The sequence below is a fragment of the Streptococcus sp. FSL W7-1342 genome, assembly GCF_037966635.1.
Classification (GTDB): domain Bacteria; phylum Bacillota; class Bacilli; order Lactobacillales; family Streptococcaceae; genus Streptococcus; species Streptococcus salivarius_D.
Window position 1 is genome coordinate 517,992 of sequence record NZ_CP150200.1, and the last position, 115,343, is coordinate 633,334.

Here is a 115,343-nt window from a genome sequence, read left to right on the forward strand (position 1 = left end):
CGAGATATGGAGTAACACATGGCAAAGAAAAAACAAAATACAGCATTTAACGTTCAAGTCGCTGATTTCATTCGTAACCACAAAAAAGCTGGTACAGCAATTGATGATGAAGTCACAGAAAAACTAGTTATCCCATTTGTTCTTGATGCTGATGGGATTGATGACCTTTTGGAACGTTTGACAGACGGTGGTATCTCTATCACTGATAAGGACGGAAATCCTTCATCTAAATATGTTGTTGAAGCCCCAAAACCAGAAGAATTGACAGACGAGGAGCTTCTTGGTTCAAACTCAGCTAAGGTCAATGACCCTGTTCGTATGTACCTCAAAGAGATTGGGGTAGTGCCTCTCTTGAGTAACGAAGAGGAAAAAGAATTGGCTATCGCTGTTGAAAATGGTGACTTGGAAGCTAAACAACGTTTGGCAGAAGCCAACCTTCGTTTGGTAGTCTCAATCGCTAAACGTTATGTGGGACGTGGTATGCAGTTCTTGGACTTGATTCAAGAAGGTAACATGGGGCTTATGAAAGCCGTTGATAAATTTGACTACTCTAAAGGTTTCAAATTCTCAACTTATGCGACATGGTGGATCCGTCAAGCAATCACTCGTGCTATCGCAGACCAAGCACGTACCATCCGTATCCCAGTTCACATGGTTGAAACTATTAATAAATTGGTACGTGAGCAACGTAACCTCTTGCAAGAGTTGGGACAAGATCCAACTCCTGAGCAAATCGCTGAACGTATGGATATGACTCCAGATAAGGTTCGTGAAATCCTTAAGATTGCTCAAGAGCCAGTTTCTCTTGAAACACCTATCGGTGAAGAAGATGATAGCCATTTGGGTGACTTTATCGAGGATGAAGTTATTGAAAATCCAGTAGATTACACAACTCGTGTGGTTCTTCGTGAACAATTGGATGAAGTGCTTGATACTCTTACAGACCGTGAAGAGAATGTTCTTCGTCTTCGTTTCGGTCTTGATGATGGGAAGATGCGTACTTTGGAAGATGTTGGTAAAGTCTTCAACGTTACTCGTGAACGTATTCGTCAGATTGAAGCTAAAGCCCTTCGTAAATTGCGCCACCCAAGCCGTAGTAAACAACTTAAAGACTTTATTGAAGACTAAGATAGTAAATGGAAGGGGCCTGATTATTAGGCCCTGATTTTGGAGGAAAAGCTATGTCTGAAGTAAAATACACTGAAGCAGAAATTGAAAAAATCAAAGACCGTATCTTGGAAGCCTTAGAAATGGTCATTGATCCAGAGTTGGGGATTGATATTGTCAACCTTGGCCTCATTTACGATATCCGTTTCCAGCAAGATGGTTATACTGAAATCGATATGACCTTGACGACTATGGGATGCCCCTTGGCAGACCTTTTGACAGACCAAATTTATGACGCTATGAAAGAAGTGCCAGAAGTCACTAAGACTGAGGTTAAGTTGGTCTGGACACCAGCTTGGACTGTTGAAAAGATGAGTCGTTATGCCCGTATCGCCCTAGGTATTCGTTAGGAGAAATCTTATGAAAACACTGGCTATCGTTGTTCCTTGTTATAACGAGGAAGAGACTATTCATCCTTTTTTAGAGGCTTGTCAGGCAGTTGAGCGACAAATGGCCAACCAGTTGGCTTTCAACTATTACTTTGTCAATGACGGTTCAAAAGATCGCACCTTAGAAGTTCTAAGACAGGTTTCAAAGCAATTTGAAAATGTTCACTATCTCTCTTTCTCTCGTAATTTTGGGAAGGAAGCAGGTTTACTGGCAGGACTTGAGGCAGCCCAAGGTGACTATGTGACAGTTATGGATGCTGATCTTCAGGATCCACCTGAACTTCTTATCGAAATGTATGCCAAAATCCAAGAAGGTTACGACGTTGTCGGGACAAGACGTGCAGACCGTAAGGGTGAGCCGCCTATTCGTTCACTCTTTGCGAAGGCCTTCTATTGGTTGATTAATAAAGTTTCTGATACTGAAATGGTGGATGGGGCACGTGATTTCCGCTTGATGACTCGTCAAGTCGTTGATGCCATTCTTGAGCTCAAGGAAGTCAATCGCTTTTCAAAAGGCCTCTTTTCTTGGGTCGGCTTTGACGTGGCCTACGTCTCTTATGAAAATCGTGAACGTGTGGCGGGAGAGACTTCATGGTCTTTCTGGAGCCTATTGAGTTACTCACTTGATGGCTTTATCAACTTCTCAGAAGTACCCTTGAAGCTTGCCACATGGGCAGGGACCTTCTCATTCTTGATTTCTTTGGTTGGAATTATTTTCGTCATCATCAGAAAGTTGACCATTGGTGGAAGCGTAGCTGGTTGGGCGAGCCTTGTCTCTATTATCCTCTTTATCGGAGGAATCCAACTCTTAGCCTTGGGTATCATCGGGAACTATATTTCAAAGATTTTCCTAGAAACTAAGAAACGACCAGTTTATATTGTTAAGGAGAAGGGCTAAAGAATGATTGAAGAGTTTTTAGGAGTATTTAATAATTTAAAAGGATATATTAAGAGGAATAAATTTGTTTTATCTCTTATCTTAGGTGTTTATCTTTTAGTTAATATTAACATCAGTTTAGCTGAGTACCCCTATATTGACGATATTGGTCGTCAAGTTCTGGGTTATACGGGCTTCTCTGAACATTACTCCAGATATTTGAGTGAATTTTCAGCACGTCTTATTCAAGGTGGTACTCATTTAACGGATCCTGGCCTGACAACAAATATTATCTCAGCCTTTATACTAACATTTGCAAGTACGATATTATTGTTTGTATTGTTTCCATCGAAAAAGGTTACTCCAGTTTTAGCCTTAGCCTCAACTGTAATTGGAATAAATCCTTGGTTTTTAGAGCCTTTGAGCTTTAGGTTTGACAACCCATTTATGTCACTAAGTATTTTAGTGTCAATTCTTCCTTTTATCTTTTGGGAGTCTAGAAAACTATTTAGTATATGTTCGGTTGTATGTATTTATCTTATGTGTAACTCATACCAAGCATCGTCAGGAATTTATATTCTCATGACGCTAACACTTCTCTTTTTAGAAGTAGTCTACAGTGGTAAATTGAATATAAAGAGTTTAGTATGTTCGATTTTATCCTATGTTGGTGGTATGGTTTTATATAAAATACAAATTACTATTAAGCCACCGATTTTTGCTGACCAAGGGAATATCCCAAGTTTATTACATCTTCCTAGTATTATGCTAGCAAATGCTAAAGGTTATCTGAAAAATATTTATCTTCAAAGCACAAAAGTCTGGATTCTTTTATTTCTAGTAATACTTATCTTGTTAGTATTTAATATAATTACTAGTAGCAAGCAAAAGAAAATTGTAGCTTTAGCTTTTACGTTTGCTTGGCTTGCTTTAGGAAGTATTTTGAGTTATGGAAGCTATTTAATACTTTCAGAACAATTTTATTTGTTGAGACCTAGATATGAGTACGGACTAGGAGTCTTTTCTTCGATTGTGTTAGTTGTTTCTTTGGGAATAACCAATCGAAATCAGATTATTAATGTTTTAAAATCAGTATTTTCAAGTTTACTCATCTTTTATTTCCTTGCTTTTTCATTTATTTATGTAAGCAATTTAAAGCAACAGAATAATACATTTGAAGTTCAGAGTGCTATGCTAGGAAATAGTTTGAATAAGTATTTGAATGATAAAAATAATGTGGTCAATATTAATCGTTTTGTTGCTAATTCGCCTATTTATGAAAATGCGACCTCGGTCTATCCAATGATTAGTAGTTTAATTATGCCTAATACTAATGTTTCTTGGGATATGACGATGAGATTTAATGCAATCACAAAATTTAACGTTGATTTTAAACCATTTGATGCAACAACAGTAAATTCAGAGTATAAACAATTAGAAACAACAAAAATGTATGATGTTTATACCAAAGATAATGAACTTTTTGTAGTGATGAAATGATAAATTATATTTTATGAAAGCAGATTTTTTCTGCTTTTTTTGTTAAAATGAAACTAACATTATTGGAACTACAAGGAGAAAAATATGATTCTAGTAACAGGTGCAAATGGCCAACTCGGAACTGAACTTCGTCACCTTCTTGACGAACGTAACGAAGAATATGTAGCAGTAGATGTGGCAGAAATGGACATCACAGATGCTGAAAAAGTAGACGAAGTTTTTGCGGAAGTAAAACCAACCTTGGTTTATCACTGTGCTGCTTACACAGCTGTTGATGCGGCTGAAGATGAAGGTAAAGAGCTTGACTATGCGATTAATGTGACAGGTACTGAAAATGTCGCTAAGGCTGCTGAAAAACATGGTGCAACGCTTGTTTATATTTCAACTGACTACGTTTTTGATGGTGAAAAACCAGTCGGTCAAGAGTGGGAAGTTGATGATAAACCAGATCCACAGACAGAGTATGGTCGTACAAAACGCATGGGTGAAGAGTTAGTCGAAAAATATGTGACTAACTACTACATTATCCGTACAGCTTGGGTGTTCGGTAACTACGGTAAGAACTTTGTCTTCACTATGCAAAACCTTGCTAAGACTCACAAGACACTTACAGTTGTTAATGACCAACACGGTCGTCCAACTTGGACACGTACTTTGGCAGAGTTTATGACTTATTTGGCTGAAAACCGTAAGGAATATGGTTATTATCACTTGTCAAATGATGCAGCAGAAGATACAACTTGGTATGACTTTGCGGTTGAAATCCTCAAAGATACTGATGTTGAAGTGAAACCTGTTGATTCAAGCCAATTCCCAGCTAAAGCTAAACGCCCACTTAACTCAACAATGAGTTTGGCTAAGGCTAAGGCTACAGGATTTGTCATTCCAACATGGCAAGATGCTTTGAAAGAGTTTTACAAACAAGAAGTGAAATAAGAATACTTAATGAGCTTTTAAAGTTCAAAGAGAGAACGTGTGTCATGCTGTTCTCTCTTTTTTCATTTAGAATATGATATAATTAATGGAATATAGTTATCGAAAGAGAGTGAAATATTTGAAAAAGGTAACTGCCCAAAAGGTTTTTTTCTGGAATATTTTAGGAAGTATGTCTTCAGCTGCTGTTTCAGTTATACTTCTTTTTATTGTTACACGGGCTTTAAATAGTGCTTCAGCGGATATCTATAGTTTTGCTTATGCAATTGCGAATCTCTTTGTTATTGTAGCAAGTTTTCAAGTCAGAGATTTTCAAGCGACGGATATAAGAGAAAAGTATTCTTTTGACACCTATTTCGTCACAAGAATCATTTCTAATGTTGCAATGGTTCTTCTTTTAGTGACGTATTTAATTTTTAATACTAATACTCACTCAAATATAGAGATAATTTTTTGGGTATCTTTTTTCCGAGTTAGTGAAGCCCTATCAGATGTTTTTCAAGGATTGTTTCAGCAGAAAGAACGTCTGGATATTGCAGGGAAGTCTCTTTTCCTGAGAAATACCATTTCAACAATTGTGTTTGCTTTAACTTTAGTTATCTCTAAAAATCTATTGTGGTCAGTGATCGCACAAACCATCAGTTCATTTGTTTTTATTGCTCTATTCGATTATCCTAATTCAAAAGTCTTCCATCGCTTAAATCTTAAGAGTGTTAGGTTGAGTAATATTATCAATGTATTGAAAGATTGTTTACCTTTATTTATTAATGCTTTTTTGTTGGTCTCAATTTATAATCAGCCTAAATATGCTTTGAATGATATTTTTAATCAAGGTTTGATTGGAAATGGTGTTCAGCGAGATTTTAGTATTTTGTTTACACCAATTTTTGCCATGAATCTTATGATTGTGTTTCTTAGACCAATGATTACACAACTTGCAGTCTTTTTAGAAGAAAAGAAGATTTCTCATTTTGTCACTTACAAGAATAATCTCTTCAAGATTTTATTTGGAACTTGCACATTAATATTTCTAATTGGTGCTTTTATAGCCATCCCAGCTTTGGATATTGTATACGGGACTAACCTTAAACAGTATCAGACGAGTTTTATCGTCTTGTTGCTTGGAGGAATTGCAAGTACTTTTTCAACTGTATGTGATAATATTTTGACAATATTTAGGAAGCAACATTTTTTGGTTATTTCCTTTATTGTGGGTTATATTGTGTCAATCTTAACTGCCAAGCCTCTAGTGTCAAAATTTGAAATTTTTGGAGCCTCACTATCATTTCTTTGTGCAATGATAGCATGGCTACTTGCTTCACTAGTAATTTATTTTGTAACAAACCCATATACAATCTTTAGAAGGAAAAAATAATTGACATGAAATTTTCTATCATTATTCCAGCCTATAATGTGGCAGATTATCTAGAAAACTGTGTAGAGAGTATTCTTAAACAAACATATGATAATTATGAAATTATAATTGTAGATGATGGTTCAACTGATGAGACAGGTAAAGTAGCAGATGAACTATTGAAACAATCTAAGCAAATTAATGTAGTTCACCAATCTAACGGTGGTGCTTCGAAGGCACGTAATACTGGAATGAAGAGAGCTACGGGTGATTATATTTTGTTTTTAGATGGCGATGATTTTTGGAGTGATAGTCATTTTTTAAAACAGATTGTTAGTGAGCTTACTATAAAACTTGTAGATGTTATTATTTTCGGTTATAGTTATTACTACGATAACGAAATTAAAGAGTCCCCGATATCTCGATTAAAAGACTTAGGTGAAGCTACTAATTATGGCTTATTTAATGGCCCTAATTGGAATAAATGTATTTCTAAGAAATTAATTAATAAGGGGTTGAGTTTTCCTGAGGATTTAGTCTCTGAAGATAGTTTGTATTGTTCATCAATAATGAAAATGATGGAAAGTTTTTCTGTAATTACTAGCACTCAGTATATGTATCGTCAGAACAGAGCTGGAAGTTTAACAAATGTAGTGAAAGAAAGAAATGTTTTAGATACTCTTGAGGGAATTAGTAGAGGTTTATCTGATGAAAAGTCATTATCTGAAGTTAAACGTAAAGCCTTAAATACCTATTTTACAATTTCTTATATTTCGATTCTACCTTATGCTAAGCCATACCTATTTAACCAAGAAATACGCAACTTATTAATTCAATATAAATATTTGTTGAAAAATTCCAGTCATATAAATAACATATCATTTAAAATGACAGGTATCTTTACTTCGATTTTTGGAATTAATATCTCAACAAGGTTATTTTCTTACCTTCTGAAATTTTATAAAAAATAATAGATAGAAAGTATAATATGTCTAATCCAACCGTTTCAGTCATAATTCCTGTATATAACGCGCAAGAGGGAATTAAACAATGTCTGGATTCTCTTCTAAATCAATCATTTACAGATTTTGAGATTATTCTTTTAAATGATGGCTCTACAGATAATAGTTTAGAAGTTATTAAAAAGTATGCGGCTGTTAATGATTTTATCCGAGTAATTGATAAAGAAAATGAGGGAGTTGCTAAAACCAGAAATAAAGGTATACAACTTGCTAATGGGAAGTACATTGTATTTATCGATAATGATGATTTTATTGATTCAGATTATTTAGAGCGTTTTTATAATGCAATAGATCAAGAACAACTAGATATTGTTCTTGGTGGTTATAAGCGTGTTAATCAGGAAATGAAGACACTTTTTAAGCAAGATTTAACACAATCTGAATGGTCTAAGTATATAGTCGTTGCACCTTGGGCACGTATTTATAGAACTTCATTTTTAATAGATAATAATATTCAGTTCTTTGATTATCCAATAGGTGAAGATGTTGTCTTTACATTGACTGCCTACAATTTAACAGAAAAAATTAAAATAATTGATTATAACGGCTATAATTGGTTTTTTAACGAGAAGAGTATCTCAAATACATCTCAAAGAGGTTTTAATCCGAATATAGATATTGTGTATTTCTTGAGTCACTTGCTTAAAGTTGCTGGCGATTCAAAATATATTCGCTATTTTATAAAACGATATTACATTTGGTACTTACTCTTTTCTGGAAGAGCCGCTTCAAGTTCGTCATTTATGGATCAATATAGAAGAATTAAAGAATGGGTTTCTAAAGAAAATATTGATTCAAATTTAACACCATTATCATCTGAGATAACTGGAGAACGAATTCAAACAGTTATTTCTGTAATGGTTTTTAGAACTTTAGAACATTTGAGATTAGTTTCACTGTTTTCGAGGTTTTACTGTAAAGGAAAGGAGAAGTAGTTGAGAGTTTTAATGATAATTCCTGCCTACAATGAGGAGGAAAGTATTTTCGACACGGTAACAAGTATCTTGAATTACCGTAAGAAAGTTGATTTTGATTTGGACTATGTTGTTATCAATGATGGATCAACAGATAAGACAAAACAAATTCTGGAAGAGAATCATTTTAATGCTGTTAATCTCGTAATGAATCTTGGGATTGGTGGTGCGGTTCAAACAGGCTACAAATATGCACTAGAGCATGACTATGATGTAGCAGTTCAATTTGATGGCGATGGCCAGCATGATATTGAATCCTTGTCAGATTTGCTAGAACCAATTCGAAAAAATGAAGCAGACCTAGTTATTGGTTCACGCTTTGTTGGTGATGTTAAGTCTGAATTTCAAACAACTTTTATGAGACGCTTCGGAATTAGTGTTATTTCCAATCTTATTAAATGGACAACTGGACAAAGAGTTTTAGATACAACTTCGGGTTACCGTTTGGCTGATAAAGCTGTTATTAAACAGTTCGCTAAGCGTTATCCAATCAAGTATCCAGAACCAGAAACTATTGTTCATATTTTGAAACGTAAATATCGAGTTGTTGAACGACCAGCAAATATGTTTGAACGTACTGGTGGTGTTTCTTCTATTACGCCAATTAAATCCATTCGATATATGCTTGAAGTGTGTTCGTCGATTGTTATCGCAGCCTTTATGAGGGAGAGTGAATAATGTCAGTTTTATCTATTGTGATGTTGGTAGCTTCAATCTTTTTCCTTTATTTAGTCATTAGAAATATCAATAAGAATAATATCTTATTTGAACAGGCCTTCATGTGGATTGTCATCAGTCTGGTAATGATTGTTATTTCGATTTTTGATGTTATTCCAGTTTATTTTGCAGGATTACTTGGATTTGAACTGACTTCGAATTTTTTGTTGTCGCTTGCTATCTTTTTCTTGTTGGTCATCGCTTTCCTACAAACCATGACTTTATCGAAACAAAAAGAGCAGATTAAACATTTAGTTCAAGAATTATCTATTCTAAAAAGTCATGTAGAAGAGAAAGAGGAAAAGAATGAAGGATAATCATACTTGGGTAATTTGTGCTTATGGAGAAAGTGATTATCTTGAAGCCTGTATTCAATCTTTGAAAAATCAAACTCTTCAATCTCAAATTATCTGCTATAGTTCAACGCCACTGGATTCGATTAAGGAACTTTGTCAGTGTTATGCTATCCCATTTTATACTAAACAAGGTGGGGGGATTGGCAAGGATTGGAATAATGCTATCTCTTTTGTAGAAACAAAATATGCTACTATCGCCCATCAGGATGACTATTATGAGCCAAGATATGTAGAAAAAGTATTGGCCAAGATGGAAAAAACTAGTGATGTTCTAATCGGATATTCTGATTATTTTGAAGAAAAAAATGGTCTAAAGATTCCTGCAAATACCAATCTAAAGATTAAAACTTTGATGCTAAAAACAATGAATCTTTTTCCTGGTAGTCATTTTTGGCGTAACCGCGTAATGGCTTTTGGAAATCCAATTTGTTGTCCAGCTGTCACCTATAACCTTGAAAAATTGAAGAATTTTTATTTTGATGAGGGAATGAAGGTTAGCCTTGATTGGTATGCTTGGTATAAGATTAGTGAATACAAGGGGCGTTTTGTCTATGTGTCAGATAAGCTAATGTGTCACCGAATTCATGAGGAATCTGAGACTTCTAAGACTATTGCTGATAATACTCGTAGTAAAGAAGATTTGTATATGTACCAACTCTTTTGGCCAAAATGGATAGCAAATATCCTTATGAAACAATATGTGAAGAGTCAGAAGACGAATGGGTAAGTATGAATGTTATTGTTTGAGAGAGAAAATGAAAAGTAAAAGTAGATTTTATTGTTACATCTTAATTATTTCTATACTGTATGGTTTTCAGTACTATATTAATAATAAAATTACACCTGTAGGGGATCAAACAGCATTTTTAAATTATGCAAAGGAATTTCACCATAATTACCTTGAATTTGGAATTAATCGTTATCTTACATGGAGTAGCCGGTTACTGATTGAATCCGCAACATTATTCTTTTCAGTACACGATAAGTTATTTATAATTGCTTCTATTATTGCAAGTTTCTTTTTGCTTTTACCTAGTAAGAAAATTTGCCCTAATTTACCTTGGATACCTGGACTTTTCATTTTTATTTTTCTTCCAGCAAGTGAATTTTTAAGTGCAGGTTCTATTCCTACATATATTAATTATGTATTTCCAGCATCATTTCTTTTGTTCTCTCTGTATTATCGTTATTCAGATAAGTGGTGGGTTCAATGTCTAGCGTTCCTATCTTTTGTTTTTGCTATTATGAATGAACAGTTAGCAGTCTATGCTTTTTTATGGATTGTTTTCGAATTAATAAGGGATTGGAAAGTCATTACATTTAGGTACAGAAATATATTGTATGGCTTGGTTTCGTTGACAGGAATTCTCTCTGCAAAATTTTCTCCTGGAAACACATTGAGGTTTGAAAAAAATGTGGAATCTTGGTTTCCCAATTTTGTCCACTTGAACCCATTCCAAAAAATAGGGTTAGGAATTTTAGAAACTGGAGATGGTATATTTTCAGTATCTTTCGGCTTTATTTTTGTGTTTTTGATAGTTTTAGTAGTTTTATCGTTTTATAAAAAGAATTTTATTTCACTGATTCTGTCATCTTTTACCCTATTTGCTATTTTAAGTCAGAAGTTTGAGTGGAGAAATATTTTATTTACACTTTCTAGTGTTAGTAAAGTTGCTAGAGAGAGTGGCACCTTTGATTACAATGTTGTCTATTTTGGAGCGGTGATTTATAATATCGTTTTATTTATGATACTGATGTATTCTCTATGGACTCTTTCTAAAGTTTCAGATAGGTTATGGATTATATACTTATTCGGGATAGGTTTAATTGGACGTTTGCTGATTTCATTTTCACCTACACTTTATGCTTCTAGTACCAGAACGTATTTACCTATAATGCTTAGTCTATTTATTATTACTTGTTATTTTTTGAATGACATTTATATTCATTTTAAACGGTCTAAAGCTATAAAGTAAAAGCAGAGTTATTCTGCTTTTTTCTTTGTCTGTAGTAAGGGGATTTTTTCTTCAAACTATAGTATAATTAAAGCGGTGTACACTTTCAAAATAAGATAGTTGTTCTTTCTTTGAAAGATTGGAATTAATAGTAATTATTATGTACTAATTAATATTTTCTTACATAAAATGGATGGAAAAATGACTAATTTAATATCAGTAGTTGTAACATGTTACAACCATGAAAATTATATTGAGCAATGTTTACGAAGTATTTTTAACCAAACTTATCGAAATATTGAGTTAATTGTTCTTGATGATGGTTCGACAGATTATTCCCCAGAGATTATTCAGGAAGTTCTGAAAGAGTCACCTTTCGTGACGACATTTGAGTCTCATGAAAATATTGGTGTCGTGAGAACAAGGAATAAGGGACTTAATCTTTTAAATGGGGACTATTTTTTATTTGTAGATAGTGATGATTTTTTGGATGAAACTTATGTACAAGAATTATATGAATGTGCGATTAATCATCAAGCAGATATAGTGTATTGTGATTTATTCAATTTTGAAAAAAATGAAGTCTATCTAAAAGCTCAGGAATTTGAATTACATAGCTTATTGGTATCGAACTATATTTCAAATTGTTCTTTAGTAAACAAAGCCATATTAAAGGGTACCTATTATGATGAAAAACTTTCAGGGAAGAAACTCGAGGACTATGATTTTTTCTTGAGCCTTATTATCAATAATGGGGCGAAGGCTGTTTACCAACCTAATACCAAATTGAATTATCGTGTTTTTGAAAAAGATTCGATTTCAAAAAGGGATTCAGTACGCTACCATTATGAAATCTATCTTGAAGTTCTCGAGAAGTATCTCGAAAAGTTACCACATGAAATCTATCAAGCTGTTTGCGAAAACTTATTGATTTTGGAGAGTCGTATAGATGATTTGATAAATCATCATGATGATGTGACAGACTATGTTAATCGCTTGAAAAAAGAACGTGATCAACTTGAACGAAGAAAGTATACACAATCTAAGAGATTGAAGGATGCCCATAAAGAGATGGAGCTTATCCGAGGTTCACTGTCATATCGTCTGGGGAACGCTCTTATCACACCTATAAAGACAGCAGGGGTAATTGCTAAGAATCCAAAAGCTATTAAAAATTATTTGAGAGCTTTAAAAGTCAAAGTGATACAGCTACGTCGTCGAATGACACCACTTAAAGTTCGTCAGTTACGACATCTTAGAAACCGTCAACGTTCTGCCTTGTCGTATAATGGTAAGAAAGCGTTGGTTTATGTTATTTTTGAGTCTGAAGCTCGTCTTCAAGAATACAAATTACGTTTCTTGCAAGCCTTGGCTCCATTGGTAGATGATGTTATTGTTGTTGTTAATGGACAGCTTCACGATGATGATATTAATACCCTTGAGACCTATGGTAGGGTTTTAACTCGTGATAACAAGGGATATGATACTGCGGCCTTTAGAGAAGGAATCTTTGCCTTTGGTAAAGATAAGCTTAAAGATTATGACCAGCTCCTCTTGGTGAATGATACTAATATTGGTCCGATGAGGGATTTGTCTCAAGTGTTCCAGGAAATGGCTGATAAGCAACTAGATTTCTGGGGAATTTCCTTTGGAGAAGAACAAGAGGATGTTACTAAAGAGAATCCTTACGGCTACATTCCTAAGCATCTTCAATCTTATTTCCTAGTTATTGAAAAACTCATGCTAAACGATGATGACTTTTATGAGTACTGGACACATTTGACGGATACAGATTCTCGTGATAAGGCTATTGGTCGACATGAGACACGTTTTACCAAGCATTTTGCTGATTTAGGTTATCGTTTCGATGCGGTTGTACAAGAATACGAAGATTCTGCCATGTATATCCATCCGCTTAAGATGCTCAAGGCAGGAAGTCCCTTGGTAAAATATACGGCTCTGAAAAATTATGATGAAGACCAGTTCTTGTGGCAAGGTCTGGATCGTGATTCAGAAGTCCCTGATTTGTTAGACTTTGTTGCAGAAGAAACGGATTACCCTGTGGCAATCTTGGAAGATATTGTGAATAAATTTAAGACTGTTCCACGTGACCAATACATTCTATTGATTGATGGGGTTGAAAATATCATTCCGCAATGTACCCGTTACCGTGTCTTGAACAAAGCAGAACAATTACGTAAGCATGGCTTTGCAGTCAAAGTTGTTAACCTATCTGATTTCCAATTATCGATGGCTCAAAATGCTAGTCACATCGTTATCTACCGTTCACCAATCTCACCTGAGCTTTTGCGTCTCTGTCATTTGGCTAAGGAATATGGAAAACCTGTTTTCTTTGATATTGATGATTTGGTTTTTGATACGGTTTATACAGACCAATTGAGTTATACGCAAGGGCTTAATTCGGTTGAAAAAGGAAACTATGATGCTGGTGTTCGAAATTATGGCTATATGCTAGAAAACTGTGATGGTGCCATTACTTCGACTAACCAGTTGCAGGAGGAGTTGTATAAGTACCAAAGTAAGGTTTTACTTAATCGCAACTTGGCTTCTGATGACTTAATCGCTATTAGTAGCCAATATATCAAAGATTACTCTCAAACATCTGATATTGTTAAGATTGGTTATTTCTCTGGTTCAATTAGTCATAATGAGAATTTTGAATTGATTAAACCAGCTATTAAGCAACTGCTTACAAAATATAGCAATGTCCAATTACATATTGTCGGGATTTTGGATATTCCGCAAGATATGAAGCCCTTTGAAAATCAAATTGTAACTCACGATTATGTGGACTGGGATAAATTGCCTGCCTTGATTAGTGAAGTTGATATTAACCTAGCACCGCTTGTGGATTCTATCTTTAACCGTGCGAAGTCAGAGATTAAGTGGATTGAAGCTGCCTTGGTGAAGGTACCAACAGTAGCAAGTAAGATAGGAGCTTTCTCAGATGCGGTTGTTGATGGTGAAACAGGATTGTTAGCTACTGATGAAGAGTGGTTCGACAAGCTCGAAGCCTTGGTTTTATCTCCAGAATTAAGACAGAAAATTGCAGATGCTGCTTATCGGGCTGTTCTTGAAAACTGTACGTTAAGCAAGAAAGATGATATGGTGACTTATTTTGAACAGAATTAAACAGATAAAAGTTGAAAATTTATTTTTCATCTTAGCGACGATTTTTATTTTCTCATTTATGTTTGTATTTCCAATTAATCGTGTGCCAGACGAAACAAACCACGCGCGAATGACTTGGGAAACTTTCCATAAACCAACCGAAACATCTTTTAAGTGGATGGATGAGATTCCAAGTAATGATAAGGTTAAGTTAGCAGAATATAAACAGATTTTTGCTCAAAAGATTGATATGAGTAAAGAACCTTTTCAATTCGGTGTGAGTTTAAAAACGATCTCCTTTATTCCACAGTTGATAGGGATGACGATTGGAAGTTGGATTAGTCCCACAGTTGGAATGATTATCTATATGGGGCGCATCTTTAATGCACTGGCCTATATACTAGGAATTTACTTTTTAATACGTTATTTCAAGTATGGGAAAACAGCCCTAATGTTTATTTCGCTGCTACCTATTATGGTTCAGCAAGCTTCGTCACTTTCTTATGATGTGATGAACTATTTAGAAGTGATGTTGGCTCTCGGTTTTATCACGAATCTTGCCTATTCTAAACGTTTTACCAATCGTAATATTATCCAGGTGATAGGTCTTGCGATCTTACTGTTAGCAACTAAGCCAAATAACGTTTTATTGTTGGGATTGATTCCGTTTGTACCACTTGAGTTTGAAGGTGTCCTTGCCTTTCTAAATCGTCCAGCACAAGCCATTAAGACCTTTATTTCAAAATATAAAGCAGTCTTCTACCTTCTTTTTGTAGTAGGTGTTGTAGTGGTTCTTCAATTCTTAATGAAGAATCAAGGTGGTCTTCGTCATTATGGAGAAGTTTTGCGTAATACACTCTTTAATCCTGAGTTGAATGACAATTTGAATGGTATCTTGTCACTTGGGATGTTCGGTTATCTTGGTAACCTTACATTACAAATGCCACTGTGGTTAATTTTTATTGATATCATCGTTCTTACCATTTTGTTCCTATCAAGTAAGAAGGATTTCTTTACAAAAGACTTTGCTAATGCATCCTGGATTCTCTTCCTTCTTGAGATTTTAGCTGCTGTTACTGTAATGTATATGCAGTGGACACCGATTGTTCTTGGTCAGGGAGCTAATATATCGGTTGGTGCTCAAGGACGTTATTTCACGCCATTTATCATTCTTTTGTTGCCGCTAGTCGCTAACACAGCTAAGATTGATTTATCTCGACAGAAAAGATTGAAGATAGCAACTCTGACTTTAATTGCTAATTTCTTAGTGGCTATGTATTTGATTCTTTTCCATTATTGGGGGGTATTTGCATAATTTATGACTAAAACAATTTTATTTATTTCTCCGACAGGAACTCTAGATAATGGTGCTGAAATCTCGATAGTCAATCTTATGAAATTTCTTGTAAAAAAAGGTTATCGTGTATTAAACGTTTTTCCTGATTATAAGGTTCCATCCCAAGAGGAGTATCAAGCAGAACTTCAGAAAGCAGGGATTGAAACCTATGGTCTTTCAGCTGTCAAATGGTGGTGGGAAGAAGCACCGGGTGGTTCACCAGGCAATCATTTTTTGCGAGTAAATTTTTATAATAAGAATGTCAAAGACATTCGAAATATTATTGTAGATAATAAGGTGGAGCTTGTTATCAGCAATACAGTAAATGTTTTTCAAGGTGCATTGGCTGCCGCTTATGAGAATATCAAACATTTTTGGTTGATTCATGAATTTCCTGAGGGAGAGTTCGGTTATTACAAAGAAAAACTAGACTTTATAGATAAGTTTTCTGATGAAATCTTTGCTGTAACAGGAGCTTTGGCCGAGGATTTAGAAAAGTATTTTACAAATAGGAAGATTTATTCCTTTGCACCTTATACTCAAATTGAACCTAAAGAAGGAGTAAAAACTGAATCTAACGACCAACATCGTATCGTTTCAGTTGGACGCTTGACTCAGAGAAAGAATCAGCTTGAGTTAATAAAAGCTTTTCAGATGCTTGATTTAGCAGGAACTGAACTTGTATTTTTAGGTGCATGGGATGAGGATTACAAACAACTTTGTGATGATTATATTGCAGAACACGATTTGAAGAATGTTTCATTTTTGGGGTATTTAGATGATCCTTGGTCAGAGATTACTGATAAGGATTTAGCTGTTTTCCCATCTAGTATGGAAACGTTTGGTCTCGTTTATGTTGAATCTGTTTTGAATGGTATTCCAACGATTTTATCAGATAATGCGGGACATAAATCTGCCTTTGAATATATGAACGAGCAAGGTTATATCTACCCTCTGGGTGATTTGGATGCCTTGACTAGAATGATTTCAGGGGTCCTTGATGGATTTGACCAAGAGAAACTTGAAGCAGTGCAAGCTGTTCCAAGTTTAAAAGAGAGATATTCTCTTGAGAGTGTTTATGCTAATATTACTGAAAAGATTGAGGGCGATGAATTGCGTCATAAAAAAGTAACTCAGAAAGATATCGATTTTTTAAACAGCCGAAAAGCTCTAACCAAGAGTATAAAATCTGCTGTGAAAAAATTGTTTCAGCTTAAAAAAATGAATTAGAGGTTCGCATGTTTCAATGATTGAATTTATGTCTAAGAAAAAATCTTTAGTCATTTATACTTTGTTTTTAATAGTATTGATCTATGGATTAAAAATTGTAAATACATCTTATGGAATGGATACCAATTGGTTTATTCAAAATCCATCAGGCTATATGAATTATTGGATAAGTATTGGACGTTTTGGCGAGGTGATTCTAAAAAAAATCTTTTTGAAAGAGTTCACCAATATATATATGATAAACACCTTAACTTGTATACTTTTAGGAATAACTTCATTATATATAACTTACCTTTTTAGTGATTATATAGAAATTAGAGAAAATAAGAAACTTTTTATAGTTCCTAGTCTATTTACTACAAGTCAGTTATTTGTTTTTCAATATTATTTTGTTCTTCAGAATTTTGAGTTTTCGCTGGCAATGTTACTGACTGTTATAGTGGCTAGTTATTGCTTAAAAGTGAGAACTTTTTCTGGATTAAAAAAAATAATCATTTATATTATCCTAATTAGCCTAATGACCTTAGTTATAGGTGTCTATCAAACATTTATTTTGCCCTATTGTAAAATGAAGTGCAACACAAAAGACATGTTCATCTGATATACTAGAGTTGCGAAAAACAGTATAAAGGAAGATGAACATGTCCACTAATTATTCTACCACAAATCAATCATACAAGCACTTATCTGAAGCTGAGCGAGGGGAAATTGAAGCTTATTTAAGCGTAGGACTCAAACCTGCTGAGATTGCTCGTAGACTAGGGAGAAATCGCTCTACTATTACTCGTGAAATTAATCGTGGTTCCATAACACAAGTGAAAAAAGTAAATGGGCAAAAGGTCTATTACCAACACTATTATGCAGATGCTGCTCATAACCGTTATCGTCATGCTAGAGAAGCCAGCTATTATTTGAAACTGGATTCCGTATCGGATGACTTTCTGAGAGCATTTACAGAAGCAATGAGAGAGAAACCAAGGGTGCATAGCGTGGATACCTTTGTTCATACCTATAGACTCCAACATGTAGATGCAGTTGTTCCTTCAACCAAGACGCTCTATAACTATATCCATCAAGGATTGTTAGAGATTAAGGTCATTGATTTGCCAAGAGCAGTGCGGATCCGTAAGAAATTTACCAAGCGCCCCTCTACCAAGAAACATCTAGGAAAGTCAATTGAAGAAAGGCCAGAAGAAATCAATAATCGTTCCCGTTTTGGAGATTGGGAAATCGATTCTGTTCTGGGTGGAAAGACAATAGGAGAACCTTCTATTCTAACCTTGGTAGAACGACAAACACGCTATGCTGTCACAAAGAAACTCGTGGAAAAGAAAGCAGAGTATGTCAATCAAGCAGTCTTAGAGTGTATGAAACTTTATCCCATTAAGTCCATAACTGCAGATAATGGAAACGAATTTTCATCATTGAGTAAGATAGAGGGATTAGATGTTTATTTTGCACATGCCTATTCATCTTATGAACGAGGTACAAATGAGAATTTCAATGGACTACTAAGAGAGTTCATTCCGAAGGGGTGTTCGTTAAAAGAACTAAATCAGAATCTTTTAGAGGACTATACAAAGGCTATCAATGAAAGACCTAGACGAATTCATGGCTATCAGTCCGCAAAAAAGCTGTTTGAGCTAACTCAAACAGCTTGAAAGATACTCACTTAATCAGAGGAACATCTTTGTTGCACTTGACTTGACAATTAGGGAAACATTTATTTTATTCTTCATACAGATAATTGTTGCGATGCTTTTGTTGGAATATAAGAAATCAAAATTCTCTTTTTCTGAATTAATAGTAAAAGCTTTTCCTAGTGTATTAGTTTTACTATTAGGCATAGCTTGTTATTGGTTACTAGATAAACTTATTGTCTTTGCTCTGAAAACAACACATGCTAATCACTCCTTAGGAATGATAACGTGGTTTGATAAGTCATTTGTAGATGGTTTATCAAGTTTGAGAGTGGCATTTACTTCTATGTTCCCCACTTTAGGTGAGACACCGAATATTTATGGTTTTAGTTTTATAGTAGCAATTTTATTTGCTTTTCTTATCCTAATAATTTATTTCTATAAAAGATATGATGTTAAGATTTGCTCTTTGTTACTCTTCTTATTATTCCTTGCTGGTCTAGGAATTGTTATAGCTTCAGGTACTCTACCTACTCCGAGAAGTATGGTGCCCCAATACCCTTTTTTAATCGCATTTATTGTATTTTATTTGAGTATACTTGTAGATAATGATAAATTGATAACTAATGTTATTCTTGGTATAGTGCTCTTATTAACGTTTACTCAGGTAAAAATGTCGAGTAATTTAGTGGTTGCTGAAGATGCAATTTTCAGAGAAGATCAACAAAAAATTTAACTAATTTATCAGGCAGTTGAAAATTTACAGCTTGAAAATAAAAGTGACTATAAGTTAATGATTATTGGTTCCTCACCAGCTAAGAATAAACAAAGATTTGGTAATTTTGGAGATTTGGTAGGAGTTTCTATGTTTGAGTTTGGAGGAACGTATGCAATTTCTACTAACGTTGTTTCAATAATGGAAAACATGGGGATGTCATACCAATCACCAACATATGAAGAGTATATGAATTATTGGAAAAATAGGACAACTTTGGAGCATAAAAATACTGATTTTGGTATAGAGGTTATAGATAATATGATAATTGTTAAAGTTACTCCTAACTTATAAGGACTTTTCCTGATTTTAAAACAAACTATTTTTATCAAAAATTGATTTTTGAAGATAGCCGTATAAAGACAGTTTTTTGGCTGTCTTTTTTGTTCTTCTCTTTCTGTCCAATCATGCAAAATACCTTCCAAAATGGTATAATAAAAGCTACTATGTATAATTCTGTGTATTTGAGAGATGTGACGAATGGAGGTAAACTTTGAAGGATGTTTTTATCATAGGTAGCAGAGGTTTGCCTGCTCAATACGGTGGTTTTGAGACATTTGTTGAGAAGTTGGTTTCTCATAAGGTATCGCCTACTATACGTTATCACGTGGCTTGCTTATCTGACGAAAGTACTGGCAAGCATTTTGACTATAAAGGTGCGGATTGTTTTACGGTCAATCCACCAAAGCTAGGTCCTGCGCGTGTCATAGCTTACGATATGATGGCTATTAATTATAGCTTGAAACTTATTAAAAAAGAGGGAATTCAAGCCCCAATTTTCTATATTTTAGGAAATACCATTGGTGCTTTCATTGTTCATTTTGCCAAGAAAATTCAGTCCATTGGTGGGATTTTGTTAGTCAATCCTGACGGTTTGGAATGGAAACGTGCTAAGTGGTCTAAGCCTGTTCAAAGCTATCTCAAATACTCTGAAAAAGAGATGACAAAGTATGCAAACTTGATTATTTCTGATAACCGAGGTATTGAGACCTATATTCAAAATACCTATCCGTGGTCTAGAACGACTTTTATCGCTTATGGAACTGACTTATCTAAGACGACTTTGACTGCTGAGGATACCCCTGTTCGAGATTGGTATCAGAAATGGCAAACTCAAGAAAAAGATTATTATTTGATACTGGGTCGATTTGTTCCTGAAAACAACTACGAAACTGCAATTCGTGAATTTATGAAGTCCTCTACAGAGCGTGATCTTGTTATCATCTGTAATCATGAAGGAAATGCTTACTTTGATGAACTACGACAGATAACAGGATTTGATAAAGATAAACGTGTGAAGTTTGTGGGGACTGTCTATGATCAGGACTTGCTTAAGTATATCCGTAACCAAGCCTTTGCTTATATTCATGGACATGAAGTAGGTGGAACGAATCCAGGCTTATTAGAGGCCTTGGCTCAAACAGACCTCAACCTTATCTATAATGTAGACTTTAATCATCAGGTTGCTCAAGACACCGCCTTGTATTGGACTAAAGAGGATGGGAATTTGTCTCAGCTTATCGATTCTGTAGATGGTAAAGTGTCATTCGAGGACTTGGGAAATGCTGCTAAAGCAAATATGAAAGAAAATTACACCTGGGAAAAAATCGTGGGTGAATACGAGGAGCTATTTTTATCATGAAAGTAACTATTCTCATGTCTACTTATAATGGCGAGAACTTTTTAGCAGAGCAAATAGAGAGTATTCAGCAACAGACTTATACTGATTGGACCTTGTTAATTCGTGATGATGGTTCTAAAGATAAAACGAGAGACCTTATCAAACGTTTCGCTTCAGAAGATGATCGCATTGTTTTCATCAATCCTGATCAAACTGAAAATTTAGGTGTTATAAAGAGTTTCTTTACGCTTTTGAAGTATCAAGAATCTGACTACTACCTTTTCTCAGATCAGGATGATACTTGGTTACCTGAGAAACTATCTCTTCAACTTGAGAAAGCAAGTCACTACCCATCTGATAAACCACTTTTGGTATATACGGATTTAAAGGTTGTGAATCAAGATTTAGAGGTACTTCATGAGAGTATGATTCGTACTCAGTCTGATCATGCCAATACGGAATTGGTTCAAGAAATGACAGAAAACACTGTTACAGGTGGTGTGTCTTTAATCAATCATGCTCTGGCTGGATTATGGACTGGTAAGGAAACGAACGAGCTTTTGATGCATGACTGGTATTTAGGTTTGCTTGCGTCAGCATTTGGCAATCTCGTTTATATTGATCAGCCAACAGAGCTTTACCGTCAGCATGCGGATAATGTCTTGGGAGCTAGAACGCTTCGGAAACGTATGCAGAATTGGATTCGCCCTCAGACCTTGTTCAACAAATATTGGAAGTTGATTAAGGCTAGTCAGAATCAGGCGGAAAATCTTCTTTCTTTGCCATTGAATGCTGAAAATAGAGAGTTGGTTGAAAACTTTGTGACCATTATGGACCAAGGATTCAGAGAGCGTTATCGTCGTTTGAAAACATATGGCTATCGTAAAAACAGGGCTTTTCATACCTTTGTATTTACGAGCTTGATTTTGACAAAATTCATGTATAAGGAGGACTAGATGAATTTCTTTAGTCAAAAAAATAGGATTTTACTTAAGGAACTGATTAAAACGGATTTTAAATTGCGTTATCAAGGTTCTTTCATTGGTTATCTTTGGTCTATTTTGAAACCTTTGATGATGTTTACAATTATGTACCTTGTCTTTGTTCGTTTCTTGAGATTTGATGATGGGACACCACACTATGCAGTAGGATTGCTTTTGGCCATGATTTTTTGGGGCTTCTTTACGGAGGCTACCAATATGGGGATGCTTTCCATTGTTTCACGTGGGGATCTCTTACGTAAACTAAACTTTCCGAAGCAAACAATCGTAATCTCATCTGTACTAGGAGCTGCGATTAATTTCTTGATTAACCTTGTGGTTGTTTTCGTATTTGCCTTAATTAACCATGTTCCAATTGGTTTCAATACTTTGGTTATCATTCCTCTCTTTATTGAGGTGTTATTGATGGCAATGGGAGTTGCTTTTATTCTATCAGCACTCTTTGTTAAATACCGTGATATTGGTCCTATCTGGGAAGTTGTGCTTCAAGCTGGTATGTATGCTAGCCCAATTATCTATTCCATCACTTACCTTCTTCAAAGAAACCAGACGTTTGTTGCAAAGGTTATGATGTTGAATCCAATCGCTCAGATTTTACAGGATATGCGTCATTTTATTATTGATCCAGTTAACCCAAGAGGCTGGGATATTATTAATAATAAACTGATTGCTTTTGTTCCTTATGCGATTCCTGTAGTGATTTTTATCATTGGTTTCCTTGTCTTTAATCGAAATGCTAAACGATTTGCGGAGATTCTATAATGTCAAATAATATTGCTGTAAAAGTAGATCATGTAAGTAAGTATTTTAAATTACCAACTGAGGCGAGTCAGAGTTTGAGAACAACTTTAGTCAATCGCTTTAAAGGGATTAAAGGGTATACTGAACAACATGTCTTGAAAGATATTTCTTTTGAAGTTGAAAAAGGTGATTTTTATGGAATTGTTGGGCGTAATGGTTCTGGGAAATCAACACTTCTAAAAATTATTTCTGAGATTTATGTTCCTGAAAAAGGTAAGGTCACCATTGATGGTAAGTTGGTATCTTTCATTGAGCTTGGGGTTGGGTTTAATCCAGAACTAACTGGTCGTGAGAATGTCTATATGAATGGTGCAATGCTTGGTTTTTCAACTGAAGAAGTAGATGCCATGTATGATGACATTGTAGACTTTGCTGAACTTCATGATTTCATGAATCAAAAGTTGAAGAACTACTCAAGTGGTATGCAGGTTCGTCTGGCTTTCTCAGTTGCTATCAAGGCTCAAGGAGATATCCTTATCCTGGATGAAGTCTTAGCTGTAGGTGACGAGGCCTTCCAACGTAAGTGTAATGATTATTTCATGGAACGTAAGCAATCTGGAAAAACAACCATCTTAGTTACCCATGACATGTCAGCGGTTAAAAAGTACTGTAATAAGGCAGTTCTGATTGAACATGGTTTGGTCAAAGTAGTTGGTGATCCAGATGAAGTTGCTAACCAATATAGTTTTGATAATGCTGCTGGTCAAAAGGTTTCAAATGACGACGTTGTTGTTGAAAATCCAAAAATCACTGATTTACAAGTGAAACTCTTGAATGACAATATTATCAGTCCTGACCAAGATATTTCATTTGAGATTTCATATGATGTCAATGAGGATATTGAGACCTATATCGCCTTTTCATTGACAGATATTGACCGTGGTATCTGGATTTATAATGACAATTCCATGGACAATAAAACGAGTGGTTCTGGAAGAAAAACACTCACATATAAATGTAGTCTTGCCCATCTTAATAACATTAAGCTTAAGCTTCAGGTTTCTGTCCGAGATAAGGAGGATCAGATGATTGCTTTTGCTGATTCAGATAACTCACCAGTTATTCTCTTGAATCGAAATGATATTGAAGATGATGATAAGTCTGCTAAAGATTCTGCAACTGGTATGGTTAAGAGAAATGGAAAATGGGAGATTCAAGAATAGATGAAACGTCTCTTATTGTATGTTCATTATAATAAGTACGACGAATTAAGTGGTCATGTGCTCTACCAATTGGAGCAACTTCGACCACTTTTTTCTAAACTTATTGTGATTTCAAATAGTCAACTAACGAAGTCTGCAACAGTAACTCTCGAAGAGCTTGGCATAGCTGAAGTTATTCAGAGAGAGAATCTAGGCTTTGATTTTGCAGCTTGGAGAGATGGTATGGCTCATGTTGGATTCGAACGGTTAGCAGATTTTGATTCGGTTACACTCATGAATGACACTTGCTTTGGTCCTCTTTGGGATATGTCTGACCTAGTTGAAGACTTTGAACAACGACAGAGTGTTGACTTTTGGGGGATGACGAACTTTAGAAAGACCAAATATTTCGAAGAGCATTTGCAAAGTTATTTTATATCTTTCAAAAATCATGTTGTCGCTTCAGAAGTCTTTCAGAAATTTTGGACTTCTATAAAGACTTTTACTGATGTTCAAGATGTTATTGACAATTACGAAACTAGAGTTACCAGTGTTCTTACTGAGGCAGGTTATCGTTATGATGCTGTCTTTAATACCATTGAAGCAGAGGCAGGAGATTTAATCCACCCTGACTTTTCTTACTATAGACCAATAAGTACCCTTGAGCATAAGGTACCGTTCATTAAACTAAAAGCTTTTACCGACAATGAAAAAAAGGGAAAATTACTTTTAGACTATCTTGCTAACCTATCAACATATCCAGTAGCACTAATTAAGTCACATCTAAATCGTTACCATTCCCCTGACAGTTTAGTCATTTTAGATGAGAAAATTATTGGCCCTTCTTTTAAAACCTTAAGCAAGCATAAGTATCGTATGGCTATCCATGTGCACATTAGCGACCTTGAGAGACTGAAAGTATTTTTGGATAGTAAGTTATCTGCTTTCTATTATTTCACTTTATCAAGTCGTTTAGATAAAACTGAAGTTGAGAATACCTTATTAAATAGTTTTGATAAAGATAGATTTCAGATAGTCTCACAACGGTTTGATAATCATTATCATGCCTTGGTTTCTCTGGCTTCAAAGCTTAGTGACTATGACTTTGTTGGGCATTTTCACACAGAAGCCTTTGGAAATGAAGGTAAACTTGTTGATGAAGCTACAAGACATGCTCTAGTGGATATGCTATCAGATGAAGAGAAGGTAGTATCAATCTTTGACCATTTTCCAGAGGTTGGCCTTGTTTTTGCTGATTTGTCAAAAGAACTTTATTGGACCGATGCAATTGGTGCCTTAAATCTAGAACAGACAGTTAAACTAACTAACGAATGTCAAAAAGTAATCAATCATTCGCTTCATGTTTTTCAAGGTTTTATGTGGTTGTCAAAAGATTTTCTGGAAAACATTATTCTAAAGGATGAGCATATTTTTTATGACTTTGACGAAAATACTCTCCCTTATCTTTTCTATCGAAAAGCCTGGGATGTAGGAATTGATTATCGTATTATTGCTTCAGAAAAAATATCTTTTGCAGAACGTTATAAGGTCCATTTTATTGAAAGGTCACAGGTGGCAGAACCACTGACCTTAAAGAGTAAATTTTCAGCATATCGAAAAGCCTTGTTAAAGAAACTAGGATTAAAAAAATCTTCAGCTGTTTAACTTCCCCCTCCCACTTACGAATAGGTAAGTAGGAGGTTTTTTCTTATGTATAGTATTGTATCTGAGGAGGCGGGGCTTTTGCCTCGTGAGCGACTCTTACAGAAGGGAGCAGAGGTTTTATCGGATCAGGAGTTGTTGGCGATAGTACTACGAACAGGGACCAAATCTGAGTCGGTCTTATCTATGGCTAATCGTATTTTGAAAGGGATGACGAGTTTGGCGGATTTGTCTCGTTTGTCTTTGAATGAGCTTCAGAAGATTCCTGGTATTGGGCGTGTGAAGTCTATTGAGCTGAAGGCTATGGTGGAGTTGGCTAAGCGGATTGAGAAGGCCGAGTTGGCTCGTTCCGAGCAGATTATGTCCAGTCAGCAAGTAGCCCGTCGTATGATGTTGGATATTGGGGACAAGCCTCAGGAGCATCTGGTGGCTATCTACTTGGATACGCAGAATCGTGTTATTCAGCAGAAGACGGTCTTTATTGGTGGTGTTCGTCGTTCGATTGCTGAGCCACGTGAGATTTTGCATTATGCTTGTCATCTGATGGCAACGTCCCTGATTGTGGTTCACAATCATCCATCGGGTGAGGCCTATCCGAGTCGAAATGATATTGATTTTACGCAAAAGATTAAGCGGTCTTGCGATGATTTGGGGATTTGTCTGCTTGATCATCTGATTGTTGGCAAATCGACCTATTATTCTTTTCGTGAGGAGAGGGAGGATTTTGAGCTTTAGATTGAGGCGATGTGATAAAGACAAGAGAAAAGCAACTGAGTGCAGTCTCAGTTGCTTTTAAAGTTCGTTAACAACGTATTGAAAGAGTTTGAGGTCTTCTTCACGTTTGTCTAGGAGAAGCTCTGGGTGCCACTGGACACCAAGGAAGCGAAGGTCTGGTGTATTTGACTCAACGGCTTCGACAGTGTTGTCCTCAGGATCACGCGCAATGACACGGAGGTCAGAGGCCAAGTGTTTAATACTTTGATGGTGGAAGGAGTTGATAGAGGTTTCACGTCCGTAAATTTCTGCCAACTTACTGTCCTCTTCAACAATCATCTCATGGTAGAGGTAATCAGAAGGCTTGTCCTGCCAGTGATTCTCGATGTCTTGGTGGAGACTACCACCTAGTGCGACGTTCATGAGTTGAGTTCCACGACAGATTGAAAAAATGGGTTTCTTTTGCTTAGTGGCTTCTTCGATAAGTGCCATTTCAAAGATATCACGTTCGAGGAAGAAGTCATCTGCACTGGCATGGTTCTTTTCGTTGTAGAATTTAGGGTCAACGTTTTGCCCACCGATAAGGATGAGCTTGTCAATCATGGAGATATAGGTCTTGGCTTCCGATGGATCGGATACGGGTAGTAGGATTGCTAGGCCACCGGCTCTTTGAACTCCTTCTACAAAGCCAGATGGGGCATAGGACCAGTTGATGTCTTCATGGGCTGGATTAGGCCTTACATTGGCTGTGATTCCGATAATTGGTTTAGTCATTGTTCCTCCTTGATTTTTCTTCTTCTTTCATGAAATAGAGTAGGGTTTGTAATTCGCTAGTCAGGTCTACGTATTGGACCACCACGTGGCGTGGAAGATTGAGGTTGACTGGAGAGAAGCAGAGGATGCCTTTAATTCCAGCATCAACCAAAAGATCAGCCACCTCCTGAGCCTTAACTGATGGCACTGTCAGGATGGCTGTTTTGATATCTTCTTGAGCAATCTTGTCCTTAATTTGGGAAATCCCATAGATAGGAATATTGTCCTCAGTTTGAGTTCCAACCAGTTCGTTATCGTCTGTATCAAAAGCCATGACCAGCTGCATGCGATTACGTTCTTGAAAACGGTAGTGGAGAAGGGCACGTCCGACATTCCCCACACCTACGAGAAGTACCTTGGTAGTCGCATTGTCATTAAGGAGTTCAGCGAAAAATGTCATTAGTTTGTTCACGTCATAACCAAAGCCACGACGACCTAGCTCACCAAAGTAGGAGAAGTCTCGACGAACAGTGGCAGGGTCAATCCCAATCGCTTCAGCAATTTGTTTAGAGCTTGCTTTCTCGATATTTTCACGATGGAATCGCTTGAAAATACGATAGTAGAGAGAGAGACGTTTGGCAGTGGCGTTTGGGATGTTTTTCTCAAATGTCATTGATCGCTTTCCTTTCTTCAATTAGTATGATTCTCTTATATTTTAAGAAAAGTTTGTGAAGATTGCAACAAAATAGTGTAGAAGAGGCGATATAAAAAACCTATCACAAGGATAGGCTATTTCTATGTAGTAAGAAAGAAGTTTAGACTTCTTCTTGTTCGAAAACGTTACGGTCAACCAAACTCTGCATCAAGAAATAGAATTTCTCTTGCAAGATGTGATGATTTTCATTTTTAAAGATATTAACGTTACGAAGGCCAGATTTGTCTGTAATTGACAATTTGAAACCAGTCAAGTCTTTGTTAATAGTGATTTTAAGTGGGAAACCTTCACCTGAGTTAGGCACTTTTTCGAGAAGGCGGTGCAACTCGTAGTTTCCGATTTTATTTTGCACAAAAGTCGTATCACGTAGGGTGAATTTTTTGACATTAGGACTGATGGTGTAACGGTATTTACAGTCAGTCAAATGAATGCTTTTTTCAAATGCCATGTTGGTCTCCTATGATTTGATTAAGTTTTTCTGCTAGGGCTTGGAGTTCTTCAGCAGTATTTTCCTCTGATAAACTAATGCGGATAGCTGTTTTTAGTTTGTCAGAATCCTTGCCATAGAGGGCCTGGATGACGTGGCTAGGGTCAACAGTTCCAGCAGTACAAGCAGAACCCGTTGAGACGGCAAAGCCAGCTAGGTCTAACAAGGTTAAGAGAGGGCCATTTTCCTTACCAGGAAAACTGATGTTGATGACGTGAGGTAGACTAGATCCTCCACCATTAATTTCATAAGGAACGGTAAGGGTATCTAGAAAGGCCTGACGAATCTTTTCAACATGCTGGTAATTGGCTTGGTAATTCTCGCTAGCATTCTTATAAGCAGCGGTCATACCTGCAATACCGACCAGATTTTCAGTACTGGCACGACGTTTTTCCTCTTGCTCTCCACCATGGAGTAGGTTGTCAAAATGCAAATCGTTATGATAGAGCAGGCCGACACCTTTAGGTCCGTGGAATTTATGGGCACTAATAGAGAGAAAATCAGCTCCAAGTTGCTCTGGGTGAATAGGAAGTTTTCCTGCTACCTGCACGGCATCAACGTGGAAGGCAGCTTGGTGATTGGCAAGCAAGTCACCAAGTTCCTTGATAGGAAGCAATTGGCCGGTCTCATTATTGGCATACATAACAGAAACTAGAATAGTATCGTCACGTAAGGCATCAGCGATTTGTTGGGCAGTAATGACTTGATTTTCTGGTTGAATATAGGTTACTTCAAAACCAAAACGCTCTTCCAAGTAGGCCATGGTGTGAAGGACAGAGTGGTGTTCAATAGCAGTTGTAATCAGGTGCTTACCTTTAGCTTGATTGGCTAGGGCGTAACCTTTGATAGCTGTATTGTTTCCTTCGGTCCCCCCAGAAGTGAAAATGAGCTTACGAGTAGGGACTTCAAATTGTTTGGCCATTTCTTCACGGGCTTCACGAAGTTCCTTGGAAGCTTGACGACCATAAGCATGGAGGCTGGATGGATTTCCAAAGGTTTCAGTCATGACATGTGTCATAGCTGAAATAGCAGCAGTATTTAAAGGAGTTGTTGCTGCATTGTCCAAATAAACCATAGCTTAGTCCTCGTGTGCTGTATATGCAAAGAGTGGACTAAGTGGTTGACGTTCGAAGATACGAGTAGTAGCGTTAGCGATTAGCTCACTTGCTGAAATGTATTTAACGTTTGTAGGCACTTTTTCTTTAGTCGCAACTGAATCTGTTACCAAGATTTCTTTGATTGGAGCAGCGTTGAGGACTTCGGCAGCACCTCCTGCAAAGAGACCGTGACTAGCAACTGCATAGATGTCTTTAACGCCACCACGTTCAAGGATTTTAGCTGCTTCAGCAAATGTTTTACCAGTATTAAGGATATCATCAACCAAAATTGCTGTTTTTCCTTCAACCTCACCGATGATGTAGCCTTCTTCGCGTTCTGAATCATCTTGAGCGTAGTCAATGATAGCGATTGGTGCATCAAGGTATTCCGCCAAGCTACGAGCACGTTTAACACCTGAGTTTTTAGGGCTAACAACGACAACATCATTTCCTGTGAATCCTTTTTCGTTGTAGTATTCAGCAAACAATGGCATTGTGAAGAGGTTATCTACTGGGATATCGAAGAAACCTTGAACTTGGACAGCGTGAAGGTCAAGTGTCAAGACACGATTGACACCAGCTTTAACCAGCATATTGGCAATCAATTTAGCAGTGATTGGTTCACGTGAAGCAGCGATACGGTCTTGACGTGCATAACCAAAGTAAGGCATAACCACGTTGACAGAGTTAGCACTGGCACGTTTGCAGGCATCAATCATGATGAGCAATTCCCAAAGGTGGTCGTTAACAGGGTTGCTAGTAGATTGGATGATATAAATATCGTCCCCACGAACAGACTCTTCGATGTTGATCATGATTTCACCGTCAGAAAATTGACGTGAAGATACTTTACCAAGTGGCAATCCAGTAGCCTCAGCAATTTTTTCAGCAATTTCTGGGTTTGAGCTGAGCGAGAACAATTTCAATTGTGGGTTTGCTTTTTGATGTACCATGACGATGGTGACTCCTTTAAAAAAATAAGATGCTAAGCCCAGTTAGGGCTATTGTAATAAAACTACAGACAGTTCTATTTTAGCAAAAAGAAGCAGAAATTTCAGCCATCAAAGTATGATATTAGTGAAAAATACCGAACCTTTGTTAGATAAAATTCCTTTGTATGCGTTTTTAGACCTCTGGAAGTCATTTATGAGATAAAATGCTTGTATTATTTAACGCTACATGTGTTTAAAATAAAAAAACAAGGAGCCAACTCCTTGTCTAAATTTTAGTCTTTGTCTCGTTTGAGGGTAGCTACAAAGCGTGCAACCTTACTCTTGGCATACTTAAAGTCAATGTTATTTTCTTTAAGAAAGGCATCAAAGTCGTCTTTACCTTTCTCAGCATCCGAAACTTCTAGTTCAAGCTCGTAGTCTTTCTTGTCAGCATATACATTGACATCAAGAGCCATGAGGCCGATGTTGGTCTGGTACTCGCGACGAGTTGTGGTCAAATGTCCGAGGATGGTTAGGTCCTCTAGTTTAACCCCACGTTCTAAAAGAATGGATTTGATTTGACAATCAGGAAAGTCCAGCGACTTAGTCAAAGCCTTAGCATCCGCACAATCCATGGTAACGTTGTACTCCATGTTCCCGACTTTTTCAGGGATTTTCAAGGTCAGCTCACCATGACTGGGAAGTGTCCTAATACGCAAAGACAACTTTTTATTTCTCATGTCACTCTGAGGAGTGTCGATGTAGTAGTTTGTTTGCGTAACAGGTGTCACATGGGAGAAAAGCATCGCTAAACGATTGTATTCGTCTTTGGTGAGTAGAGTCTTGTACTCTATCTCTAAATGGTTCATGTGTGTCCTCCCTTGTGCTTTCAAATGTGGTATAATATAACAGATTGTATTTATTTTATAAAAAACTAAAGCTTTTGACAAGGAGGAGTCCTATCTTGACCATGGATTGGGAACAATTTTTAGACCCCTATATTCAGGCCGTAGGTGAGCTCAAAATCAAGCTCCGAGGCATTCGTAAACAATTTCGTAAGCAAAATCGTCACTCGCCTATTGAATTTGTGACGGGACGTGTGAAGTCAGTGGCTTCCATTGAGGAGAAAATCGCCCTTCGTGGCCTTTCGGTTGAAAATTTGGCTCAAGATATGCAGGATATAGCTGGTCTCCGAGTCATGGTCCAATTTGTCGATGATGTGGATGAGGTTTTAGCTTTGCTTCGTCATCGTAGTGATATGACCATTGTTTCAGAGCGTGACTACATCAGAAACCGTAAACATTCGGGTTATCGCTCTTATCATGTTATCGTCTCTTATCCTGTTGATACCATTGATGGTCGTAAGGAGATTCTTGCGGAGATTCAGATTAGGACTTTGGCCATGAACTTTTGGGCCACCATCGAACATTCCCTAAATTACAAGTATCAAGGGAACTTTCCAGAGGAAATTAAGCTTCGCTTGGAAAATACGGCCCGCATGGCTTATGAACTTGATGAAGAAATGCGTAAGATACGTGATGATATTAGAGAAGCCCAGTTGCTCTTTGATCCAATTAACAGAACTTTGAAGGATAGTGTAGGAAATAGTGATGACACAGATGAAGACCTCTTCGGATGAGATGAAGGTAGCTATTATTGCCAATGGCAAACCCCAAAGTAGGCGTGTTGCCTCGAAACTTTTTAATGCCTTTCGAGATGATCCTGATTTTTATTTGACCAAGAAAAATCCAGATGTGGTCATCTCAATTGGTGGTGATGGCATGTTGCTATCAGCCTTTCATATGTATGAAAAAGAGCTTGCGCGTGTGCGTTTTGTAGGGATTCACACGGGTCACTTAGGCTTTTATACGGATTATTTGGACAGTGAAGTGGATCAATTAATCGAGACGCTTCGAAAAGATAGTGGTGCAAAGATTTCTTACCCTCTTTTGAATGTCAAATTGACCCTGGCTGATGGTCGTTCTTTTACGTCGATTGCCCTCAATGAAGCAGCCATCAAGCGTAATGAGAAAACCATGGCAGCAGATGTTTGCCTTAATGATGTCTTGTTTGAGAGCTTCCGTGGTGACGGGCTGTCGGTGTCAACGCCTACAGGATCAACGGCCTACAATAAATCTTTAGGTGGTGCGGTCCTTCATCCTACCATTGAAGCCTTGCAACTGACTGAGATTGCCAGTCTTAATAATCGTGTTTATCGTACCCTAGGAAGTCCCCTTATTGTACCTAAGCATGAGAAGATTACGGTTTATCCTACCCGTATGGGAAGCTATACTCTATCCGTTGATAATAAAACCTATACCAACCGTAATGTGAAAAAGGTAGAATTCTCAATTGACCAACGTAAGATTTCCTTTGTGGCTAGTGCCAGCCATACAAGTTTCTGGGAACGCGTACGTGATTCCTTTATCGGAGACATGGAAGAATGAGATATGAGTTTACAGTAGGGCGTTCTTGTCGGGTTAAGACCTTTTTGAAGGAGCACGATATTTCTAAAGGACTACTGGCCAAGATTAAGTTTGAGGGCGGTCATATTTGGGTCAATGGCGAGGAGCAGTTTGCGACTTATCCTGTCCATGAAGGAGATGTGGTTGCCATTGAAATCCCTGACGAGGCACCGCATGAAACCTTGAAGCCAATTCCTTTTGACTTGGATATCGTCTATGAGGATGATAACTTCTTGGTGATTAATAAACCCTATGGCTATGCTAGTATTCCAAGTGTTAACCACGATAATACCATGGCTAATTTTGTCAAACATCATTTTGTCAGCAATAATTATCCCAACCAGCGTGTGCATATTGTGACACGTTTGGATAAGGACACCTCTGGTCTCATGCTGTTTGCTAAACATGGTTACGCCCATGCTCGTATGGATAAACAGTTACAACAGAAGTCTATCAAGAAACATTACTATGCCTTGGTTGAAGGTGACACCAAACTTGAGAATCAGGGTGAAATCATTGCACCGATTGCGCGTGATGAGGATTCCATTATCACACGTCGAGTCCATAAGTCGGGGAAATATGCCCACACTAGTTATCGTTTGGTAGGTGATTATGGTAGGGTTAAACTGGTTGATATCAATTTGCATACTGGGCGTACTCACCAGATTCGCGTCCACTTTGCCCACTTAGGCCTTCCCCTTTTGGGAGATGATCTTTATGGTGGTTCTCTAGACTATGGTATTGAGCGCCAGGCCTTGCATTGTCACCGTCTTGCATTTGTTGATCCTTTTACCAAAAAAGAGATGGTCCATGCATCTTCCTTGACAGATGATTTTGAAACCGTTATCATGAACTTACAAACTAAAAAAGATTGATTGAGGAATTTTTTTATGCGTAGTCTATTTGGTGAACTTCGTGAACATATTTTAGGGAAAGGTGTTAAGATTGTTTTCCCTGAGGGTAACGACGACCGTGTGGTTCGTGCAGCAGCCCGTTTGAAATTTGAAGGATTGGTTGATCCTATTATTTTGGGAGACCCAGCAGAGGTTCACAAAATCTTGAACAATCTTGGTTTTGCAGACTTTAACTATACAATTATTAATCCTGAAACCTATGAAGATTTCAAGGAAATGAAGGAAAAATTTGTTGAAATCCGTAAAGGGAAAGCGACAATGGAAGATGCGGAAAAGTTGCTTCATGATGTCAACTATTTCGGTGTTATGCTAGTTAAACTTGGTCTTGCTGATGGGATGGTTTCAGGTGCTATTCACTCAACAGCGGATACGGTACGTCCGGCCCTTCAAATTATCAAAACAAAACCTGGTATTTCTCGTACATCAGGTGTCTTCCTTATGAACCGTGAAAATACCGATCATCGCTTGATGTTTGCTGACTGTGCTATCAATATTGAACCAAATGCTCAAGAATTGGCAGAAATTGCAATTAATACTGCTGAAACAGCTAAAGTTTTTGGTATTGATCCTAAAGTGGCCATGCTTAGCTTCTCAACAAAAGGTTCTGCTAAATCGCCAAAAGTTGACAGGGTAGTAGAGGCAACAAATATTGCTAAAGAAATGCGTCCTGACTTGGCTATTGATGGTGAGTTGCAGTTTGATGCAGCCTTTGTTCCAGCAACAGCTGCCATTAAGGCTCCAGATAGTAACGTAGCGGGACATGCTAATGTCTTTGTCTTCCCAGGTTTGCAAGCAGGTAACATTGGATATAAGATTGCCCAACGTTTGGGAATGTTCGAAGCCATCGGACCAATCTTGCAAGGTCTTAATAAACCTGTTAACGACCTTTCACGTGGGGCTAGTGCTGAAGATATTTACAATTTGGCGATTATCACAGCTGCTCAAGCTCTTAATGGCTAATTTTAACTTAAAAACAGAGGTTTAACCAAGGTGTTAGACCTTTTTGTTTTATGCATGACGAGTGATTAAAAATAAATTGATTGAGGTGGCTAGAAACCTAGGGAATACAAGGGGTTATTGAGTTTATCGTGTTTTATCATGTACAATACTTGTTCAAAATAGTCTGACAACGACTGTTATTCTTGATTATTTATGCTATAATGAAAAGGTAAAATTTTATTTTTTGGAGAAATCTTATGAAAAAAAGCAAATGGTTAGCCCTTGCGGGTGTGGCACTCCTCAGTGTAGGTGCCTTAGCGGCTTGTTCTTCTAAGTCAAGTACTAGTGGAACGACTTATGGTTATATTTATAACTCTGATCCTGAAACTTTAGACTATATCACGTCAAATACTGGACCTACTAAGACTGCTGTAACTAATGGTGTAGATGGTCTTATGGAAGCTGATAAATATGGGAACCTTGTTCCTTCTGTAGCTGAAGATTGGTCAGTTTCTCAAGATGGTCTTACCTATACCTATAAAATCCGTAAGGGTGTTAAATGGTACACTTCAGATGGTGAAGAGTATGCTGATGTGACTGCTAAGGACTTTGTGACTGGTCTTAAGCATGCGGCTGATTCCAAAGCTGGAGCCCTCTATTTGGTACAAGATTCTATTGCAGGCTTGTCTGACTACCTCTCTGGTGCCAATAAAGATTTCTCAAATGTAGGTGTCAAAGCAATCGACGATCACACATTGCAATATACCCTTAAAAAACCAGAACCATACTGGAATTCTAAGACAACCTATGGTTTGCTCTTCCCGGTTAACGAAGACTTTCTTAAGAATAAAGGAAAAGATTTTGGTAAGTCAACAGACCCAACCTCTATCCTTTATAACGGTCCTTTCCTTCTTAAATCTTTGACAGCTAAATCATCTATCGAGTTGACTAAGAATGAGAATTATTGGGATAAGAAGAACGTGCATTTCGACGCTATCAAATTGTCATATTATGATGGTTCTGACCAGGAGGCTCAAGAGCGTAGCTTCTCAGATGGTGCTCTCAGCATTGCACGTGTATTCCCTATGAGCTCTAACTATGCGTCAGTAGAAAAGAAATATAAAGATAATATTTATTACACAGCACCAGGTGCGTCTACAGCAGCTATTGGTGTGAATATTGATCGCCAAAGCTATAAATTCTCAGCTAAGAAGACAGATGCTGAAAAGACATCAACTAAGAAGGCTCTTCTAAACAAAGACTTCCGTCAATCAATCAACTTCGCTATTGACCGTACAGCCTATCAATCTCAAGTTAATGGTAAAGATGGGGCTGCTCTTGCTATACGTAACCTTTTTGTTCCTTCTGATTTTGTCAGTGCAGGTGATAAGACCTTTGGTGACCTTGTGACAGACAAGATGAGCACTTACGGTGATGAATGGTCTGGTGTCAATTTTGCGGATGGTCAAGATGGTCTCTACAATGCGGAAAAAGCTAAGACTGAGTTTGCCAAAGCCAAAGAAGCTCTTCAAGGTGAAGGTGTTCAATTCCCAATTCACTTGGACCTTCCAGTTGATCAAAGTTCTAAACTTAATGTTGCTCAAGCTCAATCATTGAAACAAACGATTGAAAAATCATTGGGCAGTGAAAATGTCGTTATCGATATCAACCAGTTGTCATCTGATGATATGCAAAATGCTACTCTTAATGCGGCTAATGCGGCAGCAGAAGACTGGGATATTTCAAACGGTGTGGTTTGGGGTCCAGACTATCAAGATCCATCAACTTACCTTGATATCTTTAAGACAACTTCAAGTGAAAACACCAAGACTTTCATGGGTTATGATAATCCAAACAATGCGGCTGCAGCTCAAGTAGGTCTTAAAGATTATGACGCCTTGCTTGATTCAGCAGCTTCAGAAACAACAGACCTCAATGCTCGTTACGACCGTTATGCTCAAGCTCAAGCTTGGTTGGAAGATAGCTCACTTGTCATTCCATTGACTGTTGGTAACGGTGCAGCACCAGTTATCTCACGCTTGACACCATTTACGGGTGCTAGCATGCAAGTGGGTGATAAGAACTCATCAGACTACTTCAAATACGTGAAACCACAAGAAAAAGTAGTTACTAAGAAAGAATATGAACAAAGTCGTGAAAAATGGCTTAAAGAAAAGAAAGCATCTAACGAAAAAGCTCAAAAAGATCTTGAGAAACACGTTAAATAATATTCTAGAGAAAAAGGCAGTTAGCCTTTTTCTTTTGTCAAAAAGGGGCTAATCCCTAGTGTTCATAAGGGGTATAATTGTGAGAAAGTCAGCATAAGACAAAATATTCTGAAAATTGTACTCATCTTATTTTTTATGGTATAATGTAGGTATATAAAAAAGATTTTTTGGAGAATGCTTATGAAAAAAAGTAAATGGTTGGCCCTTGCGGGTGTTTCCCTCCTTAGTGTTGGGGTTTTAGTGGCTTGTTCATCAAAATCAAACACTTCAAGCAATACTTATAACTATGTTTACAATGCTGATCCTGAGACATTGGATTACCTTATTTCCAATAAGGGTTCAACAATTGATGCTGTGACAAATGGTGTCGATGGCCTTTTGGAAAATGATAAATATGGTAACTTGGTACCTGCTATTGCCAAGGACTGGACTGTTTCAGCTGATGGTTTGACGTATACATACAAACTTCGTAAGGGAGTCAAATGGTATACTTCAGACGGTGAAGAATATGCAGAAGTAACAGCTAAGGACTTTGTAACAGGACTTAAGCATGCTGCTGATAAAAAGACAGAGTCAATTTACCTGGCAAAAGATTCTGTAGTAGGTCTTGCTGATTATTTCAATGGTACTGATAAAGACTTCTCTAAAGTTGGCGTTAAAGCACTTGATGATTACACCCTTCAGTACACACTTAAACAACCAGAACCTTACTGGAATTCTAAGATGACTTATTCTCTCTTCTGGCCTGTAAATGAAGAGTTCCTTAAGTCAAAAGGGGACAGCTTTGGTAAATCAACAGATCCATCATCTATCCTTTATAATGGTCCATACATCCTTAAGTCATTGACAGCCAAATCATCTATTGAGTTGGCTAAAAATGAAAACTATTGGGATAAGAAAAATGTACACTATGATGGGGTGAAATTGTCATTTTTCGATGGCTCTGATCAAGAGGCACAAGTCCGTAATTTCACTGATGGAGCCTATAGCCAAGCACGTGTTTATCCAACAGGTTCGAACTTTGCCTCAGTAAAAAAACAATATAAAGATAATATCTTCTATACACAACCATCTGCTGATATTGTTGGTGTTGGTGTTAATATTGATCGTCAGTCTTACAACCATACATCTAAGAAGACTGATGCTGAGAAAGATTCAACTAAGAAAGCTCTTCTTAACAAGGACTTCCGCCAATCTATTAACTTCTCAATTAATCGTGAGTCATACTCAGCTCAAATTAATGGAGAAGAAGGGGGAGTTCTAGCTGTTCGTAACCTTCTTGTGAAACCTGATTTTGTTTATGCTGGTGACAAGTCATTCGGTGATTTGGTAACTGAAAAGATGGCTTCATATGGTGACGAGTGGTCTGGGGTTAACCTTAAAGACAGTCAAGATGGTCTCTTCAACGCTGATAAGGCTAAGACTGAATTTAACAAGGCTAAGGAAGCCCTCCAAGCACAAGGTGTTCAATTCCCAATTCACTTGGATATGCCAGTTGACCAAACAGCAAAGACAAAGGTGGCTCGTGCACAGTCTTTGAAACAATCTGTTGAAGAGACACTCGGTAAAGAAAATGTTGTGGTTGACCTCAACCAAATGTCTCAAGATGACCTGTTGAACGCAACTCTTTCTGCTCCTAATGCAGCAGCAGAAGACTGGGATATTACTGACTCAGTTGCTTGGGCACCTGACTATGAAGACCCATCAACATATCTTGATATCTTCAAGACAACAGCTAGTGAGAACACAAAAACTTACATGGGATTTGACGATCCTAACAATGCAGCAGCAGCTCAAGTAGGTCTTAAAGACTTTGATGCTTTGGTTGATAACGCAGCTAAAGAAACAAGCGACCTCAACGTACGTTATGAACGTTATGCAGAGGCACAAGCTTGGTTGGAAGATAGCTCACTCTTCATGCCACTTATGGTTAACAAGGGTGCTGCTCCAATGGTAGCTCGTTTGACACCATTCTCAGGTGCTTACTCTCAAGTAGGACCTAAGGGTTCTGACAGATACTTCAAGTACCTTGAACCTCAAAAAGATGTTGTCACTAAGAAAAACTATGATAAAGCCCGTGAAAGCTGGCTTAAAGAAAAGTCTAAGTCTAACGAAAAAGCTCAAAAAGACCTTGAGAAACACGTTAAATAAAAGGACGATGGAACTTTCTCATTAGATTGGGAAAGTTCTTTTGGAATTAAAGGAAGAGACATGAAAAAATACATTTTATTGAGAACCCTCCGTTCTCTATTGTCAATATTTGTCGTGACGGCCTTGACCTACACGATTATCTATACCATGGTGCCGAGGCGTTTGATTTTCAGACAGGACCCAAACTACAACAAGATTGCTAAGACAGCTGATTCTAAGGCTAACTATGAAAATACAATCTATGAACGTATGGGTTACATTGATTACTATGACACCAAGGAGTTGCAGGAGAAAGCTAGCTCCCTTGATAAGTCGGTAACCACTAAGCCAACAAAAGAAAATAAAGCTATTTACCAAAAATATGTGGATAGTTTAGGACATGGCTGGCGTTTGCATCAATTCAAGCAAAGTAAACAATTCTATGCAACACGTGATGTGCCAGTGCTTGAACGTGTGTTTGGCTTCTATACGCACCTCTTTGAATTTGACAATACTGGATGGGTTAAAGATAAAACAAATCCAAACTTGAAGCGTTACATCCGTATTGAAAATGATCCAGCTATCGGTTGGTCAGTTGTCGGTTCAGGAACTAAGCATAAATACTTGCTTTACTTTAACAGTCAGTTCCCATTTGTTCACCAAAACTTTGTGAAGATGAACCTTGGTACATCTTACCCAACCTATGCTGAGCAGGGTGTTCTTGATGTTATTACACAAGGCCAAGGGCAAACACAAAGCTCTGAGGTCAACTTCCCTACTGGTAAGAAGATATCTTCAGTAGATATCTACTCTCGTACTTATAAATCACCAAGTCAGGCTGATGCGAGAGACCGTTCTTACTATGGAAATGACCCATACACAGCTACCAAGAGTCGCTACCAATACCCATCAATGGTGACAAGTTCTGCTATTGCAGGTTTGATTGGTTTGGTCTTGTCTTATGCTTTGGCAATTCCATTGGGATCATACATGGCACGCTTTAAAAACACACTCTTTGATAGTGTATCAACAGGTGTCTTGACTTTCTTGCTTTCACTACCAACCATCGCCTTGGTTTATATCATTCGTTTGATTGGTTCTGAGATTGGTCTTCCAGATTCTTTCCCTATCTTGGGTGCAGGTGACTGGCGTTCATACGTCTTGCCATCTGTTATTCTCGGTCTCTTGTCAACACCAGGTCTTGCTATTTGGATTCGTCGTTACATGATCGACTTGCAATCACAAGACTTCGTTCGTTTTGCACGTGCCAAAGGGTTGTCAGAACAAGAAATTTCGAATAAGCACATTTTCAAAAATGCTATGGTTTCCTTGGTTTCAGGGATCCCAGCATCTATCGTTAGTGTTATCACAGGGGCAACCTTGACAGAAACGATCTTCGCCTTCCCTGGTATGGGTAAAATGTTGATTGACTCTGTCCGTGCTTCAAATAACGCTATGGTTGTGGGTCTTGTATTTATTTTCACAGCCCTCACCATCTTCTCATTGCTTGTGGGTGATATCCTTATGACTATAATTGACCCACGTATCAAATTGACATCTAAAGGAGGTAAATAATGGCTTCAATTGATAAAAGTAAGTTCCAATTTGTAAAGCGCGATGATTTTGCCTCTGAAACAATTGATGCACCGGCCTATTCTTACTGGAAATCAGTGATGCGTCAATTCTTTAAAAAGAAATCAACAGTAGTAATGTTGGGTATCTTGATTGCCATCGTTTTGATGAGTTTCATCTATCCAATGTTCTCTAAATTTGACTTCAATGATGTCTCAAAAGTAAATGATTTCAGTTTGCGTTATGTACATCCAAACGCTCAATACTGGTTCGGTACTGACAGTAATGGTAAGTCCCTCTTTGATAGTGTTTGGTTTGGAGCTCGTAATTCTATCCTTATTGCTGTTATCGCTACCTTCCTTAACGTTGTCATTGGTTTGCTTGTAGGTGCTGTTTGGGGGATTTCTAAGACCTTCGATATGATTATGATGGAAATCTACAACATCATCTCAAATATTCCTGCCCTCCTTGTAGTTATCGTCTTGACTTACTCATTGGGTGCTGGTTTCTGGAATATGATCTTTGCCATGACTGTCACAGGTTGGATTGGTATTGCCTATACCATTCGTATTCAAATCATGCGTTACCGTGATTTGGAGTATAACTTGGCTTCTCGTACACTGGGAACGCCAACTGCTAAGATTGTGGTTAAAAACATCATGCCGCAACTTGTGTCAGTTATCGTAACTATGGCTAGTCAACTCTTGCCAGGATTTATCTCTTATGAAGCCTTCCTTTCATACTTTGGTTTGGGGCTTCCCGTTACGACGCCTAGTCTTGGTCGTTTGATTTCAGACTACGCACAGAACGTTACAGTCAATGCTTATCTCTTCTGGATTCCATTGACTACCTTGATTCTCGTTTCCCTTGCTCTCTTTATTGTCGGTCAAAACTTGGCGGATGCCAGCGACCCACGTACGCATAGATAGGAGTCCAATATGACAGAAAATAAAAATGTAATATTATCGGCTCGCGATATCGTCGTGGAATTTGACGTTCGTGACCGTGTTTTGACAGCTATTCGAGGAGTTTCCCTTGATTTGGTTGAAGGTGAAGTTTTAGCCTTGGTTGGTGAGTCTGGTTCAGGTAAATCAGTATTGACTAAGACTTTCACAGGGATGCTTGAAGAAAATGGTCGTGTAGCTAGCGGTTCTATTGATTATCGTGGCCAAGATTTGACCAAACTTAAGAGTCACCAAGATTGGGCACATATTCGTGGGGCTAAGATTGCGACTATCTTCCAAGATCCTATGACCAGTCTTGACCCAATTAAGACTATCGGTAGCCAAATTGTTGAAGTCATTGTCAAACACCAAGGAAAATCAGCCAAAGAAGCTAAAAAAATGGCCATTGACTACATGGACAAGGTTGGTATTCCTGATGCTGAAAAACGTTTCAACGAATATCCTTTCCAATACTCTGGTGGGATGCGTCAACGTATCGTCATTGCCATTGCCTTGGCTTGTCGTCCTGATGTTCTTATCTGTGACGAGCCAACAACTGCCCTTGACGTGACCATTCAAGCTCAAATCATTGACCTCTTGAAATCACTCAAAGAGGAGTATGGTTTCTCAGTGATTTTCATTACCCATGACCTTGGTGTGGTAGCAAGTATCGCTGACAAGGTTGCTGTTATGTATGCTGGTGAAATCATCGAGTATGCAACTGTTGAGGAAATTTTCTATGAGCCTTGTCACCCATACACGTGGAGCTTGCTTTCAAGCTTGCCACAGTTGGCTGACGATAAGGGTGAGCTTTTCTCAATTCCAGGGACACCACCATCACTTTATACACCAGTTGTTGGAGATGCCTTTGCCTTGCGTTCAGACTATGCCATGCAGATTGACTTTGAGGAAAAAGCTCCACAATTCCAAGTTTCAGATACTCACTGGGCTAAGACCTGGCTCTTACATGAGGATGCACCAAAAGTTGAAAAACCTGCGGTTATCCAAAATCTACATGAAAAAATCCGTGCTAATATGGGATTTGCACATTTAGGAGATGAGGAGGAAGGCAATGCCTGAGAAGTTAGTTGAAGTAAAAGATGTGGAGATTTCCTTCGGTGAAGGAAGCAAGAAATTCGTTGCTGTCCACAATGCTAATTTTTTCATCAACAAGGGTGAAACCTTTTCCCTCGTTGGTGAGTCTGGTAGTGGTAAAACCACTATCGGGCGTGCCATTATTGGTCTAAATGATACAAGTAATGGTGAGATTATTTTTGACGGTAAGAAAATCAATGGACACTTGTCTCACTCTGAGAAAAACGACCTTATTCGTCGTATCCAGATGATTTTCCAAGACCCTGCGGCTAGTTTGAATGAACGTGCAACAGTCGATTATATCTTGTCTGAGGGCTTGCATAACTTCCATCTCTATAAGGATGAGGAAGATCGTAAAGCTAAAATCAAGAAAATCATCAAAGAAGTGGGACTTCTTGAGGAGCACTTGACACGTTACCCTCACGAATTTTCTGGGGGACAACGTCAACGTATTGGGATTGCACGTTCCTTGGTCATGCAACCTGATTTGGTTATCGCTGACGAACCCATCTCAGCCCTTGACGTGTCAGTTCGTGCCCAAGTTTTGAACTTGCTTAAGAAATTCCAAAAAGAGTTGGGATTGACCTACCTCTTTATCGCTCACGACTTGTCAGTGGTCCGTTTCATTTCTGACCGTATTGCTGTTATTTACAAGGGGACAATCGTGGAAGTTGCTGAGACAGAAGAACTCTACAACAATCCTATCCACCCTTACACCAAGTCACTCTTGTCTGCTGTTCCTATTCCAGACCCAATCTTGGAACGTAAGAAAGTCTTGAAGGTTTATGATCCAAACCAACACGACTATTCTGTCGATAAACCAGAAATGGTTGAAGTACGTCCAGGACACTTCGTTTGGGGTAACAAGGCCGAAATCGAGACTTATCGTAAAGAACAAAGTAAATAAGTCTTTTCAATGCAAAAAAAAATCGTGTTCCAGAAGGAACACGGTTTTTCTTTAGTCTAAATTTAAGCGTTTGGTCATGATATAGTAGGTACCAAAGTAACTTGCTGCGATGAGAATGAGAGACTGAACTAGACTAATGATATATGACGAGTTATTAATTGCAGTATATGTTGCATCTCCGGTCAAGGCTGCACCGAGTCCAAAGAAGAAACCAATAAAGAATAGGATAGCCTGAATGGCGAAAAAGGCGACAAATCCCATAAGAACTTTGTTAGTGTTGAAGAGATTTCCGATACTAATACAGAGGTAATAGAAAAGGATACCAGCAATCATTGACAAGATTGTAGAAGGGATGAAGAGGTAGAAAGCGCCTATCTCTTTTAGGATCTGGCCAAAGTAGCTGGTAGCTAGTAGGATATCTTTCATATCAAGGCAGAAAGCAGCTATAATTCCAATCGAAAGGAGTATAACGAGTGATGAAATGATATCTAAAATAAAGGCTACCAAGAGTTTAGACAAGATTAATTGGTGAGCAGAAACTGGGAGCGTATTGGTTAGATAACCTTCTCTCCCAAAGACAGTCTTTGCAAAGCGTCTGACAATGAGAACTATTGTTGCTATATAAATGGTTCCCCATACGATAATGGTAGCAAAAACCATCAGTGTGAAGAAAGCAAAGAAGAGTAGACTAGGTTCTTGGTGGCTCTGTTCAGTTACAAAAATAGATTTTCGAAGCATTAAACCCAAGGGGATAGAGAGTAGGATGGCAATACCATAGATGCCAAGATACCATTTACGGACCGATTGTAATTCATATTTAACTAATTTCCAAAACATGCTCATACCTCCTAGTTGTGGAACATCTCTCTAAAGAGTTTGTCGATAGATTTGCCATGGGCTTGACGGATATTATCAGCATCACCCTGAAGTTCAATCTGACCGTATTTTAAGAAGACAACTTCATCTAGGACGGATTCAATATCTGCAATCAAATGGGTTGAAATGATAACAGAAGCATCTTCAGAGTATTGGTTGATGATGGTTTTAAGAATGTAGTCACGTGACGCAGGATCGACTCCACCGATAGGTTCATCGAGGAGATAGAGTTTAGCTTCACGACTCATAACCAAAATCAACTGAACTTTTTCTTTGTTACCTTTTGAGAGGTCCTTAAGGCGCAAATCAGGCTGGAGCTTTAAATCCTGCAAGAGTTGCAAGGCAAGAGGATAGCGGAAGTCAGCGTAAAAATCTTGGAAGAAGTCCAAGTAGTATTGGATAGTCTTACTTTCATCCAAATAAGTTGTATCAGGTAGATATGCCACTTGAGCTTTGGTGATAGGTGATGGCTGAAATCCATTAATAGTTGCTAAACCAGAAGTTGGTTGAAGGAGGCCGTTCAAAATTTTGATTAGGGTTGTTTTACCACTACCGTTTGGTCCTAAGAGACCAATGATTTTACCAGAAGGGATGGACATGGTCACATCTCTAAGGGCTGGAATACCATTATAGGTCTTGGTGAGATTTGTTAGAGTTACAATATCAGTCATCGGTCTACAAGTCCTTTCCTGTTTGTTCGATGTAGTCAGTGATGATAGATTTGATTTCAGGTGAGCTAAAACCAATGGCTGTCATCTCAGAGACAAAGTTCTTCATGAGACTTTGGGCAATCTCGTGTCGTTTTTGATCAATTAGTTTTTCATCTTCGGTAACAAAGCGACCAGAGGTACGGGCAGAATAGACCAGCCCCTCTTTTTCAAGTTCTTGGAAGGCTCTTTGTACGGTGTTGGGATTGACCCCGGCTTCCTGAGCAAATTCCCTAACAGGTAGGAGTTGTTGTCCCATACTCAATTCCTTGGAAGCTATCTTCAGTTTGACGCGATAGGCGATTTGGAGATAGATTGGCGATTTTTCATCAAATGTCCAAGCCATAAGAGACTCCTTTCTAAAAGTATAATAGTATTATTTTTGTACTACCATAATGATACAACTAAAATACTGAATTTGCAAGTAAAATTCCATATTTTCTCTAATTTCTCTGGCTTTTCCCAAACTTATATTCCTATTTTTGGTACAATAGGGGCAAGTATATTCGACCTGAAGGGAGATTATTTTGAAAATTTTAGCAACAGATATGGATGGTACCTTTCTAGACCATCTTGGTGCCTATGACAAAGCACGTTTGGATAACCTTTTGGATGCTTGTGAAGCTAAAGATTACGTTTTTACCGTAGCTTCTGGCCGAGCTCTCTTGGCCTTGGAGGAGCTTTTTGATGGTTTTGTGGACCGCATAGCTATTATTGCGGAGAATGGGGCCTTGGTTCAGTACAAGGGTGAAGTCCTGTTTGAGTCCAAGCTAGAACCTAAAGATTATTTGGAAATTGCAGATACGACTTTAGCCTTGCCAACTTGCGAGGGAATTCTCTTGTCGGGACGTCGTGGTGCCTATGCTCCAAACGATGCAGATCCAGCCTATCTTAAGGCCATGGAACGCTACTATGAAAATGTTATGACAACGGACCTTGAAGCGGTTACAGATGATATTTTCAAGGTAACTGCTAAGTTCCAAGGGGATACCATTATGGAACGTGGTGACTACCTCAACACGATTTTTGAGGATATGACAGCTGTGACAACTGGCTTTGATTCTATGGATATTATCCTTAAAGGTGTGGATAAGGGCTTTGGTCTTTACCATCTTTGTCAAGAGTTGGGGCGTCAAGCTTCAGATGTTGTAGCCTTTGGTGATAATCTCAATGATATGGAGATGCTGACCTTTGCTGGGCATGCGGTTGCTACGGAAAATGCCCGCGATGAGATTAAGGCAGTAGCTGACGAAGTGATTGGTCACCATAAAGACGGTGCAGTCTTTGACTACATGGAAGGATTGGTGGACTCAGATGTCTGAGATTAAATTATTGGCCTTGGACCTAGATGGGACACTCTTCACTAAGGATAAGCAAGTAACAGCTGAAAATAGAGCTGCTCTGAAAGCGGCAGAAGCTAAGGGGGTTCATGTGGTCATTACGACTGGTCGCCCTCTGCCAGCTATTACTCATATCTTGGAAGATTTGGGCTTGTTGGATGATAAGCACTATAGTGTGACCTTCAATGGTGGCTTGGTTCAGCGTAATAATGGGGATATCCTCATAAAGAAAGAGATGAGTCGAGAAGATTTAAAGCAGATTTATGCTGTCTTCGAACCTCTAGGGCTTCCTATGGATGTTATCAGTGATGGCATTGTCTATGGTGTGCCAAGTAAAGGCAATCATTCTCTCTATCGTCAGGCTAATCCTACCCTGACCTTCGTTGATGTGGAGAGTATTGATGACATTCCTGAAAATATCGTCTATAATAAGGTAGTTACGGTCTGTGAGGAAGCGTTTTTGGATGCTCAAATTCAAAAAATACCTGACCATTTATACCAAGCGTTTGAGGTCTTTAAGTCTCGTGAAATTATCCTAGAGGTCATGCCTAAAGGTGTTCATAAGGCTGTAGGTTTGAGACTCTTGACTGATTACCTTGCTCTGGATAAAAGTCAGGTCATGGCTATGGGAGACGAGGAAAACGACTTGACAATGCTGGAGTGGGCTAGTCTTGGTGTGGCTATGGCGAATGCTGTTCCCAAGGTCAAGGCTGTTGCCAAGGCAGTAACGACAAAAACTAATGAGGAATCTGGAGTGGCTGAGGCCATCCACAAATATATTCTAGAGAAATAAGGAGAACCAAATGGGTCTATTTGATCGATTATTTGGACAAGAGGAAAACCAGTCACAGGAAACTGTAGCAAATCATGAAATTTCAGAAACTGAGGCTCTTGATAATCAAGACTTATCAACAAGTGAAGGGATAAGCGAGAGTCAAACAGAACAGCTCAGTGAGTCGGAGACTCAAGTAGAAGAGATTTCATCCACAGAATCTGTTGAATCTAGTGATTCTACTGTGACAGAAGAAAGTGAAGCAGTGTCTGACGAAGACCTTTCTGTTGATAATCAGGCTTCAAGCGAAGCAGAAGGCGTTTCCGAGTCAGAAGAAAGTCAAGTTGCTGTGGATAACCACTTTGCGGATGTCATGGCTGATTACTATGCTAAGAAGGCTCAAGTAGCTGCTGCTGCAGAAAAAGGTGAAACTGTCACTTTTGAAGCCGTTCAAACCCGTAAAGTTGAGGAAAAACCTGAAGAAGTTCAGGATTCAAAAACTGAAACAGAACAAGAGAAATATAACCGTACCCTCAAGAAGACGCGTACTGGTTTTGCTGCCCGCTTGAATGAATTCTTTGCGAATTTCCGTCGTGTTGATGAGGAGTTCTTCGAAGAATTGGAAGAAATGCTAATTCTTTCTGATGTTGGAGTTAATGTTGCAACGCAATTAACGGAAGATTTGCGCTATGAAGCCCGCCTTGAAAATGTCAAAAAGACTGAGGATTTGCAACGCTTGATTATTGAAAAACTTGTGGATATCTACGAGAAGGATGATGTCTACAAGGAGCAGATTAATTTCCAAGATGGTTTGACAGTCATGCTTTTCGTTGGTGTCAACGGGGTTGGTAAGACAACGTCTATCGGTAAGTTGGCGCATAAATACAAACAAGAAGGCAAAAAAGTTATGTTGGTAGCTGCTGATACCTTCCGTGCGGGAGCTGTTGCTCAGTTGGTTGAGTGGGGACGTCGTGTTGATGTGCCAGTAGTGACTGGTGCTGAGAAGGCTGACCCAGCTTCAGTGGTCTTTGACGGTATGGAAAAGGCCCTTGCTGAGGGAGTTGACGTCCTTATGATTGATACTGCGGGTCGTTTGCAAAATAAAGATAATCTTATGGCAGAGCTTGAAAAGATTGGTCGTATTATCAAACGTGTGGTTCCAGAAGCACCTCATGAAACCCTCTTGGCCTTGGATGCCTCAACAGGTCAAAATGCCCTTAGTCAGGCTAAGGAATTTTCAAAAATTACACCTCTTACAGGTCTTGTCTTGACTAAGTTGGATGGTAGTGCCAAGGGTGGGGTGGTTTTAGCCATTCGCCAAGAGTTGGATATTCCAGTTAAGTTAATTGGTTTTGGTGAGAAAATTGATGATATTGGTGAGTTCCATTCAGAAGAATTCATGCAAGGTCTCTTGACTGGTTTGGTTTAAAAGAGTATTTAAAAAAGAGTGAGTACTGAGAAAAGGAATTCACTCTTTTTAATGGTGTCCTCACCTTGAAAAAAGTCGCTTTTATTGGTAAAATAGTAAGGAAAAACGCATGCTCTGAAAAGTGAGCTGTAACTTAATCACTGAACAACCCCTAAGCCAAAAAAAGAGATGATTGTTTTCTCTTTTTTAAGGTGAGTCATAAGAAGATTTTTAATCTTAGTTTAAGGAGAAGACATGTCTGAACGTGGACTTTTGATTGTTTTTTCAGGGCCTTCTGGTGTCGGAAAAGGAACTGTTCGTCAGGAGATTTTTTCAACACCTGACCACAAATTTGAATACTCAGTATCAATGACCACACGTGCTCAACGTCCTGGTGAAGTTGATGGAAAGGATTATTTCTTCCGTTCGCGTGAGGAATTTGAAGAGCTTATTCGTAATGGTCAAATGTTGGAATATGCTGAGTATGTGGGTAACTACTACGGAACACCTTTGACTTATGTTAATGAAACCTTGGATAAAGGTATTGATGTTTTCCTTGAAATCGAGGTTCAAGGTGCCCTTCAGGTTAAGAAAAAGGTCCCAGATGCTGTCTTCATCTTTTTGACACCACCGGATTTGAACGAGCTTCAAGAACGTTTGGTTGGTCGTGGAACAGACTCTGAGGAAGTTATTGCTCAACGTATTGAGCGTGCGCGTGAAGAAATTGCTCTCATGAGCGAATACGATTATGCCATTGTTAATGACGAAGTGCCTTTGGCTGCTGAGCGTGTCAAACGTGTTATTGAAGCAGAACACTTCCGAGTTGACCGTGTGATTGGTCGCTATCGTAATATGATTTCAGAAAAGAAATTATCAGATAAATAAATTAGAAATAGGTATAGAATTATGATGTTGAAACCCTCTATTGACAAACTTTTGGATAAAGTGCCTTCAAAATATTCATTGGTTATTTTGCAAGCCAAACGTGCCCATGAATTAGCCGCTGGTGCTGAACCAACTCAAGAGTTTACGTCAGTAAAACCAACCCTTCAAGCCCTTGAAGAGATTGAATCTGGTAATGTGACTATCCACCCAGATCCAGAATCTAAACGTGAATTGGCACGTTTGAAAGTGATTCAAGCACGTCTTGCTGCTGAGGAAGAAGAACGTAAAATCAAAGAACAAATCGCTAAAGAAAAAGAAGAAGGCGATAAAATCTAAAATCAAAGTCTTGCTTTGGTTTATGAGGAGAGGGGGAGCTGAGGCATAGTGTCTCAGCTTCCTTCTTTATGATGATAATCAAGAGCTCAGCTTTACTTGAGCTTGAAAGATACTGGTCTTAAGGAAGTGATAGGAGGAAATTTATGGTTTTAGTAGCACAAATTATTGTAGACGTTCCTCTGATGCAGACGGACAGACCTTATAGTTACCTTATCCCTGAAGCTATGCAAGCACAAATCGCCATCGGTATGCGGGTGCATGTTCCTTTTGGTAAAGGAAATCGTCTATTGCAAGGCTTTGTTATTGGTTTAGAAGAGCAGGAGAACTTAAGAGACTTTCCTGAATTGAAACCTATCGCTGAGCTTTTAGATTATGAGCCAGTCCTTAATCAGGATCAGCTGGATTTGGCTGATCAGATGCGACATACGGTCTTTTCTTATAAGATTTCCATCTTGAAGTCAATGCTACCTGGTCTCCTTAATTCACAGTACGATAAGGTTATCATGGCAACTGATAAACTGGGTGAAGAGGATAAAAAGACTTTTCTTCAGGGGCAGGATCATGTTCTTTTCTCGCAGTTGTCAGAGGAGCAGCGTCAAGCTATTCCTCGTCTGGTCCAGTCTGGGCGTGTAACGGTTGATTACCTTGCTAAGGATAAGCAGAACATCAAGACTGAGAAGCACTATAGTGTTCAAAAGGGCATTCTCGAGACTTTGGCTATTTCGCAACGGGCTAAGAGGCGTTTAGAACTACGAGACTTCTTGCTAGAGAAGAGTGATCTAGGGAAGGTGGCAGACCTCCACAAGCTTTTTTCACGAGATGTGGTTAAGTTTTTCATTGAAGCTGGTGCCTTGGTCATCACTGAAGTTGAGGTCAATCGTGCCGATAGCTACTTTGAAAAGGTAGAGAAGACGGATTTTCTTGAGCTTAATGTTCAACAGGCGCATGCGGTTGAAGAAATGATGCGCCAAATCGGCCAAGGTGGCAAACCATTCTTATTGGAAGGGGTAACGGGATCAGGTAAGACAGAGGTCTATCTGCATCTTATCGAGAGGACCTTGGCTATGGGGAAAACGGCTATTGTCTTGGTGCCAGAGATTTCCCTGACGCCCCAAATGACCAATCGTTTCATTTCACGTTTTGGTGACTTGGTGGCCATCATGCATTCAGGCTTGTCAGACGGTGAGAAATTTGACGAGTGGCGAAAGGTTAGATCTGGTCAGGCCAAGGTTGTGGTAGGAGCACGTTCGGCAATCTTCGCTCCCTTGGAAAACATCGGAGCTATCATTATCGATGAAGAACACGAGGCGACCTATAAGCAGGAGTCCAATCCTCGCTACCATGCTAGAGATGTGGCCTTGCTTAGGGCTAAGAGTCATGGAGCCGTGCTTGTTCTTGGTTCAGCAACACCCTCTATTGAGACTCGGGCAAGAGCTCAGAAAGGGGTTTACCATTTTCTTGAGTTGACTCAGAGGGCTAATCCTAATGCCAAAATTCCTCAGGTGGAAGTGGTGGACTTTAAGGATTTTGTGGGCCGTCAAGAGGCTAGTGATTTTACGCCACCTCTCTTAGAGAAAATCCGAGAACGCTTGGCACGTAAGGAACAAGTCGTGCTAATGTTGAACCGTCGTGGCTATTCCTCTTTTGTCATGTGTCGTGACTGTGGCTATGTGGATGATTGTCCCAACTGTGATATTTCATTGACCTTGCACATGGATACTAAGACCATGAATTGCCACTATTGTGATTTTCAAAAAGCAATACCACATGTCTGTCCTAACTGTCAGAGCCGTCAGATTCGCTATTATGGGACTGGGACACAGAAGGCTTATGACCAATTGACGGAACTTTTGCCAGAAGCCAAAGTGATTCGTATGGATGTTGATACGACACGTAAGAAAGGGGCTCACGAGAAACTTTTGGAGACCTTTGGAAGTGGTAAGGCCGATATTTTGCTCGGAACCCAGATGATTGCCAAGGGCTTGGATTTTCCAAATGTTACCTTGGTAGGGGTCTTGAATGCAGATACGTCGCTAAATTTACCAGATTTTCGTTCAGCTGAGCGTACCTTCCAACTGTTGACTCAGGTGGCTGGTCGTGCTGGTCGTGCTGACAAGGAAGGGGAAGTTATTATTCAAACCTATAATCCTAGTCATTATGCCATTCGGTTTGCACAGCAACAGGATTATGAAGGTTTCTACGCTTATGAAATGGGGATTCGACGTCAGTTGGCCTATCCGCCTTATTTCTATACGGTAGGGATTACGCTTTCTCACAAGGATGAAGAGTTTGTGGTTCGCAAGAGCTATGAGGTTATGGCTTATTTAAGAGAGCACCTGTCAGACAAGGTGACCTTCCTAGGGCCTACGCCTAAGCCAATTGCCCGAACACATAACCTTTATCATTATCAGATTATTATCAAATACCGTTTTGAGGATAACTTGGAAGAAACGCTTAATAGGGTCCTTGACATGACTCAGGAGCCTGAGAACAAGGACCTGCGTTTGATTATTGATCATGAACCTCAGAATTTTACCTAATCTAGAAAAGGAAGAATATGACAAAATTAGTATTTATGGGAACGCCTGCCTTTTCAGCGACAGTGCTGGAAGGACTTTTGACCGATGAGCGTTATGATATTGTCGCTGTGGTGACGCAACCAGACCGTGCTGTCGGCCGTAAAAAAGAAATCCGCATGACACCGGTCAAGGAAGTAGCCTTGGCGCATGACTTGCCAATTTATCAACCTGAAAAATTGTCAGGTTCTGAAGAAATGGCGCAACTTATGTCACTTGGTGCTGATGGTATTGTTACTGCGGCTTATGGACAATTCTTGCCAAGTAAGTTGCTTGATAGCATGGATTTTGCAGTGAATGTCCACGCTTCACTCCTGCCCAAATACCGTGGTGGAGCACCTATTCATTATGCCATTATCAATGGTGATGCAGAAGCAGGTGTGACCATTATGGAAATGGTCAAGGAAATGGATGCTGGTGACATGGTTAGCCAAAAGGCCTTGCCAATTCTTGACGAGGATAATGTTGGTACTATGTTTGAAAAATTGGCAGTCTTGGGTCGTGACCTCTTGCTTGAAACCTTGCCTGCTTATATCGCTGGAGAAATCAAACCTGTTCCTCAAGATGCCAGTCAGGTAACGTTTTCGCCAAATATTAGCCCAGAAGAGGAGCGTCTTGATTGGAATAAGTCGGCTCGTGACATCTTCAATCAAATCCGTGGTATGTACCCATGGCCTGTGGCCCATACCTTGCTTGATGGCAAACGTTTCAAAATTTATGAGGCGGACTTGGCAGAAGGTCAAGGACAGGCGGGTCATATTATTGAAAAAACCAAGAAGAGTTTGGTAGTTGCGACTGGTCAAGGAGCCATTTCGCTTAAGACAGTTCAACCTGCAGGAAAACCTCGTATGGCTATTGCTGATTTCCTTAATGGGGTCGGACGCAATCTTGAAGTAGGTGATGCATTTGGCCAATGATTGGAAAAAAACTGCTCGTGGACAGGCACTCGAAGTCTTAGAAGAAGTCTTCCAGGAAGGGGCTTACTCAAATATTGCTCTCAATGCACATTTGAGCAAGTCGCAGCTGACAGATAAGGACAAGGCCTTGGTGACGGAAATTGTCTATGGGACCGTGGCTCGTAAGATTACTTTGGAGTGGATGCTAGCCCATGTCATTGAGGACCGTGATAAGCTTGAACCTTGGGTATATGACTTATTACTTTTGAGCCTTTATCAGTTGGCTTATTTAGATAAGATCCCAGCCCATGCGGTGGTTAATGATGCCGTTTCTATTGCCAAAAACCGAGGCAATAAAAAGGGTGCTGAGAAACTGGTCAATGCGGTTCTTCGTAAACTATCAAGCCAGCCTTTGCCAGATCCAAGCCAGATTAAACGTGTCAATAAACGCTATTCTGTTCAGTATTCTCTACCTGTATGGTTGGTTAAAAAACTTATCGACCAGTACGGGGAAGACCGTGCCCTTGCTATTTTCCAAAGCCTCTTTGTGAGAAATAAGGCTAGTGTGCGTGTAACGGATGCGTCACGTTTGGAAGAGATAGCAGAGACCACTGGGGCTGAGCGTTCAGTCCTATCACCAGTTGGGCTTGTTAAGTCTTCAGGTTACTTTGCTGGGACAGATTATTTTAAAGAGGGATTATTGACCATTCAGGATGAGACCAGTCAACTGGTTGCACCAACTTTAGGGATTCTAGGTGAGGAAGAAATCCTGGATGCCTGTGCGGCACCTGGTGGTAAGACGGTACATATGGCCTCTTATTTGACGAGTGGACATGTGACGGCGCTTGACCTCTATGATCATAAGCTTGCCCTTATCGAAGAAAATGCCCAACGTCTTGGCCTAGCTGATAAGGTTAAGACACAGAAACTGGATGCTAGTCAGGTACATCAAGTCTTTCCGGCTGATAGTTTTGACAAGATTTTAGTGGATGCTCCTTGTTCAGGGATTGGACTCATTCGTCGGAAACCCGACATCAAATATAACAAGGACCTCCAAGACTTTGAGTCCCTTAAGGCTGTGCAGTTGGATATCCTATCCAGCGTTTGTCAAACCCTACGAAAAGGTGGTATAATAACATATAGTACTTGCACCATCATAGCAGAAGAAAATCAAGAGGTGATTCAAGCCTTTCTTGAGAGCCATCCTGATTTTGAGCAAGTTGCCTTAGACCATCCATGTAAAGACATCGTGGTCAATGGCTGTTTGGCAATTACCCCCGAACAGTATCTAACTGATGGTTTTTTCATCGCACAGTTGCGTAAAAAAGCTTAGGGTTACAGAGGAGGAAATGCTGACGCAAGTCAGAAAGAAAACTATGGAAATATCATTATTAACGGACATTGGCCAAAAACGGTCAAACAACCAAGATTTTGTTAATAAATTTGTCAACCAAGCTGGTGTTACCCTTGTCGTTGTTGCAGATGGAATGGGTGGACACCGTGCTGGAAATATTGCCAGTGAGATGTCAGTGACTGACCTTGGTCGTGACTGGATTAACACTGATTTTCGTGAGTTGAGTCAAATTCGTGATTGGATGATTGCTGCCATTGATGCAGAAAATCGTAAAATCTATGAACTTGGCCAAAACGAAGAATATAAGGGAATGGGAACAACTATTGAGGTTCTTGCCTTTGTTGATAACGCTGTGATTTTTGCTCATGTTGGGGATTCACGTATTGCCCTTATCCGTAATGGTGAGTATAAGCAATTGACGAATGACCACTCTTTGGTCAATGCTCTGATTAAGGCTGGTCAATTGACAAAAGAGGAAGCAGCTGTTCATCCACAACGTAATATTATTACACAATCTGTGGGGCAGGCCGCTCCAATTGAAGCTGATCTTGGTGTCCAACAATTGGAACCAGGAGACTATATTCTGGCTAATTCAGACGGCCTAACTAACATGATTTCAACCGAACAGATTGTTCATATTGTTAACAGTCCTGGTTTCCTTGAAGAAAAAACCAGTCGTCTAGTAGCCGCTGCAAATGAGGCAGGTGGTCTTGACAATATTACCGTTGCCCTCGTTAAAGTAGAAAGTGAGGAAGGATAATGATCCAAGTTGGCAAATTGTTTGCTGGACGTTATCGAATCCTTAAAGCTATCGGACGTGGTGGTATGGCGGATGTTTATCTGGCTAATGACCTGATCTTGGATAATGAGAAAGTGGCCATTAAGGTGCTTCGTACTAATTATCAAACCGATCAGGTAGCTGTGGCACGTTTCCAGCGTGAAGCACGTGCCATGGCAGAACTCAGTCATCCCAATATCGTTGCAATCCGAGACATTGGCGAAGAAGACGGCCAGCAGTTCTTGGTGATGGAGTACGTGGATGGTTCGGACTTGAAGAAATATATTCAAGACCATGCGCCACTTTCTAACCAAGATGTTGTGCGTATTATGGGAGAGATTCTTTCTGCCATGACTCTTGCCCATCAAAAGGGTATTATCCACCGTGACCTTAAGCCACAAAACGTTCTTTTAACTAAGGACGGTAGGGCCAAAGTTACAGACTTCGGGATTGCGGTTGCCTTTGCAGAGACTAGTCTGACTCAAACCAATTCTATGTTGGGTTCTGTCCACTACCTCTCACCAGAGCAGGCGCGTGGATCTAAAGCAACTATCCAAAGTGATATCTATGCTATGGGTATCATGCTCTTTGAAATGTTGACAGGGCGTATTCCATATGATGGTGATAGTGCAGTTACCATCGCTCTTCAGCATTTCCAAAAACCATTACCATCAATCTTGGCTGAGAATCATAATGTTCCTCAGGCATTGGAAAATGTGGTTATTCGAGCGACAGCTAAAAAGCTTGAAAATCGTTATAACAGTACTTTGGAAATGAGCCGAGATTTAGTAACTAGCTTATATCCTAGCCATAGCCGTGATGCGAAGGTAGTCTTTGATGACATGACGGATACTAAGACTTTGCCTAAGGTTACTCCAGTTCCGTCAGTAAGCTCTGAGAAAAAGGCAACTGCCAAGTCATCAGAGTCAAAACAAGCTGTAAGTAAGCAACCAAGGAAAAATTCAACACTAGCTAAGAATAAAAAGAAGAAAAAAAAGAAAAGCTTTTTCTCGACATCACTCAAGGTATTCCTGGGGTTGGTCTTTATCGGGATTATCATTTTTGCCTATTTGGTATTTACCAACCCTGATAGTACTCAGGTGCCTAACGTGGTCGGTCAAGAGTTGTCCACAGCTCAGACTAAAATTGAGGGTGCTGGATTTAAGGTAGGTGAAGTTAAGGAAGTGGAAGATGACTCTGTCGATACAGGCAAGGTCGTAAAGACTGATCCTACAGCTGGAACCACACGAAAAGAAGGATCAAGCATTGATATCTATGTTTCTTCTGGTAGTAAAGGTTTCGCTTTGAAAGACTACAAAGGTAAAAATTATAAGGATGCCATTGAGGATTTAACTTCGAATTATGGCGTTTCTGAGGACCAAATTGATATTCAGCATGTCGAAGACGACAGTGCTGAAGAGGGAGAAATCCTATCTCAAAGTCCAGGTAAAAACAAGTCTTTCAATCCTAAGGATAGTAAGGCCAAGATTAAGTTCCGTGTGGCAACTCCTAAGACAGTTACCATGCCTGATGTGACTGGTTTGACGGTTTCAACAGCGGTTCAAACCTTGAATCGTAAGAGTATCTCAAGTAGTAGCATCGAGTATCATGACTATAATACTGGTGCTAAGTTAGACAAGGATAAGGTTCCTAGCAGTACAGAGGTCCTTTATCAAGATCCACAAGCTGGTACAAGTGTTGATGGTACAGTGATTCTCTATGTTTCGGTTGCAACAGCAAGTTCAAGCCTACAGTCAAGCTCAAGCAGTACGACACATTCGTCATCGACGAGCTCAAGTACTGAAAGCACAAGCTCTAGTACTGAAACACCGACAGAGGCTACTCACACAGACCAACAATAGTTTTTAATAATTGAGACATAATAAAGAGAGGTTCTTCAATCTCTCTTTTTTCTTATCTAGAGTTCTTGTCGATAGCTTAAAAGGCCTGCTTGCCAGGGGTCAGAGATTCTTTTATAATGAAGACATCACATATAGGAGAGACGCTATGAGAAACCGTAGAAAACTGAGAAGGTATATCATTACCTACGATATCGTCATGACGGTCCTGGCCCTGATTTCCATAGGTTTGGTTATCTTTGATTTAGTTGGCTTAATTTCAATTGGAAGGCGACCTTTCAGAGTGATAGATCAGTCTATAACGCTCATCTTTGCCATTGATTATGCGATTCGTTTCTCCCTGGCACCTCGTAAGCGAATTTTTGTTAAAACGCATGTATTAGACTTGTTGGCTATTATTCCCTACAATGAAGTCTTTACTTTCCTCCGTTTTTCAAGGGTGGGACGCTTTGCCAGATTGGCCAAACTCTCACGCTTAATTGGTTTGAGTAGCAAGCTCAAGCACATTTCCAATCGCATTAATCGCAGAAATGGCTTTTATTTTCTGCTTTCGGTTAATAGTATTATCATCCTTATCAGTAGTGCTGTCATTGCCCGAGTAGAGCACCATAATTTTATTGATGCTATTTGGTGGTCTGTAGCAACGGTTACTACGGTAGGTTATGGCGATATCGTTCCTCAAACATTGGTAGGTAAGGCCGTTGCGGTCGTTCTCATGTTTAGTGGGATTGCCACTCTGGGGTTGTTAACAAGCTCTCTCAATAATATTTTTGTGCGGTCAGGTCGTCAGACTGAAAGAAAATTGGCTGAGATTGAGAAGGAGTTGGCGGAACAACGTGTCATACTGGAGGAAATCAGAAGTACGGTGCAACTCATAAATAGTAAAATGGACGAAACTGACGATTAGGATTTTTGAATGAAAGACGGTGTTTCCTGTAATGGAGGCACTTTTTTTGCTTTCTGCGGCCCCTTTTCTATCTTGGTTAGTCGGTGCTTAAACTGGGTCTTTTTGTCAATTGCCTTAAAATTTGATAGAATGAAGCCTGTATACTTTTATTTGAGAGGTCCTTATGACCAAATTTAATTTTTTCTTAGTGGTGGAAGCCCTGCTTTTGACTCTGGGCCTGATCACCATCTTTAATAATGATATTACCAGTTTTATTTTCATTCTGGTCTTGACCTTGTTGGCCGTTCGCTTTTTTAACAAGGAGTCCAAGAGTGATTTTGTCTTGACCATCTGTTTGATCTCACTTTTTCTGGTTTCCATGTGGAATATCTATGTGGTGCTTGCTATCCTAGTGGGTGTGGCTTATGTCATGATAAACCATTTTTCACAGGTTAAGAAAAAGAATCGCTATGCCCTCATCCAATTCAAAGAAGATAATTTGAATCCTCGGGCTGTCCGAAATCAGTGGATTGGGACTCGTATGGAACCTGTCAGTGATCGTTATGACTTTGATGATATCAATATCATCCGTTTCTTTGGGACAGATGTGATTGATTTGACTCAGGTTATTGTCTCAGGGAGAGATAATGTCGTGATCTTGCAGAAACTCTATGGACCGACGACTATCTTGGTACCAATTGATGTTTCCGTAAAACTCAACATATCAGCAATCTATAGCTCTGTCACCTTCTTTAATGAAGATGAATACGACCTCCGTTATGAAAGCTTGACCTTGCAAGGTGCAGAGTATGAGCATGCCCATCGGACGGTTAAATTGATTCTCAATGTGGGAGCTGGACCAGTGGAGGTACGTCGCAAATGAAGAAACAGTACATATTTTTAATCCTGATTTACTCGGTTGTAGTTTTGGTTGGCGTTACCCTTGTAGTGATGGATAGTTTTAACCTCAACTTTTCACTAGTTTTCGGCAATCTGTCTCAGGCCTTCCACTTCCTTTTTAACATGGTTTTTGTGGTTCTGAGTTTGCTCATTTTGCTTTATATTCTCTGGGCCATTGCTAATGATAACAGTATGCGTTCAGTCAATCAGGATTTGCGCCGCATTATCAATAATCAACCAGTCAAACGTCAGGGAGATATTGAGTTAGACAAGAATATGATGCGCTTGTCTCATAAGATGCGTAAATTGACTAAGGACTTGCAGAAAACTGAAAATGCCCAAGCTCTACAAAGCCGTGATATTATCAAGAAGGAGCGCGGACGTATTGCTCGTGACCTTCACGATACCGTTAGTCAGGAACTTTTTGCGGCTAGTATGATCCTATCTGGTGTCTCTCAGATGGCGGACCAGCTAAGTAAGGAAGACCTGCATAATCAAATCCAGGCGGTTGAGGCCATGCTGACGGACGCTCAAAATGATATGCGTGTTTTGCTTTTGCATCTTCGTCCGACAGAGCTTGAGAACAAGACCTTGCAAGAAGGCTTGCAGATGATCCTTAGGGAATTAACCGATAAATCCAATATCCATGTCGTCTACAAGGATATGGTCAAGAAAGTGCCCAAGCGTATTGAAAATAATCTCTTTAGGATTGCCCAAGAGTTTATCTCTAATACCCTTAAACACGCCAAGGCTAGCCAGATAGAGGTTTATCTCTATCAAAATAGTCAGGAAATTCAATTGAAAATGTTGGATAATGGTGTTGGTTATGACTTAAATGCGTCGACTGACGAGATGAGCTATGGCCTGAAAAATATCCAAGAGCGTGTCGATGAAATGGCAGGAACTGTGCAGTTCCTATCTGCTAAAGGTAAGGGGACATCTATTGATGTCCGTGTGCCGATATTAAGAGGAGAAGACAATGTCGAATAAGATTAATGTGATTTTGGTCGATGACCATGAGATGGTCCGTTTGGGCCTTAAAAGTTTCTTGAATCTTCAAGGAGATGTAGAAGTTGTTGGGGAGGCAGGCAATGGTCGAGAGGGTGTTGACCTTGCCTTGGAACTGCGTCCAGATGTCGTTGTTATGGATCTTGTCATGCCTGAATTGGATGGTGTTCAAGCGACTTTGGAATTGCTCAAAGAATGGCCTGAAGCCAAGATTTTGGTTTTGACTAGCTATTTGGACAATGAAAAAATTTACCCAGTCATTGAAGCTGGTGCTAAAGGCTATATGCTTAAAACCAGCAGTGCGGCAGAGATTCTCAATAGTATCCGTAAGGTTTACCGTGGTGAAGAAGCTATCGAAACTGAGGTAGACAATAAGATTAAATACCATGATAGCCATCCGGACCTACACGACGACTTGACGGCACGTGAACGTGATATCTTGGCCCTTCTGGCTAAGGGGTATGACAATCAAACTATTGCTAATGAGCTATTTATTTCATTGAAAACCGTTAAAACTCACGTGTCTAATATCCTTGGAAAACTCAATGTTGATGACCGTACTCAGGCAGTCGTTTATGCCTTTAGACATCATTTGGTTTCGCAGGATGATGAATAAAGCTATCAACTAAGCTTGTTATCTTGGGACTAGGGAGGGTTATCATAACTCTTAATCCTAAGTCGGATTTTGCGAGTCAAATTCTTTGACTTTATTTCTAGCAAAACATATAATTATACCATCCTAAAACTTTTCTTTTTTCATATGAGGTTGAAGCGACCTCGTATCATCTATCTAAGTTCGCTTAGATGATGAAATCTCCTAACTCCTAGCAATCGGTACTTCCGGTTGCTTTTTTTGAAAAAAAGTTTTAAAAAAGTGTTGACAGCCTACTAGTTTTTCTGTAGAATAATAAGAGTCTTTTGGGGTATAGCCAAGCGGTAAGGCAAGGGACTTTGACTCCCTCATGCGTTGGTTCGAATCCAGCTACCCCAGTTCTACCTGAGGGTAGAGACACAGATTATGGTCCGTTGGTCAAGGGGTTAAGACACCGCCTTTTCACGGCGGTAACACGGGTTCGAATCCCGTACGGACTATAAGTACCAGCTAGAGAAAGCTGGTTTTTTTGTGTCCTTTTTGATAAAATAGAGGGGTTGACTGGCCTAGGTCAGACATTCTATACCACTTTAAAATCATAAATAACGAGACCTCGACCCGAAGAAAAACCTTTGTTTTGTGATGGCTGTCAGATGATGATAAGCACTTGGTCGAGTCGTGGTTTTATTTGAATAAGAAAACAGATAATAAGGAAATGCAATGACATACTATAACGTTGGAAAGATTGTGAATACACAGGGCTTGCAGGGTGAACTTCGTGTTTTGTCTGTAACAGATTTTGCGGATGAACGTTTTAAGAAGAAAAGTGTCCTAGCCCTTTTTGATGACAAAGATAATTACATCATGGATGTCGAGATTGCGAGTCACCGTAAACATAAAAACTTTGATATCGTTAAGTTTAAAGGGCTTTACCATATCAATGATGTAGAGAAGTATAAGGGCTGCAGTCTTAAGATTGCTGAGGAAAATCTAACAGACCTTGATGACGGGGAATTTTACTATCATGAGATCATTGGCCTTGATGTTTATGAAGGTGATACTTTGATTGGTCAGGTCAAAGAGATTCTCCAACCGGGTGCTAATGATGTTTGGGTAGTAAAACGTAAAGGCAAGAAAGATTTGCTCTTGCCATATATCCCACCTGTAGTTCTTGATGTTGATGTTGCGGCTGGTCGTATTGAGGTTGAGCTCATGGAAGGATTAGACGATGAAGATTGATATCTTGACCCTATTCCCAGATATGTTTGCTCCCTTAGAGCATTCCATTGTTGGTAAGGCAAAGGATAAGGGACTTCTAGAAATCAACTATCACAATTTCCGTGAAAATGCGGAAAAGGCTCGTCATGTAGATGATGAACCTTATGGTGGCGGCCAAGGCATGTTGCTACGTGCCCAGCCAATTTTTGATACCTTTGATAAGCTTAACGTCACTAAGCCTCGTGTTATTCTCTTAGATCCTGCTGGTCGTACCTTTGATCAGGCCTATGCAGAAGAATTGGCGCAAGAAGAGGAACTGGTCTTTATCTGTGGCCATTATGAGGGCTATGATGAGCGCATCAAAACTTTGGTGACAGACGAGATTTCCTTGGGAGACTTTGTCTTGACTGGGGGAGAGCTAGCTGCTATGACTATTGTAGATGCTACTGTCCGCTTGATTCCCGAAGTTTTGGGTAAGGAAGCTAGTCATAAGGATGATAGTTTCTCATCAGGGCTCTTGGAATTTCCACAGTACACTCGCCCAGCTGAGTTTCGCGGCATGAAGGTGCCAGATGTGCTCTTGTCAGGGCACCATGTCAATATTCGACGTTGGCGTATGAAGCAGAGTTTGCGTAAGACCTGGGAGCGTCGACCAGATCTTTTGGAAAACTATGACTTTACGGATGAAGAACGTCAGATTTTAGAAGAGATAAAAGCAGAAGGAAAATAAAATGTCAGAAGAAAAGATTTATGATATTACCATTATCGGTGGTGGGCCAGTAGGACTTTGGGCTGCCTTTTATGCTGGACTACGTGGCATGACTGTTAATATTATTGAGAGTCTGTCAGAGCTTGGTGGACAGCCTGCCATTCTCTACCCTGAGAAAAAAATCTATGATATTCCAGCCTTTCCTCAAACAACAGGTGCGGAATTGACAGAAAACCTCTTGACTCAGCTTAAGCGTTTTGAAGATCGTGTCAGCATTCATTTGAAAGAGGAAGTTCAAACCTTTGAAAAGACAGATGGCATCTTCACAATTGCTACTAGCAAGGGCCAACACTTGTCTAAGGCTATCGTCATTGCCTGTGGAAATGGTGCTTTCGCTCCACGTCCTTTAGGTGTGGACAATGAAGAAGATTATGCAGATAATAACTTGTTCTATAATGTGCATAGCCTGGACCAATTTGCTGGTAAGAAGGTTGTGATTGCTGGTGGTGGGGATTCAGCTGTTGACTGGGCCAATCACCTAGATGGGATTGCTGAGAGCGTGACTTTGATTCACCGACGTGATGCCTTTCGTGCCCATGAGCATAGTGTAGAACTGCTTCATCAATCATCAGTTAATGTGATGACGCCTTATGTTCCACTTGAAATCAAGGGTGAAAATGGTCTTGCCCAAAGTTTGACTGTTCAAAAAGTGAAGTCAGACGAGGTCGTGGAATTGCCACTTGATGCCCTTATTGTTAGCTTTGGCTTCTCAACCAACAATAAAAACCTTCGTAACTGGAATGTTGACTTCAAACGCTCTAGCGTTACGGTTAATGCCCAGTTTGAAACTTCACAAGAAGGTGTTTACGCTATCGGTGATGCAGCAGAATATGAAGGTAAGATTGACTTGATTGCTGTGGGAATGGGTGAAGCTCCTATCGCTATCAACCAAGCTATTCAATATATTGATCCAGATGGTAAGAATCGTCCGGTTCACTCAACATCGTTAATTGAAGAATAATGTCAAAAGAAGACTTTGTCTTCAATCTAAGGAGAGACTTGTCTCTCTTTTTTCATGTCTAAAAACGTGGTATAATACACCTATGGCTACAACGAAAAAAACGAAAAAAGGGACGGCTTCTAAGAACGGTAAGAAGCGTCTTACAAAAGCGGAATTAGACAGACAGAAGGCGATTAAGCGAATGCTATGGACCTTCTTTTTTGCCTTTGTCTTAATTTTCCCAGTCTTTCGATTGGGTTTCTTTGGGGTTACCCTCTATAATATCTTTCGAGTATTTGTGGGGAGTATGGCTTACCCTTTAATTTTTGCTATCTATGTTTATCTCTTTGGCTTTAAATGGTTACGTAAACACAGTAACTATGTCACAGGATTTTGGATGGTCTTCGCGGGGCTCTTGTTGGAGTTTCACGCCTATCTCTTTAGTCTAGATCGTATGAGTGGTCTGGATATTTTCCCTGGTACCAAGGACTTGCTTTTTGGGGAACTTGTGAGTGTGCAAGTCGCTCGTTTTGCGGGTGGTGGTATGTTGGGGGCTCTTCTGTACCAACCGATTTCCTTCCTCTTTTCAAATATCGGTAGCTTCATGATTGGGGTATTGATTATTCTCTTGGGTGCTTTCATTCTTAGCCCTTGGGATGTCTTGGATATCATGGAGTATGCTAAGGAAGCTTGGCAGAAAGGGGCTGAGAAGCGTTTGGAACGGACGGCTCAACGTCAGGAGAAGAAGGCAGAACGTCAGGCTCAGAAAGAACGTGAAGCAGAAGAACGTGCCGAGGCCGAGCGTCTGGCTGATTTAACTGTCGACGAGGAGACGGGAGAAATCTTAGATGATGCCGCAGAGGCCTTGCCACAAGAAGCTGAGATTTTTGCATCTGAACCTGAAATCAGTGATTATGCCTCTGAGGATTACTATGATAATCTGCCTCCAGAGGATTATGAGGATTTCCAAGAAGATTATGCACCTTATCCAGAGGATGTGCCAACCGAGGAGTTTCCGCCATCTATGGTGGTTGAGGGAGATGATGCTCCTGTCGAGGTTGATTTCACGCCTAAGGAACTCCTGCAGTATAAATTACCTCATATAGATCTCTTTGCACCTGATAAGCCGAAGAGTCAATCTAAAGAGAAGAACATCGTTCGTAAGAATATTCGAATCTTAGAAGATACCTTCAAGAGTTTCAATATTGATGTCAAGGTTGAGCGGGCTGAAATTGGACCGTCAGTGACCAAGTATGAGGTCAAGCCTGCTGTTGGGGTTCGTGTTAACCGCATTTCAAATCTAGCGGATGACTTAGCTCTGGCTCTAGCTGCGAAAGATGTCCGTATTGAGGCACCTATTCCTGGAAAATCTTTGGTTGGTATCGAAGTGCCTAATTCAGAGATTGCGACGGTTTCTTTCCGTGAACTTTGGGAACAGTCCAAGACAGACCCTAATAAGCTCTTGGAAGTTCCTCTCGGTAAGGCAGTTGATGGTTCGGCTCGTAGCTTTGATTTGGGACGGATGCCTCACTTGCTAGTCGCTGGATCTACGGGTTCTGGTAAATCGGTTGCGGTTAACGGTATTATCTCTAGTATTCTTATGAAGGCTCGTCCAGACCAGGTGAAGTTTCTCATGGTCGATCCGAAGATGGTTGAACTTTCGGTTTACAATGATATTCCTCATCTCCTTATCCCTGTGGTGACTAACCCACGTAAGGCCGCTAAGGCTCTTCAAAAAGTGGTAGATGAGATGGAAAATCGTTACGAACTCTTTAGTAAGTTTGGCGTGCGTAACATTGCTGGCTACAATGCCAAGGTAGAAGACTGGAACGCTCAGTCGCAAGAAAAACAGATTCCCTTGCCTTTAATTGTGGTTATCGTTGATGAGTTGGCTGACTTGATGATGGTAGCCAGTAAGGAAGTGGAAGATGCCATCATTCGTCTGGGGCAAAAAGCGCGTGCTGCGGGAATTCACATGATTCTCGCCACTCAACGACCATCGGTTGATGTTATCTCTGGTTTGATTAAGGCCAATGTGCCATCTCGTGTGGCCTTTGCGGTGTCTTCGGGAACAGATAGTCGTACCATTTTAGATGAAAATGGGGCAGAAAAGCTACTCGGACGTGGGGATATGCTTTTCAAACCGATTGATGAGAACCACCCTGTTCGTCTACAAGGTTCCTTCATCTCTGATGATGACGTGGAACGTATTGTGACCTTTATCAAGGATCAGGCTTTAGCTGACTATGATGAGAGCTTTGATCCTGGTGAAGTTTCTGAAAATGATTTTGGTGGAGGTTCCTCTGCCAATGGTGGTAGCTCAGAAGGTGACCCACTCTTTGAAGAGGCCAAGGCTTTGGTCCTTGAAACACAAAAAGCAAGTGCTTCCATGATTCAACGTCGTCTGTCAGTTGGTTTCAACCGTGCCACTCGTTTGATGGAAGAGTTGGAAGAAGCAGGCGTTATCGGACCAGCTGAAGGTACCAAACCACGTAAGGTTTTGATGACTCAAGAATAATGAACTGGAAAGAGTCTCAAGCCTGGTTTTTAAAAGAATTAAAATAGACAAAAGAAATGAGAAAAATGAGTGTTTTGCCATTTGTTTTCTCATTCTTTTTTTATGTTCAAAATAGACCAAAAAATTGCAAAATCTTCCATAAGAACGCTTACAAAACGAACATTTTCTGCTATAATAGGAGAAAAAGTGAGTAACGAAAACTAAGGAGTAAAAAATGGACAATTTATTAACCGTTCATTTTCATAGTATGCATGGCGACTATTCCAGATACAGTATGTGGAAGTGGCTAGATGGTTATTGGGGCGAAGAAGCCCATTTTTCACGTGAAGATGATTTTGGCCTTGTTGGTCAGGTTACTTCTCCCTCCAATCGTTTTATTGAATCTGTCAATCTTTTGGTAAAAACGGAAGACTGGTCGAGGCAAACACATGATTATCGCGTTCGACGTTTCCTAGGGGATGCTCCAAATGCTATTTGGATAGTTGAAGGTGATCCAACGGTTTATTATTCTAAACAGGCAGCCTTGACTAGCCATAGTTTTGAAGGTCGCGACCAGCATGCCTTTGATGTGGCTCTCCGAAGACAGGAATTTGACCAGAAGTGGGGATTTCAAGGCTGGTTGGGTCATAAGTATGAAAAAGGGGCTACAGAGTTTCGCCTTTGGTCACCTCTAGCTCGTCGTGTACAGCTCTTACTTTTTAAAAAGGGCAGTAAAAAGCCTAAGATCATTAAGATGAGCCGAGGAACCAGTGTCAATAAGGACCGTCATGAGATGAATACTCACGGTGTTTGGAGTACCACTGTCAAAAAGGATTTGGATGGGGGAGCCTACCAGTTTCGTGTGTACCATGAGGAAAGCTTCTATCAGGATACGAGAGACCCCTACAGTATTGCCCTTAGCTTAGATAATAAAAAAAGTTTGGTGGTCAATCCACAGCGACTTGTCCCAAGAGGGTATGAAAAGGTTACCAAGCAAAAAGCGAGCTGGCGTAAGGCAAATGCTTGCTCATCCGTCATCTGTGAAATGCACCTCCGTGACTTCTCGATTTCAGAGACGTCCGGTGTTAAGAAATCCTATAGAGGAACCTATCTAGGTGCTTGTCAGAAAGGGACTAAAAATGCCCATGGAGATGTGACTGGTTTTGATTACCTCAAACGTATGGGTTACAACTATGTCCAACTGCAACCAGTCTTTGATCACCATAAAACCTATGATAAAGATGGTAAGCTTCTCTACAACTGGGGCTATGATCCTGAGAATTACAATGTTCCGGACCGTCAGTTTGCTGCTGATCAAAAGAATCCTGTGGCACCGATTTTAGAGCTTAAGAGAATGATTCAGGCCTACCATGAAGCAGGAATAGGGGTTATCATGGATGTGGTTTATAACCATACTTACTCATCTTACAGCTCTCCTTTCCAACTATCTGTGCCGGCTTATTACTACCGAATGCATGACAATGGGTCTTTCCAAGATGGATCAGGCTGTGGAAATGAAACAGCCAGTGAAAAGGAAATGTACCGTAAGTATATGATTGATTCCTTAACCTATTGGGCAGAAGAATTTGGAGTGGATGGTTTCCGTTTTGACCTCATGGGCTTGCATGATGTTGCTACGATGAATGCTATTCGTTCGGCTATGGATGATATTGATCCTAGGATTCTTCTTTATGGTGAAGGATGGGATATGGGAATTGGACTTCCTGTAGACCAAAAGGCCAAGAAGGATAATGCAGCCTTGATGCCTAGAATCGGATTTTTCAATGACAATGCGCGTGATGCGGTCAAGGGAGCAGAGGTCTATGGGCACATCAGTAATGGCTATGTGTCTGGAGCTCCATTGGAAGATCAGATTGCCAAGAGCCTGCTTGGTAGCCGTGGTTTTGTAAACTACCTCATGCCTGGTCAGGTCCTCAACTATATCGAAGCGCATGACAACTACAATTTGAATGATTTGATGCACCATTTGCATCCACATGATTCGCCAGAGGATATTGAAAAACGTATCTACTTGGCTAATGCCCTCAATCTGACTATGCAGGGGATGTGTTTCATGCAATTGGGACAAGAATTCCAGCGTAGTAAGATGGTTGCAACAGGTGAAGATGGAAATTACACGGAAGCGGATGTTAAGCGTGCCATGAATAGCTACAATGCCCCTGATGCTGTTAATCAGGTGGATTGGAATCAAGTGACTCTTAAGAAAGACTTGGTTGCTAAAGTTGCCAAATTAATTGAGCGTAAGCAAACCGTACAAGAATTTTCATATCGTTCATATGCAGATATTTACGATAATCTCTATGTCGCAAAAGCTGAGTATGATTCAGGTATTGTTGAATTACATATTTCTGGAAAATTACGTAAGACTTTTGTGTTCGATAATATGAAAAAAGATTTGGAGATTTACTGACAAGAATGTCAAAAAATGTTATAATACAGTAAACGCTTACATAAGTGGTTTTGTTTACTTGTAAGCCCTATCGGTCTGAAGGGTTTTCTAGTGTATTTACATATATTTCAATGTTTTAATTTCTTGATAGTTAGAACTATCAAGGCTAGTTTAAGAAAGGAGTGATGGTATGAATCTCGATGAAGCCATGTACACATTTGGAACAGGTGAGAACTTCCACCTTCAGAATTATTTGGGTGTGCATGAATTAGAGGGAGAAGAAGGTTTTATCTTCCGTGTGTGGGCCCCTCATGCTGAGCAGATTCAGGTAATTGGAGATTTCACAGGTTGGTTTGATGAACCTCTGGATATGACCAAAAACCATATCGGTGTTTGGGAGGCAACTTCAGCTCTCCCAGAGGAAGGACAACTCTATAAGTTCTTGGTGAAACGTAAGGGAGGTCAAGTCGTCGAAAAGATGGATCCTTTTGCGACTTACTTAGAGCCTCGTCCTGGAACAGGAGCTGTGATTCGTAAGAAGAAAACTAAGAAGTGGAAGGATGGCCTTTGGATGGGTCGTCGTAAACGCTTTGGTTTCCAAAAACGTCCGGTTAATATCTATGAAGCTCATGCATCATCTTGGAAACTAAAAGAGGATGGTCAACCTTATACTTTCAAAGAATTGAAAGAAGAGTTGATTCCATATTTGGTTGAGATGAACTATACCCACGTGGAATTCATGCCACTCATGGCTCATCCTCTTGGGATGAGTTGGGGTTACCAGCTTATGGGTTACTTTGCTTTTGAGCATACCTATGGCACACCAGAAGAATTTCAAGATTTCGTAGAAGCATGTCACCAGAATAATATCGGTGTCTTGGTAGACTGGGTCCCAGGTCACTATACACAGAATGACGATGCTTTGGCCTACTTCGATGGTACACCAACTTTCGAATATCAGGATCACGATCGAGCTCATAACTATCGTTGGGGCGCACTTAACTTTGACTTAGGAAAAAATCAAGTTCAGTCTTTCCTTATTTCAAGTGCTCTTTACTGGATTGAAAATTATCATATCGATGGTATCCGAGTGGATGCAGTATCTAACATGCTCTATTTGGACTATGATGAAGGTCCATGGATGCCTAACAAGGACGGTGGAAATCGTAACTTGGAAGGCTACGGCTTCCTTCAAAAACTCAATCGTGAAATTAAAAAACGCTATCCAGATGTTATGATGGTTGCGGAAGAATCAACTGCAGCAACGCCAATCACCCAACCGATTGAAGAAGGTGGTCTAGGTTTCGACTTCAAATGGAATATGGGTTGGATGAACGATATCCTCAAATTCTACGCAGAAGATCCAGTTTACCGTCAGTATGACTTCAATCTGATGACCTTCAGTTTCATGTATTGCTTCAATGAAAACTATGTTCTACCTTTCTCACATGATGAAGTGGTTCATGGTAAGAAGAGCATGATGCATAAGACGTGGGGTGACCGCTATAATCAGTTTGCTGGTCTTCGTAACCTCTATGCTTACCAACTCTGTCACCCAGGTAAGAAATTGCTCTTTATGGGTTCTGAGTTTGGTCAATTCTTGGAGTGGAAGTTTGATTATCAACTCGAATGGGGTAATCTTGAAGATGAGATGAACCAGAAGATGCAGGCCTTTACTAGCCATATGAATGCTTTCTACAAGGACCATAAATCTCTCTGGCAGATTGATGATTCTTACGATGGTATTGAAATTATCGATGCGGATAACCGAGCTGAAAGTGTTCTTTCCTTCATTCGTAAGGATGACAAAGGCGATAAGGGTGACTTCCTCGTCTGTGTCTTCAACCTAGCTCCAGTGGAACGACAAAACTTCACTATAGGATTGCCAGTAGCTGGTATCTACCAAGAAGTGCTTAACACTGAGATGGAAGAATTCGGTGGTGTTTGGAAAGAAGGAAATCCTGAAACCCGTACCCAAAAGGCGAAGTGGAAGGACTATGAAAATACCCTTAGCTTCACCCTACCTGCTCTAGGAGCAAGTATCTGGCGTGTAAAACGTCGCTTGAAATAAAGGGTAGACTTAAACGTGTACACGATTTGTTTTTCGGGGTGATAGAAAGATAATCACAATTCTAAGATGCTTTTGATTTTCGAACTGTTACCATTGGTGAAAAAACTTACTTTAATTGTCATAATCAGTTTCGACTGATTGTCTCGTCATCCTTTTGAGGATGAAACAAAAAATCATGAGGGGGACTATTCATGAAAAATGAAATGTTGGCTTTGATCCTTGCTGGTGGGCAAGGAACTCGTCTTGGAAAATTGACCCAAAGTATTGCCAAACCAGCTGTTCAATTTGGTGGACGCTACCGTATCATTGACTTTGGTTTGTCAAACTGTGCCAATTCAGGGATTAACAATGTTGGTGTCATTACACAGTATCAACCACTTGCTTTGAACAACCATATCGGAAATGGTTCAAGTTGGGGCTTGGATGGTGTTAACTCTGGTGTATCAATTCTTCAACCTTACTCAGCTAGTGAAGGTAATCGTTGGTTTGAAGGTACCAGCCACGCTATTTACCAAAACATTGACTATATCGACAGTATCAATCCTGAATACGTTTTAATCTTGTCTGGTGACCATATTTACAAGATGGACTATGATGACATGCTCCAAGCACACAAAGAAAATAACGCGAGTCTTACTGTAGCAGTTCTTGATGTGCCACTTAAGGAAGCTAGCCGTTTCGGTATCATGAACACAGACGCTAATAACCGTATTGTCGAGTTCGAAGAAAAACCTGAAAATCCTAAATCTACTAAGGCATCAATGGGTATTTACATCTTTGACTGGAAACGTCTTCGCAATATGTTGGTTTCAGCTGAAAAGAGTGCGGTTGATATGTCTGACTTTGGTAAGAACGTTATTCCTGCTTATCTTGAAACAGGTGAAAGCGTCTATGCTTATGAATTTGAAGGCTACTGGAAGGACGTAGGTACTATCGAATCCCTTTGGGAAGCAAATATGGAGTATATCTCTCCTGAAAATGCCTTGGATAGCCGTAACCGTCAATGGAAAATTTATTCACGTAACATGATTGCTCCACCAAACTTCTTTGGTGAACATGCTGAAATTGAAGACTCACTCGTTGTTGATGGCTGTTTGGTTGATGGAACTGTTAAACATTCAGTGCTTTCAACAAGTGCCCAAATCCGTGAAGGTGCGGTCGTTGAAGATTCAGTGATTATGAGTGGTGCAGTTATCGGTAAAGGCGCAAAAATTAAACGTGCGATTATAGGTGAAGGGGCACACATTTCTGAAGGCGTGGAAATTGACGGTACAGAAGAAGTGCAAGTAGTAGGATACAATGAAGTAGTGGGGGTACCAAAAGATGAAGATTGATAAATATTCTGCAATTCTAGGAAATACCGTAGGATTCCATGACATGGATGGTTTGACTGAGCACCGTCCTATTGCCAGCCTACCATTTGGTGGAAAATATCGCCTCATCGACTTCCCATTGTCTAACTTGGCTAACGCTGGTATCCGTAGCGTCTTTGGTATCTTCCAAAACGAAAACATCAGTTCTGTTTTCGACCACATTCGTTCAGGTCGTGAGTGGGGCTTGTCAACACTCCTCAGCCACTACTACCTTGGTATTTATAACACTCCAGTTGAAAGTTCAACTGTTGATGAAGAATACTATCGTCAAATTTTGACTTACCTTAAACGTTCAGGTTCAGACCAAACGGTAGCGCTTAACAGTGATGTTTTGGTCAATATTGATCTTAACCAAGTTTTCCACCTTCACAATACAACAGAACAAAAAGTTACTGTTGTCTACAAAAAACTTCCGAAAGAACTCATTTCAGATGTAAACACCATTTTGGAAATTGATGAATCTGACAAAGTGCTTGGCCATGAACTCTTCCAGGGTGGAGATAAAGAAGTTTACAATATGTCTACAGATATCTTTGTTGTGGATACACCATTCTTGATTGAAAAATTGGAAGAAGAAGCAGCTAAAGAAGAACCACGTAAGCTTCGTTATGTACTTCGTGATTTGGCAGTTGCTGAAAATGCTTTTGCTTACGAGTACACTGGTTACCTTTCAAATATCCACTCAGTGAAAGCGTACTTTGATGCCAACTTGGATATGTTGGAATCGCAAAAATTCTATTCACTTTTTGCACCAAACCAAAAAATTTATACAAAAGTTAAAAATGAAGAGCCAACATACTATGCAGACTCTTCTGATGTTAAAGTGTCTCAATTTGCATCAGGTTCTATTGTACGTGGTAAGGTGGAACACTCAGTGATTTCACGTAACGTAGATTTGGCAGAGGGTTCAAGCGTGGACCACTCAGTTCTCTTCCCACGTGTTAAAGTTGGTAAAGGCGCTACAGTTGAGTATGCGATTGTGGATAAAGGTGTTGAAATCGCTGAAGGTGTTACTATTCGCGGTACAGAAAACAACCCAGTTGTCATCAAAAAAGGTAGCGTTGTAACAGAGGATATTGTACGATGAAAATTTTATTTGTAGCAGCTGAAGGTGCGCCCTTCGCTAAAACAGGTGGCCTAGGTGACGTTATCGGTGCCCTTCCTAAATCTCTTGTTAAAAATGGTCACGAAGTTGCCGTAATTCTCCCTTATTATGATGTGGTTTCGGCTAAGTTTGGCGATCAGGTTGAAGACCTTGGCTTCTTCTATACAAATGTTGGTTGGCGTCGTCAATATGTCGGCATCAAGAAAATTGTCCGTGATGGTGTGACTTTCTTCTTCATTGATAATGAGCAGTATTTCAACCGTGGTACGGTATACGGTGAGTGGGATGATGGTGAGCGTTTTGGTTTCTTCCAAATGGCTGCCCTTGAGTTGATGGAAAAAGTGGACTTTATTCCAGATATTCTCCATGTTCATGACTACCACACAGGCATGATTCCATTCCTACTTAAGGAAAAATACCATTGGATCCAAGCTTACCAAGGTATTAAGACAGTCTTCACTATCCATAATATTGAATTCCAAGGTCAATTTGACAGTGGTATGCTTTGGGAAATCTTCGGTGTTGGTTATGAGCGTTATGCAGATGGTACCCTTCGTTGGAATGACTGCCTCAACTGGATGAAAGCTGCTGTTCTTTACGCAGACCGTGTCACAACAGTTTCACCTTCATATGCTGGAGAAATCCAAACACCTGAATTTGGTAAAGGCCTTGATCAAATCATGCGCATGGAATCTGGTAAGTTATCTGGTATTGTTAATGGTATCGATACGGACCTCCTTGATCCAGAAACGGATACCCACATTCCTTACCACTTCTCAGTGGATGATTTGTCGGGTAAAGCCAAAGACAAGGCAGCGCTTCAAGAACGTCTTGGTCTTCCAGTTCGTGAAGATGTACCAGTCATTGGTATGGTGTCTCGTTTGACTGACCAAAAAGGTTTCGATTTGGTGGTCAATGAACTTCACAACATCTTGCAACATGATGTTCAGATTGTTCTTTTGGGTACTGGTTATAGCGACTATGAGAATTCTTTCTCTTGGTTTGGTCATGCTTACCCAGAAAAAATGTCTGCCAACATTACCTTCAACCTAGAGTTGGCTCAACAAATTTATGCTGGTTGTGACATTTTCCTTATGCCTTCAGCCTTTGAACCATGTGGCCTCTCTCAAATGATGTCTATGCGCTATGGTACCTTGCCAGTGGTTAGTGAGGTTGGTGGTCTTCGTGACACTGTTGAACCTTACAACCCTGTGACAGGCTCAGGTACAGGCTTCTCATTTGGTAACTTCTCAGGTTACTGGATGGTTCAAACCCTTGAAAAAGCTCTCGATGTTTACGAAAACAACGCTGATGCTTGGAAACAACTCCAGCACAATGCGATGACACGTGACTTCTCATGGGATACAGCAAGTTTGGCATATGTTGATTTGTACAAACAATTAGTATAATTCCAAAGATAACTTTTCTCGTAAGGGAAAAGTTATCTTCGTGTAAAGCGTTTGAAAACGCTTCTAAAATTATTTAGCCCCTAAGTTTTGCTTGGCAGAGATTATAGAGAAAGCGTCTAAAAGTCTGAATAGAAGAATAACTCTAATCGTGTTATAATATAATTGACTGTTTTGACAGTTTTGTAAATAAAGATTTTGAAATATCTGTTTCGAATCTTGTCTGGCAAGGTTTGGAAGTTTGAGTAAAATTTCCAATTCCCTCTTATCTGAATATATACCTGTAAGAAGTGTATTGAAGATAAGGAAGTAGTAAGAAAGGATTTCTATGCAACTCGAAAATTTAACAAAAGAACAATTCATCCGTGACTTTAAGGATACTCTCCATCAAGAGCAGTTGATTAAAGTTGCTAAGGCCACACCAACGGAGATTTTTACTGCCTTGGCTGGTTTGATCCGTAAATATTACACAAATACATGGATTGAACGTAACCATGCACTTTCAGACAATCAAGAAAAAATTGCTTACTACTTCTCGATTGAATTTCTTCCAGGTCGTATGTTGGAAACTAACCTTCTCAACCTTGGTATTCTTGACCTTGTTAAAGAGGGATTCGCAGAACTTGATATTGACTTCCGTGAAGTTGTAGAAGCTGAGCATGACATGGCACTTGGTAATGGTGGTCTTGGTCGTTTGGCTGCTGCCTTCATGGATTCACTTGCGACTACTGGTTATCCTGGTTTTGGTAACGGTCTTCGTTACCGCTATGGACTATTTAAACAACGTATTGTTGATGGTTACCAGGTGGAATTACCAGATGGTTGGTTTGGTTCTACAGGTAATGTTTGGGAAACACGTAAAGACCACGATATTGTCTATGTGAAACTCTTTGGTGATGTGGTTCTTGAAAGCAATGAAGATGGTCGCTTTGTCCCAACTTATAAGAATGCTCAATTCCTTCGTGCCGTACCTTATGATGTGTCGCAAATTGGTTATAAAAATGGTGTGATTAACAATCTTCGCCTTTGGGATGTTGAAATTCCTGAAGAATATGAGTTGGATTACCCAACATTGGAAGCACGCCGTCGTGTGAAAGATATTACTGCCATTCTTTATCCAGATGATTCAACAATTGAAGGTAAAAAATTGCGTTTGGTTCAAGAGTACTTCATGACAAGTGCCGGTCTCCAAACAATCATCAAATCTTACCTCAAGATGGGCTTGCCATTGAAAGATATCCACGAAAAAGTATCTGTTCACATCAATGATACCCACCCTGCGGTTGCACCAGCTGAATTTATGCGTCTTCTCCTTGATGAATATGGTCTTTCATGGGAAGATGCTTGGAATGCGACTGTTAAGACTATGAGCTACACTAACCACACTATTCTTCAAGAAGCCCTTGAAAAATGGGATCAACAGCTCTTCAAACGTGTCCTTCCACGTGTTTACCAAATCATCTTGGAAATCGACAACCGTTACATTGCTGAAATGGCTGGACGTGGTATTGCTGCGGATGTTATCGAACGTACTCGTATCGTTAAGGATGGTCAAGTTCATATGGCTAACTTGGCTATCATCGGTGGTCACTCAGTTAACGGGGTTGCCAAACTTCATACCGAACTTCTTAAAGAAGATACACTTCACGATTTCTATACTATTTATCCTGAAAAATTCAATAACAAGACAAATGGTATCGTTCAACGTCGTTGGACACAAATTGCAGCTCCTGAACTTTCAGCAGCCATTGATGACGTGATTGGTGATGGTTGGCGTAACGACATCCATGAGCTTGAAAATCTTACAACTTACTTGGATGACAAGGAAGTCTTGAACCAGTTCTATCAAGTTAAGAAGACTGCTAAACAACGTTTGGCAGACTACATCAAAGAAACAACAGGCGTAGAAGTGTCTACAGATGCTATCTTTGATGTTCAAGTGAAACGTCTTCACGCTTACAAACGTCAATTGCTTAACCTTCTCCACATCATCAAACTTTATTGGGATCTGAAAGATAATCCAGATAAAGACATGGTACCTCGTGTATTCATCTTTGGTGCCAAAGCTGCCCCTGGTTATCACTTCGCTAAATCTGTTATCAAACTTATCAACGAAGTTGCCAATCTTGTTAACAATGATGAAAGCCTCCAAGGAAAACTTAAAGTGGTCTTCCTTGAAAACTACCGTGTCAGCCTTGCGGAACTTATCATTCCAGCAGCAGATGTCTCTGAACAAATCTCATTGGCTTCTAAAGAAGCATCTGGTACCTCAAACATGAAATTCATGATGACTGGTGCTATTACCTTGGCAACACTTGACGGTGCCAACATTGAAATCAAGGACGAAGTAAGCGATGAGAATGTTGTTATCTTCGGTATGGACAAGGACGAAGTTTATGAACACTATGCACGTCACGATTACTACTCTCGTGCAGTTTATGAAAATAACACAGTCATTCGTCGTGTCGTCGATACTTTTGTTAACGGTACGATTCCAAATGCTCAAGCTGAAGGTACTGAAATTTACGAAGCCCTCATCACCCACAACGATGAGTACTTCCTCTTGGAAGACTTCGCTGCTTATGTAGAAGCTCAAGAGAAAATCGATGCACTTTATCGTGATCATGACAAGTGGGCACGTATGAGCTTGGCTAATATTGCTAAATCTCATAAATTCACTTCGGATGATACGATTACAGAGTATGCTAAAGAAATTTGGGAATTGAAAAAATAGGCGATAGCTTATGAATCACAAAAAAGATAGCGACTAGAAATGGTCGTTGTCTTTTATTTTTTTAAGAAGAGAGATGACTGAGACAGATAAGCAGCATTTAGAGTGTCTGTTACAGTAGGAGTTTGTCCCTAGCTTAATCCAAGCCCTTAAAACTTGCACTTACTTATCAAGATGTTATAATGACCTATAGGTATAAGCATCAGAAAAAGGGGGAAAATTTATGGCTTTACGCAGCCAATTAATTACCAAAGAGTTTCCAGAATTAGATAGGGTAGAGCGTTTAAACAACGAGGCCTTTCCAGAAGAAGAACGTATTCCATTAAGTGAGTTTTTACAATTGGATGGTCGTGATGATTATCATTTCTTTGCCTTTTATGACGAGGATGATTTTGTTGGATTTGCCTCAGTTCTCTATAATGCCAAAGTTTTTTATGTGAGTTTCTTTGCCATCGTACCTCAAATGCGGAGTCATGGCTACGGAAGTGAGATTATTGATAAACTGGTGGACTTTTATGGACCATCGCGTTCTATGGTCTTGGAAGTAGAGCGCTTGGATGAACCTAACGACAATCCTGAGCAACGTGTGGCGCGTTGGGATTTCTATAAGCGTAATGGTTTTAAGACTTCCAATGCCTTCTTGGAATATGAAGGTTTGAGCTTTGAGATTCTCTATCGTGGCGATCACTTTGACGAAAAAGCCTACAGAGACATATTCCACAAACTTCAGGAAAATGCTTATTTTGATTTTAGTATCAAACATCGTCACTTGAGCGATTTATAAAGAATCTAGTTAAGCAGGTCTTAGTTGGCCTGTTTTTCATTTATTTTCAGGCTTTACCAATCGTTTTCAGATTAATTTGGAGTCCTATGCTATAATAGAAGTACTATGAAGAAAGTAATTTTACAGTATCTGGCAAGTGCCCTGGCTGTAATCCTCATACTTGGTCTTGTGGTTTTCAATCGACAGCGAAATCACTCTTTGGTAAAGAAGGTCAAAGACCCTGAGATTTCCTATATCTATCAGGATTCTTTGGAAAATATAGATAGACTGGCACTTAGTCAGGCTGGGGTTATCCAATCTTATCAACTCGATGCTTTGTCTGTTAGGAAGGAAGATGGGAAGATTTACCTCGTTCTCCATATCAATCATTCCTATGATATGCAGGTAAATCTTGTCCTAAAGGCAGATATCTACGGTGATTTATCTGTGGTTCAAGCGACGCCATCAAAGGCTTTAAAGCTGGCCTTGGAGGACGCGTCTTATCAAAAGCGATTGACCTTGATTTCACAAAAGGCAGATGCTATTATGGCTCGTGACCACTGGGATCAGGCCATTAAGCCAGCCTATGTGGCTCAGGTGAGAAGTAAGATGAAAAAGACTTCCTTGACCCAGCTAGACAAGGTTTTACAGGACATTGACCAAGAAAGTAAGGAAGTGGGCTCAGATACCTATACGGCCTTTTTCCAAGCTTCTCAACTCCCTAATCATGACAAGCTCAATTTGGTTATGAAGCACATGCAGGTTTATGTGGACAAGTACCAGTTCCTCCAGTTAGGGAAGTCAGGTTATAAATTTTCCAAGAAGTTAGAGCCAACTAGTCCTTTTTACAGTTACTTCCGTGAGGCTATTATGGAGACCTATCAGACGGATTTAGGGCTTGGGGTGGATGACTTAGGTATCAAGCTCCACCTTTTTAGGTCTTGGATTGATAAGCAGTCTATGGATTATATTAGGAGCAACTACAAGGGTAAGACAGACTTGGATAAGCTACTGGCCTACAGCAAGGACAAGAAGATTCATCTGGATTACACAACAGGTGCTTCCTACCATAATCGAAGCTTGGGAGACTTTACCTATCCGCAGAACATGAAAATTCAGCTACCTCAGACCAGTGTCATTGGCCCTTATGGAGTTAGCAATTCCCGTTTTATTGAGTTTATTGTCAATATGGATACGGGGAGGTTTGTTTCTGAGTGGAATGTCTACAAGAAAAGGAAAGACGGTAGCATCGACTCTAATCCTAAGCATTATAAGATTGAAGCTGGCGCTGACATTGCCGATACGGATTCTGCTAACTATGGGCTGTCTAAGGGCTTGAATGCTGACCTACCAGCCTATCTCAATAATAGCCATACCTATCTCGACGTTCGTCATCCTGCTGACAATGCGATTAGACGCAAGATGGTTAGGAAGTGGAAAAATCCCAAGAATGTCTTAAACGGTGGGCGCTATGCTGATATTGTTAAAAAAGGAGGCTTGAAAGACCTTGAAACATGGAGACAAGTTAAAGCTGAAGACCGGCTCCAGGTCTACAATGCTTACCTTGATTATATTCGCTCTCATCTTGTGCTTAATGGGTTTGACAGCTTTTACCAAGAAACCTACAAGCCCCAAGGTGGAGACAAAAAAGACTGAAACCCTTGATAGTGTTCTTGTCGCTAAAAATTTCTATCGTGTAAGGGATGCCTATGCCATCAAGCTCTACGGGCAGGATGAGGGGATGTCCTTTGATGTGTCTGGCCAAAGACTTTTTGGATCAAACATTGCTATTAAGGATGGCCTATTATTTGGCTCAAGTCTTGGAGATTTGACCATTGAGGCTTATTTTCAAGGAGAGGTGTCCTACCTTTTAGAGGCGACCCAGAAGCTCCCAGTGGACAAAAATCGCATAAAAGCTAATCACTATAGTCAGGACATTGTTCTGAATAAGGTTTGGACTAGTCTGGAAGGCCAAGAAACCTCCAACAGTATCATCACTCAGTTTCAGGATAAGACTCTACTCAAGTTGCGGATTAGCTACAACAAAGAGTTTCTTCCCACAAAGATTCAAGGTTTCTACAATAGCCAAACCTTGAATGGCTGGCGGGACCTCTTTTACATAGATTATCCTTACAGTGATCAGGAAGCCTTCAATCAGGCTCAAGATGCCTATATACAACACATCCAGTACATGGAAACTCATCCTGAGGAAGAAGCAGGAGAGTTTGGTTAATAAAGCAAAATCACCTTTATCTCGAGATAAAGGTGATTTGTTTTGCGCCTAAGATTTAAGTTTTAGTTTTGATTTGTGGCAACTTCTGGAAAAAGCTTGTCTAAGATTTTTGAAGTGATAGCCTGTCCAGGTCCTTCAGCACAGTAGGTGTGCATATACATAGAAGGGTTAAAGTTGAGCTCGATGCAGGTGCAATGAGGGTTTTCTTTGCTAGCAGGTTGGGTTTCATCTGGAATAATGAGGTCAACCCCACAAGCCCAAGCGCCCATACTAGTTGCCATAGCTGCAGCTAGTTCTTGGTAAGAGGAATCCATGGTCTCAGTGACATCAATAGAGTCACCACCCGTAGAAATGTTAGAGTTACGACGTAGATTGACCTTTTTCCCTTCTGGGAGAATATCATCAGGGGTATAACCCTGTTGTGTTAACATCAGTTGTTCGATGTCTCCTAGCGCAATGATTTCAAGTGGTGAGCGGTGATCACGTCCTCGCAATGGATTGGCATTTTTCTGAGCGACCAATTCACGAATGGTGTGTTTGCCATCACCGACAACATTGGCAGCGACACGAAGGAGGACAGCCTCACAGCGCCCATCCAGAATGAAGAAACGGTATTCGGTTCCTGGGATAAATTCTTCAACAAGAACAGCTGTATCTTCTGCAAAGGCAATCTCGAGGGCTTTCTTATAGTTATCAAGGCTGGCAGGCTCTTGGAAAATGGAAATGCCCAGACCAAAGTTGGTTGATTTTGGTTTAACTACAATTTGCTTGTCCTTGATAAGAGGATAATAAGCTAGACCTTGTTCCAGACTGGTAAATTCGTCGCCAGCAGGGACAGGGAAACCGGCATCAGCCAGGATTTTTTTGGTCACGGTTTTATTGGCCATGGCAAGAGGTACTACATAGTTGTCTTTTGAGGTCATGTTACCATTTTTGACGTACTCAACATGATCTTTATGCCAGAGTTTAAGGAACTGATCCTGCTCATCTAGGATTTCAAAATGAATCCCCTTTTGAATGGCATCAAAGAGTAGCATCTGAGTAGAAAGCTCCATCTCCTCGTAACCCTTAAGAGCATAGTGGGCAGTCCAGTCGTAATCATGATAGGCAAGAGCCTTGTCAAGGGCAAAGTCAGCAAGGGACTTGTCTTTGATATGAGGCAGAAGTTGAGCAGCTAGTGTCTGGCTAGGATCAGCAAAGGCATCTTTGACTTGTTTGACCAGACCTTGATGATAGTCACCAAGCCCAAAATGTTGCACCAGTTGGTCCAGAGCTGTCGTAATGTTCTGAGTTTCAGCTTCAGAAGGTAGAGAATCTAAAGGATGAGAGAGGGCAACTTTTTCATTCAGCGCGTGACCTTGAGCCAGAGCCTGATCGACATTTTCAGGGGCATCCATCCAAAGGAAGGCTAGCAGGAGTAGGTGTACGGTATCCATGGTAGTTTGGCTAATACCGATACGCTCAAAGGGGTTGAGGTCGAAGTTACGGAATTCCAGATAGGTAATTCCCTTGTCAAGGAAGGAACGATTAACCTTTTGTCCACGGAAACGAACAGCTGAGTAAAATTCTTTCTCCGCAATCAAATCTCCTTGTTCGATATAGTTTTCGATGGCAGAGACATAATCTTCTAGGCTTGCAAAAGATACTTGGATTTCTTCCTTATTGACATAACCATGGTCACTGTTACGGAAGGAACGCACGGGTTCTGGCACTTCTTGGTCGAAGAAACCTTGCTCAGCAACAGGTGCAGCACCAAAGAGATAGGTAATTACCCAACGGTAGCGCAAATAGTTCTGGGCCAGCTTAAGATAGAGGGCATTTTTGAAAGCAATCATATCAGTCTGGTCGCTTTCTTTGAATAGGACCTCAACCAAATCTTTCCCAAGTTCCATATTATAGTGGATACCTGAGATAGCTTGAAGTTTGGTTCCGTATTTTTCAGCCAAGTAGTTACGATAATGGCGTTCGAATTCATTTTCCAGTTGGGCAACTTGGATTTCTTGGGCCTTGATACGAGGTGGCATGGACAAGGGCCATAGAAGTTCATCTTTACTGATGGAACGTCCGGCTACATCGGTAATGGCTCCAAGAAAACGACGAGCCTCAGTGGTAGATTTAGCAACTGGTGTGATGAGCTCCATTTGAAACTCACAAAAATCTGTTTGAATATAAGGGTGGAAACTTCGAGCTCCTAGGCAAGAAGGGTGAGGCGTATGTGCTAATTTTCCCTGTCTATCGACACGAAGACTTTCGCGTTCAATTCCAAAGTTAGCTTGAAGGATAGGGCTGGTAGGCTCCAGCTTTTGAAGCAGTTGATTTATAGTCATAGAGTCACCTTTTCATCTAATGTTAGTGTTAGTCTATTATAAATAGGAACAGAAAACAAATTTCTGCTACGTTTGGCTATAATTTACGAACATTTATGATAAGTTTGTGAAAAATGAGCAGGTTTTAGAACGATATTTTTATCAAACATCGTAAAATGCTTACAAATGTTAGTGAAATGACATTGTACTTGCAATTTTACTCAATTTAACCTATACTAATGACATATATATGAGAACGAAAAAATCCCTAGGGTCTGCCCTCAGGGGCTTTTGTATGCTCTCAAAAGGGTATGACCGTTCTTTTATAGATAAATGATAAGCATAAGACTGTTAGTTTTAAGCTTTGCTCTGCCCAATAACGATGCTTTCGCCGTGATGATATTCCTATAACTGCAGAAGCAGTTATAGGAAGCGGAGTTATCGAGACTTTGGCTCGATAACTAGTCATGGAACGACTGAGTCGGTCGCTGACGTCCGCCATCACTTAAGAAAGCATCAAAAAAGAAAAATATCAAAAGAATAAAGAATAAAAAACGGAGGTAATTATGTTTCAAACCCTGATCGCCCAGATAAAGGAATACAAGAAACCCTCAATCCTAGCGTCCCTCTTCATGACGTTAGAAGTCATGTTTGAGATTTCCATTCCCTTTGTCATGGCCAATCTTTTGGACAAAGGTGTCCAGCAATCTAACATGTCTAACATTTGGCTCTATAGTGGCCTCATGTTGGTCTGTGCCTTCATGTCGCTTTTCTGTGGGATGCAGTCGGCACGCTATGCGGCCTTTGCTTCTGCTGGATTTGCCAAGAATCTACGTCAAGCCATTTTCAAAAAGGTTCAAACCTTCTCTTTTGAAAATATCGATAAGTTCTCAGCTGGTGGTTTGGTAACACGTATGATGACTGATGTTACCAACGTGCAGAACTCTTACCAGATGATTATCCGCATCTGTGTGCGCGCACCACTTAATCTGATCTTTGCCATTGCAGCAAGTTTCCTGATTAATGGTGAAATGGCTTGGATTTTCGTTGGTGTAACACTCTTCCTTGGTCTGGTTTTGGCTGTTATTACCAAAATCGTATACCCTCTTTTTACTCAAGTGTTTGAGGCTTATGACAACCTCAATAACAGTATCAAGGAAAATATCACTAACATGCGTGTGGTGAAATCCTACGTTAAAGAGCAGGAAGAGACAGATAAGTTCAAGAAAGCTTCACGCCGCATTTACAAGATGTTCATGCGTGCTATTCGTGTGGTTATCATGTCTAACCCAGCCATGATGTTGTCTATGTATGCGTCCTTTCTCATGATTTCCTGGTTTGGTGCTCATCTTATCGTTATCGGCAAGCTATCTACAGGTGAATTGACTTCCATGTTCAGTTACACCATGACTATCCTCATCTCACTCATGATGTTCATGATGATCTTTGTCATGTTGTCTATCTCTATGGCTTCTGTAGAGCGTATCAATGAAGTGCTCAACACTGATTCAACCATTGTTTCACCTGAAAATGGCTTGACAGAGGTCACAGATGGTTCTATCAGTTTTGAGCATGTGGATTTCTCATACACAGATGAAAATGGTGATAAGACCCATGTTCTCAAAGATATTACGCTTGATATTAAGTCTGGTGAAGTTATCGGTATTCTTGGTGGAACAGGTTCTGGTAAATCAAGCTTGGTTCAGCTCATTCCTCGTCTTTATGATGTGGAAGCCGGTCAAGTTAAGGTTGCAGGCCACGATGTTAAGGACTATGATTTGGATAGCTTGCGTAAGCAAGTTGCCATGGTGCTTCAAACCAACGTCCTTTTCTCAGGAACCATTAAGGAAAATATGCGTTGGGGAAATAAACAGGCGACAGATGAGGAAATCATTGAAGCTTGTAAGATTGCCCAAGCTGATGAATTTATCCAAGAGTTTAAGGATGGCTATGACACCAAGATTGAACGTGGTGGAGCCAATGTCTCAGGGGGACAACGTCAACGTCTCTGTATCGCACGTGCCCTCCTCATGAATCCAAAAATCTTGATTCTTGATGATTCAACATCAGCGGTTGATACTAAGACAGATAGTTTGATTCGTCAAGGTTTGGCATCAAGTCTTAAGGACACCACTAAGATTATCATCGGTCAACGTATTTCATCCATCCAAGATGCAGACCGCATCGTTGTTATGGATGATGGCCGAATCGATGCCATTGGTACTCACGATGAATTGGTGGCTAACAATGCCATTTATCGTGACGTCTACAAGATGCAAACACAAGGGAAAGGAGTAGCAGATGCAAAATAAGAAAAAAGCTAACTGGGGCTCTTTAGCAAGACTTTTGCGCTTTTTGTGGCAAGACTATAAACTTTCACTTTCTATCGCCTTTATACTCATTGTTGTTGCTTCTTTGGCAACGGTCAATTTGACGGCTTCTATTCAGTCCTTGGTTGACGTTTACGTTCAGCCCATGCTCAAATCTGGTAGCCATGACTTTGGTCCTCTTTTACATTTCTTGACTTCAGTGGCTGTGTTCTGTCTTATCGGTGTGATTGCCAACTATGTGTCATCACTCCTCATGGCGACGATTTCGCAAGATTCTCTGCGTTCCCTTCGTAATCAGCTCTTTGCTCGTATGCAAAAGCTGCCCGTTCGCTACTTTGATACTCACCAACACGGTGACATCATGTCTATCTACACCAACGACATCGATGCCCTTCGTCAGGCTGTTGAGCAGTCTATTCCACAGTTGCTACAAACAACTATTACCCTTATCGGTGTGACTGTGACCATGCTTACGGTTAGTCCTCTCCTCTTTATCGTGGTCCTAGTTATGGTAGGTATCATGTTTATGGTCATCAAAAATGTATCAGCTAAATCAGGCCGTTACTTTGGTGAACAACAAAAGAATTTGGGGATTGAAAATGGCTTCATTGAAGAAATGATGTCAGGTCAAAAAGTGGTCAAGGCCTTTGTCCACGAAGAAGAAAGCATGGCTGATTTTGACAAGATTAACGAGCAACTTTTTGAATCTTCTTACTTGGCTAATCGCTATGCCAATGTTCTCATGCCAATTCTTGGGAACTTAGGAAATGTTTCCTTTGTTTTGACTGCCTTGGTTGGTGGACTCTTTGCCCTTAATGGTGTCGGTGGTTTGACTATCGGTGGTCTCATGGCCTTCCTACAATTGAACCGTTCTTTCAACGGACCTATTACTCAGGTCTCTCAACAACTGAATTTTGTTCTTATGGCACTTGCCGGTGCTGACCGTATCTTTGACCTTCTGGACGAACCAGAGGAAGTTGACCAAGGTAAGGTCACTTTGGTCAATTACGAACTGGTAGATGATCAGATGGTTGTGACAGACAAGAAAACCAATCTCTGGGCTTGGAAACACCCACGTCCAAATGGTGACTACGAATTGGTCGAGTTGGTCGGAAATGTGGTCTTTCAAGACGTTGATTTCTCTTACGATGGTAAGAAACAAATCCTTCATGACGTTAACCTCTATGCAGACAAGGGGCAAAAGGTAGCCTTTGTGGGTGCGACAGGTGCTGGTAAGACGACGATTACCAACTTGATTAACCGTTTCTACGATATCCAATCTGGTGTGATTACTTATGATGGTATTGATGTCAAGCTGATTGAGAAAGATTCTCTTCGTCGCTCACTTGGTATCGTGCTTCAAGATACCCATCTCTTCACAGGGACTATCGCTGAAAATATTGCCTATGGCCGTGCCGATGCGACACGCGAGGAAATTCTTGAAGCTGCCCGTATTGCTAACGTGGATTCCTTTGTGCAACATTTGGACAATGGTTATGACACTGTTCTTACAGATGATGGTGCAGGCTTGTCTAACGGACAACGTCAGCTTATCGCCATTGCGCGTGCTGCCCTTGCCAATGCACCGGTTCTTATCCTTGACGAGGCGACATCCTCTATTGACTCTCGTACTGAAAAAATGGTACAAGAGGGGATGGACCGACTTATGGAAGGACGTACGGTCTTCGTTATTGCCCACCGTCTTTCAACCATTGTCAACTCTGACGTTATCATGGTTATGGACCACGGACGAATCATTGAACGTGGTGACCACGACAGCCTTATGGAACAAGGTGGTACCTACTACCGACTTTATACCGGTGGTCTGGAAATTGATTAAGACTAAAAAAACTCAGGTTTTGCCTGAGTTTTTTTGCATCTGAAGAAAAGGTTTCTTTTGAGACTTTTCTTGCAAAAACGATAGATTTGAGATCTTAAATCTCAACTTCTTCTAAACCTTGTGAGTCTAGACGATAGATCTTTTGGCAGACTTGTCTGAGGTAGTTGACATCATGCGATACCGTCAGAATTGCCCCTGGATAGTTCTCGAAGAGCTGTCGGACTTGGGGTTGCGAGGTGGGCGAAAAATTTCTGGTTGGTTCATCTAAGATAAGGAGCTGAGGGCTTTCTAAGACCAGGTGCAGCAGGAGTAGTTTTCCTTTCTGTCCTCCAGATAAATCAGAGATTGCATGGTTCATTTCATCATGACTAAAGTTGAGGTAAGCGAGATGGGAGCTTATAACTTCTCGTTCAGACTTGTCGCCAGTCTTACTCAAAAACGCTATTGGAGACAAATCCAGTGGCAAGATAGTGTCATAACGTTGGGGCATGTAGCCAATAGTCAGGTCTGTCTTCTGACTAAGTTTTTGGTAGAGATAGTGTAAGAGAGTGGATTTACCGCAGCCGTTATCTCCCACAATACCAATTTTTTCCTGGCCTTTCAAAGAGAGTTTGAGATGGTCAATGGTCAGGTGAGGAGCTATGTTTATCTGCTTTTCATCTAGATTTAAGAGATATTTTCCTTGAGGTAGAGGGTCGATATGAGAGAAGAATAGTTCAATGCTATCTTCTTTTTCAGGCATTTGTGTCATGTCTTGGGCAAGGCGGTCGTAGCGTTTTTCTTGTGAGAGGACTGCTTTCATCTTTTTAGCAACCAATCGTCCTTGCGTGCTGTCATGCGTATTACGTAGGGTAGTTTGGACATTTTGTTTGATACGACGATGCTTGGCCATGGCCTTGTCATAGGCTTTTTTCTCGGTTTTTGCTTGCTGCATCTGTTGTTGGAAGGTATCAGTGCGTTGTTGACTATAGTTATCATAGTTGAGGTGCTCCACACTGGTCCTTGCCTGTCGACGACGTTTAAGGAGTTCCAGATGGATAATGGTATCAGCTGTCTGACTGAGTAAATCCTCGTCATGTGAGATGTAGACGATCGTTTTATCTGAGTGCTTGATAAAGTCTTTTAGCCAAGTCATAGTAGTCAAGTCCATATCGTTTGAGGGCTCATCAAGAAAAATGACGTCGTGGGGACGAGCTAATTCTCGGATGAGTTGAATTTTGAGTTTCTCACCACCTGACAGACTGGCGATAAGCTGACTGCTAGCCAAACGCTCACTATCAAAATGAAGTTCATCAGCCAGACGATAGAGGGTAGCATAGTCTAGGTCATAAGTGTCCGCAAAGAAGTAGTCGTTAAGGGTTAGAGATTGCAAGCTATCCGAAATCTGTTGGGGAATATAGACCTGTGGGTTATCTGGTTTATTAATAGTTCCTTCGTAAGACAGATGGTCAAAATGTGCTTTTGGATTGACCAGAAGGGCAAGGAGACTAGATTTTCCATTGCCTTCCTCCCCAATGATGGCGACTTTTTCGCCTGTAGCTATCGTTAGATTTAGATCATGAACAAGTTCACGCAAATCCTTGGTATGTATTATGGTTAGGTGTTGAATCTGTATCATAGGACCTCCTAGGTCAGAGTGTTTGTGGATATTGTTTCATGGGAAGTAGGTTTTTACTTCAAACAATATCAAAGGTCAAAAAACAGTCCTACCTTATAAGATAGAACTGTCATGAATCTAGCTAAAAAGCTCTCTAGGAGATAGTGATGGTGTGGACACAAAAAAGCGCAGATACCATCAACAAGTTTTCTACAGAAAAAGAGCGCAAAAAAGACATGAAAACAATCTATCAAATAAAGCAGGTTTATTGTGAATAGACTTAGTTGTTCATGTCTCCATTTACCTCCGAATGTTACTTGCCTTGATTGTACGCTGTCTAACGGATTTTGTCAAATGAAAATCAAAAATCCAGCTCTCTTAGACCGCCGATTCGCCTTATCAATAGTCCCTACCTATGCTATGAGAGAAATAGGACAGTTCTACCTTATTATAGAAAATAAGTTTATATAAAGTTATAAAGAAGCTGAAGTCAATTTTACTCTTGAAATTAGCTGAAAAAGCAGATATTGAAGATTATTCAAACCAGTAAGGTCTGAGTCTTTCTATACTTAATGATTAAGGCTACTTACAAACGTTATTTGCTACAAAAAAATATCTCAGTTTCAAAATCCAAACACTGAGTAAATAAACATTCTGGCTGACTCGAACAATTTGGAGCATGGCCAATCTTTTTAGTGTCTAATATTTGTGATGTACTTTTTGCTGTCTGATAGACTTCTTGGACTTCAATTAGCAAATGAGTCAAGATATGATTGTAGTGTTTGAAAAACAAAAAAATAAATTTACTTACTTTTTAACATGCGGATATGATAGGCTAATTTTTTGCTTCAACAAGAAGAAATATTAAAGCATAAATGAGAATATCAGCCATTTAAACTAGTTTTATTTTCTCATGAGTTTAGAATGATAACATGTTCAAGCCGATTAGGTTAAAAATGAAAGTGAATTTTATATTTTCATAGAAACGGGGAAATACGCCATAATAAAGAGTTTTGACATATTTTATATAGAATTCAGGAAGCAAAAACAATAAAATTGTCAGACAACTAATATTTTTTTAAAAAAGTGAGATTAAAATCTTGACTGTAAATTGTCAGAATGTTAGAATATGGAGTGAATCATGACTATGAGAAAACTGACTTATAATCATGTGACCTATAACTAACTATCTTTTAGAGGGAGATTTTTAATGAAAGACTTTTTTAATAGACGCCAACGCTTTTCATTGCGTAAATATTCGTTTGGTGTCGCTTCAGTCTTGCTAGGAACAGCACTTTTTGCTGCTCATAGTGCACAGGCAGATGAAGTAGCGACTCCAACTGTAACGGCGGGTAATCCGGGCACATCCGTAGCGGGAGAAAGTTCAAGTAGTTTAGTCAATACTACGACAACAGCACCCCAATCAAATCCAGCAGCTAGCGTGACTTCCCCATCCGCTTCTGCAACATCTACGTCAACAGTTGCTTTGGTATCACCAGCTTCTGAAGTAGCAAGTGCTTCAACAACAGAAACAACGTCTACAGCTACAGCACCAGCGACAACAGCAACAGCTGCAGCTACTGCTAGCTCAACTCCAACAGCTGCGGGTACTACATCTGTAGGTTCAGCAACTTCTTCTTCAACAGGTGCAACTAGCACATCAGCTGTAACTCCAACAGCGGTACAACCTACAGTGGCACAGCCAGTCGCTTCAACAACACAACCGACGGCTACAACACAACCTGTATCAACGTCTACAGCTACTCAGCCAGTCGCTTCAACACAGCCTACATCGGCTTCAGTGGCACAACCTGCAACGACAACTTTGACAACGTCAACACCAAGTCCAACGTCCGTAGCGAATACAGCAGCTTTGACAACAATGTTGACGGCGAACCCAATGTCCGCTGCAGGAACTGCACCAGAAGTACGTAGTCGTAGCAGTCGTAGACGTCGTTCGCTTGATAATCCAGAATCAACAAGTTACACAACTGGTGTAGCAACAGCGACACCAACTATGAGTGATCCTAACGGAGCAACGATTACTAACCGTCCTCTTGTTGTACCTACGCCAAAAGATCCAAATGATCATATTACAGCTGGTATTAACTACCAATTGAATCCAAATACTTCTCAGTATACTTATCTCGTTACTGATTTGATGGGATTCAATAAAGCATACAACACGAAGTACTATTATCGTATGTCTAAACCATACGACAACTCTACAAATGTAACCATTGAGTTGGTAGACGGTGCTACAAACACTGTTAAAGAAACAAAACAAATCAATGGTGCTGGTACTGTTAACTTAGGTCAAGCTACACTTGCTCCTATTTCTGGGGCTAAGCAGGCCTATATTGAGTTCCGTTTTGAAAATATTGTGGATGCAGATAAGACAAACCGTCCAGCTCTACGTGCAACTTGGAAATACAATGGTAGTGCTACTGATTTTGATGGCCAACGTTCGGCTATTCAAATCTATGATGTAGTTAATCCTGCTAACGAAGGTACTACAATCACGGATCCACAATACTACATTCCACGTCTAACTCATAAAACAACGTATTATAAAGTTGTTGATAAAAATGCATCAACTTATGATAAGAATCGTCTTGTCGGTAAATTTGTTCAAGATACAAATGGGAACTATATTAAAAACTCATCTACTGCGGGTGATTATAAACTTGTAAATAAAGATGGTATACCAGATGTTGGTACACAGTCATATAGAGAAACTGGAAACGAAGAAAGTCTTGGTAGCTTTACTCTAACTGCTATGGAGGGACAGGATTTCCATGCCTCAGCCCTTCGTGCTTTTGAAGGTTACAGTCTTTATCAAACAGCGGATCCTCGCTCACTTGTAGATGTGCTTAAAAAGCCTTATCAAGTAGGTCAACGTTGGTTTGACGTCGCCAATGCAGAGGGTGCTGTTAAACGTATTAAGGAAGTTGTCAAAGAGGATGGTACCGTCCGTATCGAAATGTGGGCCATTAAGTCTGATAGCTTAAACAAGATTGCTAAAGACGTAAATACTGATGGATATGTAAAAGTTTACGAGACAGTCATTCGTCCGGGAAGCAATAACAAAATTGACCATCCAGAAGATCTTGGTAAGAACCCTACCATTGATGATGCTGGTTGGAATAGAGATAATAATAAGCCAAGCTATGAAGGTCTTAAACCTGAGTATAGAGATAAGCTTGTTATGGGGCAACCTTTTGCTATTTTCTCAGATAAACAAAACACTAACTATAAGGGTGACTTAGAGTTTGCTAGAGGTTCAGGCGCAGACTTTATTTATAAACGTCCAGATGGCACTTTCTATCGAATGTCCTGGGCTGGGAATGTAGCACAAAATAATGTTGAAGTTAAAGAAAATCCTGTAAGTGCTACTGAGGCTGCTCAATATAGTCCACGTTATTCTTCTGCAGGTGAGTTTTATGTAAACCGTGGTAGCTCAGATACGTCCTATACGATTAATGGTGTTCCAGTTGCTTCAGGTAACATTTTCCGTTTGGAAAACAAATTGTCACCTAGCTATGAAACGGTTTACTATTATGTAAAAAACGAACCTATTGATATTGAACTTAATCTAAAGAAAGTCCTAAAGAGTCTTAATACGACAGTACAACCTGAATTGAAAAAGGGAGACTTCTCTTTTAATATAACAAATGTTGCGGCAGACCCTGCTAATCCACTTGAAAAAGATGGACCGGCTATTAATGCGACAGTAACAAACAAGGAAGATGGTTCTATTCCCTTCACTCAAAAAATAAGACAAGCTGATGGTACTGAAAAAGAAGTATCGCTTATCCAATTAGACAAAGTTGGTATCTATAAATATCGTATTACAGAAGTAGCTGGTTCTGATACTGAAGTTGACTATGATGGAATGAGTGTTACGGCAACCGTTACAGTTACAGAAAAGAAAGACTCTTCTGGCAACTACTTGGGTGAGTATGAATATACTGTTACGTACACTTCAAAAAATGGTCAAGATGACTCTGGAAACACTGATGTTTCAGCAACAAATCCGACGGGAACCGGTACTGATACTGAATTCAACAACTTTGTTGTAGCTCCAGTAAACGTTGAATTTGACTTTACGAAGAAATTATCTGGTCGTAATCTAAAAGCAAATGAGTTTACTTTTAATCTTTTGAATGAAGCAGGTGCAGTGGTTGGCACTGCAAAAAATGATGCGAACGGCAATATTAAATTCACGGGCATTAAATACAAGGTTAGTGATCTTGGAACAAATTCTGCAGGAGAGCGAAATGACAGCAAGACCTTTAACTACACTGTAAAAGAGGTTGTGCCAACAACAGCCGAAGCTGGTATGTCTTATGACCAAATGGAAGCGAAAGTAGCTGTTACAGTTACTAAGACAGGTCATACTTTGACAACTGCTACAACTTACTCATCAGTTAATGGTATTGATGCTAATGGTAACCCAACGACGGGTGTAGATAAAGAATTTAACAATACCTTCACACCGAACCCAGTAAAAGTAAACCTTGAGTTCGATAAGTCTCTTTCAAATGGTATGCTTAATGCTGGTGATTTCAGCTTTAAATTAACTGGTGACGGTAATGTTAATGAAACGGTAACAAATAAAGCTAATGGCAAGATTAACTTTAGTACGTTGTCATTCGATAAAGCTGGTGTCTATAACTACACTGTAAAAGAAGTAGCTGGAACAAACACAGATGTTGATTATGATGCGATGACAATCAACGTGAAGGTTACCGTAACAAAAGATGCCAATACGGGTCTATTGTCAGCAAGTACGGTGATGACTTCATCAGGTGGTGAAGCAACAGATGCCAATGACAGAGTCTTCAACAACTTTGTTGTTCCTCCAGTACCGGTAAATGTTAATTTCACAAAAGCTTTAGCAGGTCGTACACTTGTAGCAGGTGAATTTACATTTGAAATGAAGGATGAAAACGGAGTTGTTGTTGCTACTGGAACCAATGATGAACATGGTGTTGTTACCTTTAATCAACTCCCAGAAGTGAAAAATGCTCAAGTTGGTAAAGTCATCAAGTACACGGTGACTGAGAAAGTTCCAGCTAACAAAGAATTCGGTGTCACTTACGATAACATGGTTGCTGAGGTTTCTGTGACTGTTTCTAAGAATGCAGACCACACTTTGAAAGCAACGGTAAAGTATCCAGGAGGAGACACAGAGTTCAACAACGTTGTAACCCCACCAACAGAGCCTAAGTTCCAACCAGAGAAATTCATCGTTAACAAAAAGAAATTTGACATCACTGGTAACAAGTTGATGGATGACGACAATGAGTTGACAAATGAATACACTGAAACAAATGCGGATCCATACGTAGACAAGACAAACAACAATGAGCCTGAAAACTTGAATACCAAGACAGTTAAGAAGGGCGATAAGATTGTCTACCAAGTATGGTTGGATACAACAAAATTAAAAGCAAGTGACAATATTCAAGCTGTTGGTATTACAGATAAATATGAAGCTGACAAACTGGAGATCAATGTTGCAGATATCAAAGCTTACGATTCAGTAACGGGTGCAGATGTAACCTCTAAGTTTGTCATCACAGTAAACAACGGAGAAATCACTGCAACTTCTAAAGACGAATTTATCAAAGATAAAGTTATCGACACAACTAAGTTCGAGTTTGGTCGTTACTACAAATTTGATATTCCTGCCACTGTTAAGACAACGACTCCAGATGGTGTGGATATCGAAAATACGGCAAATCAAATTGTTCACCAGTACGATCCGACAAAAAGAGATATCACTAAGCCAGAAAAACCAACACAAAAACGTGTCGTAAATCTTCCAATTTCACTTCCTCTTAACTTCACTAAGAGACTTGATGGTCGTCAGCTTCAGGCTAATGAATTTACTTTTGAACTCCGAAAAGATGGCGTTAAGGTTGCTGATGCCCAAAATGATGCACCAAATGCCAATGGTGTTGCCAAGATTAACTTTAAAGCACTTCAGTTCACCCATGCTGATCTTGGAAAAACTTATACTTATACAGTAAATGAAGTTGCGGGTTCAGATGCAACGGTGACATACGATACCATGGTTGCGACGATTACAGTCACTATCCAAAAAGATGGTACGGCTAAAGCTATCGTTGCACACTTGGACCAAGATGCACCAGATAAAGAGTTTAATAATACGGTGAAACCACCTGAAGAACCTAAGTTCAACCCAGAAAAATACGTTGTTTCTAAAGAAAAATTCGATATCACAGGCGACAAGTTGCTTGACGATGATTCTGAATTGACAGACAAGTATGGTGATACAAAGGCCAACCCATATGTAGACAACACGAACAATAACGAACCAGAAAACTTGAATACGAAGACAGTGAAACCAGGTTCTAAATTGGTTTACCAAGTATGGTTGGATACAAAACAATTTAGCGCAACTAACACTGAAAACATTCAAACAGTCGGCATCACAGATAACTATGATGAAGCTAAATTGGATGTGAATTCAATCAAGGTTTACGATAGCGTAACTGGTGCAGACGTTACTTCTAAGTTTGATATCGCAAACACTGGTGGCGTGATTACAGCGACCCTTAAAGCTGGCTTTACGAAATCACTAGGAGATGCCAACAACACTCAAATCATTGATACAACTAAGTTTGAGTTTGGCCGTTACTATAAATTTGATATTGTGACAACAGTGAAAACGGATGCCCCAGCAGGAAAAGATATCGAAAATACAGCTGGTCAAATCGTACACTACTACAACCCAAGAACAAACAAGGTTGAGAAACCAGAAAAACCAACTCAAAAACGTGTAAACAGCGTTCCAGTTCCACTTGAGTTGAAATTCACGAAAGCTCTTGCTGGTCGTCAACTTAAAGCTAACGAATTTGAATTTGTTCTTGAAAAAGACGGCGTTGAAGTCGAACGTGTGAAAAACGACGCAGCTGGTAAAATCAACTTCAAGAAACTTGAGTTTGGTAACGATGATCTAGGTAAGACTTACAACTACACTGTACACGAAGTTACAGGTTCAGACGCAACGGTGACATACGATACAATGGTTGCGACTGTAAGGGTTTCAATCTCTCATGATGGTACAGCGAAAGCAATCGTGAAGAATGTTGTAGACGCACCAGATAAAGAGTTTAACAATACGGTGAAACCACCTGAAGAACCTAAGTTCAACCCAGAAAAATACGTTGTTTCTAAAGAAAAATTCGATATCACAGGTGACAAATTGCTTGATGATGATTCTGAATTGGCAGACAAGTATGGTGATACAAAAGTCAACCCATATGCGGATGGTACAGCTAACAATGAACCAGAAAACTTGAATACGAAGACAGTGAAACCAGGATCTAAATTGGTTTACCAAGTATGGTTGGATACAACACAATTTAGCGCAACCAACACTGAAAATATTCAAACAGTCGGCATCACAGATAACTATGATGAAGCTAAATTGGATGTGAACTCAATCAAGGTTTACGATAGTGTGACAGGTGCAGATGTTACTTCTAAGTTTGATATCGCAAACACTGGTGGCGTGATTACAGCGACCCTTAAAGCTGGCTTTACGAAATCACTTGGCGATGCCAACAACACTCAAATCATTGATACAACTAAGTTTGCATTTGGTCGTTACTATAAATTTGATATTGTGACAACCGTGAAAACGGATGCCCCAGCAGGAAAAGATATCGAAAATACAGCTGGTCAAATTGTTCACTACTACAACCCAAGAACCAACACAGTTGAAAAACCAAACAAACCAACTGAAAAACGTGTGAACAGTGTTCCAGTTCCACTTGAGTTGAATTTCACTAAGAAACTTGATGGTCGTCAACTTAAAGCTAATGAATTTACATTTGTTCTTAAGAAAGATGGCGTTGAAGTAGAACGTGCGAAAAATGATGCTCCTGATGCAACTACCGGTATCGCTAAGATTAACTTCACGAAACTTGAATTTGGTAAGGATGATATTGGCAAGACTTACAATTATACAGTGGAAGAAGTTAAAGGAACAGATTCAACAGTGTCTTACGATGGCATGGTTGCAACAGTAAGGGTTTCAATTTCTCATGATGGTACGGCAAAAGCAATCGTGAAGAATGTTGTAGACGCACCAGACAAAGAGTTCGATAACCGTGTGACACCACCAGAAGAACCTAAGTTTAACCCAGAGAAATATGTTGTTAGAGATAAAGACTTTGATTTAACTGGTAAGAAACTTTTGGATGATGATTCTGAGTTAGCTGATAAATACAGCGATACTAAGATTAATCCTTACGCAGATAAATCTAATAATAATGAAAAAGTTACTGTCCGTAATGATAAGGGCGAGTTGGAAGAAGTCTTTGAAAACCTCAATACTCAGCCTGTTAAACGTGGTCAGAAATTCTACTATCAAGTATGGCTTGATACAACTCAATTTAGTGCTAACAATAAGGAAAATATCCAAACTGTTGGTATCACAGACAATTATGATGAATCAAAATTGATTGTGACTAAAAACACTATTAAGGTTTATGATGGTGAGACTGGTGCAGATGTGACATCTAAGTTTGACGTTGCTGTTACTAACGGTATTATCACTGCAAACTTGAAATCAGGCTTTACGAAGTCACTAGGTGATGCAAATAATACTCAAGTTATTGATACAACTAAGTTTGAATTTGGTCGTTACTACAAAGTAGTTATACCTGCTACAGTTAGTCAAGATGCTTACGATGGTTCTGAAATCGAAAATACTGCGACACAAACGGTTCATTATTATAACCCAAGAACGCATACAGTTGAGACTCCAGATAAGCCAACGCAAAAACGTGTGAACAACATTCCAACAGCTATTCAGCTAATCTTTGGTAAGACACTTAATGGTCGCAAATTGCAAGCAGATGAATTTAGCTTTGTCTTGAAAGATAAAGAAACTAATAAGATTCTTGAGAAGGCTAAGAATGATGCAGATGGTAAAGTTACCTTCAAGACAATCAACTATTCAAAAGCTGATATTGGTCAAACATTTAACTATATTGTTGAAGAAGAGAAAGGTGACAAACCAGGTGTTACTTATGATGATATGAAGGTTAACGTGACTGTTCAAGTTATTCAGCCTTCTTCTGGTGATCAGTTGTCAACAGTTATCTCTTATGCTACTGAAGGTGGAGATGCCTTTACTGCGGATGATACAGTATTTGACAATAACGTAACACCAAACTTCAAACCAGAGAAGTATGTTGTTTCTAAAGAAAAATTTGATCTTAAGGGTACAAAACTTCTCGATGATGATGCGCCTAACGGTAAGGTTGAAGCTGAAAACTTGAATCACCATACACTTACTCGTGGTCAGAAATTCTACTACCAAGTATGGCTTGATACTCGTGAATTTACAGCTGAAAGCAATATTCAATCAGTAGGAATCACAGATGACTATGATGAAGCTAAACTTGATATTGATGAGTCAGCAATCAAGGTTTATGATGGTGAAACAGATGTTACTGATAAATTCAAAATTTCAATCAAAAACGGTGTCATCTACGCAACTTCTAAACCAAGTTTGACTAAACCTATTAGTGCAACTGATGCGACTCCAGTTATTGATACGACTAAGTTTGCCTTTGGACGTTACTATAAATTTGATATCCCAGCAACTGTTAAAAATATTAAAGACAATGACGGTGTTGAGTTTAGTAATACGGCCAATGAAATTGTTCATCAATACAACCCTTACAATAAGCAAGTTACAACTCCTAAAAAACCAACTCAAACACGTGAAAATAACGTTCCAGTTCCACTTGAGTTCAACTATACTAAGAAACTTGAAGGACGTGAGTTGACTGCAGGTGAGTTCAGCTTCTTATTGAAAGACCAAGATGGAAAAGTCCTTCAAACTGTATCAAATGATAAAGACGGCCACATCAAGTTTGAACAACTCTTGTTCAGCAAGGCTGATCTTGGTAAGACATTTACTTATACTGTAGAAGAAGTCAATGACAATAAACCTGGTATTTCTTACGATGCTATGAAAGCAACGGTGACAGTACAAGTAACTAAGGATGGTAAAATTCTTAAGACTGTCGTTAATCATGCTTCAACAGGTGGAAATGCTACAGATGCTAACGACAAAGAGTTCAACAACAAGGTGGTTCCACCAGAAAAACCTAAGTTCCAACCAGAGAAATATGTTGTAAACCAAGAGAAATTTGACATTACTGGTGATAAACTCGTTGATGATGATAAAGAGTTGGCAGACAAGTATGCGGATACTAATGCGAACCCATACGTAGACAAGACAGACAACAACGAGAAAGAAAACTTGAATACTAAGACTGTGAAACGTGGCGATAAATTGGTTTACCAAGTATGGCTTGATACAACTAAATTTGACGCAAACAACAAGGATTATATTCAAACCGTTGGTATCACTGATAACTACGATGAGAAGAAACTTAATGTTAACCAATCAGATATCAAAGCATACGATGGTAAAACTGGTAAAGATGTTACAGCAATGTTCGATATCAAGGTTGAAAACGGTGTGATTACAGCCAACCTTAAAGATGGCTTCACTAAGTCACTTGGTGATAAAGATAATACCCAAATTATCGATACAACTAAGTTTGCCTTTGGTCGTTACTATAAGTTTGACATTCCGGCAATTGTTAAAGACAGTAAGAATGAAAAAGGTGAGTTTGACGTACCTTCTGGTTCAGATATTGAAAACACAGCGGGACAAACAGTTCACTACTACGACCCAACAGTTAAGAAGGTCGTGAAAACACCTGAAAAACCAACTGAAAAACGTGTTGTTAACATTTCAGCTAGTGTTACGTTTGAATTCACTAAAAAACTAGAAGGTCGTGACCTTAAGGCTGGTGAGTTTAGCTTTGTACTTAAGGATAGAAAAGGTAAAGTGATTGAAACTGTAAGCAATGATGCTGACGGTAAGATTAAGTTCTCAGCACTTGAGTACAAACATGGTGAAGAAGGTATCCACTTCTACACGGTTGAAGAAGTGAAAGGTAATGATACTACAGTAACTTACGATAAGATGGTAGCTAAAGTTACTGTTTTGGTAGCTAAGGGTGGTAACGTTATGACAGTAACTTCTAAATTGCCAGAAGATACTGAGTTCAACAACATTGTAACGCCACCGACACCACCAACTCCAGTGGTGCCACCAGTTACACCACCGACACCACCAACTCCAGTGGTGCCACCAGTTACACCACCAACACCACCAACTCCAGTGGTGCCACCAGTTACACCACCAACACCACCAACTCCAGTGGTGCCACCAGTTACACCGCCAACACCACCAACTCCAGTGGTGCCACCGGTTACACCACCGACACCACCAACTCCAGTAGTACCACCAGTTACACCACCGACATCTCCAGAAGTATCTAGAGAACAGGGTCTTCCTAAGACTGGTGAGAACAAGTCTGTAGTAGCAATGGCATTCGGAGGACTCCTTGCGGCAGCTGGACTTGGTTTGGCAGGAAAACGAAAAAAAGAAGACTAAGATAATAATAGGCGTAAAAATAAGATAGTTAGTAAGATTATTTCAGTTTTCAAAAAGAGAGGCTTGACCGAATAAGGTCAGGCTTCTTTTTGTTCGGCACTTAAAAATATCGTAAGTGACCAATAATGAAGTCAATTAAGAAGTTCCAAAGTCTTTATGGGCTGTGGAACTTTTTTATAATTAGCTAACTTATTACATGGACATGTGTGAGGAGGGTGATCTGATTGTTTCTCTCACAAGAGATGAGCAGATTCAAATTGATATTAACTTCTTCATGACAGTAGATTAGTACTTTCAAATAAAATATATTATGAATGATGTGGGTAATGGTAGAAGCTGATAAAAGACTTTGAGCTATTGTCTATTTAGTTATGGTGAATTTGATAATCTTGCAGTCACAATAGAAGCATCTTATCTAGGGGCTACACCATCATTTTTTGATTGAGAAATCAGAAAAAATCAAAGTTTAAGTTCTCTTATGAACTTTCAATAGACTATCATTACTCATTTTATGATTAAGATGATGGGAGGTAGAAGTTTCATAGAAGCAATAGGGAGCGACATTAAAGATAACATCTAGTAGTCCGATTAGTTAACAGTATTGGAAAGGGAGGAGACTTTCTGGTAGTTGCTTTGTAATTGGGTACTCAAAGATCTCTTATAAGATAGAAATGTATTACTGGTACTATTTGAGTATTGAAATTATTTCGTAATATCGTTGGTTATTCTTTCATTTGTATTTGAATAAGATACTAGTAGGCATAATTTTTCTCACAGGTTTTGTTATCTTTTGATTTTTTGAAGTTAGAAAATACTAGGACTCATTCTCTATTAATCCTAACTTATGAGACTCTTTTTTAAGTTGAATACTAGTATGCTAAACAGGTGAGAGCAATTATGGATGTTGGATTGTTGCAAACTTTCTTTAAGATTTTACTAGTGTTAATGAAGAAATACTGTTAAACGAAGAAGATGTTAGTATTATTTTAGACGGATAAAGTTATTCTAAGGTTAGGACTAGATGTATATGCCATTTTCATTAAAGATAAAAATATCTATATGAGTGTAAAAGGGAAAGAAATGAGAGGTTGTGTGCGTATATTGCCATTATTATGGATTAAAGTGAGAATAATATAGTGTATATTATAAGATGTTAATTTATTTTTATAATATTATTTCTTTCGGATTATAGGTTTAAATTACTATTTTTAGAACTTACTTCTGTTTATATATGGTGATTCAAGTATTTATGGAACATGAGATGGGTTTGGAATCTTTGACGCTTTTATTAGAAAATAACAAATGAAATCCGAGTTAATTTATTTTAGAAAAGCGTAATTTATATAATGAAATATTAGAAAACAGTAGTTGTCGCCTTATTTTAGAAAACGCTTAACATGTTATAAATAAAAGGTTTCTAACGTTTTTATGTTTTTTGTAAATAACGTCGCTCTTACAATTATCAGACAACTAAACTTTTTTTAAAAAACATTGTTTAATCACTTGACTCTAAATTGTCAGAATGTTAGAATGAAAAAGAATCATGGATATGAGGGGAATTAACTTATAATCATGTATCTATAACTAACTATTTTTTTAGAGGGAGACTTAAACATGAAAGACATTTTCAACAGGCGCCAGCGCTTTTCATTGCGTAAATATTCATTTGGTGTCGCTTCAGTCTTGTTGGGGACGGCACTCTTTGCTGCTCACACTGCACAGGCTGATGAAGTCGTAGCATCTGATGCTTCTTCATCAAACCCTGGTTCATCAGTTGAGGGCGAAAGTTCTTCAGAACTGGTTGAGACGAATACAGCATCAACAGCTCAAGCAGATCCTACTGCAGCTGTATCTTCAACTGAGGCAACTGCGTCAACATTTAACTTGACGCCAGAAGCTTCAACAACAGATAAGGTTGCCGCAGAGGCAACTGACAAACAAGCTACAGAAACTGCGAAACCAGAAGCTTCTAAACCAGCTTCAGAGGCTGCAAAGCCAACAGAAAAAGCTACTTCAGAAGCAGCTAAGCCAGCTACAGTAGCATCAACAGCTACAGCCAGCAACAATGTTGAAACACCAGCTTCAACAAGAACAGCTTCAAACACTTCAGCTACAGCATCAACAACTGCTCCAGCAACTGAAAATACTGAAGCAGCTGAAACCGCAGCAGAAGCTACAAGTGTTAGCCCACGTGTTACAGCAAATACTTACTCTGTAAGATCTGCTGCAGACCGTAGTGCAACACTTGACCGTGCTGCTAGTGATATCACAAATGCTGGTGCTTTGGCAACAGGTCGTAGCCGTCGTCGTAATACACGTGCTTTGACAGATCACAACTATGAGGCGGTCTCTGTAGAAACTCACCTTAAAGATGGTGAAAAAGCTACTCCAGACATGACGGATCCTAATGGTGCAACTGTTCGTTCTCAAACAGTGCCATCGGGCTACCAAGCTAAAGAAGGTGACTACTATACTTATAGTATCGTAGATCTTACTAATTTCAACAAACGTTACCATACAAATTACTATACACGTGCTTACAAGAGATTTGATGCTTCAACAGATACTACTGTTGAATTGGTTGACAAGAACACTGGTAATGTATTAGAAACAAGAACCGTATCAGCTTCTAGTGGTATTCAAAAATTTACGACTACAAAAGCAGCCTCTAATGGGGAGTTAACTTGGCAAGTAGATTACGATAAAGGTTTAGGTGCTGGACCAGGGAAGACAGATTCACCGTTTATCCAACTTGGATATGAAGTTGGTGCAAGTATCAAGGCTTTAGTTGCTCCAGGACACAATCTAACTCCTACAGAACAAGCTTTATATGATGCAGTTTATGCTGCGCGTAATTCAACGGATATCATCAACGTTGTAGAACCAGCATATAATGGTCGTACTATTACAGATACGAATGCTAAAATTCCATTATTTGTTCAAAAATCAACTTACTATAGAGTAGTCGATAGAAATAATGCTTCATTTAATGCGAATAAAACAGATAAAACTGTTCAAGATTATGTACCAAATGGTAATGAAGTAACATTAGCCAACTACACGCTGAAAGCGATGGAAGGACAACACTTTACAGCATCTGGTGAACGTCAATTTGATGGTTACAAACTTTATCAAACAGCTACTCCAGATTCACAAACTGGTTATGTTAGCCGTCCTTATACAGTTGGTACCAAGTTTATGGATGCTGATCGTGCTGGAATAAAACGTATCAAAGAAATTGTTGGAGAAGATGGATCTGTTGTTATTCGTGTTTACTTATTAGATCCAAGACAACAAAACAAACGTTCTGATGGTACATTGAACACTGATGGCTATATGTTGCTAGCAGAAACCAAGCCTATTAAACCAGGTGATTATAACAAAGAAGAGTTGGTTGTTAAGAAAACACCACTTAAAACGATTGCACACACTGTAACTGATCCAAGAACAGGGGCAAAAACGAACTATCCAAATGGTAAGGACGTTCCATTTGATTTCCAAAGAGATGCTTCTTACACTCCGTATAAGACAGTATTTGTACCATTCTTGGGAGATAATATCGGTCACCTTTCTCCAAACGCACAATTAGAGCGTGGAGTAGGAGGTATTGGTACTAACGTTGACTTGCTCAACTCTTTGACGCCATACAAGCCAACAGTCTACTACTATGTGAAGTCAGAACCTGTAACAGTGACTCCAGAAGTTGAAAAACAACTTGAAGGACGCACACTTGTTAATGGTGAATTTAGCTTTAAGATTAAAGAAGAGCAAGCTAACAAATCAGTTCCTTCATATGAAGAAACAGTAACTAACCAAAATGGTAAAGCTACATTTAGTAAATTAACATTTAACAAAGCTGGAGTATACACTTACACAATTACTGAGGTTAAAGGCTCAGATACAAACGTCGATTATGATGCAATGACTGTTACAATGACAGTTACTGTAACTGAGAAAAATGCTGCTGGTGATTTGCAAGCTTCGGTTAAATACAGTGCTGAAGGTGGATTCAAATCAAGTGCAGATGATAAAATTTTCAACAACTACGTTGTAGCTCCAGTTAAGACTAAGTTCGACTTTAGTAAGGCTCTTGCAGGTCGTACTCTTAAAGAAGGCGAATTTACATTTGCTCTTAAAGATTCAACTGGTAATGTTCTTCAGACCAAGAAAAACAGCGCTAGTGGTGTTATTGCCTTTGATGACTTGACATTTGATAATACTCAAGTTGGTACTCACAAGTATACTGTAGAAGAAGTTATCCCAGATAATAAAGAAGCTGGTATGACTTACGATACAATGAAAGCTGAAGTAACAATCACTGTTACTAAGGAAGGCCACGTTCTTAAAGCAACTAACATTCTTCCAGCAGATACAGAATTCAATAACACATTCACACCAGGTGCGGTTAAAGTTAACCTTGACTTTGATAAATCACTTTCAAATGGTACTTTGAACGCAGGTGACTTTAGCTTCACGTTGACTGGTGATAACAATGTTAATGAAACTGTAACCAACAAAGCTAACGGTAAGATTAACTTTAGCGAATTGTCATTTGACCATGAAGGTGTCTACAACTACACTGTTAAAGAAGTGAAAGGCAACAATGCCGATGTAGACTACGATGAAATGACTATCGCAGTTAAAGTAACGGTTACTAAAGATGCTACTACAGGTCTTTTGGCTGCTAAGACTGAAATGACTTCAACAGGTGGTGAAGCAACTGGTACTGATGACAAGATCTTCAACAACCACGTTGTAGCTCCTGTAACTGCTCAATTTGACTTCAGCAAAGCTCTTGCAGGTCGTAACTTGAAAGCTGGCGAATTTAGCTTTGTATTGAAAGACAAAGATGGTAGAGTCCTTCAAACAAAACAAAATGATGCTAGCGGACGTGTTCGTTTCGATGCCTTGACATTTACAAATGCTCAAGTTGGTAACCACAAGTACACTGTAGAAGAAGTTCAAGGTTCTGAAGCAGGTATGACTTATGACCCAATGAAAGCTAACGTAACAGTTACTGTTACTAAGTCAGGTCATGCGCTTACTGCTGTAGCAACTCTTCCAACTGATACAGAATTCAACAATACATTCACATCAGCTCCAACTCAAGCTCAATTTAAGTTCACTAAACGTCTTGAAGGTAAAGCGCTCACAGCAGGTGCCTTCACATTCGAATTGCTTGAAAACGGCAATGTTATTCAAACTAAGAAAAATGAAGCAGATGGTTCAATCACATTTGATGCTATTGAATACAGCGCTGAAGGTGAACACACTTACACTGTGCGTGAAAAAGCTGGTAACGATACAAACATCGATTACGATACAATGAACGCAGAAGTGAAAGTTAAAGTTACTAAAGATGCTGCTACAGGTCTCTTGAGTACTGCTGTTACAATGCCTGAAGACACAGAGTTCAACAACTATGTGGTTTCTCCAGTTGTAACTAAGTTTGACTTCACTAAGAAATTGGCTGGTCGTGAACTTAAAGCTGGTGAATTTAGCTTTGTATTGAAAGATGCTGCTGGTAACGTCGTTGAAACTGTTAAGAATGATGCTGCTGGTAACGTAACCTTCTCAGAATTGTCATTTGACAATACTAAAGTTGGTACACACACTTACACTGTAGAAGAAGTGATTCCTGAAAACAAAGAATTCGGAATGACTTACGATAAGATGAAAGCTACAGTGACAGTTGAAGTTGCTAAGAACGGTCACACATTGACAACTGTTACAAACGTTACATCAACTGGTGGTGTAGACGCTAACGGTAACGCAACTGACGGTACTGCAGATAAAGAATTCAACAACAAAGTCACTCCTCCTGAAACTCCTGAATTCCAACCAGAAAAATTTGTCGTTTCTAAAGAGAAATTCGACATCACTGGTAACAAGTTGATGGATGACGACGATGATGTACCTGGTAACGAGTACACAGCAACAAATGCGAATCCATATGTTGATGGTGTTGCAAACAACGAACCAGAAAACTTGAATACTAAGACTGTTAAACGTGGTTCTAAATTGGTATACCAAGTATGGCTTGATACTACTAAATTCACAGAAGCTAACAACATCCAATACGTTGGTGTATCTGATACATACGACGCAGATAAATTGAACGTTAACGCATCTGATATCAAAGCCTACGATTCAGTAACTGGTGCAGATGTGACTGCTAAATTCGACATCAAAGTTGAAAACGGTACAATCACTGCAACTTCTAAAGAAGCATTTATCAAAGATAAAGTAAACAACCCTGTTATCGATACTACTAAGTTCGCTTTTGGACGTTACTATAAATTTGATATTCCAGCAACTGTTAAAGAATCTGTTAAAGCTGGTGCTGATATTGAAAATACAGCCAACCAAACAGTTCACGTTTACAACCCAGTGAGCAAGACAGTTGAAAAACCTGAAAAACCAACACAAAAACGTGTTAACAGCGTTCCAGTTCCAGTGGAAATGAACTTCACTAAACGTTTGGAAGGTCGTGAACTTCAAGCAAACGAATTCGAATTCGTATTGAAGAAAGACGGCGTTGAAGTTGAACGCGTGAAGAATGACGCTGCTGGTAAGATTGTCTTCAAGACACTTGAATTCGGTCGCGATGATCTTGGTAAGACTTACAACTACACAGTAGAAGAAACTCCTGGTACAGATGCAACTGTCAAATATGACACAATGGTTGCTACTGTTAAAGTTGTTGTTTCACATGATGGTACAGCTAAAGCAATCGTTGCCAACGTAACAGACGCTGCGGATAAAGAATTTAACAACCGTGTAACACCTCCTGAAGAACCTAAGTTCCAACCAGAGAAATACGTTGTTTCTAAAGCGAAATTCGATATCACTGGTACTAAGCTCGTTGATGATGATTCTGAATTGACAGATAAATATGGTGAAACAAATACAAACCCATATGTCGATAATACAAACAACAACGAAGAAGAAAACTTAAATACTAAGTCAGTTGAACGTGGATCTAAACTTTACTACCAAGTTTGGTTGGATACAACTAAATTTGATGCAGCTAACAAAGACAATATCCAAACAGTAGGAATCACAGATAACTACGATAAGGATAAATTGAATGTTAATGCTTCAGATATCAAGGTTTACGATTCAGTAACTGGTGCAGATGTTACTAACAAGTTCGATATCACTGATAACAACGGTGTTCTTACAGCTAACCTTAAAGCTGGCTTCACTAAGTCACTTGGCGACGCTGAAAATACTCAAATCATTGATACAACTAAGTTTGAATTTGGACGCTACTATAAATTTGATATTCCAGCAACAGTGAAAGACGATGTTGTAGCTGGTGCAGATATCGAAAACAAAGCGGCTCAAGTAGTAAACTACTACAACCCAACAACTAAGAAAGTTGAAAAACCAACTAAACCAACTGAAAAACGTGTTAACAACGTTCCAGTTGAAGTGGAATTCAACTTCACTAAACGTTTGGAAGGTCGTGAGCTTAAAGCTAACGAATTCAGCTTCGTCCTTAAAGATTCAGAAGGTAAAACTCTTGAAACTGTGAAGAACGATGCGGCTGGTAACGTTAAGTTCAAAGCTCTTGAGTTCAAGAAAGGCCAAGAAGGCGTTCATAACTACACAGTAGAAGAAGTTAAAGGCACAGACGCAACCGTTACATACGATACAATGAAAGCGAATGTAACAGTTACAGTTAAACACGATGGAACAGCTAAAGTTCTTATCGCGACTGTAGGTGCAATTGCGGACAAAGAATTTAACAACCGTGTAACACCACCAGAAGAGCCTAAGTTCCAACCAGAGAAATATGTTCTTAGCGATGGTAACGGTAAGTTTGATATCACTGGTACTAAGCTTCTTGATGATGATGCAGAGTTGACAGATAAGTACGCAGAAACAAATGCGAACCCATACGCTGATAAAGCTGATAACAACGAAGCAGAAAACATCAATACGAAAGCCGTGAAACGTGGCGAAACTATTAACTACCAAGTATGGCTTGATACAACTAAATTTGATGCAAACAATAAGGATAACATCCAAACTGTTGGTATTACTGACAACTATGATGAAGCTAAATTGGATGTTAAGGTATCTGATATCAAGGCTTACGATGGTAAGACTGGTAAAGATGTTACTGATAAATTCAACATCTCAATTGCTAATGGTGTAATCACAGCTAACCTTAAAGATGGCTTCACTAAGTCACTTGGCGATGCAGAAAACACTCAAATCATCGATACTACTAAGTTCGAATTTGGACGTTACTACAAGTTTGTCATCCCAGCTAAAGTTTCTGACGGTGCTTACGATGGTGCTGAAATTGAAAATACAGCAGCTCAAGTAGTTAACTACTACAACCCAACTACTAAGAAGACCGAAAAACCAGAGAAACCAACTGAAAAGCGTGTCAACAATGTTCCAATGGCTATTCAGTTAATCTTCGGTAAGACACTTAATGGTCGTCAATTGAAAGATAAGGAATTTAACTTTGTCTTGAAAGACGAAGCAGGAAAAGTTCTTGAAACTGTTCAGAATGATGCTAAAGGCAAAGTAACTTTCTCTACTATTAATTATGGAAGAGACGATCTTGGTAAGACCTTTAACTACACTGTAGAAGAAGTTAAAGGAACTGATACAACAGTTACTTATGACAATATGAAAGTCAACGTTACTGTTAAAGTTATTCAACCTTCAGCAGGTAATCAATTATCAACAGTTATCTCTTATGCTACAGTTGGTGGAAATTCTTATGAATCAGACGACAGAATTTTCGATAACAACGTAACTCCTAACTTCAAACCAGAGAAATACGTTGTTTCAGAACCAAGCTTCGACATCATTGGTAACAAACTTGCTGATGACGACGATTCAACTGATAAAGTTGAAATCCAAAACTTGAATGGTAAGACCCTCAAACGTGGTCAAAAGATCTACTATCAAGTATGGCTTGATACTCGTGACTTCACAGCAGAAAGCAATCTTCAAACAGTTGGTATCACAGATAACTACGAAGAAGATAAGCTTGACATCAACGCTGCTGATATCAAGGTATACGATGGTATCACTGGTGCTGATGTTACTGACAAGTTCGACATCAAGGTTGAAAATGGTGTTCTCTACGGTACGTCTAAAGCAGGCTTGACTAAAGCTATTAGTGCAACAGATGCTACTCCAGTCATCGACACAACTAAATTTGAGTTTGGTCGTTACTATAAATTTGATATCCCAGCTGTTGTTAAAGACATTGATGCTAACGACGGTGTAGATATTGAAAATACAGCCAACCAAACAATTCACCAATACAACCCATTCAATAAAAAAGTTACAACTCCTGAAAAACCAACTCAAACACGTGAAAACAACGTTCCAGTTCCACTCGAGTTCAACTATACTAAACGACTTGAAGGACGTGAGTTGACTGCAGGTGAGTTCAGCTTCGTATTGAAAGACAAAGACCACAAAGTTCTTCAAACAGTAACCAACGATAAAGATGGTCACATCAAGTTTGAAAAACTCTTGTTCAATAAAGATGATCTTGGTAAGACATTCACTTACACAGTTGAAGAAGTAGCTGGTAAAGATGCTTCAATCACTTACGATGCTATGAAAGCGACTGTAACAGTGAAAGTTACTAAGGAAGGCAAAGTTCTTACAACTGTCGTTAACCACGCTTCAACAGGCGGATTTGCTTCAAGCGCTAACGATAAAGAGTTCAACAACAAAGTTCGTCCACCAGAAACACCAGAATTCAATCCAGAGAAATACATTCTTAATGAAACTAAGTTCGATTTGAAGGGAGTATCTCTTCTTGATGATGACAAAGAGTTGAAAGATAAGGTTGCAGAAACTAATGCAAATCCTTATGTTGATGATGCTTCTAATAATGAAAAAGCTAACATCAATACTAAGACCGTATATCCTGGACAAAAAGTTGTTTACCAAGTATGGTTGGATACTACTAAATTCACTGAAAAGAATAATATCCAAACTGTTGGTGTATCAGATGACTATGAAGAAGATAAAGTTGATATCAATGTAGCTGATATTAAAGCATATGATGGCATCACAGGTGATGATGTAACAGCTAAGTTCGATATCAAGGTTGAAAACGGTGTGATTACAGCCAACCTCAAAGATGGCTTCACTAAGTCACTTGGCGATGCAGAAAACACTCAAGTTATCGACACAACTAAATTTGCCTTTGGACGTTACTACAAGTTTGATATTGTTGGTAAAGTCAAAGACGACGTTAAGGGTGGTGTAGACATTGAAAACACAGCTTCTCAAATCGTTCATTACTACAACCCAACAACTAAGTCTGTTGAAAAACCAAATAAACCAACAGAAAAACGTGTTGTTAACGTTCCAGTTAAAGTAGAATTCAACTTCACTAAACGTTTGGAAGGTCGTGAGCTTAAAGCTAACGAATTCAGCTTCCAATTGAAGGATGAAGCAGGAAATGTCATCGAAACTGTTAAGAACGATGCCAAAGGTAACGTTAAGTTCAAAGCTATTGAGTACAAGAAAGGCCAAGAAGGCGTTCACAAGTACACAGTAGAAGAAGTTAAAGGAACAGACGCAACTGTTACATACGATACTATGAAAGCGAATGTAACAATCACTGTTTCTCATGATGGTACTGCTAAAGCTCTTGTAGCAACTGTCGGTCAAATTGCGGATAAAGAATTCAACAATGCGGTTCGTCCACCAGAAAAACCTAAGTTCCAACCAGAAAAATATGTTGTTTCTGAAGCGAAATTCGATGTAACAGGTACTAAACTCGTTGATGATGATAAAGAATTGGCTAACAAGGTTTCAGACACCAATGCAAACCCTTATGCTGATGACGCATCAAACAACGAATTGGAAAACTTGAATACGAAGTCAGTTAAACCTGGTCAAACACTTTACTACCAAGTATGGCTTGATACAACTCAATTTGACGCTAACAACAAGGATCATATCCAAACTGTTGGTATCACAGATGACTTTGATGAAACTAAGTTGGATGTAGATGCATCAGCAATCAAGGTTTACGATTCAGTAACTGGTAAAGATGTTACAGATAAATTCGACATCTCACTTGCTAACGGTGTGATTACAGCTAACCTTAAAGATGGCTTCACTAAGTCACTTGGCGATGCAGAAAACACTCAAGTCATTGACACTACTAAGTTCGAGTTTGGTCGTTACTATAAATTTGATATTCCTGCAACTGTTAAGAAAGATATCAAAGCTGGTGTGGATATCGAAAATACAGCTACTCAAGTTGTTAACTACTACAACCCAACAACTAAGAAAGTTGAAAAACCAAACGTACCAACTGAAAAACGTGTTAACAACGTTCCAGTTGAAGTGGAATTCAACTTCACTAAACGTTTGGAAGGTCGTGAGCTTAAAGCTAACGAATTCAGCTTCGTCCTTAAAGATTCAGAAGGTAAAACTCTTGAAACTGTGAAGAACGATGCGGCTGGTAACGTTAAGTTCAAAGCTCTTGAGTTCAAGAAAGGCCAAGAAGGTACTTACAAGTACACAGTAGAAGAAGTTAAAGGTACTGACAGCACAGTTCAATACGACGGTATGAAAGCTCTTGTCACTGTTGAAGTATCACACGATGGTAAAGCGAAAGCTCTTATCACTAAGGTTACTGACCCAGCTGATAAAGAATTCAACAATACTGTTCGTCCACCAGAAAAACCTAAGTTCCAACCAGAGAAATACGTTGTTTCTAAAGAGAAATTCGATATCACTGGTATGAAACTTGTTGACGATGATGCTGAGTTGAAAGATAAAGTAGGCGATACTAACAAGGATCCTTACGCTGACAGCACAGCTAACAACGAAGCTGAAAATATCAATACTAAGACACTCAAGAAAGGTGATAAGTTTGTCTACCAAGTATGGCTTGACACAAACAACTTCACTGACGCTCACAATATCCAATCTGTTGGTGTTACAGATAAATATGACAGCGAAAACTTGAACATCAATGTTGCAGATATTAAAGCATACGACTCTGTAACAGGGGAAGATGTGACAGCTAAGTTTGATATCAAGGTTGAAAACGGTGTAATCACTGCAACATCTAAGTCTGACCTTACTAAGTCACTTGGTGATGCAGAAAATACACAAGTGATTGATACTGCCAAATTGGCATTCGGACGCTACTACAAGTTCGATATTCCTGCAACTATCAAAGGCACTGCCAAAGATGGTGTAGATATCGAAAATACTGCGTCACAAATCGTTCACCAATACGACCCAACTAAGAAATCTGTTGAAAAACCAGAAAAACCAACAGAAAAACGTGTAGTCAATATCCCAACCAAGGTTGAGTTTGAATTCACTAAGAAACTTGAAGGTCGTCAACTTAAAGCTGGTGAGTTTAGCTTTGTACTTAAAGATAGCAAGGGTAATGTTATCGAAACTGTAAGCAATGATGCTAATGGTAAGATCAAGTTCTCTGCCCTTGAGTACAAACGTGGTGAAGAAGGTAATCACGTCTATACAGTAGAAGAAGTAAAAGGTAACGATGCAACTGTTACTTATGATAAGATGGTAGCCACAGTTGTTGTTTCTGTAACTAAAGATGGTAAAGTCTTGACAGCGATTTCTCAATTGCCAGAAGATACTGAGTTCAACAACACTGTTATCCCACCAAATACACCACCAACAACTCCACCAAACACACCACCAACTACACCACCAACTACGCCTCCAACACCACCGACTCCTCCAACTCCAGTGGTTCCACCAGTGACACCACCAACTACACCAGAAGCTCCTAAAGGACCAGCACTTCCTGAAACAGGTGATGATGCGTCTATGGCAACTATGGCTCTCGGAGGAATCCTTGCGGCAGCTGGACTAGGTTTGGCAGGAAAACGCAAAAAAGAAGACTAAGATAGTTCATAGGTTAAATCCCTCAATATAGTTAGTTAGACTATTTCAGTTTTCGAAAAAGAGACTCATCCCGATAGGGGTGGGTCTCTTTTGTATCTATCTTAAAGATGATTTGGTGTTTTATTAAAATATTAGATATAAGGTTAAGTAATAGAGGTTTTAGGATTTATTTTATGCAAAACAGATCAGTGGTTTAAATTTCAGGAAAAGATTATTATAAATATTGATATGTACTAAAATACTTATGTGAAAAGGTTTATTGGTTGTCATGAAGTCCTAGTTGCAAATCACAACTCGTTTTTTATATTGATTAAAAATTAGAGAAAATACTTGCTTAATGATTAAAAAAAAGATACGATAGACTTTGGAAGAAGGTTAATAAATGTATAGAGTGCGTATTTTTTCAATAATGTCTTTGTTTTTGACGCCCATTTGGGGTACAAGGATTAACTTATAGGAAGATTTTGAATGAAACAAGCAAATCATGTTTTTGAAAAAGTGACAAAATACGGCATTCGTAAGTTGTCGGTAGGTGTAGGACCAGTTGCTATCGGGACATTCTTGTTAGCAGGTGGTTTTTTCGTGTCTAAACCAGTCTCTGCAGATCAGGTTACTAAGGATGCAACGGTACACATGGCCTATGTCGCTGAAAATGAATTAACAGCTGAAGAGCAACAGCAAGTGGTCCATGCTATTCCTGAGGACTACCAGAATGAAGATACTTTTTATTTGGTCTACAAACGTAAGGGTGCTACGCAAACTAGTCTTCCTCAGACAGGAAGTTCTGACTGGGTAGCGTCAGGTTTAGGACTAGCAACGGCGACCATGGCTGTGTTGCTCTTTTCAAAAAAACATCGTAAAAAGATTATTGGCTTGGTCTTGATTGGGGCCGCTGGGCAAAGTCTCCTTGTGCCAATAGAGGTTCTTGCCTTGCAAAACAAGGAGTTGCAGGCCTATAATCAGACCCTTGCTGTTGCAGACGAGGCGGACCTAGCTAAAGGTGTTATTGCAATTGATGGTTATGAGTATGTCGGTTATCTGCGTTACTCAGCTAAGCCAGAGCTTGAACAACCTTTGGAGAATACTTTGCAGGGGCTTGAGTCTTCAATAAAAGAAGAGACTACAGTAAATCAGGGTACAGCTGATAAGGATAGTGAGGGAATCAGTTGGAAAAAGGGAACTCAGGAGTCAGGTCACGAAGGCGAAGCTGTGGTTCAACCTGCTAATCCAGAGTATACCGGACCAATTAGTGCCAATGGTACGCAAGAATCAGGTCACGAAGGTGAAGCTCTTGTTCAGCCCGTAGCCCCAGAGTATACCGGACCAATCAGTGCCAATGGCACCCAGGAAGTTGGTCACGAGGGTGAAGCTGTAGTTCAGCCTGTCAATCCAGAGTACACCGGTTCAATCAATAGCGACACTACCAGTGCCAAAGGCACACAAGAACCAGGTCACGAAGGCGAAACTCTTGTTCAACCTGTCGCCCCAGAATATACCGGCCCAATCAGTGCCAATGGAACGCAAGAGGTTGGTCACGAAGGCGAGGCTCTAGTTCAACCCGCCACTCCAGAGTACACCGGTTCAATCAGTAGCGATACTACAAGTACCAATGGTACGCAAGAAGTTGGTCACGAAGGTGAAGCTGTGGTTCAGCCTGTCAATCCAGCGTACACCGGTTCAATCAATAGCGACACTACCAGTGCCAAAGGAACACAAGAATCAGGTCACGAAGGCGAAGCTGTGGTTCAACCTGTCGCCCCAGAATATACCGGCCCAATCAGTGCCAAAGGTACGCAAGAATCAGGTCACGAAGGTGAAGCTCTAGTTCAACCCGTAGCCCCAGAGTATACAGGACCAATCAGTGCCAATGGCACCCAGGAAGTTGGTCACGAGGGTGAAGCTGTAGTTCAGCCTGTCAATCCAGCGTACACCGGTTCAATCAATAGCGACACTACCAGTGCCAAAGGAACACAAGAATCAGGCCACGAAGGTGAGGCCCTTGTTCAACCTGAGAATCCTGTTCATACCCCAGTTGTCGGCAGTATCACAGAGACTGAAACGCAAGCCATCGATTATCCTATCGAAGTGATTACGGATGATAACAAGTATGTGGATGAAGAAGTGGTCGAGCAAGAGGGTAAAAAAGGTAGCCAAGAAATCCAGAAAATTTACCAAACCATTGATGGTGTCAAGGTTGGTGAGCCGACTATTGTGTCAGGTAAGGTTATTGAGGTGCCACAACCTAGAAAAATCCGTCGTGGAAGCAAGCCTCTAGATGGCACAACGACCGAAGAATCTATTGTAGAGCTTCCATTTAAAGAAATTGTCCAAGAAGATGACACACTTGAGAAAGGCACTTTACAGGTTGTCCAAGAAGGTCAAAAAGGCCAAAATAAAATCACCAAGGTTTATAAGACCTATAAGGGAAACAAGACTGCTGAAGAACCAACTGTTACTGAAACAGTGCTAGTGCCTGTCCAAGATCGTATCGTTCGCAAAGGAACTAAGGTATCTGAAAAACCAGTGCTTACGCTGACACAGATTGACAAGGATGACTTGGGTCGAAGTGCCAAACTTAGCTACAACTTGACTAATCCAGGTTCAGCAACTATCACGACTATTAAAGCGGTCCTTAAGCAAGATGGACAGGTTGTTCAAACGCTTGATATTCCTAGCACGAC

76 protein-coding genes, 2 tRNA genes and 2 pseudogenes (2 of these 80 cut by a window edge) are annotated in these 115,343 nt (G+C 39.6%); 69 read left to right on the top strand and 11 right to left on the bottom strand.

What is annotated here, in order from left to right; all coding sequences use genetic code 11:
- From dnaG to radC, 25 genes and pseudogenes are all read left to right on the top strand, one after another.
- Positions 1 to 15: the 3' portion of a DNA primase gene (gene dnaG / locus NSQ79_RS02640; RefSeq protein ID WP_138261847.1), read on the top strand. The gene continues 1,797 nt to the left of window position 1, outside the view; 15 of the gene's 1,812 nt are visible here — the last part of the coding sequence; its start codon lies beyond the left edge, outside the window; its stop codon occupies positions 13 to 15.
- 3 nt (positions 16 to 18) lie between these two features.
- On the top strand, positions 19 to 1,128 hold the full coding sequence (gene rpoD / locus NSQ79_RS02645) for an RNA polymerase sigma factor RpoD (RefSeq protein WP_002884252.1): 1,110 nt from the start codon (positions 19 to 21) through the stop codon (positions 1,126 to 1,128).
- A gap of 53 nt (positions 1,129 to 1,181) precedes the next feature.
- Positions 1,182 to 1,517: a metal-sulfur cluster assembly factor gene (locus NSQ79_RS02650; RefSeq protein WP_002886809.1), complete on the top strand. Its 336-nt coding sequence runs from the start codon at positions 1,182 to 1,184 to the stop codon at positions 1,515 to 1,517.
- Positions 1,518 to 1,527: 10 nt separating this feature from the next.
- Positions 1,528 to 2,454: a glycosyltransferase family 2 protein gene (locus tag NSQ79_RS02655; RefSeq protein ID WP_049554123.1), complete on the top strand. Its 927-nt coding sequence runs from the start codon at positions 1,528 to 1,530 to the stop codon at positions 2,452 to 2,454.
- Between the two features lie 3 nt (positions 2,455 to 2,457).
- On the top strand, positions 2,458 to 3,933 hold the full coding sequence (locus NSQ79_RS02660; RefSeq protein ID WP_014632797.1) for a glucosyltransferase domain-containing protein: 1,476 nt from the start codon (positions 2,458 to 2,460) through the stop codon (positions 3,931 to 3,933).
- A gap of 84 nt (positions 3,934 to 4,017) precedes the next feature.
- Positions 4,018 to 4,869, top strand: coding sequence for a dTDP-4-dehydrorhamnose reductase (gene rfbD / locus NSQ79_RS02665; protein WP_002886813.1), 852 nt, complete (start codon positions 4,018 to 4,020; stop codon positions 4,867 to 4,869).
- 85 nt (positions 4,870 to 4,954) lie between these two features.
- Positions 4,955 to 6,241 (top strand): oligosaccharide flippase family protein, encoded by a 1,287-nt coding sequence (locus tag NSQ79_RS02670; RefSeq protein WP_014632798.1) that lies wholly within the window; start codon positions 4,955 to 4,957, stop codon positions 6,239 to 6,241.
- Between the two features lie 5 nt (positions 6,242 to 6,246).
- The gene (locus tag NSQ79_RS02675) at positions 6,247 to 7,191 is read left to right on the top strand and encodes a glycosyltransferase family 2 protein (protein WP_049554124.1); all 945 of its coding nucleotides are present in this window, start codon (positions 6,247 to 6,249) and stop codon (positions 7,189 to 7,191) included.
- Between the two features lie 17 nt (positions 7,192 to 7,208).
- Positions 7,209 to 8,177, top strand: coding sequence for a glycosyltransferase (locus tag NSQ79_RS02680; protein WP_049554125.1), 969 nt, complete (start codon positions 7,209 to 7,211; stop codon positions 8,175 to 8,177).
- The gene (locus tag NSQ79_RS02685; protein WP_002884333.1) at positions 8,178 to 8,894 is read left to right on the top strand and encodes a glycosyltransferase family 2 protein; all 717 of its coding nucleotides are present in this window, start codon (positions 8,178 to 8,180) and stop codon (positions 8,892 to 8,894) included.
- Positions 8,894 to 9,250 carry a DUF2304 domain-containing protein gene (locus tag NSQ79_RS02690; RefSeq protein WP_002884228.1) on the top strand — a complete coding sequence of 119 codons (357 nt, stop codon included), beginning with the start codon at positions 8,894 to 8,896 and terminating at the stop codon, positions 9,248 to 9,250. Before NSQ79_RS02685 ends, NSQ79_RS02690 begins: the two co-directional genes overlap by 1 nt.
- Positions 9,240 to 10,016: a glycosyltransferase gene (locus NSQ79_RS02695; RefSeq protein ID WP_049554126.1), complete on the top strand. Its 777-nt coding sequence runs from the start codon at positions 9,240 to 9,242 to the stop codon at positions 10,014 to 10,016. Before NSQ79_RS02690 ends, NSQ79_RS02695 begins: the two co-directional genes overlap by 11 nt.
- Positions 10,009 to 11,265, top strand: coding sequence for a beta-carotene 15,15'-monooxygenase (locus NSQ79_RS02700; RefSeq protein ID WP_227834261.1), 1,257 nt, complete (start codon positions 10,009 to 10,011; stop codon positions 11,263 to 11,265). Before NSQ79_RS02695 ends, NSQ79_RS02700 begins: the two co-directional genes overlap by 8 nt.
- A gap of 180 nt (positions 11,266 to 11,445) precedes the next feature.
- Complete coding sequence (locus NSQ79_RS02705; RefSeq protein ID WP_070849852.1) at positions 11,446 to 14,397, top strand: rhamnan synthesis F family protein; 2,952 nt, start codon at positions 11,446 to 11,448, stop codon at positions 14,395 to 14,397.
- Positions 14,384 to 15,691, top strand: a complete 1,308-nt coding sequence (locus tag NSQ79_RS02710) for a DUF2142 domain-containing protein (RefSeq protein ID WP_049554128.1) — start codon at positions 14,384 to 14,386, stop codon at positions 15,689 to 15,691. Before NSQ79_RS02705 ends, NSQ79_RS02710 begins: the two co-directional genes overlap by 14 nt.
- Before the next feature lie 3 nt (positions 15,692 to 15,694).
- Positions 15,695 to 16,942: a glycosyltransferase family 4 protein gene (locus NSQ79_RS02715; protein ID WP_049554129.1), complete on the top strand. Its 1,248-nt coding sequence runs from the start codon at positions 15,695 to 15,697 to the stop codon at positions 16,940 to 16,942.
- A gap of 16 nt (positions 16,943 to 16,958) precedes the next feature.
- Positions 16,959 to 17,498 (top strand): annotated as a pseudogene (locus tag NSQ79_RS02720) (glucosyltransferase domain-containing protein); the annotation flags it as partial.
- An 85-nt stretch (positions 17,499 to 17,583) separates the two neighbouring features.
- Positions 17,584 to 18,603: an IS30-like element IS1139 family transposase gene (locus NSQ79_RS02725; protein WP_171021848.1), complete on the top strand. Its 1,020-nt coding sequence runs from the start codon at positions 17,584 to 17,586 to the stop codon at positions 18,601 to 18,603.
- Between the two features lie 55 nt (positions 18,604 to 18,658).
- Positions 18,659 to 19,651 (top strand): annotated as a pseudogene (locus NSQ79_RS02730) (glucosyltransferase domain-containing protein); the annotation flags it as partial.
- Positions 19,652 to 19,850: 199 nt separating this feature from the next.
- Complete coding sequence (locus tag NSQ79_RS02735; RefSeq protein ID WP_013990209.1) at positions 19,851 to 20,999, top strand: glycosyltransferase family 1 protein; 1,149 nt, start codon at positions 19,851 to 19,853, stop codon at positions 20,997 to 20,999.
- Positions 20,996 to 21,934 carry a glycosyltransferase family 2 protein gene (locus NSQ79_RS02740; protein WP_070849848.1) on the top strand — a complete coding sequence of 313 codons (939 nt, stop codon included), beginning with the start codon at positions 20,996 to 20,998 and terminating at the stop codon, positions 21,932 to 21,934. Before NSQ79_RS02735 ends, NSQ79_RS02740 begins: the two co-directional genes overlap by 4 nt.
- Positions 21,935 to 22,741: an ABC transporter permease gene (locus tag NSQ79_RS02745; protein WP_002886828.1), complete on the top strand. Its 807-nt coding sequence runs from the start codon at positions 21,935 to 21,937 to the stop codon at positions 22,739 to 22,741.
- Positions 22,741 to 23,943: a polysaccharide ABC transporter ATP-binding protein gene (locus tag NSQ79_RS02750; protein ID WP_070849846.1), complete on the top strand. Its 1,203-nt coding sequence runs from the start codon at positions 22,741 to 22,743 to the stop codon at positions 23,941 to 23,943. The genes NSQ79_RS02745 and NSQ79_RS02750 overlap by 1 nt, the downstream gene beginning before the upstream one ends.
- Positions 23,944 to 24,048: 105 nt before the next feature.
- Entirely contained in the window at positions 24,049 to 25,587 is a 1,539-nt protein-coding gene (locus NSQ79_RS02755) for a rhamnan synthesis F family protein (RefSeq protein WP_239499677.1), read from the top strand.
- 45 nt (positions 25,588 to 25,632) lie between these two features.
- Positions 25,633 to 26,319 (top strand): DNA repair protein RadC, encoded by a 687-nt coding sequence (gene radC / locus NSQ79_RS02760; RefSeq protein ID WP_045768510.1) that lies wholly within the window; start codon positions 25,633 to 25,635, stop codon positions 26,317 to 26,319.
- Between the two features lie 57 nt (positions 26,320 to 26,376).
- Here the strand turns inward: radC and NSQ79_RS02765 are convergent, their stop codons facing one another.
- The 6 genes from NSQ79_RS02765 to NSQ79_RS02790 form a co-directional block, all read right to left on the bottom strand.
- The gene (locus NSQ79_RS02765; RefSeq protein WP_339313810.1) at positions 26,377 to 27,072 is read right to left on the bottom strand and encodes a gamma-glutamyl-gamma-aminobutyrate hydrolase family protein; all 696 of its coding nucleotides are present in this window, start codon (positions 27,070 to 27,072) and stop codon (positions 26,377 to 26,379) included.
- On the bottom strand, positions 27,065 to 27,724 hold the full coding sequence (locus tag NSQ79_RS02770; RefSeq protein ID WP_045768511.1) for a redox-sensing transcriptional repressor Rex: 660 nt from the start codon (positions 27,722 to 27,724) through the stop codon (positions 27,065 to 27,067). The genes NSQ79_RS02765 and NSQ79_RS02770 overlap by 8 nt, the downstream gene beginning before the upstream one ends.
- Before the next feature lie 142 nt (positions 27,725 to 27,866).
- A complete protein-coding gene (locus NSQ79_RS02775) occupies positions 27,867 to 28,214 on the bottom strand; it encodes a DUF1831 domain-containing protein (protein ID WP_045768512.1) in 348 nt (115 codons plus the stop codon).
- A complete protein-coding gene (locus tag NSQ79_RS02780) occupies positions 28,204 to 29,328 on the bottom strand; it encodes a cysteine desulfurase family protein (RefSeq protein ID WP_045768513.1) in 1,125 nt (374 codons plus the stop codon). The genes NSQ79_RS02775 and NSQ79_RS02780 overlap by 11 nt, the downstream gene beginning before the upstream one ends.
- Positions 29,329 to 29,331: 3 nt before the next feature.
- A complete protein-coding gene (locus NSQ79_RS02785) occupies positions 29,332 to 30,303 on the bottom strand; it encodes a ribose-phosphate diphosphokinase (RefSeq protein WP_164332126.1) in 972 nt (323 codons plus the stop codon).
- Positions 30,304 to 30,575: 272 nt separating this feature from the next.
- Entirely contained in the window at positions 30,576 to 31,151 is a 576-nt protein-coding gene (locus tag NSQ79_RS02790) for a CYTH domain-containing protein (RefSeq protein WP_155164365.1), read from the bottom strand.
- Between the two features lie 95 nt (positions 31,152 to 31,246).
- Between NSQ79_RS02790 and NSQ79_RS02795 the strand changes: the two genes are divergently transcribed.
- From NSQ79_RS02795 to NSQ79_RS02840, 10 genes are all read left to right on the top strand, one after another.
- A complete protein-coding gene (locus NSQ79_RS02795) occupies positions 31,247 to 31,921 on the top strand; it encodes a GTP pyrophosphokinase family protein (protein ID WP_164332125.1) in 675 nt (224 codons plus the stop codon).
- Positions 31,893 to 32,729 carry an NAD kinase gene (locus NSQ79_RS02800; RefSeq protein ID WP_002884507.1) on the top strand — a complete coding sequence of 279 codons (837 nt, stop codon included), beginning with the start codon at positions 31,893 to 31,895 and terminating at the stop codon, positions 32,727 to 32,729. The genes NSQ79_RS02795 and NSQ79_RS02800 overlap by 29 nt, the downstream gene beginning before the upstream one ends.
- Positions 32,726 to 33,622, top strand: coding sequence for an RluA family pseudouridine synthase (locus tag NSQ79_RS02805; protein ID WP_104021238.1), 897 nt, complete (start codon positions 32,726 to 32,728; stop codon positions 33,620 to 33,622). The genes NSQ79_RS02800 and NSQ79_RS02805 overlap by 4 nt, the downstream gene beginning before the upstream one ends.
- 15 nt (positions 33,623 to 33,637) lie before the next feature.
- Positions 33,638 to 34,621: a phosphate acetyltransferase gene (gene pta / locus NSQ79_RS02810; RefSeq protein WP_164332124.1), complete on the top strand. Its 984-nt coding sequence runs from the start codon at positions 33,638 to 33,640 to the stop codon at positions 34,619 to 34,621.
- Between the two features lie 236 nt (positions 34,622 to 34,857).
- The gene (locus tag NSQ79_RS02815) at positions 34,858 to 36,828 is read left to right on the top strand and encodes a peptide ABC transporter substrate-binding protein (protein ID WP_175062643.1); all 1,971 of its coding nucleotides are present in this window, start codon (positions 34,858 to 34,860) and stop codon (positions 36,826 to 36,828) included.
- 180 nt (positions 36,829 to 37,008) lie between these two features.
- A complete protein-coding gene (locus NSQ79_RS02820; RefSeq protein ID WP_156685282.1) occupies positions 37,009 to 38,979 on the top strand; it encodes a peptide ABC transporter substrate-binding protein in 1,971 nt (656 codons plus the stop codon).
- Between the two features lie 60 nt (positions 38,980 to 39,039).
- Positions 39,040 to 40,533: an ABC transporter permease gene (locus NSQ79_RS02825; RefSeq protein ID WP_070576846.1), complete on the top strand. Its 1,494-nt coding sequence runs from the start codon at positions 39,040 to 39,042 to the stop codon at positions 40,531 to 40,533.
- Complete coding sequence (oppC, locus tag NSQ79_RS02830; protein WP_002886846.1) at positions 40,533 to 41,459, top strand: oligopeptide ABC transporter permease OppC; 927 nt, start codon at positions 40,533 to 40,535, stop codon at positions 41,457 to 41,459. The genes NSQ79_RS02825 and oppC overlap by 1 nt, the downstream gene beginning before the upstream one ends.
- 9 nt (positions 41,460 to 41,468) lie before the next feature.
- A complete protein-coding gene (locus NSQ79_RS02835; RefSeq protein ID WP_021143811.1) occupies positions 41,469 to 42,554 on the top strand; it encodes an ABC transporter ATP-binding protein in 1,086 nt (361 codons plus the stop codon).
- A complete protein-coding gene (locus NSQ79_RS02840; protein ID WP_021143812.1) occupies positions 42,547 to 43,476 on the top strand; it encodes an ATP-binding cassette domain-containing protein in 930 nt (309 codons plus the stop codon). Before NSQ79_RS02835 ends, NSQ79_RS02840 begins: the two co-directional genes overlap by 8 nt.
- Positions 43,477 to 43,527: 51 nt before the next feature.
- Here the strand turns inward: NSQ79_RS02840 and NSQ79_RS02845 are convergent, their stop codons facing one another.
- From NSQ79_RS02845 to NSQ79_RS02855, 3 genes are read right to left on the bottom strand one after another with little or no spacing between them, the layout of a single operon-like run.
- Positions 43,528 to 44,313 (bottom strand): hypothetical protein, encoded by a 786-nt coding sequence (locus tag NSQ79_RS02845; protein WP_021143813.1) that lies wholly within the window; start codon positions 44,311 to 44,313, stop codon positions 43,528 to 43,530.
- A gap of 11 nt (positions 44,314 to 44,324) precedes the next feature.
- The gene (locus NSQ79_RS02850; protein WP_002886849.1) at positions 44,325 to 45,023 is read right to left on the bottom strand and encodes an ABC transporter ATP-binding protein; all 699 of its coding nucleotides are present in this window, start codon (positions 45,021 to 45,023) and stop codon (positions 44,325 to 44,327) included.
- A 4-nt stretch (positions 45,024 to 45,027) separates the two neighbouring features.
- On the bottom strand, positions 45,028 to 45,405 hold the full coding sequence (locus NSQ79_RS02855) for a GntR family transcriptional regulator (protein WP_021143815.1): 378 nt from the start codon (positions 45,403 to 45,405) through the stop codon (positions 45,028 to 45,030).
- A gap of 181 nt (positions 45,406 to 45,586) precedes the next feature.
- On the opposite strand from NSQ79_RS02855, the gene NSQ79_RS02860 reads away from it, so the two are divergent.
- The 29 genes from NSQ79_RS02860 to NSQ79_RS03000 all read left to right on the top strand — a co-directional run bounded on the left by NSQ79_RS02860 (position 45,587) and on the right by NSQ79_RS03000 (position 80,165).
- Positions 45,587 to 46,381 carry an HAD family hydrolase gene (locus NSQ79_RS02860; protein ID WP_021143816.1) on the top strand — a complete coding sequence of 265 codons (795 nt, stop codon included), beginning with the start codon at positions 45,587 to 45,589 and terminating at the stop codon, positions 46,379 to 46,381.
- Complete coding sequence (locus NSQ79_RS02865) at positions 46,374 to 47,192, top strand: Cof-type HAD-IIB family hydrolase (RefSeq protein WP_014634817.1); 819 nt, start codon at positions 46,374 to 46,376, stop codon at positions 47,190 to 47,192. The genes NSQ79_RS02860 and NSQ79_RS02865 overlap by 8 nt, the downstream gene beginning before the upstream one ends.
- A gap of 10 nt (positions 47,193 to 47,202) precedes the next feature.
- Positions 47,203 to 48,600 (top strand): signal recognition particle-docking protein FtsY, encoded by a 1,398-nt coding sequence (gene ftsY, locus NSQ79_RS02870; protein ID WP_021143818.1) that lies wholly within the window; start codon positions 47,203 to 47,205, stop codon positions 48,598 to 48,600.
- Between the two features lie 234 nt (positions 48,601 to 48,834).
- Complete coding sequence (gene gmk / locus NSQ79_RS02875) at positions 48,835 to 49,464, top strand: guanylate kinase (RefSeq protein WP_002884259.1); 630 nt, start codon at positions 48,835 to 48,837, stop codon at positions 49,462 to 49,464.
- 21 nt (positions 49,465 to 49,485) lie between these two features.
- Entirely contained in the window at positions 49,486 to 49,800 is a 315-nt protein-coding gene (gene rpoZ / locus NSQ79_RS02880; protein ID WP_002886855.1) for a DNA-directed RNA polymerase subunit omega, read from the top strand.
- 143 nt (positions 49,801 to 49,943) lie between these two features.
- A complete protein-coding gene (locus NSQ79_RS02885; protein WP_013990233.1) occupies positions 49,944 to 52,340 on the top strand; it encodes a primosomal protein N' in 2,397 nt (798 codons plus the stop codon).
- Between the two features lie 17 nt (positions 52,341 to 52,357).
- A complete protein-coding gene (gene fmt, locus NSQ79_RS02890; RefSeq protein WP_049527649.1) occupies positions 52,358 to 53,293 on the top strand; it encodes a methionyl-tRNA formyltransferase in 936 nt (311 codons plus the stop codon).
- On the top strand, positions 53,283 to 54,605 hold the full coding sequence (gene rsmB, locus NSQ79_RS02895; protein WP_049527646.1) for a 16S rRNA (cytosine(967)-C(5))-methyltransferase RsmB: 1,323 nt from the start codon (positions 53,283 to 53,285) through the stop codon (positions 54,603 to 54,605). The genes fmt and rsmB overlap by 11 nt, the downstream gene beginning before the upstream one ends.
- 43 nt (positions 54,606 to 54,648) lie before the next feature.
- The gene (locus tag NSQ79_RS02900) at positions 54,649 to 55,386 is read left to right on the top strand and encodes a Stp1/IreP family PP2C-type Ser/Thr phosphatase (RefSeq protein WP_002886859.1); all 738 of its coding nucleotides are present in this window, start codon (positions 54,649 to 54,651) and stop codon (positions 55,384 to 55,386) included.
- The gene (gene pknB, locus NSQ79_RS02905) at positions 55,386 to 57,266 is read left to right on the top strand and encodes a Stk1 family PASTA domain-containing Ser/Thr kinase (RefSeq protein WP_002886860.1); all 1,881 of its coding nucleotides are present in this window, start codon (positions 55,386 to 55,388) and stop codon (positions 57,264 to 57,266) included. The genes NSQ79_RS02900 and pknB overlap by 1 nt, the downstream gene beginning before the upstream one ends.
- Before the next feature lie 145 nt (positions 57,267 to 57,411).
- Positions 57,412 to 58,170 (top strand): potassium channel family protein, encoded by a 759-nt coding sequence (locus NSQ79_RS02910; RefSeq protein WP_111686502.1) that lies wholly within the window; start codon positions 57,412 to 57,414, stop codon positions 58,168 to 58,170.
- 163 nt (positions 58,171 to 58,333) lie between these two features.
- Complete coding sequence (gene liaF, locus NSQ79_RS02915; protein WP_013990238.1) at positions 58,334 to 59,032, top strand: cell wall-active antibiotics response protein LiaF; 699 nt, start codon at positions 58,334 to 58,336, stop codon at positions 59,030 to 59,032.
- Complete coding sequence (locus tag NSQ79_RS02920; RefSeq protein ID WP_164332121.1) at positions 59,029 to 60,039, top strand: sensor histidine kinase; 1,011 nt, start codon at positions 59,029 to 59,031, stop codon at positions 60,037 to 60,039. Before liaF ends, NSQ79_RS02920 begins: the two co-directional genes overlap by 4 nt.
- Complete coding sequence (locus NSQ79_RS02925; RefSeq protein ID WP_002884791.1) at positions 60,029 to 60,673, top strand: response regulator transcription factor; 645 nt, start codon at positions 60,029 to 60,031, stop codon at positions 60,671 to 60,673. Before NSQ79_RS02920 ends, NSQ79_RS02925 begins: the two co-directional genes overlap by 11 nt.
- Before the next feature lie 303 nt (positions 60,674 to 60,976).
- Positions 60,977 to 61,048, top strand: a tRNA-Gln gene (locus NSQ79_RS02930).
- 29 nt (positions 61,049 to 61,077) lie between these two features.
- Positions 61,078 to 61,149: transfer RNA gene (locus tag NSQ79_RS02935), tRNA-Glu, on the top strand.
- A gap of 220 nt (positions 61,150 to 61,369) precedes the next feature.
- Positions 61,370 to 61,888, top strand: coding sequence for a ribosome maturation factor RimM (gene rimM, locus NSQ79_RS02940; protein ID WP_002884411.1), 519 nt, complete (start codon positions 61,370 to 61,372; stop codon positions 61,886 to 61,888).
- A complete protein-coding gene (gene trmD / locus NSQ79_RS02945) occupies positions 61,878 to 62,597 on the top strand; it encodes a tRNA (guanosine(37)-N1)-methyltransferase TrmD (protein WP_164332120.1) in 720 nt (239 codons plus the stop codon). Before rimM ends, trmD begins: the two co-directional genes overlap by 11 nt.
- Before the next feature lies 1 nt (position 62,598).
- A complete protein-coding gene (locus NSQ79_RS02950; RefSeq protein ID WP_270617443.1) occupies positions 62,599 to 63,597 on the top strand; it encodes an NAD(P)/FAD-dependent oxidoreductase in 999 nt (332 codons plus the stop codon).
- Positions 63,598 to 63,679: 82 nt separating this feature from the next.
- A complete protein-coding gene (locus tag NSQ79_RS02955; RefSeq protein ID WP_339313820.1) occupies positions 63,680 to 66,094 on the top strand; it encodes a DNA translocase FtsK in 2,415 nt (804 codons plus the stop codon).
- A 214-nt stretch (positions 66,095 to 66,308) separates the two neighbouring features.
- The gene (gene pulA, locus NSQ79_RS02960; protein ID WP_175060522.1) at positions 66,309 to 68,504 is read left to right on the top strand and encodes a type I pullulanase; all 2,196 of its coding nucleotides are present in this window, start codon (positions 66,309 to 66,311) and stop codon (positions 68,502 to 68,504) included.
- 169 nt (positions 68,505 to 68,673) lie between these two features.
- Positions 68,674 to 70,554, top strand: a complete 1,881-nt coding sequence (glgB, locus tag NSQ79_RS02965) for a 1,4-alpha-glucan branching protein GlgB (RefSeq protein WP_339313823.1) — start codon at positions 68,674 to 68,676, stop codon at positions 70,552 to 70,554.
- Positions 70,555 to 70,745: 191 nt separating this feature from the next.
- On the top strand, positions 70,746 to 71,888 hold the full coding sequence (locus tag NSQ79_RS02970; protein WP_164332116.1) for a glucose-1-phosphate adenylyltransferase: 1,143 nt from the start codon (positions 70,746 to 70,748) through the stop codon (positions 71,886 to 71,888).
- The gene (gene glgD, locus NSQ79_RS02975; protein WP_156209495.1) at positions 71,878 to 73,014 is read left to right on the top strand and encodes a glucose-1-phosphate adenylyltransferase subunit GlgD; all 1,137 of its coding nucleotides are present in this window, start codon (positions 71,878 to 71,880) and stop codon (positions 73,012 to 73,014) included. Before NSQ79_RS02970 ends, glgD begins: the two co-directional genes overlap by 11 nt.
- The gene (gene glgA, locus NSQ79_RS02980) at positions 73,011 to 74,441 is read left to right on the top strand and encodes a glycogen synthase GlgA (RefSeq protein ID WP_164332115.1); all 1,431 of its coding nucleotides are present in this window, start codon (positions 73,011 to 73,013) and stop codon (positions 74,439 to 74,441) included. The genes glgD and glgA overlap by 4 nt, the downstream gene beginning before the upstream one ends.
- Positions 74,442 to 74,766: 325 nt before the next feature.
- Positions 74,767 to 77,172 carry a glycogen/starch/alpha-glucan phosphorylase gene (locus NSQ79_RS02985; RefSeq protein ID WP_339313825.1) on the top strand — a complete coding sequence of 802 codons (2,406 nt, stop codon included), beginning with the start codon at positions 74,767 to 74,769 and terminating at the stop codon, positions 77,170 to 77,172.
- A 220-nt stretch (positions 77,173 to 77,392) separates the two neighbouring features.
- On the top strand, positions 77,393 to 77,953 hold the full coding sequence (locus NSQ79_RS02990; protein ID WP_002886874.1) for a GNAT family N-acetyltransferase: 561 nt from the start codon (positions 77,393 to 77,395) through the stop codon (positions 77,951 to 77,953).
- Between the two features lie 105 nt (positions 77,954 to 78,058).
- Positions 78,059 to 79,588, top strand: a complete 1,530-nt coding sequence (locus NSQ79_RS02995; RefSeq protein WP_002886875.1) for a DUF1310 family protein — start codon at positions 78,059 to 78,061, stop codon at positions 79,586 to 79,588.
- Positions 79,569 to 80,165: a hypothetical protein gene (locus NSQ79_RS03000; RefSeq protein ID WP_049529306.1), complete on the top strand. Its 597-nt coding sequence runs from the start codon at positions 79,569 to 79,571 to the stop codon at positions 80,163 to 80,165. The genes NSQ79_RS02995 and NSQ79_RS03000 overlap by 20 nt, the downstream gene beginning before the upstream one ends.
- A 62-nt stretch (positions 80,166 to 80,227) precedes the next feature.
- Here the strand turns inward: NSQ79_RS03000 and gshAB are convergent, their stop codons facing one another.
- Positions 80,228 to 82,492, bottom strand: coding sequence for a bifunctional glutamate--cysteine ligase GshA/glutathione synthetase GshB (gshAB, locus tag NSQ79_RS03005; protein ID WP_084871200.1), 2,265 nt, complete (start codon positions 82,490 to 82,492; stop codon positions 80,228 to 80,230).
- A 545-nt stretch (positions 82,493 to 83,037) separates the two neighbouring features.
- Between gshAB and NSQ79_RS03010 the strand changes: the two genes are divergently transcribed.
- Both NSQ79_RS03010 and NSQ79_RS03015 read left to right on the top strand, forming a co-directional pair.
- On the top strand, positions 83,038 to 84,783 hold the full coding sequence (locus tag NSQ79_RS03010; RefSeq protein ID WP_164332114.1) for an ABC transporter ATP-binding protein: 1,746 nt from the start codon (positions 83,038 to 83,040) through the stop codon (positions 84,781 to 84,783).
- Positions 84,773 to 86,641 carry an ABC transporter ATP-binding protein gene (locus tag NSQ79_RS03015; RefSeq protein ID WP_014632841.1) on the top strand — a complete coding sequence of 623 codons (1,869 nt, stop codon included), beginning with the start codon at positions 84,773 to 84,775 and terminating at the stop codon, positions 86,639 to 86,641. The genes NSQ79_RS03010 and NSQ79_RS03015 overlap by 11 nt, the downstream gene beginning before the upstream one ends.
- Before the next feature lie 94 nt (positions 86,642 to 86,735).
- On the opposite strand, the gene NSQ79_RS03020 is transcribed toward NSQ79_RS03015, so the two are convergent.
- Positions 86,736 to 88,259 carry an ATP-binding cassette domain-containing protein gene (locus tag NSQ79_RS03020; protein ID WP_164332113.1) on the bottom strand — a complete coding sequence of 508 codons (1,524 nt, stop codon included), beginning with the start codon at positions 88,257 to 88,259 and terminating at the stop codon, positions 86,736 to 86,738.
- A 1,189-nt stretch (positions 88,260 to 89,448) separates the two neighbouring features.
- Between NSQ79_RS03020 and NSQ79_RS03025 the strand changes: the two genes are divergently transcribed.
- The 3 genes from NSQ79_RS03025 to NSQ79_RS03035 form a co-directional block, all read left to right on the top strand.
- Entirely contained in the window at positions 89,449 to 99,762 is a 10,314-nt protein-coding gene (locus tag NSQ79_RS03025) for an FctA domain-containing protein (RefSeq protein WP_164332112.1), read from the top strand.
- 1,614 nt (positions 99,763 to 101,376) lie between these two features.
- Complete coding sequence (locus tag NSQ79_RS03030) at positions 101,377 to 112,662, top strand: FctA domain-containing protein (protein WP_339313829.1); 11,286 nt, start codon at positions 101,377 to 101,379, stop codon at positions 112,660 to 112,662.
- A 468-nt stretch (positions 112,663 to 113,130) separates the two neighbouring features.
- Positions 113,131 to 115,343: the start of a ZmpA/ZmpB/ZmpC family metallo-endopeptidase gene (locus NSQ79_RS03035; RefSeq protein WP_164332110.1), read on the top strand. Its footprint extends 3,907 nt past the window's final position; only the first 2,213 of its 6,120 coding nucleotides appear in the window; it begins with the start codon at positions 113,131 to 113,133; its stop codon lies beyond the right edge, outside the window.

Coding starts and splice junctions, on each gene's coding strand:
- NSQ79_RS02910 (WP_111686502.1), top strand. CDS start 57,412: ATGAGAAACCGTAGAAAACTGAGAAGGTATATCATTACCTACGATATC.
- radC (WP_045768510.1), top strand. CDS start 25,633: ATGTATAGTATTGTATCTGAGGAGGCGGGGCTTTTGCCTCGTGAGCGA.
- NSQ79_RS02700 (WP_227834261.1), top strand. CDS start 10,009: ATGGGTAAGTATGAATGTTATTGTTTGAGAGAGAAAATGAAAAGTAAA.
- NSQ79_RS02680 (WP_049554125.1), top strand. CDS start 7,209: ATGTCTAATCCAACCGTTTCAGTCATAATTCCTGTATATAACGCGCAA.
- ftsY (WP_021143818.1), top strand. CDS start 47,203: ATGGGTCTATTTGATCGATTATTTGGACAAGAGGAAAACCAGTCACAG.
- NSQ79_RS02920 (WP_164332121.1), top strand. CDS start 59,029: ATGAAGAAACAGTACATATTTTTAATCCTGATTTACTCGGTTGTAGTT.
- glgA (WP_164332115.1), top strand. CDS start 73,011: ATGAAAATTTTATTTGTAGCAGCTGAAGGTGCGCCCTTCGCTAAAACA.
- NSQ79_RS02970 (WP_164332116.1), top strand. CDS start 70,746: ATGAAAAATGAAATGTTGGCTTTGATCCTTGCTGGTGGGCAAGGAACT.
- NSQ79_RS02835 (WP_021143811.1), top strand. CDS start 41,469: ATGACAGAAAATAAAAATGTAATATTATCGGCTCGCGATATCGTCGTG.
- NSQ79_RS02850 (WP_002886849.1), bottom strand. CDS start 45,023: ATGACTGATATTGTAACTCTAACAAATCTCACCAAGACCTATAATGGT.
- NSQ79_RS02715 (WP_049554129.1), top strand. CDS start 15,695: ATGACTAAAACAATTTTATTTATTTCTCCGACAGGAACTCTAGATAAT.
- NSQ79_RS02800 (WP_002884507.1), top strand. CDS start 31,893: ATGACACAGATGAAGACCTCTTCGGATGAGATGAAGGTAGCTATTATT.
- NSQ79_RS02745 (WP_002886828.1), top strand. CDS start 21,935: ATGAATTTCTTTAGTCAAAAAAATAGGATTTTACTTAAGGAACTGATT.
- rpoZ (WP_002886855.1), top strand. CDS start 49,486: ATGATGTTGAAACCCTCTATTGACAAACTTTTGGATAAAGTGCCTTCA.
- NSQ79_RS02725 (WP_171021848.1), top strand. CDS start 17,584: ATGTCCACTAATTATTCTACCACAAATCAATCATACAAGCACTTATCT.
- rpoD (WP_002884252.1), top strand. CDS start 19: ATGGCAAAGAAAAAACAAAATACAGCATTTAACGTTCAAGTCGCTGAT.
- NSQ79_RS02780 (WP_045768513.1), bottom strand. CDS start 29,328: ATGGTTTATTTGGACAATGCAGCAACAACTCCTTTAAATACTGCTGCT.
- NSQ79_RS02675 (WP_049554124.1), top strand. CDS start 6,247: ATGAAATTTTCTATCATTATTCCAGCCTATAATGTGGCAGATTATCTA.
- NSQ79_RS02845 (WP_021143813.1), bottom strand. CDS start 44,313: ATGTTTTGGAAATTAGTTAAATATGAATTACAATCGGTCCGTAAATGG.
- rimM (WP_002884411.1), top strand. CDS start 61,370: ATGACATACTATAACGTTGGAAAGATTGTGAATACACAGGGCTTGCAG.
- NSQ79_RS02925 (WP_002884791.1), top strand. CDS start 60,029: ATGTCGAATAAGATTAATGTGATTTTGGTCGATGACCATGAGATGGTC.
- gshAB (WP_084871200.1), bottom strand. CDS start 82,492: ATGACTATAAATCAACTGCTTCAAAAGCTGGAGCCTACCAGCCCTATC.
- NSQ79_RS02690 (WP_002884228.1), top strand. CDS start 8,894: ATGTCAGTTTTATCTATTGTGATGTTGGTAGCTTCAATCTTTTTCCTT.
- NSQ79_RS02740 (WP_070849848.1), top strand. CDS start 20,996: ATGAAAGTAACTATTCTCATGTCTACTTATAATGGCGAGAACTTTTTA.
- NSQ79_RS02790 (WP_155164365.1), bottom strand. CDS start 31,151: ATGAACCATTTAGAGATAGAGTACAAGACTCTACTCACCAAAGACGAA.
- NSQ79_RS02820 (WP_156685282.1), top strand. CDS start 37,009: ATGAAAAAAAGTAAATGGTTGGCCCTTGCGGGTGTTTCCCTCCTTAGT.
- trmD (WP_164332120.1), top strand. CDS start 61,878: ATGAAGATTGATATCTTGACCCTATTCCCAGATATGTTTGCTCCCTTA.
- NSQ79_RS02900 (WP_002886859.1), top strand. CDS start 54,649: ATGGAAATATCATTATTAACGGACATTGGCCAAAAACGGTCAAACAAC.
- glgB (WP_339313823.1), top strand. CDS start 68,674: ATGAATCTCGATGAAGCCATGTACACATTTGGAACAGGTGAGAACTTC.
- NSQ79_RS02765 (WP_339313810.1), bottom strand. CDS start 27,072: ATGACTAAACCAATTATCGGAATCACAGCCAATGTAAGGCCTAATCCA.
- NSQ79_RS02825 (WP_070576846.1), top strand. CDS start 39,040: ATGAAAAAATACATTTTATTGAGAACCCTCCGTTCTCTATTGTCAATA.
- NSQ79_RS02865 (WP_014634817.1), top strand. CDS start 46,374: ATGTCTGAGATTAAATTATTGGCCTTGGACCTAGATGGGACACTCTTC.
- NSQ79_RS02750 (WP_070849846.1), top strand. CDS start 22,741: ATGTCAAATAATATTGCTGTAAAAGTAGATCATGTAAGTAAGTATTTT.
- pta (WP_164332124.1), top strand. CDS start 33,638: ATGCGTAGTCTATTTGGTGAACTTCGTGAACATATTTTAGGGAAAGGT.
- NSQ79_RS03025 (WP_164332112.1), top strand. CDS start 89,449: ATGAAAGACTTTTTTAATAGACGCCAACGCTTTTCATTGCGTAAATAT.
- liaF (WP_013990238.1), top strand. CDS start 58,334: ATGACCAAATTTAATTTTTTCTTAGTGGTGGAAGCCCTGCTTTTGACT.
- NSQ79_RS03020 (WP_164332113.1), bottom strand. CDS start 88,259: ATGATACAGATTCAACACCTAACCATAATACATACCAAGGATTTGCGT.
- glgD (WP_156209495.1), top strand. CDS start 71,878: ATGAAGATTGATAAATATTCTGCAATTCTAGGAAATACCGTAGGATTC.
- NSQ79_RS02650 (WP_002886809.1), top strand. CDS start 1,182: ATGTCTGAAGTAAAATACACTGAAGCAGAAATTGAAAAAATCAAAGAC.
- NSQ79_RS02955 (WP_339313820.1), top strand. CDS start 63,680: ATGGCTACAACGAAAAAAACGAAAAAAGGGACGGCTTCTAAGAACGGT.
- NSQ79_RS03010 (WP_164332114.1), top strand. CDS start 83,038: ATGTTTCAAACCCTGATCGCCCAGATAAAGGAATACAAGAAACCCTCA.
- NSQ79_RS02660 (WP_014632797.1), top strand. CDS start 2,458: ATGATTGAAGAGTTTTTAGGAGTATTTAATAATTTAAAAGGATATATT.
- NSQ79_RS02695 (WP_049554126.1), top strand. CDS start 9,240: ATGAAGGATAATCATACTTGGGTAATTTGTGCTTATGGAGAAAGTGAT.
- NSQ79_RS02995 (WP_002886875.1), top strand. CDS start 78,059: ATGAAGAAAGTAATTTTACAGTATCTGGCAAGTGCCCTGGCTGTAATC.
- fmt (WP_049527649.1), top strand. CDS start 52,358: ATGACAAAATTAGTATTTATGGGAACGCCTGCCTTTTCAGCGACAGTG.
- pulA (WP_175060522.1), top strand. CDS start 66,309: ATGGACAATTTATTAACCGTTCATTTTCATAGTATGCATGGCGACTAT.
- pknB (WP_002886860.1), top strand. CDS start 55,386: ATGATCCAAGTTGGCAAATTGTTTGCTGGACGTTATCGAATCCTTAAA.
- NSQ79_RS02655 (WP_049554123.1), top strand. CDS start 1,528: ATGAAAACACTGGCTATCGTTGTTCCTTGTTATAACGAGGAAGAGACT.
- NSQ79_RS02770 (WP_045768511.1), bottom strand. CDS start 27,724: ATGACATTTGAGAAAAACATCCCAAACGCCACTGCCAAACGTCTCTCT.
- NSQ79_RS02705 (WP_070849852.1), top strand. CDS start 11,446: ATGACTAATTTAATATCAGTAGTTGTAACATGTTACAACCATGAAAAT.
- NSQ79_RS02785 (WP_164332126.1), bottom strand. CDS start 30,303: ATGGTACATCAAAAAGCAAACCCACAATTGAAATTGTTCTCGCTCAGC.
- NSQ79_RS02805 (WP_104021238.1), top strand. CDS start 32,726: ATGAGATATGAGTTTACAGTAGGGCGTTCTTGTCGGGTTAAGACCTTT.
- NSQ79_RS02985 (WP_339313825.1), top strand. CDS start 74,767: ATGCAACTCGAAAATTTAACAAAAGAACAATTCATCCGTGACTTTAAG.
- NSQ79_RS02885 (WP_013990233.1), top strand. CDS start 49,944: ATGGTTTTAGTAGCACAAATTATTGTAGACGTTCCTCTGATGCAGACG.
- NSQ79_RS03015 (WP_014632841.1), top strand. CDS start 84,773: ATGCAAAATAAGAAAAAAGCTAACTGGGGCTCTTTAGCAAGACTTTTG.
- NSQ79_RS02815 (WP_175062643.1), top strand. CDS start 34,858: ATGAAAAAAAGCAAATGGTTAGCCCTTGCGGGTGTGGCACTCCTCAGT.
- NSQ79_RS02990 (WP_002886874.1), top strand. CDS start 77,393: ATGGCTTTACGCAGCCAATTAATTACCAAAGAGTTTCCAGAATTAGAT.
- NSQ79_RS02670 (WP_014632798.1), top strand. CDS start 4,955: ATGGAATATAGTTATCGAAAGAGAGTGAAATATTTGAAAAAGGTAACT.
- gmk (WP_002884259.1), top strand. CDS start 48,835: ATGTCTGAACGTGGACTTTTGATTGTTTTTTCAGGGCCTTCTGGTGTC.
- NSQ79_RS02775 (WP_045768512.1), bottom strand. CDS start 28,214: ATGGCATTTGAAAAAAGCATTCATTTGACTGACTGTAAATACCGTTAC.
- rfbD (WP_002886813.1), top strand. CDS start 4,018: ATGATTCTAGTAACAGGTGCAAATGGCCAACTCGGAACTGAACTTCGT.
- NSQ79_RS02855 (WP_021143815.1), bottom strand. CDS start 45,405: ATGGCTTGGACATTTGATGAAAAATCGCCAATCTATCTCCAAATCGCC.
- oppC (WP_002886846.1), top strand. CDS start 40,533: ATGGCTTCAATTGATAAAAGTAAGTTCCAATTTGTAAAGCGCGATGAT.
- NSQ79_RS02840 (WP_021143812.1), top strand. CDS start 42,547: ATGCCTGAGAAGTTAGTTGAAGTAAAAGATGTGGAGATTTCCTTCGGT.
- NSQ79_RS03030 (WP_339313829.1), top strand. CDS start 101,377: ATGAAAGACATTTTCAACAGGCGCCAGCGCTTTTCATTGCGTAAATAT.
- NSQ79_RS02950 (WP_270617443.1), top strand. CDS start 62,599: ATGTCAGAAGAAAAGATTTATGATATTACCATTATCGGTGGTGGGCCA.